Origin of the sequence: Tumebacillus amylolyticus, assembly GCF_016722965.1 — a bacterium.
In the GTDB taxonomy this organism is placed as follows: Bacteria; Bacillota; Bacilli; order Tumebacillales; family Tumebacillaceae; genus Tumebacillus; species Tumebacillus amylolyticus.
Genome location: NZ_JAEQNB010000002.1, coordinates 454,404 through 569,746 on the forward strand (window position 1 = coordinate 454,404; position 115,343 = coordinate 569,746).

109 protein-coding genes, 1 tRNA gene and 1 other RNA gene (2 of these 111 cut by a window edge) are annotated in these 115,343 nt (G+C 52.2%); 21 read left to right on the plus strand and 90 right to left on the minus strand.

Translation table 11 applies throughout. From position 1 onward, the window contains the following. Positions 1-179, minus strand: the beginning of a protein-coding gene (locus JJB07_RS09185; protein WP_201633970.1) for a hypothetical protein. 199 nt of this gene lie to the left of the window's left edge; the window shows 179 of its 378 coding nt (coding positions 1-179); the start codon lies at positions 177-179; its stop codon lies off the left edge, out of view. 93 nt (positions 180-272) lie between these two features. Between JJB07_RS09185 and JJB07_RS09190 the strand changes: the two genes are divergently transcribed. Then, positions 273-587, plus strand: coding sequence for an MGMT family protein (locus tag JJB07_RS09190; RefSeq protein ID WP_201633972.1), 315 nt, complete (start codon positions 273-275; stop codon positions 585-587). A 52-nt stretch (positions 588-639) separates the two neighbouring features. Here JJB07_RS09190 and ssrA read toward each other — a convergent pair. The 13 genes from ssrA to JJB07_RS09255 all read right to left on the minus strand — a co-directional run bounded on the left by ssrA (position 640) and on the right by JJB07_RS09255 (position 14,327). Beyond that, positions 640-1,005, minus strand: a transfer-messenger RNA (tmRNA) gene (gene ssrA, locus JJB07_RS09195). A gap of 61 nt (positions 1,006-1,066) precedes the next feature. Then, on the minus strand, positions 1,067-1,540 hold the full coding sequence (gene smpB / locus JJB07_RS09200; RefSeq protein WP_201633974.1) for an SsrA-binding protein SmpB: 474 nt from the start codon (positions 1,538-1,540) through the stop codon (positions 1,067-1,069). A gap of 84 nt (positions 1,541-1,624) precedes the next feature. After that, the gene (rnr, locus tag JJB07_RS09205; protein WP_201633976.1) at positions 1,625-4,036 is read right to left on the minus strand and encodes a ribonuclease R; all 2,412 of its coding nucleotides are present in this window, start codon (positions 4,034-4,036) and stop codon (positions 1,625-1,627) included. Positions 4,037-4,172: 136 nt separating this feature from the next. Continuing rightward, on the minus strand, positions 4,173-4,874 hold the full coding sequence (locus JJB07_RS09210) for an alpha/beta hydrolase (protein WP_201633978.1): 702 nt from the start codon (positions 4,872-4,874) through the stop codon (positions 4,173-4,175). Between the two features lie 99 nt (positions 4,875-4,973). After that, positions 4,974-5,213, minus strand: a complete 240-nt coding sequence (gene secG / locus JJB07_RS09215; RefSeq protein ID WP_201633980.1) for a preprotein translocase subunit SecG — start codon at positions 5,211-5,213, stop codon at positions 4,974-4,976. 147 nt (positions 5,214-5,360) lie between these two features. Then, positions 5,361-6,647 (minus strand): phosphopyruvate hydratase, encoded by a 1,287-nt coding sequence (eno, locus tag JJB07_RS09220; RefSeq protein ID WP_201633982.1) that lies wholly within the window; start codon positions 6,645-6,647, stop codon positions 5,361-5,363. Positions 6,648-6,683: 36 nt separating this feature from the next. Further along, the gene (gene gpmI, locus JJB07_RS09225; RefSeq protein ID WP_201633984.1) at positions 6,684-8,219 is read right to left on the minus strand and encodes a 2,3-bisphosphoglycerate-independent phosphoglycerate mutase; all 1,536 of its coding nucleotides are present in this window, start codon (positions 8,217-8,219) and stop codon (positions 6,684-6,686) included. A gap of 93 nt (positions 8,220-8,312) precedes the next feature. Continuing rightward, positions 8,313-9,077: a triose-phosphate isomerase gene (gene tpiA / locus JJB07_RS09230; RefSeq protein WP_201633986.1), complete on the minus strand. Its 765-nt coding sequence runs from the start codon at positions 9,075-9,077 to the stop codon at positions 8,313-8,315. 18 nt (positions 9,078-9,095) lie between these two features. Next, positions 9,096-10,283, minus strand: a complete 1,188-nt coding sequence (locus JJB07_RS09235; RefSeq protein WP_201633989.1) for a phosphoglycerate kinase — start codon at positions 10,281-10,283, stop codon at positions 9,096-9,098. A gap of 179 nt (positions 10,284-10,462) precedes the next feature. After that, entirely contained in the window at positions 10,463-11,473 is a 1,011-nt protein-coding gene (gap, locus tag JJB07_RS09240) for a type I glyceraldehyde-3-phosphate dehydrogenase (RefSeq protein ID WP_201633992.1), read from the minus strand. A 27-nt stretch (positions 11,474-11,500) separates the two neighbouring features. Further along, entirely contained in the window at positions 11,501-12,532 is a 1,032-nt protein-coding gene (locus JJB07_RS09245) for a sugar-binding transcriptional regulator (protein ID WP_236587909.1), read from the minus strand. Positions 12,533-12,688: 156 nt separating this feature from the next. Continuing rightward, complete coding sequence (gene rpoN, locus JJB07_RS09250) at positions 12,689-14,041, minus strand: RNA polymerase factor sigma-54 (RefSeq protein ID WP_201633995.1); 1,353 nt, start codon at positions 14,039-14,041, stop codon at positions 12,689-12,691. Positions 14,042-14,135: 94 nt separating this feature from the next. Further along, positions 14,136-14,327 (minus strand): YetF domain-containing protein, encoded by a 192-nt coding sequence (locus JJB07_RS09255; RefSeq protein WP_201633998.1) that lies wholly within the window; start codon positions 14,325-14,327, stop codon positions 14,136-14,138. Positions 14,328-14,454: 127 nt separating this feature from the next. Between JJB07_RS09255 and comER the strand changes: the two genes are divergently transcribed. After that, complete coding sequence (comER, locus tag JJB07_RS09260; RefSeq protein ID WP_283809089.1) at positions 14,455-15,288, plus strand: late competence protein ComER; 834 nt, start codon at positions 14,455-14,457, stop codon at positions 15,286-15,288. A 60-nt stretch (positions 15,289-15,348) separates the two neighbouring features. On the opposite strand, the gene thiD is transcribed toward comER, so the two are convergent. Further along, positions 15,349-16,173, minus strand: a complete 825-nt coding sequence (thiD, locus tag JJB07_RS09265) for a bifunctional hydroxymethylpyrimidine kinase/phosphomethylpyrimidine kinase (protein ID WP_201634005.1) — start codon at positions 16,171-16,173, stop codon at positions 15,349-15,351. A 128-nt stretch (positions 16,174-16,301) separates the two neighbouring features. Between thiD and JJB07_RS09270 the strand changes: the two genes are divergently transcribed. After that, a tRNA-Arg gene (locus JJB07_RS09270) sits at positions 16,302-16,376 on the plus strand. Between the two features lie 113 nt (positions 16,377-16,489). On the opposite strand, the gene JJB07_RS09275 is transcribed toward JJB07_RS09270, so the two are convergent. The 5 genes from JJB07_RS09275 to JJB07_RS09295 all read right to left on the minus strand — a co-directional run bounded on the left by JJB07_RS09275 (position 16,490) and on the right by JJB07_RS09295 (position 23,313). Next, positions 16,490-18,151 (minus strand): peptide ABC transporter substrate-binding protein, encoded by a 1,662-nt coding sequence (locus JJB07_RS09275; protein WP_201634008.1) that lies wholly within the window; start codon positions 18,149-18,151, stop codon positions 16,490-16,492. Between the two features lie 116 nt (positions 18,152-18,267). Then, a complete protein-coding gene (locus JJB07_RS09280; protein ID WP_236587992.1) occupies positions 18,268-18,861 on the minus strand; it encodes a DUF3298 and DUF4163 domain-containing protein in 594 nt (197 codons plus the stop codon). A 112-nt stretch (positions 18,862-18,973) separates the two neighbouring features. After that, positions 18,974-20,683, minus strand: a complete 1,710-nt coding sequence (locus tag JJB07_RS09285; protein ID WP_201634014.1) for a stalk domain-containing protein — start codon at positions 20,681-20,683, stop codon at positions 18,974-18,976. Positions 20,684-20,716: 33 nt separating this feature from the next. Continuing rightward, entirely contained in the window at positions 20,717-22,360 is a 1,644-nt protein-coding gene (locus JJB07_RS09290; protein WP_201634017.1) for an ATP-binding cassette domain-containing protein, read from the minus strand. Next, positions 22,357-23,313, minus strand: coding sequence for an ATP-binding cassette domain-containing protein (locus JJB07_RS09295; protein ID WP_201634020.1), 957 nt, complete (start codon positions 23,311-23,313; stop codon positions 22,357-22,359). The genes JJB07_RS09290 and JJB07_RS09295 overlap by 4 nt, the downstream gene beginning before the upstream one ends. A 97-nt stretch (positions 23,314-23,410) precedes the next feature. Between JJB07_RS09295 and JJB07_RS09300 the strand changes: the two genes are divergently transcribed. After that, positions 23,411-24,004, plus strand: a complete 594-nt coding sequence (locus JJB07_RS09300; protein ID WP_201634023.1) for a biotin transporter BioY — start codon at positions 23,411-23,413, stop codon at positions 24,002-24,004. A gap of 43 nt (positions 24,005-24,047) precedes the next feature. On the opposite strand, the gene ilvE is transcribed toward JJB07_RS09300, so the two are convergent. From ilvE to JJB07_RS09315, 3 genes are all read right to left on the minus strand, one after another. Beyond that, positions 24,048-24,947, minus strand: coding sequence for a branched-chain-amino-acid transaminase (gene ilvE, locus JJB07_RS09305; RefSeq protein WP_201634027.1), 900 nt, complete (start codon positions 24,945-24,947; stop codon positions 24,048-24,050). 444 nt (positions 24,948-25,391) lie between these two features. Then, positions 25,392-25,670 carry a hypothetical protein gene (locus JJB07_RS09310; protein WP_201634029.1) on the minus strand — a complete coding sequence of 93 codons (279 nt, stop codon included), beginning with the start codon at positions 25,668-25,670 and terminating at the stop codon, positions 25,392-25,394. 333 nt (positions 25,671-26,003) lie between these two features. Continuing rightward, a complete protein-coding gene (locus JJB07_RS09315) occupies positions 26,004-26,984 on the minus strand; it encodes an aldo/keto reductase (protein ID WP_201634032.1) in 981 nt (326 codons plus the stop codon). A 167-nt stretch (positions 26,985-27,151) separates the two neighbouring features. Between JJB07_RS09315 and JJB07_RS09320 the strand changes: the two genes are divergently transcribed. After that, entirely contained in the window at positions 27,152-27,814 is a 663-nt protein-coding gene (locus tag JJB07_RS09320) for a TetR/AcrR family transcriptional regulator (RefSeq protein WP_201634035.1), read from the plus strand. A 43-nt stretch (positions 27,815-27,857) separates the two neighbouring features. Here JJB07_RS09320 and JJB07_RS09325 read toward each other — a convergent pair whose 3' ends face one another. After that, complete coding sequence (locus JJB07_RS09325) at positions 27,858-28,739, minus strand: aldo/keto reductase (protein WP_201634038.1); 882 nt, start codon at positions 28,737-28,739, stop codon at positions 27,858-27,860. Positions 28,740-28,845: 106 nt separating this feature from the next. On the opposite strand from JJB07_RS09325, the gene JJB07_RS09330 reads away from it, so the two are divergent. Next, positions 28,846-29,007, plus strand: a complete 162-nt coding sequence (locus tag JJB07_RS09330; RefSeq protein WP_201634041.1) for a hypothetical protein — start codon at positions 28,846-28,848, stop codon at positions 29,005-29,007. A 47-nt stretch (positions 29,008-29,054) separates the two neighbouring features. Here the strand turns inward: JJB07_RS09330 and JJB07_RS09335 are convergent, their stop codons facing one another. From JJB07_RS09335 to JJB07_RS09405, 15 genes are all read right to left on the minus strand, one after another. Next, complete coding sequence (locus JJB07_RS09335) at positions 29,055-29,987, minus strand: copper amine oxidase N-terminal domain-containing protein (protein ID WP_201634044.1); 933 nt, start codon at positions 29,985-29,987, stop codon at positions 29,055-29,057. Between the two features lie 134 nt (positions 29,988-30,121). After that, complete coding sequence (locus JJB07_RS09340) at positions 30,122-32,209, minus strand: sensor domain-containing protein (RefSeq protein WP_201634047.1); 2,088 nt, start codon at positions 32,207-32,209, stop codon at positions 30,122-30,124. Positions 32,210-32,319: 110 nt separating this feature from the next. Further along, complete coding sequence (locus tag JJB07_RS09345; protein WP_201634050.1) at positions 32,320-32,775, minus strand: hypothetical protein; 456 nt, start codon at positions 32,773-32,775, stop codon at positions 32,320-32,322. Positions 32,776-32,813: 38 nt separating this feature from the next. Continuing rightward, positions 32,814-34,106: an ATP-binding protein gene (locus tag JJB07_RS24395; protein ID WP_201634053.1), complete on the minus strand. Its 1,293-nt coding sequence runs from the start codon at positions 34,104-34,106 to the stop codon at positions 32,814-32,816. Between the two features lie 116 nt (positions 34,107-34,222). After that, on the minus strand, positions 34,223-34,783 hold the full coding sequence (locus tag JJB07_RS09355) for a hypothetical protein (RefSeq protein ID WP_201634056.1): 561 nt from the start codon (positions 34,781-34,783) through the stop codon (positions 34,223-34,225). A gap of 43 nt (positions 34,784-34,826) precedes the next feature. Beyond that, a complete protein-coding gene (locus JJB07_RS09360) occupies positions 34,827-35,666 on the minus strand; it encodes an SDR family oxidoreductase (protein ID WP_201634059.1) in 840 nt (279 codons plus the stop codon). Between the two features lie 7 nt (positions 35,667-35,673). Continuing rightward, complete coding sequence (gene nadE / locus JJB07_RS09365; protein ID WP_201634062.1) at positions 35,674-36,504, minus strand: NAD(+) synthase; 831 nt, start codon at positions 36,502-36,504, stop codon at positions 35,674-35,676. A gap of 60 nt (positions 36,505-36,564) precedes the next feature. Continuing rightward, positions 36,565-38,022 carry a nicotinate phosphoribosyltransferase gene (locus JJB07_RS09370; protein WP_201634065.1) on the minus strand — a complete coding sequence of 486 codons (1,458 nt, stop codon included), beginning with the start codon at positions 38,020-38,022 and terminating at the stop codon, positions 36,565-36,567. Further along, positions 38,019-38,582, minus strand: coding sequence for a cysteine hydrolase family protein (locus JJB07_RS09375; protein ID WP_201634068.1), 564 nt, complete (start codon positions 38,580-38,582; stop codon positions 38,019-38,021). The genes JJB07_RS09370 and JJB07_RS09375 overlap by 4 nt, the downstream gene beginning before the upstream one ends. A 33-nt stretch (positions 38,583-38,615) precedes the next feature. Beyond that, positions 38,616-39,389 carry an NUDIX hydrolase gene (locus JJB07_RS09380; RefSeq protein WP_201634070.1) on the minus strand — a complete coding sequence of 258 codons (774 nt, stop codon included), beginning with the start codon at positions 39,387-39,389 and terminating at the stop codon, positions 38,616-38,618. 201 nt (positions 39,390-39,590) lie between these two features. After that, complete coding sequence (locus tag JJB07_RS09385; RefSeq protein ID WP_201634073.1) at positions 39,591-40,151, minus strand: PIN domain-containing protein; 561 nt, start codon at positions 40,149-40,151, stop codon at positions 39,591-39,593. Between the two features lie 3 nt (positions 40,152-40,154). Then, positions 40,155-40,592: a response regulator gene (locus JJB07_RS09390; RefSeq protein WP_201634076.1), complete on the minus strand. Its 438-nt coding sequence runs from the start codon at positions 40,590-40,592 to the stop codon at positions 40,155-40,157. Beyond that, positions 40,585-42,324, minus strand: a complete 1,740-nt coding sequence (locus JJB07_RS09395) for a sensor histidine kinase (protein WP_236587910.1) — start codon at positions 42,322-42,324, stop codon at positions 40,585-40,587. The genes JJB07_RS09390 and JJB07_RS09395 overlap by 8 nt, the downstream gene beginning before the upstream one ends. A 1,421-nt stretch (positions 42,325-43,745) precedes the next feature. Next, positions 43,746-44,429, minus strand: coding sequence for a uracil-DNA glycosylase (locus JJB07_RS09400; RefSeq protein WP_201634082.1), 684 nt, complete (start codon positions 44,427-44,429; stop codon positions 43,746-43,748). Positions 44,430-44,471: 42 nt separating this feature from the next. Further along, positions 44,472-46,577: a putative bifunctional diguanylate cyclase/phosphodiesterase gene (locus JJB07_RS09405; RefSeq protein ID WP_201634085.1), complete on the minus strand. Its 2,106-nt coding sequence runs from the start codon at positions 46,575-46,577 to the stop codon at positions 44,472-44,474. Between the two features lie 154 nt (positions 46,578-46,731). Here JJB07_RS09405 and fadH point away from each other — a divergent pair, with 154 nt between their 5' ends. The 3 genes from fadH (at position 46,732) to JJB07_RS09420 (ending at position 48,581) form a co-directional block, all read left to right on the plus strand. Then, positions 46,732-47,499: a 2,4-dienoyl-CoA reductase gene (fadH, locus tag JJB07_RS09410; protein ID WP_201634088.1), complete on the plus strand. Its 768-nt coding sequence runs from the start codon at positions 46,732-46,734 to the stop codon at positions 47,497-47,499. A 78-nt stretch (positions 47,500-47,577) separates the two neighbouring features. Next, complete coding sequence (locus JJB07_RS09415; RefSeq protein WP_201634091.1) at positions 47,578-47,820, plus strand: hypothetical protein; 243 nt, start codon at positions 47,578-47,580, stop codon at positions 47,818-47,820. 80 nt (positions 47,821-47,900) lie between these two features. Next, on the plus strand, positions 47,901-48,581 hold the full coding sequence (locus JJB07_RS09420; protein ID WP_201634094.1) for a hypothetical protein: 681 nt from the start codon (positions 47,901-47,903) through the stop codon (positions 48,579-48,581). A gap of 43 nt (positions 48,582-48,624) precedes the next feature. Here JJB07_RS09420 and JJB07_RS09425 read toward each other — a convergent pair whose 3' ends face one another. The 8 genes from JJB07_RS09425 to JJB07_RS09460 form a co-directional block, all read right to left on the minus strand. After that, positions 48,625-48,882, minus strand: a complete 258-nt coding sequence (locus JJB07_RS09425; protein WP_201634097.1) for an HPr family phosphocarrier protein — start codon at positions 48,880-48,882, stop codon at positions 48,625-48,627. A gap of 71 nt (positions 48,883-48,953) precedes the next feature. Then, entirely contained in the window at positions 48,954-49,892 is a 939-nt protein-coding gene (whiA, locus tag JJB07_RS09430) for a DNA-binding protein WhiA (RefSeq protein WP_201634100.1), read from the minus strand. 40 nt (positions 49,893-49,932) lie between these two features. Continuing rightward, complete coding sequence (locus JJB07_RS09435; protein WP_201634102.1) at positions 49,933-51,099, minus strand: YvcK family protein; 1,167 nt, start codon at positions 51,097-51,099, stop codon at positions 49,933-49,935. 7 nt (positions 51,100-51,106) lie between these two features. Continuing rightward, entirely contained in the window at positions 51,107-51,973 is an 867-nt protein-coding gene (rapZ, locus tag JJB07_RS09440; RefSeq protein WP_201634105.1) for an RNase adapter RapZ, read from the minus strand. A gap of 148 nt (positions 51,974-52,121) precedes the next feature. Beyond that, positions 52,122-54,185 (minus strand): methyl-accepting chemotaxis protein, encoded by a 2,064-nt coding sequence (locus JJB07_RS09445; RefSeq protein ID WP_201634108.1) that lies wholly within the window; start codon positions 54,183-54,185, stop codon positions 52,122-52,124. A gap of 140 nt (positions 54,186-54,325) precedes the next feature. Then, positions 54,326-54,787 (minus strand): NUDIX hydrolase, encoded by a 462-nt coding sequence (locus JJB07_RS09450; protein ID WP_201634111.1) that lies wholly within the window; start codon positions 54,785-54,787, stop codon positions 54,326-54,328. A gap of 261 nt (positions 54,788-55,048) precedes the next feature. Then, positions 55,049-55,681: an FMN-dependent NADH-azoreductase gene (locus JJB07_RS09455; RefSeq protein WP_201634114.1), complete on the minus strand. Its 633-nt coding sequence runs from the start codon at positions 55,679-55,681 to the stop codon at positions 55,049-55,051. A 36-nt stretch (positions 55,682-55,717) separates the two neighbouring features. Beyond that, a complete protein-coding gene (locus tag JJB07_RS09460) occupies positions 55,718-56,419 on the minus strand; it encodes a pirin family protein (RefSeq protein ID WP_201634117.1) in 702 nt (233 codons plus the stop codon). A gap of 161 nt (positions 56,420-56,580) precedes the next feature. Here JJB07_RS09460 and JJB07_RS09465 point away from each other — a divergent pair, with 161 nt between their 5' ends. After that, positions 56,581-56,901, plus strand: a complete 321-nt coding sequence (locus JJB07_RS09465; RefSeq protein WP_430727219.1) for a winged helix-turn-helix transcriptional regulator — start codon at positions 56,581-56,583, stop codon at positions 56,899-56,901. A gap of 60 nt (positions 56,902-56,961) precedes the next feature. Here the strand turns inward: JJB07_RS09465 and selB are convergent, their stop codons facing one another. The 4 genes from selB to JJB07_RS09485 all read right to left on the minus strand — a co-directional run bounded on the left by selB (position 56,962) and on the right by JJB07_RS09485 (position 62,658). Further along, complete coding sequence (selB, locus tag JJB07_RS09470) at positions 56,962-58,854, minus strand: selenocysteine-specific translation elongation factor (protein WP_201634123.1); 1,893 nt, start codon at positions 58,852-58,854, stop codon at positions 56,962-56,964. Continuing rightward, positions 58,851-59,795 (minus strand): thioredoxin-disulfide reductase, encoded by a 945-nt coding sequence (gene trxB / locus JJB07_RS09475; protein ID WP_201634126.1) that lies wholly within the window; start codon positions 59,793-59,795, stop codon positions 58,851-58,853. The genes selB and trxB overlap by 4 nt, the downstream gene beginning before the upstream one ends. 118 nt (positions 59,796-59,913) lie before the next feature. Then, positions 59,914-61,626: a tetratricopeptide repeat protein gene (locus JJB07_RS09480; protein ID WP_201634128.1), complete on the minus strand. Its 1,713-nt coding sequence runs from the start codon at positions 61,624-61,626 to the stop codon at positions 59,914-59,916. A gap of 48 nt (positions 61,627-61,674) precedes the next feature. After that, complete coding sequence (locus JJB07_RS09485) at positions 61,675-62,658, minus strand: ribose-phosphate diphosphokinase (RefSeq protein ID WP_201634131.1); 984 nt, start codon at positions 62,656-62,658, stop codon at positions 61,675-61,677. A gap of 125 nt (positions 62,659-62,783) precedes the next feature. On the opposite strand from JJB07_RS09485, the gene JJB07_RS09490 reads away from it, so the two are divergent. From JJB07_RS09490 to JJB07_RS09500, 3 genes are all read left to right on the plus strand, one after another. Beyond that, on the plus strand, positions 62,784-63,209 hold the full coding sequence (locus JJB07_RS09490; RefSeq protein WP_201634134.1) for a rubrerythrin family protein: 426 nt from the start codon (positions 62,784-62,786) through the stop codon (positions 63,207-63,209). Between the two features lie 84 nt (positions 63,210-63,293). Continuing rightward, positions 63,294-63,881, plus strand: a complete 588-nt coding sequence (locus tag JJB07_RS09495; protein ID WP_201634137.1) for a DUF3501 family protein — start codon at positions 63,294-63,296, stop codon at positions 63,879-63,881. Between the two features lie 109 nt (positions 63,882-63,990). Continuing rightward, positions 63,991-64,860: a hypothetical protein gene (locus tag JJB07_RS09500; RefSeq protein WP_201634140.1), complete on the plus strand. Its 870-nt coding sequence runs from the start codon at positions 63,991-63,993 to the stop codon at positions 64,858-64,860. 93 nt (positions 64,861-64,953) lie between these two features. On the opposite strand, the gene JJB07_RS09505 is transcribed toward JJB07_RS09500, so the two are convergent. Continuing rightward, the gene (locus JJB07_RS09505; RefSeq protein ID WP_347338335.1) at positions 64,954-65,745 is read right to left on the minus strand and encodes a histidinol-phosphatase HisJ family protein; all 792 of its coding nucleotides are present in this window, start codon (positions 65,743-65,745) and stop codon (positions 64,954-64,956) included. A 168-nt stretch (positions 65,746-65,913) separates the two neighbouring features. On the opposite strand from JJB07_RS09505, the gene JJB07_RS09510 reads away from it, so the two are divergent. Continuing rightward, on the plus strand, positions 65,914-66,207 hold the full coding sequence (locus JJB07_RS09510; protein WP_201634143.1) for an SAV0927 family protein: 294 nt from the start codon (positions 65,914-65,916) through the stop codon (positions 66,205-66,207). A 77-nt stretch (positions 66,208-66,284) separates the two neighbouring features. On the opposite strand, the gene JJB07_RS09515 is transcribed toward JJB07_RS09510, so the two are convergent. The 9 genes from JJB07_RS09515 to JJB07_RS09555 all read right to left on the minus strand — a co-directional run bounded on the left by JJB07_RS09515 (position 66,285) and on the right by JJB07_RS09555 (position 74,085). Further along, complete coding sequence (locus tag JJB07_RS09515; protein ID WP_201634521.1) at positions 66,285-66,647, minus strand: DUF4180 domain-containing protein; 363 nt, start codon at positions 66,645-66,647, stop codon at positions 66,285-66,287. Between the two features lie 33 nt (positions 66,648-66,680). Continuing rightward, complete coding sequence (locus tag JJB07_RS09520) at positions 66,681-67,595, minus strand: SPFH domain-containing protein (RefSeq protein ID WP_283809090.1); 915 nt, start codon at positions 67,593-67,595, stop codon at positions 66,681-66,683. A 126-nt stretch (positions 67,596-67,721) separates the two neighbouring features. Next, complete coding sequence (locus tag JJB07_RS09525) at positions 67,722-68,738, minus strand: hypothetical protein (RefSeq protein WP_201634149.1); 1,017 nt, start codon at positions 68,736-68,738, stop codon at positions 67,722-67,724. Positions 68,739-68,788: 50 nt separating this feature from the next. Beyond that, entirely contained in the window at positions 68,789-69,400 is a 612-nt protein-coding gene (locus tag JJB07_RS09530; protein WP_201634152.1) for a zinc ribbon domain-containing protein, read from the minus strand. 44 nt (positions 69,401-69,444) lie between these two features. Then, entirely contained in the window at positions 69,445-70,290 is an 846-nt protein-coding gene (locus JJB07_RS09535; RefSeq protein ID WP_236588001.1) for a TIR domain-containing protein, read from the minus strand. A gap of 233 nt (positions 70,291-70,523) precedes the next feature. After that, complete coding sequence (locus JJB07_RS09540) at positions 70,524-72,104, minus strand: malate:quinone oxidoreductase (RefSeq protein ID WP_347338329.1); 1,581 nt, start codon at positions 72,102-72,104, stop codon at positions 70,524-70,526. Positions 72,105-72,390: 286 nt separating this feature from the next. Next, positions 72,391-72,822, minus strand: a complete 432-nt coding sequence (locus JJB07_RS09545) for an SRPBCC family protein (RefSeq protein WP_201634161.1) — start codon at positions 72,820-72,822, stop codon at positions 72,391-72,393. Continuing rightward, complete coding sequence (locus JJB07_RS09550; RefSeq protein ID WP_201634164.1) at positions 72,819-73,325, minus strand: MerR family transcriptional regulator; 507 nt, start codon at positions 73,323-73,325, stop codon at positions 72,819-72,821. The genes JJB07_RS09545 and JJB07_RS09550 overlap by 4 nt, the downstream gene beginning before the upstream one ends. 142 nt (positions 73,326-73,467) lie before the next feature. Continuing rightward, positions 73,468-74,085 carry a response regulator transcription factor gene (locus tag JJB07_RS09555; protein ID WP_201634167.1) on the minus strand — a complete coding sequence of 206 codons (618 nt, stop codon included), beginning with the start codon at positions 74,083-74,085 and terminating at the stop codon, positions 73,468-73,470. A gap of 162 nt (positions 74,086-74,247) precedes the next feature. Between JJB07_RS09555 and JJB07_RS09560 the strand changes: the two genes are divergently transcribed. The 3 genes from JJB07_RS09560 (at position 74,248) to JJB07_RS09570 (ending at position 80,196) form a co-directional block, all read left to right on the plus strand. After that, positions 74,248-75,720 (plus strand): DNA/RNA non-specific endonuclease, encoded by a 1,473-nt coding sequence (locus tag JJB07_RS09560; RefSeq protein WP_201634170.1) that lies wholly within the window; start codon positions 74,248-74,250, stop codon positions 75,718-75,720. A 162-nt stretch (positions 75,721-75,882) separates the two neighbouring features. After that, complete coding sequence (locus JJB07_RS09565) at positions 75,883-79,131, plus strand: hypothetical protein (RefSeq protein ID WP_201634173.1); 3,249 nt, start codon at positions 75,883-75,885, stop codon at positions 79,129-79,131. A gap of 186 nt (positions 79,132-79,317) precedes the next feature. Next, positions 79,318-80,196 carry a DNA/RNA non-specific endonuclease gene (locus JJB07_RS09570; protein WP_201634176.1) on the plus strand — a complete coding sequence of 293 codons (879 nt, stop codon included), beginning with the start codon at positions 79,318-79,320 and terminating at the stop codon, positions 80,194-80,196. Between the two features lie 68 nt (positions 80,197-80,264). Here JJB07_RS09570 and JJB07_RS09575 read toward each other — a convergent pair whose 3' ends face one another. From JJB07_RS09575 to JJB07_RS09645, 15 genes are all read right to left on the minus strand, one after another. Continuing rightward, on the minus strand, positions 80,265-80,480 hold the full coding sequence (locus JJB07_RS09575) for a helix-turn-helix domain-containing protein (protein ID WP_201634179.1): 216 nt from the start codon (positions 80,478-80,480) through the stop codon (positions 80,265-80,267). 10 nt (positions 80,481-80,490) lie between these two features. Further along, positions 80,491-80,970, minus strand: coding sequence for a DUF2975 domain-containing protein (locus tag JJB07_RS09580; RefSeq protein ID WP_201634182.1), 480 nt, complete (start codon positions 80,968-80,970; stop codon positions 80,491-80,493). Positions 80,971-81,105: 135 nt separating this feature from the next. Beyond that, positions 81,106-82,302 (minus strand): macrolide family glycosyltransferase, encoded by a 1,197-nt coding sequence (locus tag JJB07_RS09585; RefSeq protein WP_201634185.1) that lies wholly within the window; start codon positions 82,300-82,302, stop codon positions 81,106-81,108. A gap of 80 nt (positions 82,303-82,382) precedes the next feature. Then, entirely contained in the window at positions 82,383-83,192 is an 810-nt protein-coding gene (gene bacA / locus JJB07_RS09590; RefSeq protein ID WP_201634188.1) for an undecaprenyl-diphosphate phosphatase, read from the minus strand. Between the two features lie 114 nt (positions 83,193-83,306). Then, positions 83,307-84,686: a DJ-1/PfpI family protein gene (locus JJB07_RS09595; protein WP_347338330.1), complete on the minus strand. Its 1,380-nt coding sequence runs from the start codon at positions 84,684-84,686 to the stop codon at positions 83,307-83,309. Between the two features lie 152 nt (positions 84,687-84,838). Continuing rightward, positions 84,839-85,561, minus strand: coding sequence for a YebC/PmpR family DNA-binding transcriptional regulator (locus JJB07_RS09600; RefSeq protein WP_201634191.1), 723 nt, complete (start codon positions 85,559-85,561; stop codon positions 84,839-84,841). Positions 85,562-85,714: 153 nt separating this feature from the next. Then, a complete protein-coding gene (locus JJB07_RS09605; protein ID WP_201634194.1) occupies positions 85,715-86,350 on the minus strand; it encodes an HD domain-containing protein in 636 nt (211 codons plus the stop codon). Positions 86,351-86,544: 194 nt separating this feature from the next. Beyond that, on the minus strand, positions 86,545-87,009 hold the full coding sequence (locus tag JJB07_RS09610) for a phage tail protein (RefSeq protein WP_201634196.1): 465 nt from the start codon (positions 87,007-87,009) through the stop codon (positions 86,545-86,547). Positions 87,010-87,033: 24 nt separating this feature from the next. After that, positions 87,034-87,453, minus strand: coding sequence for an SRPBCC family protein (locus JJB07_RS09615; protein WP_201634199.1), 420 nt, complete (start codon positions 87,451-87,453; stop codon positions 87,034-87,036). Next, entirely contained in the window at positions 87,450-87,782 is a 333-nt protein-coding gene (locus JJB07_RS09620; protein WP_201634202.1) for a metalloregulator ArsR/SmtB family transcription factor, read from the minus strand. The genes JJB07_RS09615 and JJB07_RS09620 overlap by 4 nt, the downstream gene beginning before the upstream one ends. Positions 87,783-88,068: 286 nt before the next feature. Further along, a complete protein-coding gene (locus tag JJB07_RS09625; protein WP_201634204.1) occupies positions 88,069-88,755 on the minus strand; it encodes an ABC transporter ATP-binding protein in 687 nt (228 codons plus the stop codon). After that, complete coding sequence (locus JJB07_RS09630) at positions 88,755-89,876, minus strand: ABC transporter permease (RefSeq protein ID WP_201634207.1); 1,122 nt, start codon at positions 89,874-89,876, stop codon at positions 88,755-88,757. The genes JJB07_RS09625 and JJB07_RS09630 overlap by 1 nt, the downstream gene beginning before the upstream one ends. 124 nt (positions 89,877-90,000) lie before the next feature. After that, positions 90,001-90,567 carry a TetR/AcrR family transcriptional regulator gene (locus JJB07_RS09635; RefSeq protein ID WP_201634210.1) on the minus strand — a complete coding sequence of 189 codons (567 nt, stop codon included), beginning with the start codon at positions 90,565-90,567 and terminating at the stop codon, positions 90,001-90,003. A gap of 243 nt (positions 90,568-90,810) precedes the next feature. Next, entirely contained in the window at positions 90,811-91,290 is a 480-nt protein-coding gene (locus JJB07_RS09640) for a DUF2975 domain-containing protein (RefSeq protein WP_201634213.1), read from the minus strand. Positions 91,291-91,475: 185 nt separating this feature from the next. Beyond that, entirely contained in the window at positions 91,476-92,135 is a 660-nt protein-coding gene (locus tag JJB07_RS09645) for a Type 1 glutamine amidotransferase-like domain-containing protein (protein ID WP_201634217.1), read from the minus strand. A gap of 336 nt (positions 92,136-92,471) precedes the next feature. Between JJB07_RS09645 and JJB07_RS09650 the strand changes: the two genes are divergently transcribed. Continuing rightward, complete coding sequence (locus JJB07_RS09650) at positions 92,472-93,428, plus strand: MBL fold metallo-hydrolase (RefSeq protein WP_201634220.1); 957 nt, start codon at positions 92,472-92,474, stop codon at positions 93,426-93,428. An 805-nt stretch (positions 93,429-94,233) separates the two neighbouring features. On the opposite strand, the gene JJB07_RS09655 is transcribed toward JJB07_RS09650, so the two are convergent. The 3 genes from JJB07_RS09655 to JJB07_RS09665 form a co-directional block, all read right to left on the minus strand. Beyond that, the gene (locus tag JJB07_RS09655; protein WP_201634223.1) at positions 94,234-95,088 is read right to left on the minus strand and encodes a hypothetical protein; all 855 of its coding nucleotides are present in this window, start codon (positions 95,086-95,088) and stop codon (positions 94,234-94,236) included. 149 nt (positions 95,089-95,237) lie between these two features. Then, on the minus strand, positions 95,238-96,086 hold the full coding sequence (locus JJB07_RS09660; protein ID WP_201634225.1) for a hypothetical protein: 849 nt from the start codon (positions 96,084-96,086) through the stop codon (positions 95,238-95,240). Between the two features lie 235 nt (positions 96,087-96,321). Then, positions 96,322-97,404, minus strand: a complete 1,083-nt coding sequence (locus JJB07_RS09665) for a hypothetical protein (RefSeq protein WP_201634227.1) — start codon at positions 97,402-97,404, stop codon at positions 96,322-96,324. Positions 97,405-98,336: 932 nt separating this feature from the next. Here JJB07_RS09665 and JJB07_RS24505 point away from each other — a divergent pair. After that, a complete protein-coding gene (locus JJB07_RS24505) occupies positions 98,337-98,546 on the plus strand; it encodes a Spo0E family sporulation regulatory protein-aspartic acid phosphatase (protein ID WP_201634228.1) in 210 nt (69 codons plus the stop codon). Here JJB07_RS24505 and JJB07_RS09675 read toward each other — a convergent pair. From JJB07_RS09675 to JJB07_RS09720, 10 genes are all read right to left on the minus strand, one after another. Beyond that, a complete protein-coding gene (locus JJB07_RS09675) occupies positions 98,514-99,806 on the minus strand; it encodes a helix-turn-helix transcriptional regulator (RefSeq protein WP_201634230.1) in 1,293 nt (430 codons plus the stop codon). The genes JJB07_RS24505 and JJB07_RS09675 overlap by 33 nt on opposite strands. 363 nt (positions 99,807-100,169) lie before the next feature. After that, complete coding sequence (locus JJB07_RS09680; RefSeq protein ID WP_201634232.1) at positions 100,170-101,180, minus strand: tetratricopeptide repeat protein; 1,011 nt, start codon at positions 101,178-101,180, stop codon at positions 100,170-100,172. A gap of 32 nt (positions 101,181-101,212) precedes the next feature. Continuing rightward, a complete protein-coding gene (locus JJB07_RS09685; protein ID WP_201634234.1) occupies positions 101,213-101,500 on the minus strand; it encodes a helix-turn-helix domain-containing protein in 288 nt (95 codons plus the stop codon). Positions 101,501-102,485: 985 nt separating this feature from the next. After that, positions 102,486-103,361, minus strand: coding sequence for an RNA polymerase sigma-70 factor (locus tag JJB07_RS09690; RefSeq protein WP_347338336.1), 876 nt, complete (start codon positions 103,359-103,361; stop codon positions 102,486-102,488). Between the two features lie 31 nt (positions 103,362-103,392). Next, positions 103,393-104,673, minus strand: coding sequence for a phytoene desaturase family protein (locus JJB07_RS09695; protein WP_201634239.1), 1,281 nt, complete (start codon positions 104,671-104,673; stop codon positions 103,393-103,395). A gap of 75 nt (positions 104,674-104,748) precedes the next feature. Beyond that, positions 104,749-104,964 (minus strand): hypothetical protein, encoded by a 216-nt coding sequence (locus JJB07_RS09700; RefSeq protein ID WP_201634242.1) that lies wholly within the window; start codon positions 104,962-104,964, stop codon positions 104,749-104,751. A gap of 51 nt (positions 104,965-105,015) precedes the next feature. Continuing rightward, positions 105,016-106,275, minus strand: coding sequence for an ArnT family glycosyltransferase (locus tag JJB07_RS09705; RefSeq protein ID WP_201634245.1), 1,260 nt, complete (start codon positions 106,273-106,275; stop codon positions 105,016-105,018). Between the two features lie 90 nt (positions 106,276-106,365). Next, complete coding sequence (locus tag JJB07_RS09710) at positions 106,366-107,196, minus strand: hypothetical protein (protein ID WP_201634248.1); 831 nt, start codon at positions 107,194-107,196, stop codon at positions 106,366-106,368. Between the two features lie 4 nt (positions 107,197-107,200). Then, positions 107,201-108,268, minus strand: coding sequence for a hypothetical protein (locus tag JJB07_RS09715; RefSeq protein WP_201634251.1), 1,068 nt, complete (start codon positions 108,266-108,268; stop codon positions 107,201-107,203). Between the two features lie 20 nt (positions 108,269-108,288). After that, complete coding sequence (locus JJB07_RS09720; RefSeq protein ID WP_201634254.1) at positions 108,289-108,942, minus strand: FusB/FusC family EF-G-binding protein; 654 nt, start codon at positions 108,940-108,942, stop codon at positions 108,289-108,291. A gap of 253 nt (positions 108,943-109,195) precedes the next feature. Here JJB07_RS09720 and JJB07_RS09725 point away from each other — a divergent pair, with 253 nt between their 5' ends. Next, on the plus strand, positions 109,196-109,996 hold the full coding sequence (locus JJB07_RS09725) for an alpha/beta fold hydrolase (protein WP_201634257.1): 801 nt from the start codon (positions 109,196-109,198) through the stop codon (positions 109,994-109,996). A gap of 74 nt (positions 109,997-110,070) precedes the next feature. Here JJB07_RS09725 and JJB07_RS09730 read toward each other — a convergent pair whose 3' ends face one another. Then, positions 110,071-111,375, minus strand: a complete 1,305-nt coding sequence (locus JJB07_RS09730) for an S-layer homology domain-containing protein (protein WP_201634260.1) — start codon at positions 111,373-111,375, stop codon at positions 110,071-110,073. 339 nt (positions 111,376-111,714) lie between these two features. Between JJB07_RS09730 and JJB07_RS09735 the strand changes: the two genes are divergently transcribed. After that, positions 111,715-115,343 carry the 5' portion of a DNRLRE domain-containing protein gene (locus JJB07_RS09735; protein WP_201634263.1) on the plus strand. It continues 3,583 nt past the right edge of the window, so only the first 3,629 of its 7,212 coding nucleotides appear in the window; the start codon lies at positions 111,715-111,717; the stop codon falls past the right edge of the window.

The window sequence follows — 115,343 nt, forward strand, 5'->3', positions numbered from 1 at the left end:
TAGTCGCCTGTCACTTTCACAATTCCGACAACTTTTTTTATGGGATCGGTGATATAGATTGCCAACTCTTGACCTACTCTTACTTTCTTGGCAAATTGTAATCCGATTACAGTCCTTGGCCAACCCGCCACTAGATTTTCCGTACTTAATAAGAAATCCGGATATACAATTTTTATCATGTCGTTCTTGAACCTCCCCATTTATGTTACAATAGTACTTCTACAGTAGTAATTTAATTCCTCTTGTATTGTTTTGTTGGGTATAATACTCCTATGACTCCCTTCACACAACGCGTAGTAGACATTTTAAAAAGCATTCCCCCCGGCAATGTGATGACGTATGGGCAGGTGGCCCGGCTGGCGGGAAGTCCGCGGGCAGCGAGGCAGGTGGTGCGGGTGCTGCATTCGATGAGCCGGAAGTATGGATTGCCTTGGCACCGTGTCATCAATTCCAAGGCGAAGATCGGGTTGGATGACGGTGAAGAACAGCGTCATTTGCTGGAACTCGAAGGCGTGGAATTCAGCCTCGGGAGTGTCGTCGACTTGGACATCTATCAGTTCCATCCCGACATCCCGCCAGAACAATAAAAAACCCTGTTTCTCCGGTCAGTCCAGAGAAACAGGGTTTTTTAATGATTTTTGGTGGAGGCGAGGGGAGTCGAACCCCTGTCCGAAGACCTCGCTACATGAGCTTCTACGAGTGTAGTCGTCTCGTTTGGTTGTCGTATCGGGGACGCGGAGCGACACGCTTCCCTTCAACCAGCTCGTTTTAGTTTAGTCGGAGGGCCACGGGCGATCCCTTCGACGATCCCGCTAAAGTGACGTTCAACCCGCTACGCGGGAGATAGAGAGCTGAACGGATTCACAGACTAAGCTGCGAACGCGAAAGAGTTGTTGCTGTTGTTTTTAGCGTTTAAATTAGGTCCGCGTTTTTTACGTGGCCTCGCAGCCCCACGACTCGCTACTACATGCTCGAACAATCCCCGTCGAATCCAAAAACGCCCCCATGTGAGAAGAGGTACACACTTAGTATACCATAACACCCGCAAGAAAAGCGGTGGTACTTCCTAGTACTTCTGCCGGTCTCGGAGCGCACGCTGGATATCTCGTTGTGCGTCTTTTTTCGCGATGTCTTGGCGCTTGTCGTAGTTCTTCTTGCCCTTCGCCAAGCCGAGCAGGACTTTCGCGTAGCCGTTCTTGATGTAGATCTTGAGCGGGACGAGCGCGTAGCCCTTCTCCTTCATCTGACCGAACAGTTTGTCGATCTGTCCGCGGTGCAACAAGAGCTTGCGAGTGCGCGTCGGGTCGACGTTGAAGCGGTTGCCTTGCTCAAACGGCGAGACGTGCATGTTCAACAGCCAGGCTTCTCCACTGTTGATCCGGGCGAAGCTGTCCTTGAGGTTGGCTTTGCCTTGACGCACCGACTTGATCTCCGTACCGGTCAGGACAATCCCCGCCTCGATCGTTTCTTCGATGAAATAATCATGATTCGCTTTGCGGTTCTGTGCCAAAACTTTCGGATCTTCCGCCTTGGTCGCCATGGGTCAGCACCTCCTCTTGTTCCAAACATTGTACAGCAGAAACTTCCACTCCGTCAAGAGAAGGAGGAAAAAAATGCCCGCTGGTTAGCGGGCATTTCTTCTCTTCTTGTTGCGCTTCGCTTTCGCAATCACTTGCTTCAGCTCGCCGAGTTCCTTCGGTGTACGGCCCCCGTTGGCTCCGGCAGTTCCACCGGTGCCGCCTTGACCTTGGCCACCGCCGGGTTTGCGGTTTTTCGACGCAACAGCCGGCTTTTCCGTGTCGCTGCGTTTTTTGCCAAAGGTTTGGCGCTTTTCTTTTTTCTGCTTGACCTTCTGTTCGTTCTCCATGGTGCGACGGCGCTCGTTGTCTTTGGTGTTGCGCAGGAGTTGGAAGTCGATCGTGCGATCCAACTTGTTTGCGCCCATGCATTTGACTCGAACCGGGTCCCCGATACGATAGATGCGACCCGTGCGCTCTCCGACGAGGCAATATTGCTTCTCGTTGAAGTTGTAGTAGTCGTCGTCCATGTAGGACACGTGAATCATGCCCTCAATCGAGTTGTCGAGCTCGACGAACATCCCGAACGACGTCACGCCGCTGACGATGCCGTCGAACACTTCGCCGACTTTGTCGAGCATGAACTCGACTTTTTTGATATCGTCCGTTTCGCGCTCTGCATCGACCGCGACACGCTCGCGTTCGGAGGTGTGACGACCGACTTCCGGCATGATCGCAGTCAAACGCTCGTGACGCTCCTCCGGCAATTTGCCGTTGTTGTCGATCACTTCACGCATGATGCGGTGAATCTGCAAGTCCGGATAACGGCGGATCGGCGAGGTGAAGTGCGAGTAGTACGTCGCAGCCAGACCAAAGTGGCCGACCGGATCATACGAATACTTCGCTTGCTTCAACGAACGCAGCAGAACGGTGTTGATAATCCGCTCCTCCGGCTGGCCTTTGACTTTCTCCAAGAGCTCTTGCAACGACTTCGGATGCACGCTCTTGCCGTTGCCGACTTTGAGGTGGTAGCCGAAGTTGTGGACGAACTCGTTGAAGCCTTGCAGACGCTCTGCGTCCGGCTCTTCGTGAATGCGGTACAGGAACGGCACTTGCATCCAGAAGAAGTGTTCGGAGACGCATTCGTTCGCCGCCAGCATGAACTCTTCGATGATCTTCTCCGCGACGGTGTGTTCGCGTTTCTTGATGTCCTCGACTTTGCCGGTTTCGCGGTCCACGATGACTTTCGTTTCTTGGAAGTCGAAGTCGATCGCCCCACGGTCGAAACGACGTTGGCGCAGTCTCATCGCGAGGTCTTCCATATCCTTGAACATCGGAATCAAGTTCTCGTAGCGCTTCACCAGCTCTTCGTCTGCAATTCCTGTGACCAGTTTGTAGACGTTGTTGTAGGTCATGCGCTCGGTGGTCTTGATCACCGAGGTGTAGATATCATGGCGAACCAGTTCCAGAGACGGCGAGAATTCCATCTCGCAGGTCATCGTCAGACGGTCTACGTGCGGATTCAGCGAGCAGATGCCGTTGGAGAGACGATGCGGAAGCATCGGGATGACGCGGTCGACGAGATAGACCGAGGTCCCGCGCTTGTAGGCTTCTTGGTCAAGAGGCGACCCTTCGGTGACGTAGTAGGTAACGTCTGCGATGTGGACACCGAGCAACCAGTTGCCGTTGTCGAGTTTCTTGACATGTACGGCGTCGTCCAAGTCCTTCGCGTCTTCCCCGTCGATGGTGACGATCACTTCATCGCGCAGGTCGCGGCGTCCGACGAGGTCGCGCTCGGTGATCAAGTCCGGAATGTCGTTGGCCGCTTCCAGCACTTCCTCCGGGAACGCCTCGGGCAGACCGTATTTGCGAATGACGGAGAGGATGTCGACGCCCGGATCGTCCGGGTTGCCGAGGATCTCCAACACGCGGCCTTGCGGGTTGCGCCAGCCTTCCGGATACGCGATGATTTCGACGACGACTTTCTGACCTTCCTTGACGCCTGCGTAGTCTTCCTCAGCGAGGAAAATGTCTTGGCCCAGACGCTTGTCGTCAGGCGAAATGAACGCATAACGCTTGGTCATCGTGCTTACGGTCCCGACGACGGTCTTGGTGGCACGCTCAAGGATGCGGATGATCTCGCCCTCTTGGCGCGGGCCGTTGCCCTTGCGGTTCACGCGGGCGATGACGCGGTCGCCGTGCATGGCGCCGTTCATGTCACCGGCTGCGACAAATACGTCTTTGTCCCACTTGACCGGGTCTTCCGGAATCACGAAGCCAAAGCCGCGCGACTTGCCCTGCAGGCGGCCGACGACGAGGTTCATTTTCTCCGGGACGCCATAGGCGGCGCTACGGGTTTGTACGACCTTGCCGTCTTCCTCCATGACGTTGAGAAGTTGAAGCAGCGCTTCGGTGTCCTCTTCGGACTGCAAATCGAAGTACGCCTCTAATTCTTCAGCGTTCATAGGCTTATATTCAAGACCGCGCATCAAATCGAGGATCTGTTGTTCTGTCAGCACGCTGGTCCCCCCTTTTGCGGTTTTGCGACTAGTATTCTCAAGGTACTCGGATGCTAAACAAAAGAAGGCAGGTTTCCATAAAATGCCCCTTGTCCCAAGTATAACATGCCCTACTACTTATGTATGCAAAAAGGGGCTATTGCGCCCCGATGAACGAGACGACTTCCACCATCACCTGTTCCGCTTCACAGTCTACACATATCATGTGCCGAGATTGCGGATAGTATCGCAATTCCTTGACGTTGCTGCGGGAAGCTTCATAGATATAGGTCGCACTTCGCGCCTCCACCAGATCGTCGAGCTCGCCCTGCACGACCAACAGCGGCATCTCGATCTCCTCCACCAACGGCTTCACCGTCTGCACGAGGCGGCGGAAATGGACGAGCGCGCGCACAGGCGTGCTTTTTACTTTGTTGAGGTAGCGTTGGACATCTTCGTCGCGGGCACCGCCGGGATGATTGCGCATCGACTTCTGAATCGCTTCGGCGATCGTCTTGAACAATTGCTTCGGGTTGATCGTGTAAATCGGTGTGGACAGCAGGGTCAGCGAGCGAATGCGGTCGCGGTACTTGTTCGCGAGATACGTCGCGATCAGCCCACCCATGGAGAATCCGACGAGATGGACTTGCTCATGCTCTTTCAAGAGAAGAGTCAATTCCTTCTCCACGCTGTGAATCCAATCCAGCCAGGAGACGCGCTCGAGGTCGAGACGCGAACCGCCGTGGCCGGCGAGAGTCGGCATGACGACCGTGTGTCCTGCTTCGCGCAGGTGTTCCCCCAATTGCCCGAGGTCGCTCGGAGCCCCGGTGAATCCATGAATCAGCAGACAAACTCCCATCGAAGTCTCAACTCCTGTTTCGGACTATGAAAAAAAGTACCGCCTCTGCCCATAGGTACTAGGAACGAGAACGGTACTCGGTGTTGTCAAAAAGGGAAACTAGCTTGCGTGCGAGATCAACCAAGCGACCCACAAGGTGAGGCCGATGAACGAAACGGCCAGACCGGCTGTAATACGAGCCAGAACCGCGTCAAAACCGCGCGCTTTGCGCCCGATCATCTGTTCTGCGCCCCCGGAGATTGCACCGGACAGACCTGCGCTCTTGCTCGATTGGAGCAAAACGACGAGAATCAGGGCAATTGCAACGATGATCAACAAGACTTTAGCAAACGTCAACATCTAACTTACTCACCTCCAAAGGTGCGGAAGAGCCACACATTTACGCCATCTATTGTAACATATGCCCATCTCCTGTACAAGGATGGACCTTCATTTAAAAAAGGCCCGCTCGGTCGCAACCGGGCGTGCCTCTTTTTCAAAACGGTGTTACTTCTTGAGGTTGTAGAAGGACGCGCGGCCGCCGAATTTCGCGGTGTAGTCGAGTTGGTCTTCGATGCGCAGGAGTTGGTTGTACTTCGCCACGCGGTCGGTGCGCGACGGTGCGCCGGTTTTGATCTGGCCGGCGTTCGTTGCCACTGCGATGTCCGCGATGGTGACGTCTTCGGTTTCACCGGAGCGGTGCGAGATGACGGCGGTGTAGCCGGCACGCTTCGCCATTTCAATCGCGTCAAACGTTTCGGTCAGGGTGCCGATTTGGTTGACTTTGACGAGGATCGAGTTGCCGACGCCCTTTTCGATGCCGTCTGCGAGGCGGGTGGTGTTGGTGACGAACAGGTCGTCGCCGACGAGTTGCAATTTGCCGCCCAGACGTTCGGTCAGCAGTTTCCAGCCGTCCCAGTCGTCTTCGGCGAGGCCGTCTTCGATCGAGATGATCGGGTATTTGGACGCGAGGTCTTCGTAGAGAGCGATCATTTCCTCGGAGGTTTTGATGACGCCTTCGCCTTCGAGGTTGTATTTGCCGTCTTGGTAGAATTCGGTGGATGCAACGTCAAGCGCCAACATCACGTCTTCACCCGGTTTGTAGCCCGCTTTTTCAATCGCGGAGACGATCAGTTTGAGCGCCTCTTCGTTGGATGCGAGGTTCGGTGCGAAGCCGCCTTCGTCGCCGACTGCGGTGTTCAGGCCTTGTTCCTTGAGAACGGACTTCAGGGAGTGGAAAATTTCCGCACCCATGCGAAGTGCTTCACGGAAGGACTCAGCGCCCACCGGCATGACCATGAACTCTTGGAAGTCAACGGTGTTGTCCGCATGTTGACCGCCGTTGAGGATGTTCATCATCGGGACCGGCAGGGTCTTCGCGTTGAAGCCGCCGAGGTAGGTGTAGAGCGGCAGGCCGAGGTGGTTGGCTGCAGCGTGCGCAACGGCCATGGAGATGCCGAGGATCGCGTTGGCGCCGAATTTGCCTTTGTTGTCGGTGCCGTCGAGTTCGATCATGAATTTGTCGATGCCGACTTGATCGAGTGCGTCCATGCCGATGATTTCCGGCGCGATGTGCTCGTTGACGTTTTCAATCGCTTTGAGCACGCCTTTGCCGAGGTAGCGGGACTTGTCGCCGTCGCGGAGTTCGACTGCTTCGTACGCGCCGGTGGAAGCGCCGGACGGTACGATCGAACGGCCCATGGTGCCGTCTTCGAGTTCAACTTCAACTTCAACGGTCGGGTTGCCGCGGGAATCGAGTACTTCACGAGCACGGATGTCATAAATGATGGACACAGAAAACAGCTCCTCGTCTATGTAATGAATTTGTGGTTACTGAATCAGGGTCTTGCCGGTCATTTCCTTGGGCTGCTGAACTTGCAGCAGGTGCAAGATCGTCGGCGCGAGATCGGCGAGAACGCCTCCGTCTCGCAGAGTAGCGTCTGCTTGGGTGATGATCAGCGGCACCGGATTGGTCGTGTGCGTGGTGCAAGGCTCGCCGCTTGGCATAATCATCATGTCCGCGTTGCCGTGGTCTGCCGTAATCAGCGCAACGCCGCCGACAGAGTGGATTTTCTCCACGACTTGTGCAAGACATGCATCGACCGTCTCAACCGCTTTGATCGTCGCTTGGAGATCGCCGGTGTGACCGACCATGTCCGGGTTGGCGAAGTTCAGGACGATGAAGTCCAAGTGGCCTTCTTCGAGCTTCGCCACACACGCGTCTGCGATGCCCTGCGCGCTCATCTCCGGTTGCAAGTCGTAGGTTGCGACTTTCGGGGACGGAATCAGCACGCGTTCTTCGCCTTCGAATTCCGCTTCACGGCCGCCGGAGAAGAAATAGGTGACGTGCGGGAATTTTTCGGTTTCGGCGATGCGCAGTTGCTTCATGTTGTTTTGGGTCAACACTTCGCCCAAGGTGTTGTCGAGGTTGGTCGGTTTGTACGCGACGAAACCGCCGACAGACTCCGAGAAACGGGTGAGCGTGACGTAGTAGAGGTCTTTCGGGAACTTCTCGCCACGGTCGAACCCGCGGAAGTCTTCGTTGGTGAAGACTTGCGAGATTTGAATCGCGCGGTCCGGGCGGAAGTTGAACATGATGATCCCGTCGTTGTCCTGAATCAAGCCGACCGGCGTGCCGTCCGCATGAGTGATGACAGTGGGAAGGACAAATTCGTCGGTGACCGATGCATGGTAGGAGTCCTTGAGCGCTTGAACCGGGTCGGTCGAGGTCGGGCCGTCGCCGTAGACCATCGCGCGGTAGGCTTTTTCGGTGCGCTCCCAGCGTTTGTCGCGGTCCATGGCGTAGTAGCGGCCTTGGACGGTGGCGATTTGGCCGACGCCGAGTTCCTTCATTTTTTTCTCAAGGTTCTCGATGTAGGTGGTCGCCGTTCCCGGGACGACGTCGCGACCGTCGAGGAAGGCGTGGATGAAGACGTTCGTGAAGTCTTGGCTGTGGCAGAGTTCCAAGAGCGCAATCAAGTGGTTGATGTGGCTGTGAACGCCGCCGTCCGAGACAAGGCCGTAGAGGTGCAGGTTGGTGCCTTTTTGTTTGCAGTGGTTGATCGCGTTGAGGAAGGTTTCGTTTTTGAAAAACTCGCCTTCGCGGATCGACTTGGAAACGCGGGTCAACTCTTGGTAGACGACGCGGCCGGCGCCGATGTTGGTGTGGCCGACTTCGGAGTTGCCCATCTGCCCTTGCGGAAGACCGACCGCTTCGCCCGATGCTTCGAGGTGGGTGTGCGGGTAGGTGTTCCAGTAGGAGTCAAAGTTCGGTTTCTTCGCCAGATACACGGCGTTGCCCGTGGTCTCCTGACGGCAGCCGAAGCCGTCGAGGATGATCAGCGCAACCGGTTTTGGACGTGCCATTGGGGTACCTCCTTAAAAGTTGCAGATACACGAACTGCGTTCGCTTTCAAACCAAGTAATAAAGAGTAATCTCACTTTTTCCAAAGCCCCTTTTTACAGAGCGTTGCGAACGAGATTCGCGAAGGAGCCTGGGTCGAGAGATGCACCGCCGACGAGAGCGCCGTCGATGTCGGATTGGGCCATGAGTTCGGCGATGTTGTCCGGTTTGACGGAGCCGCCGTATTGGATGCGGATGAGGTTGGCTTTTTCTTGGCCGTACATGTCGGCGAGGACCGTACGGATGTGCGCACAGACCGTGTTCGCATCTTGGGAAGTTGCGGTCATCCCTGTGCCAATCGCCCAGATCGGTTCGTACGCGACGACGCAACGGGTGAAGTCATCAACAGAGACGCCGTTGAATGCAGCGCGTACTTGCGATTCAACGAGCGTGTTCGTCACGCCTTGGTTGCGTTGGTCGAGGTCTTCGCCGACACAGACGATCGGCAACAGCCCGTGCTTGAGCGCCTGTTGGACTTTGGCATTTACGGATTCGTCCGTTTCGCCGAAATATTGACGGCGTTCGGAGTGGCCGATGATGACGTACTTCGCCCCTGCGTCCTTGAGCATGATCGCCGAGGTCTCGCCTGTGTAAGCACCCTCCTCCGCTTGGTGGACGTTTTGAGCGCCCAGTTGCGTGCGAGCGCCTTCGAGTTGGTTGTGCACCGCATAAAGTGCAGTGGCGGGCGCGCAGATGACGACGTCCGCTTTTTCAACGTTCGGAACTTCTGCGAGCAGGTTTTCCAGATGCTCGACGTAGGAGACAGCTTGCGAAACGGTTTTGAACATCTTCCAGTTGCCTGCGAGAATCGGTTTACGCATAAGGGGGAGTCCCTCCTCTTATTTGTCGTTCAGTGCGACAACGCCCGGCAGTGCTTTGCCTTCGAGGAATTCGAGGGAGGCACCGCCGCCTGTGGAGATATGAATCATTTTGTCTGCAAGTCCGGACTTTTCAACCGCTGCGACCGAGTCGCCGCCGCCGACGATCGTGGTACCGGTGTTCTTGGCCACCGACTGCGCCACAGAGTTGGTGCCTTGGGCGAACGCTTCCATCTCGAACACGCCCATCGGGCCGTTCCAGATCACGGTGTTGGAGCGAGCGATGACCAGTCCGAAGGTTTTCATGGATTTCGGCCCGATGTCGAGCGCCATCCAGCCCTCCGGCACGCCTTCGGTTTCAGCGTCGACGACTTTGTTCTCTGCGTCTGCTTTGAACTCGGACGCGACGACGAGGTCCTCCGGGAGGAAGATCATAACGCCTTCCTTCTCCGCGCGATCCAAAAGTTCCTTCGCCAGCGGGAGTTTGTCCTCCTCGACGAGCGAGTTGCCCAAGTTGTAGTCCATCGCTTTGAGGAAGGTGTTCGCCATGCCGCCGCCGATGATCAATTGGTCGACTTTGCTCAGCAGATTTTCCAAAACGGTGATCTTGTCCGACACTTTCGCGCCGCCGATGATCGCTGTGAACGGGCGGTTCGGGTCGTCCAGCGCACGTCCCATGATGTCGATTTCCTTCTCCATCAAGAAGCCTGCAACTCCCGGAATGTAATCGGCAATGCCTGCGGTGGATGCATGTGCACGGTGAGCGGTGCCGAATGCATCGTTGACGAAAATGTCGGCGAGCGAAGCGAACGCTTTGGCAAGCTCGGCGTCGTTTTTCTCTTCGCCTTTGTGGAAGCGGACGTTTTCCAGCAGGAGCACGTCGCCGTCTGAGAGCAGCGAAACGCGTTCTTGAACGGCCGGACCGATGGAATCGGCCGCTTTTTCCACGTTTTTGCCGAGCAGTTCGGAGAGGCGGACTGCGACGGGGTCGAGGCTGTACTTCGCGTTGACTTCGCCCTTGGGACGACCGAGATGCGACGCGAGGATGACGCGGGCGCCGTTGTCGATCAGGTAGCGAATCGTCGGGAGTGCTGCGACGATGCGGGTGTCGTCGGTGATCTTGTCGCCGTCAAGCGGCACGTTGAAATCGCAACGCACGAAGACTTTTTTGCCTCGAACGTCAATGTCTTTGACCGTTTTTTTGTTCATGGGGACCTCCGATATGTATGAGGATGACTTCCGATCATAGCAAATGAGGAGAATGAACCGTAGAATCCATCCTCCTCATTTGCATTTCGATATGATTTTACCAAATGTTGCTCCTGATGGAAACAGAATTCGGTCAATCTGTCATACTCTTTTCAGTTGTAGAGGTAAATAGGTTATACTTACAGACCTTTCGAGTCCATGTAGGCGCAGAGGTCGACGACGCGGTTGGAGTAGCCCCACTCGTTGTCGTACCAAGAAACGATCTTGATCATCGTGCCTTCGAGCACCATCGTGGACAGGCCGTCGATGGTGGAAGAAGCCGGGTTGCCGTTGTAGTCGATGGAGACCAGCGGCTTGTCGGAGAAACCGAGGATGCCTTTGAGCGGGCCTTCCGCCGCTTCCTTGAGGAACGCGTTGACTTCTTCGACCGTGGTTGCTTTTTCGACTTCAACGTTCAAGTCAACGACAGACACGTTCGGGGTCGGGACGCGCATTGCGAAGCCGTTCAGCTTGCCTTTGAGTTCCGGCAGAACGAGTGCAACTGCTTTCGCAGCACCGGTCGAGGTCGGGATGATCGAGAGAGCCGCTGCACGGGAACGACGCAGGTCTTTGTGCGGCAGGTCGAGTATCATCTGGTCGTTGGTGTAGGAGTGAACGGTGGTCATGAGGCCGTGTTTGATGCCGAGCTTCTCGTTCAGAACTTTTGCGAACGGCGCGAGGCAGTTCGTGGTGCAAGAAGCGTTCGAGATGATGTGGTGGTTCGCCGGGTCGTACTTGTCTTCGTTAACGCCCATGACGATGGTGACGTCCTCGTTCGAAGCCGGTGCAGAGATGATGACTTTTTTCGCGCCGCCGCCTTCGATGTGAGCTTTGGCTTTGCCGGCGTCGGTGAAGCGGCCGGTGGACTCGATGACGATGTCGACGCCGAGTTGTGCCCACGGAAGTTGCGCCGGGTCACGCTCTGCGAGAACTTGAATCGCTTTGCCGTTGACGAGCAGGGTGTTGCCTTCTGCTACGACTTCGCCTTCGAATTCGCCGTGTACGGAGTCGTATTGAAGCATATGTGCGAGGGTCGCTGCGTCGGTCAAGTCGTTGACTGCGACGATCTCAACATCGGTGCGACCGAAAGCTGCGCGAAATACGTTACGGCCGATGCGGCCAAAACCGTTGATACCTACTTTGATGGACATGTAGAATCTCCTCCTTGGGTTCTCCTATCAATTCTGCTCTTGTCTATGAGTTAAAATTGCATCTGCCACCGCTTCGTCTGTCACCAAGACATGCAAGGGACATCCGTGCGCAACGGCAGAGATTGCTTCTGCCTTGGACTTGCCTCCCGCGACGGCTACGATGCGTTCGATGTGCTTGAGGTCGGACAACCTCAACCCCACCGTGTTCATCGCGTGCACGATATTGCCGCTGCGGTCAAAATAATATCCGAACGCCTCCGCGATGGCTCCTTGGCCCGCCAGTTGTTCGATCTTGGCGTCAGGGAGCTTGCGTCGTCTAGCCATAGGAATAGCTTGCCCGATGCCGTGAACGACCATCCGAGCGCGTCGGATGCGTTGCAGAGTTTCCTGCACATGCGGCTCCGAGATGAACGACTGCAAAGCTTCATCGCTCATCAGGTCCGGTGCGTGCAACAGACGGTACGTGCCTCCCAATTGACTGGCCAGACGCGAGGCGATGGTATTCGCTTGAAATTCCATGTTCTCGCCGATGCCGCCGCGTGCAGGGACGACTTCTACGCCCAACTGCGTGCGTTGCATCTGGTCGGCGAGCGTGGCGGCGGTGGTGCCGCCGGTGACGGCGAGAATGTCGCCGCTTTTCAAAATGCCTCGGATGTAATCGGCGGCGGCGTGGCCGAGCGCCTTTTTCACCAAGGGGTCGAGGTCGGCGTCTCCGGGGACGATCAGAACGTGCTGAAGGCCGAGTTTTTCGGCGAGGCGGCGTTCTTTCTTGCCAAGTCCTTCAATTTCGCGAATGACGTCGGCGAGTTCATCCAGCAGAGTCGTGCCCGCGTCTGTCAGGCGCATGCCGACCGTTTCGATGATCAACAAGCCCTGTTCCTTGAGAAAGTCCACTTCGGCGCGCAGGATTCGTTCCGTTGTCTGAAGCTGCTGAGCGAGAGCGCGGCGTCCGATCGGCTGGGTCAGAAACAGATGGTGCAGGATGCGGTACCGCTTCTTCATGGTGATCAAGAGATCGGGGACCAGTTGTTGTTGCAAAGTCAGCAGTTCATTTGGCAACTTGGAAGTTCCTCCTTCTGTGGGGCAGATTGTGTCCCGCACCTACATATTATGTCCCACTTGCTTCGAAAAAAGTGCAGACACTTCGTCTGCTCATTTTTACTATATCCAACTCCCAAGAAATGTGCAACCCTCACGAGATGAATTGGAGGGATTCTAGTCTTCGTAGCGCTTGCGTTGCGAGGAGGACGGGAGCCCTTCCTCTTCGCGATATTTGGCGACCGTGCGGCGGGCGATTTCGATGCCTTGCGCCTGCAAGAGGTCGGTCAGTTTCTGATCGGAGAGCGGTTTCTTGGGGTTCTCGCTCGTGATGAGTCTGCGAATTTCCGCTTTGATGCTTTCGGCGGCGGCCCCGTCTCCCGATGAGGTCTGGACGCCGGAGTTGAAGAAATACTTCAATTCAAAAACACCGCGCGGCGTCTGCACGTACTTGCCGGTCGTCGCCCGCGAAACGGTCGATTCGTGAAGCCCGACCACCTCCGCCACCTGCCGAAGGGTAAGCGGTTTCATCGAAGAAATCCCGTGATCGAAAAAGCCGCGCTGCATGTCTACGACAGCACGCGTGACATTGTAAATCGTCTGCCTGCGCTGTTCGAGCGATTTCATCAGCCAGAGCGCCCCGCTCAGTTTGCCGTTGATGTACTCGCGGGTTTCTTTGTGCGAGGGGTCTTGGGTGTTCAGCATATTGCGGTAGAAATCGTTGATGTGGAGTTTGGGCAGGGCTTTTTCATTGACGACGACCACGTAGTCGTGGCCGACTTTTTCCACATAGACGTCCGGCACGATGTAGTGCGGGGTCTCGGTGGAGTACATGCGGCCCGGTTTGGGGTCGAGAGTTTTCAAGAGGTCGACCATGCGTTGGACGTCCGCCGGCGTCACGCTCAGGGCCGAGGCCACGCGGGTGATGCGGCCGTTCGCGACATCCTCCAAATAATGGTCGATCAGCGGATAGATGGCGAGAGGCACTTTGGTTTCCAGTTCGGCGAGTTGGAGACGCAGGCATTCGCTGAGGTCTCGCGCACCGACGCCGGTGGGTTCTAAGGTTTGGATGGTTTTCAGAACGGCTTCGACGTGCTCCAACTTGGCTTTCAGCGAAGTGGCACACTCCGGCAAGGAGAGCGTCAGATAGCCGTTGTCATCGAGATTGCCGATCAACCATCGCCCGATGCGCAGCTCATCCGGGGAGAGCTTGTGCAGACGAAGTTGGTCGTGCAAGTGTTCCTGCAGCGACTTGCTCTGGCGAATGCCCGCCGTCACGTCCCATTCGTCGCGGGATTCGGACATCGTCGCTCTCTCTCGTGCAGGGGACGAATCGCGTTGCATCCGTGCAAGTTCCGACCAGTCGATGCGCTGGTCAGACTCGATCACCGGGTTGACGGCGAGTTCGCCTTCGAGGTATTCCAGCAGCTCCAGCGACGAAAATTGTAAAACGGTGATCGCTTGGCGCAACTCCGGCGTCATGACCAAACGCTGTGATTGTTCCTGCCACAAGCCGTACCCCATCTGCATCTCGCGTGTCCCCCCTTTTGTCATGAAAAAAAGCGTCGTCACTGACTAGTGTAGCAGAACGACGCTTTTTTGGCGACGCGCGCAGAGACGCTTTTCAAGCGTAGAGAACGTGTACGCTGCCGCTTGGATCGAGCAGGGCGAATCGCACGTCGCGCAGGTCGTAGATTTGCAATTGGGACAAGGTCTCGCGCAGCCACGGCTCGTTGAGACCGGCTTTCATGAGATTGTCGTAGCACATCTTGCCCGCTTGAATCAGTGGGATGTGCCTGTTCGAGGGAGCTTCCATAGGGCAAAAACCTCCTTATGTTGTTAGCATGCACTTGGAGAGAAGTAAACATTCAGGGGAATAAGATCGGGCTCTGTCGGCATAGTGTTTGTGTAGCAAGTGAATTTTTGTTGAGGAGGAGACTGCCTTGCGGATAGGATTCATTGGGACCGGGAGTATGGGAAGCATGTTGATCCGCGCGTTTGTCCAATCCACGCTTTCCTCTGAGATCCAGGTGGTCGCCTGCAATCGCAGCCCGGAAAAACTGGAGCAACTCCAGACGCGGTATCCGCAGGTGCAAGTCTGCGAAACTGCTGAAGAGACCGTGTCGGCGTCGGATGTCGTGTTTCTCTGTGTAAAACCGGGCGATGCACCCGGTGTCATAAACCAAGTTTCGCCATTTATTCGCGAGGACCACTATTTCGTTTCGATCAACTCGCATGTTTTGTTGGAGGAGATGGAGGCGCTCCTCCCCTGTCGTGTCGCGAAGGTCATACCCTCGATTACGCAAGTGGCGCTGGCGGGCGTGACGCTGGTGATGCACGGGAATCGGACGACGATTGAAGATCGGCATGAGGTGGAGTCGTTGCTTGAGGCGATTTCCAAACCCATCGTCGTGGAGGAAGCGGACCTGCGTGTTTGTTCCGACCTGAGTTCTTGCGGGCCGGCGTTTTTGGCGGTGCTTTTGCAGGAGTTTGCGATGGCGGCGGTGCGTCAGGGCGGGATTCCGCGCGATTTGGCAGATGCGTTGGTGAAGGATATGACGCTGGGCCTTGGCAAGTTGCTGACGGAGGAAGGGTTTGAGTTTAGCGACGTCATTCGGCGGGTTTCGGTGCCGGGCGGGATTACGGCGGAGGGGATCAAAGTTCTGCAGCCGTCGATGTCGGGAATTTTTGATCAATTGCTGGTGACCACGAGATCGAAAGCGCACGGGCATAAGGCCGCGCCGTGCAAGGTAGAGTTGACGGAGTATGAGGACTAATACTTAGATGAAAAAAGAGCTGTGCCCTGAGTGGGCCAGCTCTATTTTTTGTAATCGGGGTTAGTTTTTGTGGCGGTTGTTGTAGGCCCAGTGATTTGTGGGGCCGTGGCCGGCGCCGAGGCCGAGGGTGTCCCGAATGGCGCAGGTGATGAATTCCTTGGCGGTGGCGACCGCTTCTCGGATCGGCGTGCCCTTGGCCAGTTCGGCGGTGATCGCAGCAGAGAACGTACAGCCCGTGCCGTGCGTGTGTTTCGTTTCATGTCTTGGCGAGACGTATTGCTCAAAGGTCTGACCATCGAACAGGATGTCGAGAGCATCGCCTTCGAGATGTCCGCCTTTGACGACGACGTACTTCGCGCCGAAGTCGTGGATGCGGCGGGCGGCTTCCTTCATGTCTTCCACCGTTTTGATTTCACGATTGATGAGAACTTCGGCCTCCGGAAGGTTCGGCGTGATGACGGTCGCGAGCGGAATCAGGTGGTCGATCAGCGCTTGTTGCGAGCTGTCTTCGAGGAGTTTCGCCCCGCCCTTGGCGACCATGACCGGGTCGACGACGAGGTTCGGGATGTTGTGTTGCTTGATCTTGCGAGCGACGGTTTCGATGATCGGCACTTGAGAAAGCATGCCTGTTTTCACAGCGTCTACCCCGAGGTCGGTGGCGACGGCGTCGATTTGCAGTTCGATGGCTTCGAGCGGCAAGTTGAAAATGCCGTGAACGCCCAACGTATTCTGCGCGGTAATCGCCGTGAGAGCGCTCATACCGTAGACGTTGAGGACGGTGAACGTCTTGAGGTCTGCCTGAATCCCCGCTCCCCCGCCGGAGTCGCTGCCTGCTATGGTTAACGCGCGCGCAACGCGAGATCGCGCCTGTTGTACGTCTGACATCTCTGGTTCCCCCTCTGGTGGAAATGCTATGGTTATTGTATCAGAATGTGGGGAGTTGCAAAACGTCTGATGATCGTGTAATATATCAAGTGTTCCTCAGACGGGAAACACAAGTGGAACCCACGCATGTGCCCATAGTGTATCGGATATCACGGTGGCCTCCGAAGCTGCAGAGACAGGTTCGACTCCTGTTGGGCACGCCAAATGAGTTTGAGAAAAAGAGACTCCTTCCTCGCGAAGGGGTCTCTTTTTTTGCTATCAAAAAAGCAGATGAAAAAACCCGTGTAGAGATGGCACGGGTTTTTTCCAATCTGCCTTACTTCTTCCCTTGAATAAACGTCTCTTTCAAGTCATACTCCCCGCCGTAGGTGCGGGTTTGGAAGTTTTTCACGTAGGGTTTGGTGAGTACGGCTTGCCCTCGGAAGAACAGCGGGCCGACGGGCATTTCTTGCATGAGGACGGTCTCGGCTTTGGCGAGGAGGTCCATGCGTTTGTGCGAGTCGGATTCGGTGTGGGCTTGGCTCATCAGGTTGTCGAAGTCGGTGCTCTTCCACTCCGACGACTTGAAGCTGCTGCCCGACCAGTAGTTGTCGAGGAACGTCGCCGGGTCGTTGTAGTCCGCCCCGAAGCGGGAGATCGCGACGTCATAATCGTGCTGCCCCATGCGTTGCAGACGCAGTTTGAACGGAACCGGGTCGATCTCCGCGTTGAGGCCGAGGTTTTGCTTCCATTGCGCTTGGAGGAACTCTGCTCCCTTTTGCCCGACATCGCCTGCGTCGACGAGAATTTTGATCGTCGGCATTGAAGTGATGCCTTCCTCCTTCATGCCGTCCGCCAAGAGTTGCTTCGCTTTGGCGAGGTTGTCTTTGCGCTTGATCAGGTCGCCCGCCGTTTGGCGGTAGTCCCCGCCGTCGGCGTTCTGGATGCCGGACGGAACGAGTCCCGTTGCGCCCTTGGAGCCGTCGTTGTACACGAGGTTGGCGTACATCTCGCCATCGACTGCGAACGTCAGCGCTTGGCGAACTTTCGCGCTTTGCAGGAATTTGCGGTCATAGTTGAAGCTCAAGTACCCCGACGTCAACTGCGGCACCGTGGAGAAGTCCGGGTTGTTTTTGTACGTATCGACAAACGATCCCGACAGCGCCGGCGTGCGGTCGAGTTGGCCGGATTCGTAGAGGTTGGAAGCGGTGCCCGTGTCCTTCACGACTTGGAAGTGGACTTTGTTCAGCTTGACTTTGCCTTTGTCCCAGTAGGAGTCGTTTTTCTCCAACTCCACCGATTGCTCATGGTTCCACGCCGTCATCTTGAACGGCCCGTTGAACAGCAATTTGTCCGCATCGCCTGCGTACTTGTCGCCTTGTGCCTCGACGAACTTCTGCTCTTGCGGGAAGAACAGCGGGAACGCCATCAGCTCGGCAAAGAACGGAACCGGCTGGTTGAGGGTGACTTGCAGGGTTTTGTCATCCAGCGCTTTGACTCCGACTTCCTCGCCCTTGCCGCCCTTGCTTTGGTTGTATTCCTCCGCGCCTTTGATCCAGTTGTTCATCAGGAACGCGTACTCGCTCTTGGTCTCCGGGTTCAGCGTGCGCTTCCAGGAATACTCGAAGTCTTTCGCCGTCACCGGGTCGCCGTTCGACCACTTCGTGTCGCGCAGATGGAACGTGTAGGTCTTGCCGTCTTGGGAGACGTCCCATTTCTCGGCAATCGCCCCTTGGGCTTTGTTGTTCGCATCGAGACGGGTCAGACCTTCGTTGACGTTCGACAGGACGGTGAATGCAATGCTGTCAATCGCTTTCGAGATGTCCAACGTCGGGATCTCGTCGTTCAACGGCAGAGAAATCTCTTGCGTCGCATCGAGAGCCGCAGACGTTGCTTGGGAAGCATCGGTCTTGGAATCACTGCTGCAACCGACCAGAGCGGTGCTTGCTAAAAAAGTTGCCGTGAGGGCAACGGTGAAGTTGCGTTTGTTTTGTTTCATCAGGTAGGACCTCCAACTATCATTTCCGATAAAATTTATAGGAATGGCATGAGTATACCCCTCGTGTAAAAACCCGTCAATTAAAAAGAAAACTTAAAAAAAAGCGAAAATGCCCCCTATTGAGGCAGTTTCGCTTTTTCATGAAGAACGCCGTCCCAAGGGATCTTGAATTCGGGCTGTCCCACGTAGCCTGCGGCAATCGCGTATTTGTCAAAGACGATGACCACTTCGCCGTCTTGCACGTAGAAGCCTTGGGTGTCTGAGATTCCGTGCCACTGGTCTTTGAAGTACGGAATGCCTTGGGCGATCCGCTCGTCGATTTGCTTGCCGATCTCTCGGTTCAACTTCTCTCGATACCCCGGCCCGAACAGTTCCTGCAAGGTGATCACATGAGCCGTTTCACCGTTGTAGATGTTGTAAAAGTCCAAGTCCGGCTTGCTCGTCCCTCCCATTTGCGCGTCCGTGATAACTTCCATCGAAAAAATGTCGTCGCCCGGTTTCGACTTCACCTCATGGGTGATCGTCAGAGTAACGGGGATCACGGGAAAGCCTCTCTTGCGCAGGTCGTCTGCTTGTTGTTTCGCTTTTTGAATAAAATCGGCCTTGTCACGATTGGCTTTGGCTTGGATTTCGGCGTTGATTTTTTGCTGGTAGGCGGTGTCTTTCAAGCCTGAGATCACCGGGACGTTGAGGTTCAACGAATAGAACATACAGGCCACGAGCAGACAACACTTGAGGATGATCAGTCCCCCCACCTCCTTCGTGCCTTTATTGTTTCCCGAAAAAAACCTTCGTCCGGCAGAGTGCCGAACGAAGGCTTTTTTATTTCACCCACGACGCGTAGAAGTTGGCGTCCGTCGGGAAGTACGACTCGGTGAAGCGCAGAAATTCCGGGGTCGTGATCTGTTTGTTTTGGTAGGCGTTGAAGTAGTCGTGCATGAAATGCAGGCTCGTCTGCAGCGGGTCGGTCGTCCCGCTGTTGCGTTTGAAGAGGTCCCACATCCGATACGCCGGTTGTGTGTAGTACGCTTGGAGCATGTCCGCTCGGTTCAATTCGGCAAGCGACGTGTGGGAGTTGAGGCTCGGTTTCCACTTGCGCTTGTAGCGAAGTTGGCGGAAGGCTTCCTGCTCCGGGGAGTTTTCCACGCCGTACATGTACAAGGACGTGGCCAACTCGGTCATGCCTTCATCGAGCCAACCTTCATGGAACGAGTCCGAACTCACCGTGAAGTTGAACCACTGGTGCGCAATCTCGTGGGCGACCGTTTCTTTGAAGAACAGCGGGTCATTGGGATTTTTCGTCGCTGGGACCGTCACGATGCCGGGGTACTCCATCCCGCCGTCGTTGGTCATGATGTCCAGTTGTTTGTGGGGGTAGTGTCCGATGTTCTCGTCGTAAAAATGAACCGACTTTTTGGCGGCGTCGAAGATTTCTTGCAACGCCTCTTCCTGCCCGACACGTCCGAAGACGCGGACGTCTACGCCGTCGACCGTCGCATTCAGCATCTTGAGGTTCGGCGAACCGTCGATTTGCGCGTAGATTTCCTTGACGTTGTTCATCGTGAGCTCGCCCTTGTTGGTGCCAAGCGGCAGGTCGGCTTCGGACGAAGAGATGAACGAGTACCCTTTCGGCAGGTCATAGGAGAGTTTGAAGTCGCTGAAATCGGTGAAGTACGACTCCGAGAACGGATAGTACGGGAACTTGTTCCAGCCCGATTCGTTGTAGGTGGCGAGCATCGGGTACCATTCGGCGAGTTTGTAGAGTTGCTCGGCGTCGTCCTTGGCAAATCGGTTGCCCGGTTGCGGGAGGGTGAAGGAATAGGTGACTTCGATCTCCGTTTTCTCACCCGGTTTCAGCGTCGTCGGAAGCTGGACGTCGAGGGTGTCTTTGCTGAGTTGGTACTGAGCTTGGGACCCGTTGGCTTTCAGGGAGTCGATTTTGACGCGGGCGTATTGATTGTTATCCGTGTGCGGAACCACGTTGGTGTTCTTGAATTCATCGGTGAACACATTCGGGATGAAGTAAAAAACGGCGTTGTCCCACGCCTGGTCCGAAACGTTCTCGACCTGAACTTTGGCGGTGACGTTGAATTCGTGCGCTTCGTTCATGGTGAGGTTGAGGTCGTAGGAAGCTTTGTCTCCGTTTTTCGCCCCTTGGGCGGTGAAGGTGTCGGGGTTTCCGATGGAGAGGCGGCCTTCGGATTCATTCCAGTTCAAGGTGTGGCCGAGGAGTTTTTCCACCAGTTGCAGCGGTATGTACGTCCGGTCTTCGCGCAGAGCAAGCGGAGCGGAGAGTTCCACGGTGGAATCCCCGACTCTCGCTTGTCGGGAGCCGATCTGCACTTGAAGGGCCTTGCTTCCTTCGATCAGCGTGGCGGTTGCGGTGGCGGATTCCCATTGGAGATCAGCGCCCAGTTGGTTGGCGAGAGCACGGAGCGGGACGAGTTTGACTGGTTTCGGTTCGCTGGCGATTGCCTGAGTAGGAGCGGTCACAGCCGCGATGAGGGCGAGGGCAAGAAGATGTTTTTTCATAGAATTCCTCCTCATTTCTGTATGATTACCATTTTATAGGAAAATGAGGAGGATGGACAGCAGAATTCCGAGTCCCATCGTCAACCAGTCCGCTCGATGGAGTTGTAAGCGAAGGCTTTGCGTGCGCTTTTTTCCAAAGTCTTGGTATCCGCGGGCTTCCATGGCGGTGGAGAGCTCTTCGCCGAGTTGGAGCACGGAGAGCAAGAGCGGGATGACCAGCACGGGAATGTCTCGGACGCGCAGGCCGCCGAGTTTGGCGTTGGAGCGTCCTCGGGCGCGAGTGATGCGGGAAAAACGTTGCAGTTCGCGCAGTATGACCGGGATGAAACGAAGCAAGAGCGAGACGGCGAGGGCGAACGCTTCGACAGGAAGTTTCAGACGTGCCAGGGGGGCGAGGGCTTGTTCAAGAGCGCGTTTCATCCGCAGTTGGCCGGTTGTGGCGGATAGCAGAAAGCCGAGAATCAGGACGAGCAGGACTTTGAAGACACGGGTGAACGTGTACAGGGCCGAGTCGAGTGAAAAGCCGAGACCTCCTGAGAACTGCAAGCCGGAGAGGACGACGGAGAACGCCAAGAACCAGAGAAACGGCTTGATGACGCGGAGCAGTTCGCGATAGGAAGATTGGGAAGCGAACAGAACCGCGAGAGTCAGGATGGTCCCGACGAGCAGGCCGAGCCATGTGGATTGCATCAGCAGCCCGACCGACAACGCGACATAAAATACCCACTTGCCACGGGGGTCGAGGCGGTAGATCAAAGGTTTCGAGGCGGGGGTTAACTCGGGAGGTGTGGTTGGGGTCGACTGGGGCTTCGTCTCTACTTTTATTGCAGACCCCTCATGCCCTACGTGCCTGTCTCTTTCGTGCAACTGCCTCGCAATCTCTGCCGCGAGTTGGTCTGGGGAGAGCACGCCTTGCGGAAGTTTGAAACCGCGTTGGCGCAGGTCGATTACTGTCTGTAGGCTTTCCGGGAGTCCAATCCCTGCTTCGTGCAAGACGTTTGGATGGGCGCACAGTTCATCCGGAGTCGTGTCCGCGAGAATCTGCCCACCGGCTACCACCAGCACTCGATCTGCAATCGGGAAAAAGGCGTCGAGGTCGTGTGTCACGATCACGAGCCCTCCCCCCGCCTGTTGCTCCACCCACTCCTGACACCACTTCACCAAACCGGTCGTACTCTGCGGGTCCAACCCCGCCGTGGGCTCGTCGAGAAACAGCCAAGAGGGCTCGACGGCAAGCGTCGTTCCTAACGCCACGCGCCGTTTTTGCCCACCGCTCAACGTCAGCGGAGATTGAGGGAGCAAGTCCAACGACAGTCCCATCGCCTGAAGCGCGTCTCGCGTTCGACGCCCGACCTCGTCCTTCTCCAACTTCAATGCCTTCAACGAATACGCAAACTCTGCCTCCACCGACTTGGCGAACAACTGCTGTTCCGGCGATTGAAAGACGACGCCGATGTCGTTTTGCACCGTTCGGTTCACCCGATTTCCATCCCAGAGCGGCAGGTCGCCGTACTGCACAGAACCGGTCGTCGGTTTTTGCAAGCCGGTCAGGACATCGAGCAGCGTTGACTTGCCCGCCCCCGTTCGTCCGATCAACAGCGTGATGCCGCTCCCGATTTCACAGGAGACGTTGCGCAAGATTCCCTGCCAATTGATCCCTTCCAATACAATCTTCATAACGCATCCCCCACTTGTTCCGGCAAAAGCGGCCGTGTCCGCAACGCGACCCCGGTCTGTTCCAAAGCCCGTGCGACCTGCACGGCATACGGCGGTGCAAAATGAAGTCTGTCACTCGGCGAGTCCTCGCCGTCTCTTCCATAGAAAAACTGTTCAGGAGTCCCTTCAAAAACCACTCGCCCGGTTTCCAGCGCCGCCACCCGCTCCGCTCGCACCACTTCGTCCATCCATTGCGTAATCCAGACGACCGTTCGTCCTGTGAGATGCAAGTCTGCGGCGACGCGCAGGAGAGAGGCACGTGATTCCGGATCGAGCATCGAAGTTGCTTCGTCGAAAATCAAAACCTCCGCCTGCATCGCCAAGCAACCGGCGACGGCGAGCAATTGTTTTTGTCCGCCGGAGAGCGTGGAGACGTCGGCGTCTTTTTTTTCTAACAAGCCGACTTTTGATAGAGCCGCTTCCGCTCGGGCAGGCATTTCCTCCGTTGGAACTGCGAGATTCTCAAGGCCGAAGCAGACGTCCTCCCAAACGGTTTCACCAACGATCTGTGCGTCGGGATTCTGGAACACCAACTGGACGCGTCCGTCGCCCCGTTCACAGACCCCGCGCGAAACGGGCAGCAGCCCTGCCATCACCCGACCGAGCGTACTCTTCCCGCTCCCGTTTCTCCCGATGATCGCAATCCAATCCCCGCGCCGAACTTCCAGATCGACTTCTTGCAAAACGAAACGAATCCCCGACTTTGCAGAACCCCCAGAATTTCCGACAATCCCTTCAACATCAGAACTCCCTACAGAACCTCTAGCCTCAGAGCTCTCGACATGACCTCTAGCTTCAGAACTCCCAGGAGTCCCACCGGTCGTGGCGAATGCGACGGAGACGTCTTTTAACTGAATCTCGCTTACTCGTGCAAACTCCTCCGTCCTTGCCCTCTCGTGCTTCCCCGCGTTCATCGCGGTCCCTCCTCTTTTCTTCCCTACCTATATTGTGGTAGAATCCGATTGTCATCCTATTTAGTTCCTAAGTTAACATTGGAATGGAGGTTCTGCAATGAGTTCGAAACTCACCGTACGCGGTTTGGTCTTTTCCGCTTTGATTGCTGCACTCATGGTCGTATTTAGCAACGTGAACATCAACCTCGGCTTCACCCCGGTTCCCATCACACTCGGCAACATCGTCGTGATGCTCGCCGGCGTCTTGCTCGGCGCAGGATATGGGTTCTTCTCCATGCTGCTCATCATCCTCTTGACCGCACTCGGTCTCCCGATGCTCCACGGCACCGGCGGCATCGCAGTTCTCGCAGGCCCGACCGGCGGCTTCGTCATGGTCTACCCGATCTGCGCATTTCTCGTCGGCCTCCTCGCCTCCCGTGTTCGAGGCAACGGCCCCGTGCAAGTGGTCTTGCTCTCGGTCATCGTCTTCGTCTTCGGCGCACTTCCCTGCTATGTCGGCGGCGTGGCCTGGCTGATGCACGTAACCGGCATGGATTTGCAAAAAGCACTCTCCGCCGGAGCTTACCCGTTCCTGCTCGGCGATGGAATCAAAGCGGTCGTCACCGCCCTGATCGCCCTCCCCGTTCGCAAGATCTACCCGCCGTCCCGTTTGGTCGGTTCTGCTCAATCGAAAGTCCTCAACCTGAACTAGAAAAAAAGCCTCGACTCTGCATGCAGAGTCGAGGCTTCTTTTTTTAGACCGCTTCGATGTACAGCTCCGGCACTTTCGTTCCGCGTCGGTGGGTGATGCCGCGAAACGCTTCTGTCAAACGGCGGGTCATTTCTCCCGGTTGTCCCGTGCCGATAACTCGACCGTCGCAGTCGATGACCGGGATCATCTCCGCCGCCGTCCCCGTCAAGAACACTTCATCTGCCACGTACACGTCGTGTCGAGTGAACGGCTTCTCCTCACATGGAATGCCCATTTCTTCGCAAAGTTCGATCACGATGTTGCGCGTGATGCCTTCGAGCGCCCCGAGGTAGGTCGGCGGGGTGATAATTTTCCCGTTTTTCACGAGAAAAATGTTGTCGCCCGACCCTTCGCAGACGTACCCGTCTTGGTTGAGCATCAGCGCTTCCTGAACGCCGGCGCGGGCGGCTTCCATTTTCACGAGGATGTTGTTCAAGTAGTTCAGCGATTTGATCTTCGGGTTCAGCGCGTCCGGAATGTTGCGGCGGGTCGGGACGGTCACGATGGCGAGACCTTGCTCGTAGAATTCAGCGGGGAACAAGGACAGTTGCTCCGTGATGATGATCACCGTCGATTTGAGGCACGAGCGCGGATCGAGGCCGAGGTTCCCCACACCGCGAGAGACGATCAACCGGATGTAGGCGTCCGACATCTGATTGACCCGCAGCGTTTCGAGTACCGCGTGCCCCATCTCTTCCATGCTCAGCGGCATGTCGAGCAAGATCGACTTCGCCGATTCGTACAACCGCACGATGTGCTCATGCAGGCAGAACACGTTGCCGCCGTAACAGCGAATGCCTTCGAAAATCCCATCTCCGTACAGGAAGCCGTGGTCGAACACCGATACCACCGCTTCGCTTTTGGGCACGAATGCGCCATCCAGATACACCATAGTCTCGCTCATTATCTCCACTCCTCTTTTTATCTGAAAAGTCTGTCACAATCAACTCGTTACCCGTATTATGGGACGACAAATTCCCCGTGTCAACGCAGGGCAAGGCTCCATTTCAATCTTGTTAAGCGCTTTCAAAGGGCGTGACTCCTCCCGTGCCTGTGCCAATATTTCAGACAATTTGACTGGGCTCTTGAGACACCGCTCCCCCCGTTTTCAAACTAAACGGGCGTTTGGAAGCCTTGTTGCATCGGGGCTCGTCCACGTAGATCGTAAAGTCAGGTCGAAAACCACCACCGCATGTAAGCGATTACCTACTGAATGAAAGTTCTGCGTGGATGTGGACGGCGCTTGCAGTGGACTGCTGCATTTTGAGCCAATTTTTTTCCCGAATTCCGGCAAAAAGCAACCTACGAAAAAAAACACCCCCTCAAGTGAGGGAGTGTTTTTTGAAAATCAAGCGTACACTTCGCAAATTTGTGCGGAAATGAACCAGCCCTGCTCGTCCGTCGAGAGGTTCGTCGCCAGTTGCACACCGCGCACGTCTTGCAGGTTTTGACGGAAGCGTTCGACCGCGTCCTCGTCACCGGAAACGCTCAGGTGCATCTCCGCCAAGTCCTCACGTTGCGAGATCGTCATCGCTTCCATCGACAACCCCTCTTGCGTCAAACTCATCGCCACCGGCCCCAAGATCTGTACCGGGTCGGAACAACAGATAAACAGTGCATGCGTCATCTGACTCACTCCTCCTTCAAATTGCGTCCATTTGTTACACGTATTATAGGAAGGGAGATAAGGGACTGTCAACGCTACTTAAAGGTTGAATTTAGTGAATGTAAGCGCATACAGATTTTTGACTCAACTTCTGTTGGGTCCAATTTTTCAGATAATTCAATCGACTGTAGAGTCAGTCTGGGATTTGGGTGGGACGAGCTTTGAGATGGACTGCAGTATTTTGGGCCAATTTTCTGTAAAAATTTTGTGAATCACAGGGCCGATATCGAAAAAAAGCCTGCTCCGCGCGGGCGGAAGCAGGCTTCTTTTCCCGCAGTCCGGAAGCAAATGGACTTACAGGTTGGTGAACTTCATGGCGTACTCGCCGTAGCGCATGCCGGCGGTTTTTTCCGCGATGGCGTTGATGCGGCGCAGGTCGTCGGCGGACAGTTCGAGGTCTGCCGAATCGGCGTTGTCCTTGAGATTGGCGCGCTTGGTCGTGCCCGGGATCGGGACGATGTCGTCTCCTTGGGCGAGCACCCAAGCGAGAGCGAGTTGGGATGCTTTGACTCCGCGCTCGCGGGCCATGTCTTCCAGTTCGCGGACGAGGTCGAGGTTGGTTTGGAAGTTCTCGCCTTGGAAGCGCGGGAGTCCCTTGCGGAAGTCGTCCGGTGCGAAATCGTCCGGAGACTTGATTTGCCCGGTCAGGAAACCGCGACCCAGCGGGGAGTACGGCACGATGCCCACACCCAATTCACGGCAAGCCGGGAACACTTCGTCCTCAATATCGCGGCTCCACAGCGAGTATTCCGATTGGACGGCCGCGATCGGATGAACGGCATACGCACGGCGCAGGGTATCCCCCGAAACTTCGGACAGGCCGAGGTGACGGACTTTGCCCGCTTGGACGAGCTCCGCCATCGCGCCGACCGTCTCTTCGATCGGCACCGAGGTGTCGAGTCGGTGCATGTAGTAGAGATCGATGTGGTCCACGCCGAGACGCTTGAGGCTCTCGTCGCACTGCTGCTTGAGATAATCCGGCTTGCCGTTGACGCCGACCAAGCCCTGCTCGTTGCGCACGAAACCGAATTTCGTCGCGAGCACCACTTCGTCACGGCGTTCGCGCAGGACGTTGGCGAGCAAGAGTTCATTGTGCCCACCGCCGTAGACGTTGGCGGTGTCCCAGAAGTTCACGCCGATGTCGAGCGCGTAGTGCAGGGTGCGGATCGATTCGGCTTCGTCAGCCGCGCCGTAGTAATCGGGAGACATGCTCATGCAGCCGAGACCGACTGCGGAAACTTCGAGACCGCTTTTGCCTAAGAATCGTTTCTTCATAGAGATCGTCCTCTCTGGGTTCGTGTATCGTTCTGAAGATATCCTATCATGGGATTTGCACAAAGTAAACTGTTTTCGTCATTTTAGTCTACTTTGTCTTTTCCGTTTACCTTGGGTGGGAATGCGGCTATACTGGAGAGAAGGTTAACCTGTGGAGGACTCAGACCATGTCACGATATGACGATCTCGAAACCAAGCGTAAACTGGTCGGCAAGCTGATCACGCACGTCAAAAAAGAAGGCTTTCAACAACTGCGCACCGATGACATCGCCAAGATGATGGACATCTCGAAAGCCACTCTCTATAAATACTTCTCGTCCAAGGACGAGATCATCCAACATCTCGTCGACGCCTATGTGGACGTGATCGTGGACGCGGACACGAAACTGCGCGAGGATGTCTCCGAGACGTTGGTGCAGCGCTTCCAGCGGGCGTTTCGACAGACGCTGTTGATCACCACGTATGGCTCGGAAGCGTTTCACCACGACCTGCGGGAAGCGTACCCCGAGTTGTTGGAGCGAGTGAAAAGTGCCACGCATCGACGCAACGAGCGGTTGCGTCGGCTGTATGAGGAAGGCATGGCTGAGGGGTTGTTTCCGAAACTGAATGCCACGCTCCTGCTGTTGCAAGACGAGTTGATGTTCCGCAATCTGGTCAATCCGGCGTTCCTCATGGAGCACAACCTGTCGTTTCGCAATGCGCTGTTCGACTACTACGAGTTGAAAAAACACCAGTTGTTCTCCCCCGAAGTCCGTCCGACGCTGGACGAGACCGAGATGCACGAACAACTCGAATACCTCGCGCAGAAAATCTCGCGGAGTATGGTGTAAAAAAAGAACCCGAATGCCTGAGGCATTGGGTTCTTTTTTTGGCTTAAATCTGCCCGACCCACTCTTGATCATTGGCCTTGAACGTCTCGCGGACGTGAGCCATGACCGCTTCGGGCAGCGGCCCTTGCGCGAGGATGTCGGCGTTGCGTTTCAAGTTGTCGAGGCGGGAGGTTCCGGCGATGCAGGTGTGTACGCCGGGGAGATAGGCGGTGAAGCGTAGGGCGAATTCATCCCACGAGAGGTCTCCCGGCGTGAGGTTCATCTGTTGCAGACGCACCCAGTATTCCTCTGCATACTCGCCCACCGGACGCTCTGCGAACCGCCAAGGGGCGTTTGCTAGCGGGCGTTTCGCGATCACGCCGAGGCCATTTTCCTGTGCGAGCTGCAACCCGGCGTCGATCACCCGCTGGTCGCAGAGGTTCACGGAGAATTGCAAACTTCCAAACGCACCCGTTTCAATCGCGTACTGCAACGCTTCATTCTCCCCCGAGTACGCCGCGACGCGGATCTTGCCCGCTTCTTTGGCACGGACCAACGCCTCCACCACATCACCCCGTTGCAAGACTTCCAACGGACAGGAGTGCAGGTGTACGATGTCGAGGTAGTCGGTTTGCAACGTCTTCAACGCACGCTCCACGCCTGCGGTGATCGTCGGGCCTGTCCAGTCTTCGAAGCCTTCCACGCCGTAGCCGACTTTGGTGGAGAGCACAAATTCCTGACGGCGATGGGCGAGGTGGCGACCGATTCGCTCTTCGGAGTGGCCGTAGCCGCGCGCGGTGTCGATCAGCGTAATGCCGAGTTCCAGCACGGTGTTCAGCACTTGCTCCGCCTCTCGCTCCGTCATCTCGTCACGACCAATATGTCCGGCCCCGAATCCGAGCGCCGATACAGTAAGTCCCGTGTTGCCAAATGCGCGTTGTTCCATGAGCTTTACTACCCCCTTGGTTTTCTCCATTGTACCAAAAACTGCATATCTCGCCTCTTTCCCGCATACTCATCTGCTACCCATCACTTTCCAAGGAGGGGGCACAATGTTTATGGTTCCTGGCATCGTTCTGAAACTTTGTTGGTTGATTATCTTCGCCCACTCGGGCTACACGACGTTCCAACTGCTGAACCAAACCCGGCACAAAGACTGGTTCAAAATTCTCTTCCACCTCGCCATCGCCATCGTCGCACTCAGCTTCATCTGAGGAAAAAAAGTCTCCTGACCCGCGCGGGTACAGGAGACTTTTTTTTGCTAAAAGGAAATCGGGAAGATCAGCGGAGTTCTCGTTCCGTACAGATTGGTCGTCAACACGAGGGTGGACCCGATCGGATTCCCCGGAATGGCGATGAAGCCCTCTTGGGAGCGGTTCGGTTCGACGCTGTCGATGAGGCTCGGGTCGAGGTGATCGCCTTGGTGTTTCACTTTTTTCCCTTGGCCGCTCGTCATCGTGGACATGCCCGCGAGCAAGTAGACCGGCTCCGTGGAGTTGTTGTCCACGCGAACGTGAAAGATCGTCTCCATCGCCAGCACTTCCATCGACGTAACCGTCACGGAGACATCTCCGAGAGACTTCGTGATCGGCAGGCTTTCCGATACAACCGTGCCTGTATTGGGATCGATGGGAACCGGGGTCGGAGTCGGCGTAGACGGCGTGGTGCCCTGACCTGTGGAGTTGCCCGTACCGCCCTGTCCTTGGTTTTGCGAGGGCTGGTTCGTCGGGCTGCGATCTTGGGTATAAATTTTCACCGTGCTCGTTGCGGCGTCCCACTTCACGGTCAAACCGAGTCCCTCGCCCAATGCACGCAGCGGAACCATCGTGCGATTCTCGATGATCTGCGCAGGGACGTCGATCACTTTCCAGTCCGGCGTCATCGACAACCCGCTCGTCACCCCCATCGTCGCCGAGTTGATCGGGAAGATGACCGTTCGATCTCCCAAACTCACTTTCGCAGTCTGCAACACATCATCCCATTCCGTGTAGCCGCCGACCTGCTGCACGACTCCTCGCAACGGCACCAACACGCGATCATGATCCATGACCGCCGGGGTCGAAAGCAAGACTTCTTGGTCTTGCACCAACACTCGAATTTTCTGCGCGGCGCTCGCTGTGCCGCCGCTTATGCCTGACGCCAGCAGCGACGTTGCCAGTACGACTCCCGCTGCTGAACGAATCCATTTTTTCATAGCAATCCCTCCCGTGCCCAAGCAAAGTTCCTCTCTATCCATTCGCTCCCAAACCCGCCGAACCCTGCCTTCGTCCTTGAAAAAAAGCCCATGGCCGTGTGCCGGCTCATGGGCTTTTTTTAACGAGTTCGGCTCTAAATCATGAGCTCTCCCCGCGTCACCAACCGCTCAAATTCACGGGCGGGTACGGGCTTGCAATAGTAGAAGCCTTGGACTTTGTCACAGTCGATGGAACGCAAAAACTCCAACTGCTCCCCCGTCTCGACACCTTCGACGACAACGTCGAGGTTCAGACTGCGTGCCATCCAGCGAATCGCCGTTACGATGGAAGCGTCGTCCGGGTCGGTGGTGATGTCTTGGATGAACGAACGGTCGATTTTCAGCGTGTGAATCGGGAATTTCTTGAGGTAGCTGAGCGACGAGAACCCCGTGCCGAAATCGTCGATGGAGATGTGAACGCCAAGCCGCTCCAACTGCATGAGCTTTGAGATGACGAAATCGATGTTGTGCATCGCGATGCTCTCCGTGATCTCCAAATCGAGGTATTGCGGATGCAACTCCGTCTCTTGGAGAATCCGGCGCACTTTGTCCACCATGTCCATCTGCTGAAACTGGCTGGACGAGAGATTTACAGACACCTTGAAATATTGCGACTTCTCCACTTGCCATTGTCGGGCTTGTCGACACGCTTCCCGCAGTACCCATTCGCTGATCTGGGCGATGAGACCCGTTTCTTCGGCGAGCGGAATGAACTGCGCCGGAGAGACCAGACCGCGCTCCGGATGTTGCCAGCGCACCAACGCTTCCACACCGATCACAAGACCTGTGTTGATGTTGATCTGCGGCTGGTAGTAGACGACGAACTGCTCGCGTTCGAGCGCTTTGCGCAGGTCGTTTTCCAACTCCATGTACTGGAAGACTTGTTCGTTTTTGCCCGCTCGGTTGTGTTGGAAGTTGTTCTTGCCTTGGTCTTTGGCAATGTACATCGCCGTGTCGGCATGCTTGAGCAGCGTGTTGACATCACAGCCGTCCTCCGGGTAGAGCGCGATGCCGATGCTGGACGTGATGTGAAACTCGTAGCCGGCCACGAGAATCGGCGGCGTGAACGCGTTGAGAATCGACTGTGCCGTCTCCACCGCTTGATCCGGGTCGGTAAGCATCGGCATCAACAGGGCGAATTCATCTCCGCCGAGTCGAGCAACCGTATGCTCCGAGGCGATGCAACTGTCCAGACGTTCGGCCACTTCTTGGAGAATCTGGTCGCCAATCGCATGACCGAGCGACTCGTTGATCACTTTGAAGCGGTCGAGGTCGAGCATCATCACAGCCACCATCTGCTGTGCTTCTCTCGCGGCGTCCAGCGCATACTGAAGCCGATCGAGAAAGAGACGGCGATTGGGCAACTTCGTCAACGGGTCGTGGTAGGCGAGATGATAGATCATCTGCTCGTCCCGTTTGCGCTTGGTGATGTCCTTGGCGATGCCAAAGACACCGACGATCTCTTCGTTGATCACAATTGGAAAATTGGTGACCGACACGTGGACGCGCTCGCCGCTTTTGGTGAGGATCGGCATCTCATAGTACTGCGCTTCCCCACGCAGAGCTTTTTGCAGATGCACGTCGATGCGGTCGAGATCTTCGTCGGGAATCAGGTGGTCCGCCGAGCCGTTTTGCAACAATTCGGCTTCGGTGTATCCCGTCAACTTCTCCCAAGCGGGGTTGCCGCTTCGAAACTTGCCGTTCTCGTCAAAAGAGAACACGGCGTCGATGTTCTGTTCATAGAGCGATTTGTAGCGTTGTTCGCTTTCGGCGAGACGACGCTCTGCTTCCTTGCGCAACGTGATGTCGCGACCGACAATGACGAACCCGTCGATGTTCCCTGCATCGCTGAGCACCGGCATGCCGCGGACTTCAAGTTGCTTCCAACCGAATGTACTTCGAAAACGAAATTCGGCCTGTGCCTGTTTTTGGCTGACATGCATGTGCGCAATGACTTCCTGCACATGCGGTACGTCTTCCGGGTGAATGAATTGAAACGAAGAGGTGCCTTCGTAATACGCCGGTTCCTGTCCCAACACAAATGCGTGTGAAGGTGACGCGTACAGGATGGTTCCTTCGTTATCCAGCACGGCGATCATGTCGGTGACGTTCTCAATAATCAACCGGAAACGCTCGTCGCTGGCCCCAAACACACCATAGCCTAACTTTCGACCCCCGTCCATGGCGTAAACCCCTTTCCCTAACCCCTAAAAAAACTGCATGCCCCTACTTCAAATTCTACCACATCATAATATGAAATGATATTTATGGAGCATGAAAAAATAGCCCCTCTTTAAAGGAGTTTATCGAGAACAATTCCATACAACAAATGAGCGCCAACCCAGATGGCAAAAGGCGCTGTTTCGAAAGGATTGATGAGGTTCGGTGCAACAAGAGGCGCGAGGATAAAGTAAATGGCGGAGACGAGAGCACCGAAGAGGAGACCGTAGAGGGGGCTTCGACGAGTTAAACCCCGGGTTAGTTTGGCGTAAACGAAGGCAACCGCGACGGCAACCAAGAGATGCATCGCCCATTGCAGAAGCGGAGTGTTGAAGTCGGACAGCACCGGGGTGTAGGACAAATCGAGCAAGATCGCGTCAAGCGGATAGCCGGTGTATCGACGGAGAACGACCAAAAGCACCCCGAGAAAAAGCCCGCTGGCAAGACCTGCAAGAAGTATGCGCGGAGGTCTGGGGGTAAAAGCTTTCGATGGAGATGAGGTTGAAGAACGATCCGAGCTAGACTCCATAGAGAAACGCCTCCTTTCTCCCTGCATTCTACTGTATTCTACAAAAGGTCGTCTCCCTGCCCCTGCACACTCGCGAACTGCAACACGGCGGTCGTCCCCGCCCCTTGGCGGCTGTGGAATTTCAACTTGCCGCGCATCGCTTCGACGAGGCGGAACGTGGTCATCAACCCAAGCCCCGTGCCTTTGTCCTTCATGGAGTAATAGGGCGTTCCCAGACGCCTGACATGTTCTTGCGACATGCCGCAGCCGTTATCCACGACTCGAATTCGCACAGCGTCTTGGTGTCTGTCGGCGATCACTTTGACCTCCGCTTTGGCGGCTCCCATGCAGGCTTCGATGGCGTTTTTGGTGATGTTGAGCAAGCATTGTTGAAGTTTGCTCCGATCTCCTTCAATCACCAGACCCGGCTCCACTTCCAACACGAACTGCACGCCGGAAGCATTGGACAGCGGCAACACGATCGTCCCCAAACTCTCCACCAACGCCGACACGTCCACTGAATCAAACGTCTCAATCTGCGGCTTCGCAAACGACAAGTACTCCCCCAAGATCGACTCGGCACGGTCCAATTCCCCCATCACCAAGCCCATGTACTGACGATCTTGCTCCTTCAATTCCAAGCGCTCCTGCAGCAATTGCAAGAACCCGCGCACCACCGTCAGCGGATTGCGCACTTCATGTGCGACCGAAGCCGCCAATTCGCTGATGACCCCTGTTTTTTCAATGCGCATCAACTCGATTTCCACGCCGACTTTTTTAATGATCGCTTCGGCGAACAGACAGTTGACGAGCACACCAAGTACCACAAACACGATCAACAGCGGATACAGCCACGGATCGGGCCACGGCATTTTGTTCAAATGACGATAATAAAAGAAAAGCGCAGACGTAGTCCCCGTTCCAACGAGGGAGAACAAAATCGACAACGTGATTCTGCATCCGCTTTTTAACGGTCTTTTTCTCCCGAACCATGCCGCACACGCAGGCAAGATCATCATGAAGATCGCCGCACCCATCGCTCCCACGGCAAAGTCTCCGCCGATCACGAGCACTCGATAGGCCAGAAACAGCCCCAACGAGAGCAACCCCGAACCTAACCCGGAGTACATAAATGCCAAAACCAACGGAGCAAACCGCAAATCCCAATAGTACGAATTCCCCGCATCGAAAGCAAACGAACAACACAGAATCGCCGTCGCACCCCAGACGAGCCCGCTGATCAGCGGAGACTGAAACACGATCTGGGGAAAGCCCCTGCGCAGTTGTAAAAACTGAAAGACGATGCTTGGCAACATCACAATGAGAAGTTGTAAGAAGAGTTGTTGAAACACGGTGTTGAATCGACCTCCTTACTTCGGACTTACTGTATAGTTCAATGCGATTGAAACCTCTTCCTTTATTCTCCATAAAAAAACTCTCGGCTTCGCAGGGAAGCTCGAGAGTTTTTTCAGGACGAGAGGTCTTTGCCGCCGTTGAGAATTTTCCGCCCGAGAGCTTGGTCGCTCGGGGGCAACGTGACTTCGAGGGTGGAGTAGCCTTTGTAGTCGCCGCGTTCGTCCTTCTCCACTTTGATGATGCCGTAGGTGGGATAGGGCTTGGTGTAGAGCGTGTACGTGGCGCTCATGTGGTCCTCGGCTTCGCGCTTGTCCAGCGCGTCGCTTGGCAGGGCGACCAACGGGCTCGGTACGTGTTGACCCTTGGCAAATTGATCGGGGTCCATGACGCAACCCATGCAAAGCGAATACACGTAGGAGACTTTTTGATTCGCGTCTGCCGGATTCGTGTAATCGACGCCGGACCAGATGCCGGGGTTGCCAGTTTGCGTGGACTTCCAACTTGATGGGACGCCCGGTACGGCGTTGTTCTGCGGTAAGTTCTGCTCCGGCGGGGCCGGGGTGTTCGGCGGTTCGTTGGAATGCTCGATCCAGTAGGTATAGGCCAAATAGCCGGCCAAAACCAACCCCACGATCATCAGAGTGATGCCGATGGCTCTCCGTACTCGTACCATGCACGATCCCCTCCTGCCTCTAGGATGTGCAAATGGCAAGAGATTACATCCTCTTCGCCACCATCTTGTCCACCATTCGCTGCGGCAGGAATTTCAACAGGAGCAAGAGCGGCCGCAACCCTTTGCCGATCGGATGGCGCAGGGCGGGTTCCCGTTCCCGAAGCACGCGGGAGATCAGCGTGATGACTTCCCGAGGGTCGGAGCCTCGTTGATCCATGGCCTCGGCGTAGCGGGCCATTTTTTTCATCGCGGGTGCGTAGGGGGAATCGTCGACGATTTCACCGCCCCGTTCAATTCCTTTCGCCCAGATCGCCGTGCGGTACGACGCGGGTTCGACGAGCACGACTTGCACGCCGAACGGTCGCATCTCGTGACGCAGCGACTCGCTGAAGCCTTCAAGCGCGTACTTCGACGAGGTGTACGGGCTCATCCCCGGAAAACCGAAGCGTCCGGAGATGGAGGAGATCATGACGATCTTGCCCCGGCGACGTTCGCGCATCGACGGCAACACCGCTTTGGTCATCGCGACGGCACCGAAAAAATTCGTCTCGAACTGCTCCCGATACTCCTGCATCGAAATCTCCTCGATAAAACCTCCGTGCGCATATCCCGCGTTGTTGATCAAGACGTCAATCTGCCCGAGTCTTCCCAGGACGTCGTCCACCACGGACTGGATGCTGGCCTCGCTCGTTACGTCGAGAGGTTGAATCTCCATGTCGGCGAGCGACAGACCGGCTTCGCGGACGGCCTGCTTCAACGCCGTTTGTTTCGTGAGGTCGCGCATGGTGGCGACCACATAATACCCTTCGCGCAACAACGCCACGCTCGTCAGCAGTCCGAATCCGCTCGAAGTGCCCGTGATGAGAACGACCTTGCGATTCATGCCGGGCCTACTTCCACCACGTATCGAACACCGTCACCGGCGGGCGGCGTTTGTGTTCGGTCGCGAGGTAGCGTTTCTCGATGATCGCACGCGCGTCGTCGGCGATGGTCTTGCCTTCCAGATAGTCGTCAATCTGGTCGTAGGTGACGCCGAGCGCGTCTTCGTCCGGCAGGCTGGGACGATTTTCTTCGAGGTCGGCGGTCGGTTTTTTCAGATACAAATGTTCCGGGCAGCCCAGTTCTTTGAGCAGGGCACGGCCTTGGCGCTTGTTCAGGCCGAAAATCGGCGTGATGTCCGCCGCTCCGTCTCCATGCTTCGTGAAAAAGCCGGAGATCGCTTCGGCCGCATGGTCGGTGCCGATGACGAGCGTGCGGGTGTGCGCGCCGACGTCGTACTGCGCTTTCATGCGTTCACGGGCTTTGATGTTGCCTTTGAGAAAGTCGCTGAGTGTCTCGCCGGTCGCTTGTTGGAACGCTTCATAGGAAGCATCGACGGCGGGCTTGATGTTCACCGTCACGAGGCGGGTCGGTTGAATCCACTCTCTCGCGTCTTGGGCGTCTTGCTCGTCAGCTTGCACGCCGTACGGAAGGCGCATCGCGATGAATTGGTACTCACCATCACCGTGCTCTGCGTTCAGTTCATGAATGGCGAGTTGCGCCAGTTTGCCGGACAGCGTGGAATCTTGACCTCCGGAGAGGCCGAGCACGTAGCCGCGCACGCCGGTTTTGAGCGCGTATTGTTTTAAAAAGTCGACACGCTTGCGAATTTCTGCTTGCGGATCGATCTCCGGTTGCACGCCGAGCGTTTCGATGATGTCTGCTTGCAGGGAAGTCGTCATGGGGTTTCCCACTCCTTTGACTACTTTCATTAGTAGTTTCTTTCTAGTGTAATAGATGTGTTATTTTTTGTCATCTGCCCCGTGGTGCTCGTGGATCAGGCGCATCTTCATGTCCCAGACTTCTTGGGAGAGGTCGACCGGGTAGATTTCCGGGTTCAGGACGCGCAGATACTCCGGCCAGAAGAGGTTTTTCTGCTCCTCATGGTAGTCGCGAATCTCTTGGAGGGTCGGCAGGTTGTAGACCAGTTCGCCGTTTACAAAAATCGGCTTGAGCAGTTCCTGCGCTTCATACTCCGTCACGAACTTGTGGATGTAGGTGTGAACCGGGTCGAACAGTTTGATGCGGCCGCCTTCGCGAACGTCCGTTTCCGTGGTCAGGGCGATGTAGTCCGCCTCCGCTTTGCCCGTTGCCGTGTTGACGATGCGGTAGACCGTTTTGAAACCGGGGGTCGTGATCTTCTCCGGATTGCCGGAAATCTTGATGGTCGGGATGTAGACGCCGTTTTTTTCCCGAGCGACGAGTTTGTAAACGCCGCCAAGCGACGGTTGGTCCGCGGCGGTGATCAGTTGGGTGCCGACGCCCCACGTGTCGATTTTGGCTCCCTCCGACTTCAAGTGCAAAATCGTGTGTTCGTCGAGGTCGTTGGAAGCCACGATCCCCACGTAGTTCAGTCCCGCTTCGTCGAGCATCTGACGCGCTTGCTTGGAGAGATAGGCGAGGTCGCCGGAGTCGAGACGGATCGCGCCCATGCGCTTGCCTTGCTCCTCCATGTGCTTCGCGACTTTGATCGCATTGGGAACGCCGGACTTGAGCGTGTCGTAGGTATCGACGAGCAGAGTCACGGTGTTCGGGAGAGCTTCTGCAAAGCGTTCGAAGGCATCCACTTCGGTGTCATGGTCTTGCACCCATGCGTGTGCGTGCGTGCCTTTTGCCGGAATTCCAAACAGCATGCCGGCGCGTACGTTGGAGGTGGCGTGAAAGCCGGCGATATAAGAAGCGCGTGCTCCCCACACGGCTGCGTCCGCTTCTTGGGCACGGCGGGTGCCGAATTCAAGCAGTCCGTCCTCGGGGGCCACTTGCTTGATACGCGCCGCTTTGGTGGCGATGAGCGTCTGGTAGTTCATGAAGTTCAGGAGCGCCGTCTCGATCAATTGCGCTTCAAAAATGCGCCCTTCGATGCGAATCAGCGGTTCGTTTGGAAATACAATCGTGCCCTCTTCCACGCTGTACAAGTCCCCCGTGAAGCGAAACTCGCGCAGAGCATCGAGGAATTTCGGGTCGTAGTCCTCCTCCTGCGTGGCGAGGTAGGCGATGCACTCCTCCGAGAAGCGCAGGTTTTTCAAATAATCCACGATGCGTTCCAGCCCCGCAAAAACGGCGAACCCGTTTTGAAAAGGACGCTTGCGGAAAAACGCTTCAAACACAGACTTCTGATCCTGCGTCCCGTGGTACCAGTGGGCGTACATCATGTTGATCTGGTACTTGTCGGTGTGTAAGGCTAGGTCGTGTACGTTCATTTCGCTGCCTCCCAAATTCGAACGACATTGGCTCCCAGCGTATCCTTGAAGTGGCCGAGCGCCCAGTCGTGACCAGCTTGATTAAAACTTGCGACGGCGTCTTCGTGGATGGTGATCTGGAAGCCTTTGTTATACGCGTCAACGGCGGTGTGCAGGACGCAGATGTCGGTGCAGACGCCGATCAGATGAATTTCGGTGATGCCCCGCTCGCGCAGTTTGATCTCCAAGTCCGTTCCGGCAAACGAGCTGTAGCGGGTCTTATCCATCCAATGAATCCGCTCTTTGTGCGCGTCGTAGAGAACGCCTAGCATCCCGAGCTTGCCGTAGAGGTCGCGGCCACCGGTGTGGCGGATGTTGTGCGGCGGGAACAGCTTGGTTTCCGGATGGTACGGGTCGTTTTCCTCATGTACGTCAACCGCCATCACCACGTAGTCGCCGTGGACCAGAAATTCGTGGGTCAACGTCGCGATGCGGTCTTCGATGTCGATGGCCGGTTGCCCGACCGGCAGACGACCCACGACGAAATCATACGTATAATCGATGACAATCAAAGCTTTCATAAAAAGTTCCCCTCCCAGGGTCACGTATTTACGTTATTGGTAGATCGAAACGACCGGCTCGAATCCGGTGAACTTGTAAAGTTGCGCATGGCGTTGCGAGTTGCGGTTGGTGGTTTTCTTCTGCCCATTCTCGTCCCTGACTTCCTCGATCAGCCCTTGGCGGGTCTGCGTGGCGGTGACTTTGCGTTTGAAGTTCGGTTCTTCAAACCCGGGGCAGACCGTTTGGATCACTTGGTAGAGCTCGGCGATGGTGAATTCCTCCGGCAGAAACTCCCGTGCGATCGTGGTGGTCAGCATCTTGTGCCGGACGCGTTGGAGAGCGTCCGCCAAGATCTCGCGGTGGTCGAAAGCGAGTTCCAGATTCGTGAGGGCTTCGTCCACGGAGAACAGTTTGACGTCGGCGGCGTCATCGGCGGCCTGACGAGCTGCGAGAATTTGTTCTTGGACGAGGGCAAAGTAGGCATGTGAGATAATCCAGCCGCGCGGATCGCGGTTCGGTGTGGAGTAGACGTTGAAGTATTCGAGGTACGGCGATTCGACGCCGGTCTCCTCTTGCAGTTCTCGGCGGGCCGATTCGTAGAGCGTCTCGGTCGGCTTGGAAAAACCGCCGGGCAACGCCCATTTGCCTTCGTCGGGCCATTGCTTGCGCTGAATCAACAACACTTGCAGTTCGCGGCGGGGCAGGACTTTTTTGTTCACCTGCGCCTCATCGGACACGATGGTAAAAATCACGATGTCACACGGCGCCCCGTCCGGCGTGCGGTATTTTTTTGCTGTATAGTTTGCGGCATTCTCAGGCGTTTCCATGCAACCACCTCGAAGGTTTCGATAAAGTCATTTTGATACATTCATTATAACCATATTACCAGAAAACGTGCAACCCATTTTTCGGTAAAAAAAGATCCACCGTCGCAGGACGGTGGATCTGCTTTTTCAATACGATTTGTAACGAGAACCTGTGTAGTACTCGCGTTGGACATGCCTGAGATCCGTTTTCATTCAAACAGTTTAGGCCAGCAATGGATCATGAACCGGGATTTTCGCTTGCGATAAAGCTGCTTTTAAACCCTTGTCTGAGGTCACGACAGTAATCTCAGTCTCAGTGCGTTTCTTATATAGTATTGCTGTAGCTGCAATGAGAGCATCTTGAGAACCAAAATTGTATTTATCTGCGTAATCGATCAAAAAGTCCTTAGCAACAGAAATATGCTCACTATCAAGGGAAATAACCTTCGCACGAATTCCCCCAGAAGCATTAAGACTATCCGAAACTAATTTTATCAAACTTTTAAACATTTTATTTTTTATTCCTTTTCGGCCTGGTGTAGACCACTCCTGCTCGCAATATCCACTATTTATATTTCTTGTACAAAGTTGTACTTGTTGTTGTATGCCTCTTCTGTCTTTCCCTAAAACAGAGTAAATTTCCATAGCGGATATCTCAGATAAATAAAATTCAACTACCCCTCCCTTCATTAGCAGGCTCTCTAACTTTGTTTTTTTATCTTGGGAACCCATACTAAAAAACAAATGGTACGCATTCGTATCTAAAAGAAATGATTTCACCATACATCATTCCTCTTCGATGTTGTTGTTAGAGTTTATATTATCGATTAAATCATGAGCTTCATCAAGAGAAAAAGGCTCAAGTTTATCCTTGATTATTTTTACAGTTTTTCTTAAGTCAGCTCCAGCTCCTTTGTTAATATAGGCATCAACTCCTAGATTGATAAACTTACTCATCATCGTGTGATCGTTTATGTTGTTAGTGTAGACAACAACTACAACGTATGGGTCAATTTCACGAATTCTCTCTAAAACTACGTCACCTTTCAGTCCAGGAAGAATAATATCCAATACAACTAAGTCATAGGCTCCTTTTTTAAATTTATCAGCAGCCTCTTTCCCATTTTTCATCCATTCAACATCTATCTTCTCATCTTCAAGTGCTTTTTTTAAGAACTTACCCGTGATATCCTCATCTTCCACGATTAGCACTTTATCACTCATGTCTTATGGCCTCCTTTGGTAGTTCGATAATAAACATTGCTCCATCTGTATAATCATAATCAAGGTAGATGGATCCACCTTGATATTTTAACAGATTCCAAATAATAAACAAACCCAACCCTTGACCCTGACCAGTTGGTTTTGTTGTGAAAAAAGGCTCAAATATTTTTCTTCTATTTTCAGGAGATATCCCCACCCCGTTATCTTGAAACAAAATACGTACCTTACTGCCTTCCTCTAAGACTCGAATCAGTATCTTTTTACTTTTCCGGCGAGAGATCTGCAATGAGTGGATAGAGTTGATCAATAGATTACTTATTATCTGATCAAACATTGCCGGATCTCCATACATACTCACGTCGTTAGGAAGAATATAGTCAACATTAATGTCATTAGTCATCAACCTAGTTTTTTCGGCATTCACCCTAGTTTTTATTCTATCCGAAGCACTATATTTGACGTTAGAATTTTTTGTTGTAGTAAGAGGAGAGAGCCTGTTCATTAAATTACCCATTCGCTCTGTTTCTAATAATATAGTTTGGAATAAATCACGAATAGTGTCGCCATCAAGTTCCTCAACCTTTTTACCGAGATAATATTGTATCATAAATCGAACGTTCGTAATAGGTTGTCCTAATTCATGTGAAATCCCTTGAGTAAGATTGGCTAATGCCTCCAACCTTTTACTATTTTCTATCGCTGACCATACACTGGCCTCTGAATCATTTATCGCATCCTGTTTTTTGTTTTTGTTACTCTTTTTATATATTTTTTCCTGAAGTATGCTATCTACTCTTTTGACATCTTCCAAAGTACCGAATCTTAAATATAGATTCTTTAATGTTCGTAGAATAGATATACTATCTGTATAGCTCTCAATTTTCTGCAATGCATTTTTCTTTGCAATTGCATTGTTTGTTTTGTCATAGTAGTAGACTAACTCATAGAGAATATTAAAGTCATTCCTTCTTTCGATTGAACTATCAGTTAATAATATTTTGTTAACCATTTCGTAATTGTCCATCTTCCTGCATAACCTAAATAACGATCTAATCGTTACAGAATCCTGATCAACGTTAATTAATTCACTAGCTATTTTGATAGCCTTGTAATACAATTCCAGTCGTTCGTATACAGTTACACAGTATTTATCAATCCGAATGGTTAAGTTTGTTCTTTTTCGATTAAGAATCATAATGTCCAATATTGTTACAAGTTCTCTTTGTCTGGTTTGTTCAAATTCCTTAATACAATCAACCACGTATTGGAAATTATTATCGCTATCAAGAAGGTTAATTAATTTTTTTCCCGATTCTGATAAAAAAGATCCCAATGGAAATTCAGATGACATTAATTTTGCAGTTTGGTAAGCAATCTGGATATCTTTATTATATATTCTGTTCAATAATTTATTTTTGAACTCTTTCATCATTTCTTCAGGAAAACTAAATAGATTTTTATCAACACTTCTTGCGAAAGCTCTAAATGTTTTTTGTTCGTCAATTACATAGTTGTATGCCTCTAAATAAAAATTTACGGATCTTTCAAAACATCCAATATTAAGGTGTAATTCAGCCAACAAGATAGTGTATTGGAATTTAAAATCGGTAAAGATTTCTTTTCGTTTCTTTTCAATACACAAATCTATTGCTTCTTGAAATCTTTCAGATTTCATCAAATCCTCTACTCTTAGTATATTCTCTTCAAATTCAATAAATGCGTTCTTAGCCATTCCCACCCTTAAGTCCCCCTCATTCTTATGAAACTTAGTTGTTAGAACGAAAAAATACTTCTTATATTATATTCTACCTGCCAATTGTAATCTATAAGTTAGGAAAAAAACTATGTATATGCTCCATATGTTAATGACATAATGCGAGTCTGCAAGGCTACAGGGGCTCTCGTTTCGGGCTCTGGTACAAAAGTTGTGATGATGCACTCTAGGCAGAATAGATGTTTATTGACTGGAAAATTACATATACAGCAGAATACGGTTACTGAGCCTCTGAAACGACGGAATTCCATACCCGATACGTATTTTGTACCTTCTATGTAGCTGTTTGTCTAATAATACAGGAAATACGCCAAAATTACAGAGCTCGATGCTGTTGGCGAGAGTCTTGTACTCCAGGATGTCTGAAAACAGCATTTTATTTGAAAGGAATTTTCAAAAATGTATTACCGGTTTTTTAATCCCTTGTATTGATATCTATCAGCATCGTAGTCGTTCATTAACTCATACGTTCGTCTTTATGCAGAAAGGCTTCTACACATTCCAATTGTCAGTTAGTGAGTGATTCTTGTTGCGTAGAAGGTGCGATCGAGCCCTCTAACATTGCGATATCGTTGAGGCACTACGCCTTTTCGAACTCGAAGCATGACTTGGTCTACAGTCCAACAATTGGCATAACACACGACTTGAAACTGGTCTACGATATGCATGGCATGGGGTATGTAGGTGTGGAAGGCATACCGTTTCGCATCCCACATAAATAAAAACGATATTGATAGTGAAATGGTCTTGCAATTTCATAAAGAAGTCACGTATTGTCCCCTTTGATCGACCTCCTAAAATCTCCTGCTTACAGCACTCTTAATAATCCGTGATTACAGTATGGTATTGAGGTCGCCGCGAAACGGCAACCTCGATGACCTCCGGCGGTACTCCTTCATGAAGCTTTTCAATTCTGGCGGTAGCGAGCCGATGAAATTGACGGTCTAATCTTAGACGAGTCTAGCCGATCTTACCAACAGCCTAAGAGATGGAACTGGGTACAGAAAAGATTAAAGGTCCACTCGGCCATTCGCTGCCTAAAGCGACAGTTACACGCCCCACTGGATGCTTTTTGGAGAACAGTAAACTATAACAAGTGTAACGTAATCACCTCTTCTCGCAAATAAATAGACTCGTCGGTTTCAAACTGGGTTGATCATTGATCTATTGTTTACGCCGGACATGCAACGATACGCTAGAACACCACAATCAAGTATTATCCTAATGGACTGGTTTTGCATATAAAACGCCCCTCTCGTTGATGTTAGTCACAAAAAAATTCGACAAACGCGTTGCTTGTTCCTTTTATTTACAGTTCACCTCAAGTCTCATTCTAAAGTCTAAAAAAGGCCGCAGGGCATCGCCCGCGACCTTTTTTTCTACCCAAGCAACCCTCGGCACGTCTCGAACACGCTGTACCACATCTCCCGCGTCAGCTTGCCCGTGCGGGTATTCTGCTGGCTCGGGTGGTAGGACACCACCAGTTTCGGGACGTCCTCGCCCAGATCGTACACGGCACCGTGGGCAAAGGTCAGACCTTTGACGTCGATGCCTTGTTCTTTCAGCCCGGTCAGGACTTGTTTGAAGGCGAGTTGGCCGAGGGCCAGCACGACTTTTTTTCCGGTGAGGTGTTGCATCTCTTGGACGAAGTGCGGGCGGCAGTTGCGAATCTCTTCGGTGCTCGGCTTGTTGTCCGGCGGGGCACAGCGAACGATGTTGTTGATGTACGCCCCGTTCAACGCCAAGCCGTCCTCCCGATGCATCCCCGTCGGCTGGTTGGCGAACCCAAACCGATGCAACGCCTCATACAACCAAACCCCCGACTCATCTCCCGTAAAAACGCGACCTGTCCGGTTCGCGCCATGTGCTCCCGGTGCCAACCCGACGATGATCAACCCGGCTTGCGGATCGCCAAAGCCCGGCACCGGGCGGCCCCAGTAGTTGTACTCGAGGTATTGCTTTTTCTTTTTGACCGCGACGTCCTCACACCACGCACGCAGGCGCGGGCAGGTTTCGCAAGAAATGATGTCCTCTCTCAGTTGCTCCAACGTCGTCAACGCCATTCCTCCGCTCTGCTTGATTCGTCTCCTGTTCAATATCTTCTATTATACAAGAAACATTTCTAGCAGACTTTGGAATTTTTTAGCGAATTCTTCAGGCGGAACCGGATGGCAGAACAAGTACCCTTGCCCCTCGTCACATCCGGAGAGGCGCAGCATGTCCATTTGCTCCTGCGTCTCCACGCCTTCTGCAATGACTTGCAACTGCAGATTGTGCGCGAGTTGAATGACGGCGTTGACGATCTTGTCCCCTTCGCGGTCCGGGATGTCGTGGATGAACTCGCGAGCGATTTTTAACTTGTCCACGGGGAAGCTGCGCAAGTAGCTCAGCGACGAGTACCCCGTCCCGAAGTCGTCAATCGACAGTTGCACGCCCAACTCACTCAAGCACATCAGGGTCTCACGGGCCGACTGCGGCGACTGCATCACGATGCTCTCCGTCAATTCCAACTCCAAGAACTGCGGAGAAAGCCCCGTCTCCTCCAACACCGCGCGGACTTCCTCGACGATGTCTTTTTGCTGGAATTGCATCATCGAGAGGTTGACGGCGATGCGAAGCTCCGGCATCCCCTGTTCATGCCACGCTTTCAATTGACGGCACGCCTCGCGCAGCACCCACCGTCCCAGCGGGATGATCTCCCCGGTCTCTTCGGCAAGCGGTATGAACTTGGCGGGAGACAACAACCCCAACTCCGGATGTTGCCAGCGCACCAACGCCTCTGCTCCGAGAACTCGTCCCGTCTGCAGATGAAGTTTCGGCTGGTAGTGCAACAGAAACTCGCCGCGCTCCAACGCCCCGCGCAAGTTGCGTTCCAACATCCACTTCTCCGAAACGACCTCGTTCATCTCCGTCTCGTAGACGCAATATTGGTTGCGCTTCTCCTTCGCCCGATACATCGCCGTGTCGGCATGTTGCACCAAACTGTCCACGTCCACTCCGTGCAACGGATAGATCGCCACCCCGATCGACGTCGTGAGGAACAACTCATGCTCCTCGATGGCAAACGGCTTTTGCATCACTTCCAAAATCGCATGAGCCACTTCGGTCACTTCATGGAGATCCAACACGCAGGGAAGCAACACGACAAACTCATCGCCGCCAAGTCGTGCCACCGTTTGATCTGAACTCACACACGCCTGCAACCGGCCCGCCACTTCGACGAGCAACAAGTCCCCAATCGAGTGCCCGAGCGTGTCATTGACCATCTTGAAACGATCCAAATCAAGGAACAACAGCGCAAACTGCCCGGATGACACCCGGCATACGTCAATCGCTTCTCCTACCCGTTCCTTAAAAAGAACCCGATTGGGCAGTCCGGTAAGCGCATCGTGATACGCTTGATGCTTGATCTCCCGACGATGGCGCTCGACAATTCGCGCCACCGACGACAGGAACGTCATGATGTAAAACGAATAAAACGTCAGCAAAAACACTGCGATGAGCAGCATCGACGAAGCCCGCGCCATCAACAGATTGTCTTGCAGCGCACTCACGCTGAAATCCACGCCAAAAATCGCGTCTTGGCGGCCATCCGGTCGGTAAATCGGCACGAACGCGGAAATCGACTCCCCCCAGAAGTCGACGTTCGGCTCCGACTGAAACATCTGCCGCCCGTGAAACGACTCGTCCAGCTCTGCAATGTCTTCGTCATAGCGGGTCCCGATCGGCACCCGCTGTTCCCTCGGAGAATCGATCACCCCGTCGCGGTTGTAATCCGTTTCCGGTGCGACCACGAACATCGTTTGTCCATCCGGGGTCTGACGCATCGTGTACATCGAATCTATTTGCGGATTCAACCGCGTCCAGTTCTTCATCGCTTCGATCAAAAGCAGATAATGCGGGTCATCCGGTGGGGTTCTCGTTGTGATCTGCCAATGCCCGAGCTCCTTCAATTCATAGGCCATCGTCGGCGCAAGGCCGGCCAGCATCTCCTGCGTATGACGGCGTTCCACCGCCTCTGCGCGCAGAACCAGCAGATAGCCAAAGACCAGCGTTACCGCCGTTGCCGCAAACATCAACCTCGGTCCCCAACCCAGTGTCGAGTTCGGCAAATTTCGGCGTTGCAAATACCCTCGCATCATCTTCCGAGTGAACATGTAGATTGTGAAGACCAGGGCAACAAACAGCGCATACACTCCGTTCGTCTGCAAAAACGCTCCCACCATAATGTCGGATCACCCCATTCTTAAACAAGGCTAATCCCCCTACATTCCTCCATTATACGGGCGAAAGGGAGGAAAAAGGAAGCCGGAAGCGAATTTTAGACGGAAGAGTCTAACTTTTGCAGAGGGGGTTTTTTTCAACATGAAAGACAAAGTGGTTATCGTCACAGGCGGCAGTTCGGGCATGGGCAAAGCGATGGCGAAAAAGTTCGCCGCAGAGGGCGCTTTCGTCACCATCACCGGGCGCACGCTTGAGAATTTAGAAGCGACCAAGCAAGAGATTCAAACGTTTGACGGCCAAGTGCTCTGCGTGCAAATGGACGTGCGCGATCCGGAACTCGTCCAGCAAATGGTCGACAAAACCAAGCAAACGTTTGGTCGAATCGATTTCCTCGTCAACAACGCCGCCGGCAACTTCGTCGTCCCGGCCGAGAAGCTCTCGATCAACGGCTGGAACTCCGTCATCAACATCGTCCTGAACGGGACGTTCTACTGCTCGCAAACTGTGGGCCAGCACTGGATCGAATCGGGCACCAAAGGCTCGATTCTGAACATCCTCGCGACCTACGCATGGACGGCGGGACCCGGCGTGATCCACTCCGCAAGCGCCAAAGCGGGCGTCATGGCGATGACCCGCACGATGGCCGTCGAGTGGGGCCAACGCTACGGAATCCGCGTCAACGCCATCGCGCCTGGCCCGATCGAAAACACCGGCGGCATGGACAAATTGGTCATGTCGGAGAAGCACTACAACGCGATGATGCGCTCGATTCCGCTCGGTCGCCTCGGCAAACCGGAAGAGATCGCCGACCTCGCGTACTTCCTGTTCTCCGATTCGGCTGCCTACATCAACGGCGACATCATCACGATGGACGGCGGTCAGTGGCTGAACAACATGATGTTCCTCTAAGGTACGAAGACATTCCCAGCGTAAGCGGCCGCTTCTGTGCATAGCCTACTACTACACAATCTCAGGAGGTGGCACGTCATGGAAACGACGACGAAGCGGGACCCGAAAGTTTTTGTCATCCTTGGTTGGATCTTTGCAGTCGTAACCCTGTTCTTCCTGCCCATTCTGTTTGGCCCGGCGGCAATCGTCATGGGGGCGCTGGCAATCCCGCGCGGAGCCAAAACGCAAGGCATCTTGATCATCCTCCTCGCCATCGTTTTCATGGTGATCTCGTTCATTCTGGGGGCTCTGGCGTTCTCCTACCTCTCCACCCGCATGTAACAGCCCTCATTCACCACCTGTTCCCCTCGTGCATACGGTAGGTAGTAGCCCAACGAGTTGAACAGGAGGTGAGCAGCCAAGTGAGTACCATTGGACTGCTTGAAGGCTGGGCGGAAGGTCGACCCGTACGCTATGTGGCAGCCGGGCTCACCCCGCTGACCCTGTCAGGAATGTACGTCCTGATCAGAGGCTACGACCCAAAAGGCGGGCCGCTACTGCTCGCCCGTCATAAACAAATCCTCGACTCCGTGCCGGGGATGTCCACCTATAGTTCCTTGCGCGTGGTCCACTTTGTCGAGGCCCCGTCGGAACTTGCACCGGATTCCATCAAAAGCGTGCAAGACGTCATGCGCCGCGGTCTGCGTTTGCGCACCCCCGGCATGATCGTCAACGCACCCGTCGTTCCCTTGGATGCCAAGAGTCCGGTCTACCCTGTCGTTCCGGCGTGGCATGAAGGCCAGATGATCGGCTACCTCGACATCGGACCTACGCCGATTCGCTCGGGCAACGTCTTCCAACCGATTCGCGGGATCGACAAGACCACCGGCAAGATCGTACCCGTTCCGGATTCGAAACTGCTCTTCGACATGCTCCCGAGTCACCCGATGTACAGTCCGATCTGGCGGTTGCACTATGTGCGCGTGCCCGAGGACTTCGACGTCGACAAACTGCGCAACGTCCAGCATATCGCCGAACACAAACTGGCCGTCCGCCCGACGACGTCGTTCCTCAACCTGCCGATCCCCGATGTCGGGGTATGAAAAAAAAACCACGTTCCGCACTTGCGGGGAACGTGGTTTTTGCTTATTGCTCGTTTTCGATCAGCAAGGCCAACTTCGTCACCGCTTGGTCGGCATCGTTGCCTTCCGCGCGGATGATGATCTCAGCGCCGTTCGAAATCGCGAGCGACATGATGCCCATGATGCTCTTGGCGTTGACGGACTTGCCTTCCTTCTCCACAAAAACATCGCTTGCGTACTTGTTCGCTTCTTGCACGAACAGAGCAGCCGGTCGCGCATGCAAACCGGAGCGCAAGCCAACGGTTACTTTTTTCTCTGCCACCGCTAAGGTCCCTCCTCAACGTCACTTAACGCTAGTATACCATATGAGGAAAAATTTATGACGAAAAATGTTTAGATCCCTTTGCCTTCTTTGACACGCTCTGCCATGTCATCGAGTTTGCGCAACCGGTGGTTGACGCCCGACTTCGAGACTTTTCCAGGCAACATCTCCCCGAGTTCCTTCAAATTGATGTCGGGGAACTGCAAGCGAATCTCGGCGATCTCCCGCAACTTCGGCGGCAAGTTGTCAAGACCAATGACTTTTTGCAGAAGTTTGATGTTCTCAATCTGACGGACAGACGCTTCGATGGTTTTGTTCAAGTTCGCCGTCTCGCAGTTGACGAGGCGGTTGACTTGGTTGCGCATCCCTTTGACGATCCGCACGTCTTCGAAACGCAACAGGGCCTGGTGTGCGCCGATGATGTTCAAGAACTCGATGATCTTCTCGACTTCCTTGAGGTAGACGACGTACGTGTTCTTGCGGTCGATCAGCTTGGCGTTGAGATCGTACGCGTTCACATGTTCAAGCAACGCTTCGCTGTGGTCGAGGTCGGTGGAGGAGATCTCCAAGTGGTACGACGAGCCCTCGGGATCGTTGACCGAACCGCCCGCCATGAACGCCCCGCGCAAGTAGGAACGCTTACAGCAGGGTTTTTTGACCAAGTCGGGGTTGATCCCGGAGACGAACGTCAAATTGGAGTTGGCGATGCACAGTTCTTGGAGAATCTCCGGCGCGTTGTACGGCACGCGCATCATGTAGATGTTGTTTTTCTTGAGTCGCATCTTCTTACGGACGAGCAGTTCGGCGTGAACCCCGAACAGTTCCTTGAGCAACGTGTACATGCGGCGGGCAATCGCCGCGTTCTCCGTTGTGACGTCCAGCGAGAAGCGTTTGTTGGCGATGACGACCGCGCCGTTCATTCGGATCATCGCGGCGAGCTCCGCCCGCTTGCAGCAGGGTTTGAGGTCGAGCATCGTCAGTTCTTTTTTCGTGCGAGCGGCGAAAGACAAGGTCGTTCACCTCCTATCCTATCCAGACCGATACGTGGAATTATTTGCGAAGTTTGTTCGGATCGCGCCCGATCAGTGCGAGAATTTGCTCCGAGATGCGACGCGCATCGTGACGCGCGTAGATCGAGTAATGTAAAAAGTTGCGGGCGATGACGTTGAGCCCCATGTTCTGCAAGTTCCAGAGGTCGGCGACGACCGGGATGGATTCCTTTTCCCGATACTGCTCGACGACAGCCGGCGGAATCGGAGCGGAGTTGACGAGGATGTAGTCGAACAGTTCGACGCCCACATGGTCGTAAATCGCTTGGACATGCTCCGACGCCGTATAGTCGTCCGTCTCCCCCGCTTGCGTCATCACGTTGCATACGTAAATTTTCTTGGCACTTGCTTCCTTGATCGCCTCGGTCAACCCCGTAACGAGCAAGTTCGGCAAGATGCTGGTGTAGAGCGAACCCGGCCCGATGACGATCGCATCCGCCTCGCGAATCGCTTCCAGCGATTCAGGCAGCGGATCGAGGTTGTTCGGATGCACTTCGACACGCTCGATTTTTTTGTTCGCTTTGGGAATCTGCGACTCGCCTTCGACAAACGTACCGTCTGCAAAAAACGCTCGTAGAATGACCGCTTCGCGTACCGCCGGCAGCACGCGCCCGTTGACGGCGAGGACTTGCGAAGACTGCTTGATCGCCGTCTCAAAGTCCCCCGCGACATCGGTCATCGCCGCGATGAACAGATTGCCGAAACTGTGTCCCGCCAAACCCTCTCCGCCTTTGAAGCGGTACTGCCAGAGCTTCTCCATAAAAGGTTCCGTGTCGGACAGCGCCACGAGACAAGCGCGAATGTCACCGGGCGGCGGGATGTCCAGTTCGGAACGCAACCGCCCGGACGAGCCGCCGTCATCGGCGACCGTGACGACCGCCGTGATGTCGATGTCAAACTCCTTCAAACCGCGAAGCAGCGTCGAGAGGCCCGTTCCGCCGCCGACGACGACGACGCGGGGCTTGCGTTTCTCCAGCAGCATCTGCGTGCGGGTGATCTGCTCATCCCGCCACCAACCAAACGCCAAGAGTCCCGAGCCGAGCAACAAACAAACCAATCCGATGACCGACGATTGGCCGGGCACGCTGTGGATTCCGATACCGGCCGCGATCAGACCGAGCCCGAAGGAGCAGACGGTCCACGCGAGGAGCAACCAGTAGCGCACCATCGGTGGATCAACTCTTTTCCGAGTCGCGGTGAACGACGGTCGTCCATTCGCGGTCTTTGATGTGTTCGTGGAGATATTCGGCGAGCGCCACCGAGCGGTGCTTGCCGCCCGTACACCCGATGCCGATCACGAGCTGGGTCTTGCCTTCCTTGCGAAACTGCGGCAACAGGAAGTCCACCATGTCGGTCAACTTGTTGGCAAACGCGTGAGTGATCGGCCACTTCATGACATAGTCGTACACGTCTTGGTCACGACCGGTCAACGGGCGCAAGTGGTCGACATAGTGCGGATTCGGCAGGAAGCGCACGTCGAAGATCATGTCCGCTTCGATCGGCACGCCGTGTTTGAACCCAAACGACATGATGTCGACTTTCATGTGTTGCTGGTCGATGTGCGAGAACCGCTCGACGATCTGCTGACGAAGGGCGCTCGCTTTCAAGTTGGTCGTGTTGATGATGAGGTCCGCTTTGCCGCGAATCTCTTCCAACATCTCGCGCTCTTCGTGGATGCCCTCGACGACACGTCCGTCCTTCGCCAACGGATGGCGACGGCGCGTTTCTTTGAATCGACGGACGATCGTCGAATCATCCGCTTCGAGAAATACGATCTGGTAGTTGACGCCGCCCTTCTGCTCCAACTCTTGCAGAGCATCGAACACCGTGTTGAAAAAATCACCGCCGCGCATGTCGCAGACGAGGCCGACCTTGGTGACCTTGCCTTGCGATTGCACGATCAGGTCGCCAAACTTGGGAATCAAAGCCGGCGGCAAGTTGTCAACGCAGAAAAACCCGATGTCTTCCAGCGCGTCAATCGTCACCGATTTCCCCGCACCGGACAGACCCGTAATGATCAATAAATTGATCTCCGTTTGCATGGTGTTCACCCCGCTTCACTCAGAATCCATACCTCCTAGTGTACCAGAAGCACCTAAGGAAAGGAAGAAAGCACCCACACAAAGCCCCCCCATCGAAAAAAAGAGCCTTGGCACACGCATGTGCCAAGGCTCCTTTTTCAATCAGGCGTTACTTGTCGTTGTCTTCGGGGTCCGGTGTCTCGCTCGGGAGTTCGTCCGAAACTTCCTCCTGTGCCGCAACTTCGGCACGAAGTTCTGCGTACGCTTCCTCACGGTCGAAGTCCGCCTCTTCGACGACTTCCACCGTTTCGATCACGAGACCTTCGAGGTCTGCAAGCGCCGCGGCCGAAGCGAGCGCCATTTCGTTTGGCATCTCCGACTCGAACTCCGCTTCGAGGTCCTCGACCGACTCCAAACCGAACGAGTTGCTTCCGTACAGTGCCTCTTCCATCTTGAATCGACGGACGGAGTGGTCGAGCTGTTCCGCAAGACCCGCCAGTACAGTCGCCGCCGAAGAGATCTCTTGCATCCCCGCCAACTGCTGTTGCGTGGCTGCCGATACTTCCTCGACGCTCGCCGCCGCTTCCTCGGTGATCGACGCGACGTCCTCGATGTTCCCAAGCACTTGCTGGGTCGAACTCGCAATCGAATCGGTCGTCGAAGCGACCGTCTGCACTTGAGTCAGCATCTCTTCGATCGAAGACAAGATGACGTCGAAGGAGCGGTTGGTTTCGTTCATCGCACGCACACCGTCTCCGACGCGCTTGTTCGTGCCCGCCAACGCCGCTTTCATCGTCTCCATCCCCTGTTGGGAATCGCTTACGATGTCGCGGACTTCGTTGGCCGCTTTCGAAGATTGGTCGGCCAGCAATTTGACTTCGCCGGCAACGACTGCGAATCCGCGCCCGTGCTCTCCGGCACGCGCTGCTTCAATCGCGGCGTTGAGCGCCAGCAAGTTCGTTTGAGCTGCAATCTCGGTGATGACGTTGACGATCTCGATGATGCGGCTCAATTGATGGTAGAGCACTTCGAACGCTTCCACCGTATCGGTGTTCGCATCGCGGATGCCGTCGATCTGCTCGGACGTGAGTTCCAGCACTTCGCGCCCAATGGACGCGACTTGGGAAGTTTCCTCCGCCTTGCCGACGATGACGTCCATCGTCGTGGTGATCTCGCCGACCGCTTCGGCCAGTTGGTTCATGAGGTTCGCACTGTCTTGCGAACGCTCGACTTGGCGGGACGTACCCTCGGCCACTTCTTGGACCGTGATGGCCACCGAATGACCGGCGCGGTTGGACTCTTCCGCCGAAGTTGCCATGCGTTGCGACGCAGCTGCGACTTGGTACGACGCTTCGCCGACTTGCCCGATGATCACGCGCAAATTGGCAATAACCGCCGATGTCGAGCGTGCCAGTTGGCCCAGCTCATCATGAGCGCGAATGTTCGGATCGACGCGCAGGTCCCCGTCTGCCAACACTTCGTTGACTTCGACCAAACGCGAGATGCGCTTGAGGAAGTAGCGGTTGGTGGCGAGACCCAGAGCTCCTGCGAGAATTGCGATCACGGCGATGACGACCAGCGTCATGACCCACGAACTGACATAAGTGGTATGAAGGACAGACTTGGAGTCTTCGATGACGGCCACGTTTTTCTTGTTGATATCGTCAAGCGTTGAAGTCAGCTTCTTGTACGAAGCGGAGAGATTCCCTTCCCAGAGCTGGAACGCGACGATCTGGCTTTTTAAGGACTCTTCGATGACCTTGTTCTGGGCATCGGAGTAGGATTGCCAGTTTTTCTTGAGTTCAGCGACTTTCTTCTGATCTTCCTCAGTTGTTGCGACCTTCTCGTACTCCTCAATGCTCTGCTTCATCTGCAGGTTGAGTTTGTCCAAGTTGGTGGACAACACTTTGCGTCCATCATTCGTGTCGGTTCGGATGTAGTTGACGATCAAACGGTCGTACTGTGAAACCTGCACCTTCATGTCTTCGGCTAAGCGCATCGCGGTGAGGTTCTCTGTGAGGGCCTTCTCCATGTCGTTGTTCAGGCGCGACAATTGAAAAATCGAGGTTGCCCCCACCAAGACAATTCCGCAAAACGTAACGAAGATGATGAGACCGAGTTTTTGGCTGAGACGCAACTTGAATCGGTTGTCTACCGCTTCATAAAAGCGGTCTAGCAGCGACAGGATTCCCGATTTCTTCAGGGCAGTTTTGAAGTACTTCTTAGTAGTCATAGCTCTCCACCCCCTCAGCAGCAAAGAATAATTTAAACTCTCACCAATTCTCTGTCAGGGTTATGGTTTCCTGCTCACACACTGAATAAAATTTTGTGCAAATTCTAAACAAGTTGAGCTAATCAATGCTACCGAACCATTTAAATCCCTGACTCCGGGCGCCATTCGATCAGCTCATATTCCGGTGTATACCGGAACGTGCCGGTCACCAGACCCTCCGCCTCCCGAATCTGTGGGAGGAACCGTTTGTCCCCCTCCGCCATCGGGCGCTTCATCCACTCGTCGAGCGGTACCCATTCCAAAATTCCTTCTTCACACTCGGACACCAATTCGCCCGTAAACGAGCCGGCCGCAAACGTGAACAACATCCAGTGGTTCACGAGTTGTCCGTTTTCTTCGACGAGGATCGTAAACACGCCGCGCAGTTCAGGGTCTTGCAACACCAGACCCGTCTCTTCGCCGATTTCGCGTACGACCGCTTCATGCAGGGATTCGCCGGTTTCGACTTTGCCGCCCGGCACGACCCACCAGCCGCGTCTGGGCTTTTGCAACATCAAAACCTTATCTTCTTGTTCGATTACACAATGGACTACAAGTTGCATCACTTTATCACCTTTTTTCAGAATAACACCGCTTCTCGAAATAAAAAAGGGGCGAGGACTCTCTTTCAAGAGTATCCTCGCCCGTGAACAGTATCTATACATTGTAAAGGGGGGTCAATGTGATATCTACACTATAGCGCAGAAATATTTCACAAGTGTTACAAACGGGTTAACAAAGAGTGACAGTTGTTCACAGTTCAAAAAAAAGCCCGGCACACGCGAGGCGTGGACCGGGCTTCTTTTTCACAAACGGGGTGGAGATTAGAAGGATTTCGCGACTTGCTTCGCTTTTTCAACGCCGGCAGCTTTGATTTCAGCAGCTTTGTCCGGTTGTGCAGCTTGACCTTCGACGAAGATCGATTCCAGGGAGAAGCCGAGGAATTGTGCGATGGTCGCCAGGTAGCGGTTGCCAAAGTCCCAATCGCGGGTCGGGCCTTCGGAGTACACGCCGCCGGACGCTTGGATGTGGACCGCTTTTTTGCCGCCAAGCAGACCTTGCGGGCCTTGTTCGGTGTACTTGAAGGTCTTGCCTGCCACGCAGATGGAGTCGATGTACGCTTTGAATACCGGAGGGAACGAGAAGTTCCAGAACGGGGTGACAAATACATACTTGTCAGCGCCGACGAACTCGTCAGCCAGTTCGTTCAGGCGGGTTACTTTCGCTTGCTCGCCTGCGGAGAGGGTGGAGAAATCAGCGCCCGAGCGCAGTTTGCCCCAGCCGCCCATGACTTCTTCGTCGATGTGCGGGATGTTGAGTTTGTAGAGGTCGAGGTGAACGACTTCGTCGGACGGGTTTGCCTCGCGGTAAGATTCAACGAATGCTTGACCGGTGGTCAGACCGAAGGAATGTTCAACCGGGTTCGGGTTTGCGGTGATGTACAGAACTTTTGCCATTGTTAGATTCATCCTTTCATGCTGTGGGTTTTAGGTTTAGACGAGGTCAATGAGCATAAACTCGGCCCCATCAGGACTGCTGAGGGTGAGGGTTGGAACGTCAGAGATCCGCGCTGCATCGCCTTCGTGCATCAACTCGCCGTTGAGGTCGAGGATGCCGCGAATGACGAAGACATAAAAGAGCCGATTCGCATCATCTGCAGTGTGAGTTAAGGTCAGACCTTTCTCTAAGTTAGAAAGGAACACCGTCACATCTTGATTCATGTGCATCGCGCCTTCAACGCCGCGTCCGGAGACGACGGGAAGCAGGGTGTTGCGCTGCTGTTCCTTGGTGAACTCCGCTTGTTCCCACGAAGGCGTGAGACCTTGCTTGTTCGGCAAGAACCAGAGCTGCAGGAAGTGGACGGGCTCCGTCTTGGAGTGGTTGTACTCCGAGTGGTAGACGCCGGTTCCGGCCGTCATGCGTTGAACTTCACCCGGACGAAGCACGCCGATGTTGCCCATGCTGTCTTGGTGTTCCAACGCGCCGTCGATCACATAGGTCATGATCTCCATATCTGCATGCGGGTGGCGGCCGAAGCCCTCGCCCGCTTGGACGGTGTCGTCATTGAAGACACGCAGAACTCCGAAACGGACGTTTTGCGGATCATAGTATTCCGCAAATGAGAAGCTAAAGCGTGAGGTCAGCCAACCGTGCGAAGCTGTGTAGCGTTCCTGTGCTCGAATGAGTTGGATCATCTGTGTGTCACCCCTTGTCTATCATGTCCGTTTCCCTGAGAACCAACACTGGATTAGTAGCTAACTAAAAGTAAGCATCGAACTTTATGTGAGTATCATAGGTGATCCCTCTACCTTTTGTCAAGGGTCTTGTGTTACACTATCTTCAGGAGATGATGAGCATGGAACACGATCACACGCTGTGCCCGAAGTTTGAGACGGCGTTCACCCTGCTCGGGAAGCGTTGGAACGGCTTGATCATCCGGGTGCTGATGGACGGACCGTCTCGGTTCAAGGAGATCTCCGAACTCATTCCCGGCATGAGCGACCGCATGCTCGCCGAACGTTTCAAGGAACTGGAGGCTGCGGGCATTCTGATTCGACGTGTCTACCCGGAGACCCCGGTCCGCATCGAATACGAACTCACCGACAAAGGCCGCGCCCTCGAACCGCTGATGAACGAAGTCCAGCACTGGGCTGATAAATGGGTAGACGAATTGTAGCTCACGAAAAAGAGGCGTCCTCACATAGAGGATGCCTCTTTTTTTGCTTGCACGAGGAGACTAGGAGATCACACGCTTGTCTTCGATGCGCTTGCTGAACTTGATGTCATCGAGGTATTCGAGGATGAGCACGGCGAATTTGCGCGACGTGCCAACCCAGTCGCGGAAGTCGGCGACGGAGTACGCACCGCTGACGGAAAACTTCTCGCGCAGAACAGACTTCGCCTGCTCCAAGAACTCGCTGTGCAAGTACGAGCCCCCGCCGAGTTCCACCAACGTTCCACGCTCCTTCAAGTAGTGGAGGAGTCCGTGGAGCGTTTTTTCCAAGGCGTTTGTCTGGGTCCGTACTTCCTCGACAGACGGCGGTTGGAATCCTCCTCCTCGGTACAGCTCCTCGATTTTCTGCAGCAACTCCCGCTCGCGAAGCGTGAACGGAACATCGTACCCGCGAATGCCGATCTTGTCACGGAAGACTTCGAAGCGTTCTTGCCCGACAGAGGAGCCAAGCAGAGCGTCAAACAGTTTGGGTTTCATCCCGACCTGCGACAACACCTGCGCTTTGGGCACCGTTACGTGGTACTTCTCTTTGGCAAAGTGTACGCGAATCCGTTCCTCGACTTCATCGAACACTCTCGCCAACCAATCGGCCGACACGTAGCCGCCTGCAATCGACACAACCAAACCAACGCCTGCCATCTCCTGCAAGCAAACTTCTGCCGCTTCCACGGTCAGTTTGACCTGCGGTGCCACGTCGCGAACGCCAAGTCCCGGCTCCTCCGTCAACACCTGCAAAATCAACTGCTCCGGCCCGCCCTGCTCCCGAAGCAGCAGGTCTTCCAGCACATACTCGCGTCGTCGGCGATGGACACGCGACGGAGTCGGGTCGATCACCGTCCCCCCGCCAATCGTCAACATCGGCGAGTAGGAACGCACGATGAATCGGTCCTGCGGCGCACAAACCACCGGACTTTCCAACGCAATCTGCACCAACGCATCTTCGCCCGGCTTCAACTCATCGCTCTCCAAGATCGAAACGCGACCCAAAACTTCACTGGCGCCGAGATAAAAACGAATCCGCGACGAATTCGTCAAATTCCTCGGCGAGTCGGGCAGCAGATGCAACCGCACGTCGACCAAGTTCGTCGATTTGTACACGCCGGGCTTCGCAACGACCATGCCGCGCTCAATCTCGGCACGCTCGACGCCCGCCAGATTCAGCGCGGCCCGTTGCCCCGCTTGCGCACGCTCGACCGTTTTGCCATGCACTTGAATCGTGCGCACCCTGGCAGACAAGCCCTGCGGCAACAATTCCACGACCTCGCCCGTCTCCACGCCGCCGGCAAAAACGGTCCCCGTCGCGACCGTCCCAAACCCCGGCACGGAAAACACGCGGTCCACCGGCACTCGCAACGGAGCGGTCACTTCACGCGGCGTCACTTCTGCCGCCAATTCGCCGATCAAGAGACGCAACTCCACAATGCCGGCCCCCGTCTGCGCCGAAACTCCCACCATCGGAGCGTCTGTCAAAAAAGTCCCCGCCAGTCCCTCGCGGACTTCCTCTCGAACCATCTCCAGCCATTCGGCTTCTACGGTGTCCGTTTTGGTGAGCACGATGATGCCCTTCTGCACATGCAACATTTCCAAGATGTGCAGATGCTCCACCGTTTGCGGCATTATGCCTTCGTTGGCGTCGATGACGAGCAAGATCAAATCGATCCCGCCCGCCCCTGCCAACATGTTGCGGATGAACCGCTCGTGCCCCGGAACGTCAATCACCCCGAGGCTTTTGCCGTCGGGGAGATTGAAGGGGGCAAATCCGATGTCGATCGTGATGCCCCGTTCCTTTTCTTCCTTATGAATGTCGGTGTCAATCCCGGTCAGCGCTTTGACCAACGACGTTTTGCCGTGGTCGATATGTCCCGCTGTGCCGAGGATGATAAACTCCTCCGTCACTCTCCATCCTCCGTCCACAATTCTACGTAATGACCCGCGTAGAACGCCGCAATTGCGCCGTCCCCGGTCGCCGTCACCACTTGGCGAAGCACCGTGTCGCGCACGTCGCCCGCTGCGAAGACGCCCGGAAGTTTCGTTTCCATTTTCGCGTTGGTCGGGATGTAGCCCGACTCGTCGAGCAGGTTCGGCAATTCGGTGAGGAAATCGGTGTTCGGCTTCATGCCGACGTAGATGAACACACCGTCACACGGGTATTCAGAAGTTTCGCCCGTTTTCGCGTTCTTCATAAGCACGCGCTCGACTTTGTTCTCGCCGGCGATCTCTTCGACCACGGTGTCCCAGATGAAGGAGATTTTTTCGTTCGCAAAGGCACGGTCTTGCAAGATCTTCTGCGCACGCAGTTGGTCGCGACGGTGAATGATCGTGACTTTCGAAGCATGGCGCGTCAGGTAAATACCTTCCTCAACCGCAGAGTCCCCGCCGCCGATGACGACCAGTTCCTTGCCCCGGAAGAACGCACCGTCGCAGGTCGCGCAGTAAGAAACGCCGCGGCCGCGCAGTTCGTCCTCGCCCGGCACGCCGAGTTTTTTCGGTTCTGCACCCGGAGTGAGGATGATGGTTTTGGTCAGGTACTCCCCGCGGGAGGTGATGACTTTCTTGATCTTGCCTTCGATGTTCTCGATCTTCTCGACTTCGGCGGTGATCATCTCGCATCCGAAATCGCCCGCTTGCTTGTGCATAATCATCGACAGGGTCGGCCCGTCAATCGACTCCACACCCGGGAAGTTCTCGATCAAGTGCGTGGTGGACGCTTGCCCGCCCGGCATGCCGCGCTCGATCATGGCTACTTTTAAATTCGCACGGCCTGCGTACAGACCTGCGGTCATCCCCGCCGGACCGCCGCCGACGATCAGCACGTCATACAATTGTTGTTCGCTCATGAAAAAGACCTCCTATATAAAACGGACCTCGTTTGTAGTATGAGAAAAAGGACAAAGAGTTCATCCCTCTTTGTCCCTTAGTATATCCCGATGCAAATGTAAGTGAATGTAACGATTGCTACAAATCCTCTTGCCCCGCCAGCAATCTGGAAACCTTCGACACCGAACCCGGCGTTACGCCGTAACGGGCGGCGACTTCCGTTTGCGTGACTTTGATCCCCAATCGGCGCAGAACGGTGTATTCCAGACCGGCCGACCACGCCAACGTCTTGCCGATTCGCGGCGGTGCCGTGAACGTGCGATGCAAGAATTGGGTCCACACATCGCGTGCGAGCAGACAAGCTTCGTCGCCGAACGTCGAGTTCATCTGCGAGACGGTACCGTCCAGCACTTCCTGCCACTCCGGACGCAAAGTCAACAGATCATCTTGCGGCATCGATTGCACACGCCACAGATGTTCCTCCTGCTCCAGGTGAACATGGAACGGCCCTTCCGCCCCCATATGCCGCAGCACATAGAGCGCATGCCGCTTCAACTGGTCGCTTTCGGCCGGATTTTTTACAAATTCACGCAGGGCGTGCTCGACTTCTTTGTCGGCAATCAGGGCAAACGCTTGGATGACTTGGCGTTTGGTTTCGCCGTCTCCGTGACGCAGTGCCCAGAACAGCGACGAGCGCACCATCGGATCGGTGTGCCAAGCGCCGAGTTGCCCGCTTTGCAGTTGGACTTTCATTTTCTTGAACTGCTCTTGGAACGGGATGTGATACTGGTACGAGATCGGTTGGGACATCCGCCCCGTTCGCACCGCATCGTGAACGCGCGCCAAGAAAAAGTCCGCGACGGTCGGATCGGGATCGAGGTTCTTGACTTCCTCCCAAATTCGTTCCGCCTTCTGATAAAAGCCGAGGTTCGCCGCAGCAGCCGCGACGCAGTGCAGCAGTTGCGCGTCTTGGCGGTCGCTCCAGCGCAGGAGTTGACGGAACAAGCGATACGCAGCCGTATGCTCGCCGAGAATCCCCATCGTCGTCGCCAGTTTGTACGTGTGGTCAAAGTACAGCGGGTAGAGTTTGCGCAGGCACGCCAAGATCTCCTGCAACTGTTCCTTTTTCCCGAGATGCTGATAAAAAACGGCCAAGTTGCACAACGCATGCACGTTGCTCCGGTCGCGTTCCAAGACGGCAATCGAGGCGTCGATTGCTTTTTCCAATTCGCCGAGGTAGTAGTACGCAAGCGACAAATTGTTGCGGGCCGACGTCGAATCCGGATGCTCGGCAATCGCCTGCTCCAAATATTCGGTCGCTTCCATGAATTTGCCTTCCTCTAACAATTGGCGGGCAATGTCATGGTCGCGCTGCTCCGCTTCCTGCCGTTCGCGTCGTTCGTGCAGGACTTTGCCGCCGCCGAACTCTTGGACGAGAATCTGCAACATCTCGTCGGCGTCCGACGCGAATTCACCCTCCGGCTCTGCGTCGAGGTATCGGGCGGCATAGTCCTCGGCGAGGTCGTAACTGCCGAGGTTGGCGTAGTTGTTCGCCATATAGAAGTAACATTCGACCATGTCCGGGTCGATGTCGCCTAAGATCTTTTCAAGAATCAGGTTGGACTGCTCGAATTCGCCCAACTCGGAGAGAATACCCGCGAGATTGCAGTGGTTGACCGGGTTATCCGGCTCCAATTCCGACGCCTTTCGGAAATTTTTGAGTGCGTTTTTGAGGTCATGACGATCCAAGTAATGAACGGCCCGTTCAAAATAGAAAGTGGCATCCACCTGAAACGGAATCACATTGTTGCTACGTCCCGTGCTTTGAATCTGGCTCTTCGGTTGGTCCACGCGCGGTCACCTCCTTGCGTTCCAGTATACCATAACCCTCTGGGGGTGTCATGACTCGCCCTGTTCGCACCCTTGATAGGAAGATTCGGCAAACAACATCGACATCGAACGGTTGTTATGAATTCGATTGATCGCTTCTGCAAAAAGCGGCGCTGCCGAGAGCACCGTCAATTTCGGCAGATTCAAGTCCTGCACCGGGAACGTGTCGGTCACGATCACCTCTTGAATCGCCGGATGCTGAATCCGCTGAGGCGCCGGATCGGAAAAAATCGCGTGCGTCGCACACAGCAACACTTCCGGCACCGCCCCGTGCTCCACCAAACTCTCGATGACTTTGATGATCGTGCCGCCCGTGTCGATCATGTCTTCTATAATAATCGGAACTTTTCCCTCGACCTCGCCGATCACATGCGTAATCTCCGCTTCGTTGTGCTTCGGGCGGCGCTTGTTCATCAGCGCGACAGGCAGATCGAGGTACGTGGCGAGCCGTTCGGCGGTTTTGGCGCGGCCGGCGTCCGGCGAGATCACGATGGCGTTGCTCAAGTCCTTGGTGCGCAGATAGTCGGCGATCAAGTCGAGGGCCGTCATGTGGTCGACCGGGATGTTGAAAAAGCCCTGAATGGCGGCGGCGTGCAGGTCCATCGTGATGATGCGCTCGGCGCCGACGGTGGTCAGGACGTCTGCCACCATCTTGGCGGTGATCGGCTCGCGGGGAGAGTCCTGTTTTTCCTGACGTGCATAACCGTAGTAGGGAAGGATGACATTAATCATGCCTGCCGAGGAGCGTTTGAGTGCGTCGATCATTACCATCAGCTCGACGAAGTTTTCATTGACCGGGTGGCAGAAAGATTGGATGACGTAGACGTCCGCTCCGCGCACGCTTTCCTTAATGTTCACGTAGAGTTCGCCGCTTGTGAAGCGGGAAATCGTCGTTTCGCCAAGCGGGAGTCCAAGCAAACGGCAGACTTCCTCGGCGAGGGCCGGGTTGGACGAGCCGGAGAAGATCTTCACGTCGTCGCGCAATCGCTTCATTTGGTGCAGTCATCCCCTTTTTTTGTCGAAATGTGATTGAGGTTACATACTGAACGGTCGATGTTGAGTTAGTCTAACTTTAGACTTATTACACACGTTCACAAACCAAGGAGGAGAAATCAAACATGGCAAACGTAAAAGGCACCAAAACCGCAGACAACCTGAAAGCAGCATTCGCAGGTGAATCCCAAGCAAACCGTCGTTACCTGTACTTCGCAGAGCAAGCTGACACCGAGGGTCTCGAAGAGATCGCTTCCCTGTTCCGCAACATTGCGAACGGCGAAACCAAGCATGCATTCGGTCACTTCGACGCACTCCGCAACAACGGGGAAGGCGACCCGGCAACCGGTCTTCCGGTCAACACCGCAAAAGAAATGCTCGCTTCCGCAATCGCAGGTGAAACCTACGAGTACACCGAAATGTACCCGGGCTTCGCAGCAACCGCTCGCGAAGAAGGCTTCGAAGACATCGGCGAATGGATGGAAGTCATGGCGAAAGCAGAACGCGTTCACGCACAACGCTTCCAAAAGTTGCTCGACTCCCTCGAATAGTCTCCTTTTTCGTCTAAAAACGACTGTCCTGTACATCATACGTACAGGACAGTCGATTCATATCGCAACGGAGGTGGATTTTTCATGGCAACCGCAATCACCCGCAGCGACCTGGTGGCACTCCCGACGTACCGCCAAGGCCGTGATGAGTATCTGCAAAAGATGATCCAGTACAAAAAGTCGCGTCGTCTGAAACTCGGCCAAGACATTTCGATCTTGTTTGAGAACCGTCAGACGGTGTTGTTCCAGATTCAAGAACTTGCCCACAGCGAAGACCTGACCGATGCCAAAGAGCTCGACGAGTACATCGACATCTATTCCGGCATGCTCCCGGGCGACGATGAGCTGTCGGCCACCCTGTTCATCGAACGGGACAACCAAGAACAACTGGCGAAGATCCTCGTGGACCTCAAAGGGATCGAGCATCACTTGTACCTGCAAGTCGGCGATGAGAAGCTGAAAGCCGTGTTTGAGGAAGAGCACGACGATCGTGAGAACACGACCTCCGTCCACTACCTCAAATTCCCGATCACCGGCACCGCCAAGGCGTACCTCACCAACGGCTCCTACGAGCACGAAACCGTCCGCGTCCTCCTCGACCACCCGAACCTGCATGTGGAAGCACCGCTCGACGCCGACCATGTAGCATCGCTTGCCAAGGACCTCGCCTAACTTCACAGCTCGTCCGATGAACAGTCCACTCCGAAACGGGAAGTGGACTTTTTTTCTACACATGTTCCCCACGGTTCAAGCCACACTAGAGAACAGGGGGTGAGCATTCATGACATTTGCAGGGTTTATCATTGCTGTGGCAGTCATCGGTGTGCTCTTTTATGCGTGGTATTACTTTGTGCATCGCAACGGGACGAACGAAGCCGGTCAGATGAATGGTCAGCAAGGCAATCAGCGTCCGAGCAACACGCGTCCTGCGTTTGGCTCTGAAGTCGGTACGATCGGTGAACGAGAGGCGCAAGATCAACAGCCCGCACCGATCCGGTTGCGTCAAGCTGACGGTACGCTGAACAACGACAACGTGGAGATCGGCTCGATCGGTGACTTCAAGCAAGATCTCCAGTCGGAGTACGGCTTGTCTCCGAAGCAACAAGACTTCGCGTCCTCGCAAGTCCAACAGCAGGTGCGTCAAGACGCTCAGCAAGCCTTCTCTTCCGAAGTCGGCACCATCGGCGAAGCAGGTTCGCAAAAGTCCGGCGCTCAGCAACAAGGCATGCAGGCTCAAGCGGCCCAAGGCAGCAACTTCGCTTCGTCGCAGGTCCAGCAGCAAGTCCGTGCAGACGCCCAGCAAGCGTTCGGTTCCGAAGTCGGCTCCATCGGCGAGGCAGGTCAGCAGCAGCAACAACTGCAGCAGCAAAGCTCCTCGACGTTTGCGAACGCTGACGTTCAACAGCAGATGCGTCAAGACTGCCAACAGACGTTCAGCCAGCAGAGCGACCAAAGTCAGGGTCAGGGTCAGAACCAGACCGCCGGCGCCGCGATGCAGAAGTACACGGTAGAAGCAGGGCAGATCGGCGAAGAACTCAGCATCATCGACGGTCAAGGCAACACGCTGATGCCAAACTTCATTCCGGGCACCAACGGAATGGGCTACTACCCGCCGCAAGTCGCTCAAGAAGAGAACAAGAAACAGCAATAACGTCCCACCGCAAGTGAAAGTGACCCGGCAAACCTCCACACGCAACAAAAAACACCCCTGTCCGGACTCTCCGGGCAGGGGTGTCTCCTTTTTCTAGATCTCAATCTCGTACCGCTTCCGTCCCGTAAACCCGTGAACGTGCGTGTACCCAACCTGCTTCAACAACTCATACACCGTCGCAAAACCCTCCGCGACAAAACCCGGCTGGTGTGCATCCGATCCCACGGTCAGCGGAATCTCGTGGAATTTCATCATCTCCATCACCCGGACGCTCGGGAATTGCTCGGCACACGGATAGCGCAGGCCCGACGCATTGACTTCTACACAAACTCCCGCGTCACGCACCGCCAGCACCGTCTGCTCCAACAGTTCGTCCACACTGCGCTCCGGCTTCACACCAAAGCGCTTGATCACATCGAGATGCCCGATGATATCAAACAACCCGCTCTGCGCGGCCAACTGCACTTGGCGGTAATACTCCGCGTACGTCTCGTACACATCGCGCCCGTCCCAGTTCGAAAGCTCCGCACTGTTCGTATGGTCCCATTCGCCCAAGAAATGCACCGAGCCGATCACGTAATCAAACGGGTATTGGGCAAGCAACCCCCGAACCTGCTCTCCATACCCTTCCACCCAATCGCCTTCCAATCCGACCTTCACGTCGATCTGCCCGCGGTACTTCTGCTGCAGAGCCAACGCCTCTTCGACATAACCCGGCAATTGCTCCATCAACATCGCCGACCCCTCGCGGTGCGGCACATGAATCAAGGGCTGGTGGTCACTCAAGCCGATTTCTTTGAGCCCTTTGGCAAGAGCTGCTTCAATATACTCCTCCAACGTCCCGACCGCATGGCCGCAACGCTCATGATGCGTATGATAATCCACAAACAACAACCCAAACTCCTCCTCTTCACTCCAGTAGCTGAGTAAAGTATACCACAAAGAATAGACAGAAAATTTACAAGCGGACATACATAAAAAGGATCATTTACCCGTATTGTAAGGGTAGATGTCGCCGACATACATCAATCCTAAGAAAAGAGGTGGATGATCATGCCGCGTCATGTTTACAACGAAAGCTACGAAGAGTCCCGTAACCGCTTTGTTACGTTGGTCACAGATCACTGTCAGTATGATTTGGTGATCAACTACACGTCTCACTTTTACGGAAAAGCGTTGATCTTGCATCTGCAAACCAAGAAGTTCGGCGTTTTTGACATTTTCGAAGTGCAAGACGTGCAACTGCTCTGCGACAAACTCGGTTTCACAAACTTGGAGGACGCGCAGATCGTCAGCGACTACCTCGAAGATGTCATGCCGACGGTCTACAAAACCCACGAAATCTAACCGCTTCCAACGCTGTGATAGGAAAACCCTTCCCGCAATCGGGAAGGGTTTTTTGTCGGGAGATACGGCACGACCTTCTACAGGCTCAACTTTTCAATCGCCTGTTGTTCAGTCGGCAGGAAAAACACATCGTTTCCGCTGTTGCATTCGTAGATGAAGTCCTGAAGGCTCCGGCTTGCGTACACCGAGAAGTCCCCCACAATGGCAACCTTCACGCGATAATTGACGAACTTCTGCAAGATGTCGCCCGCAAGGCGTGTTTTCAAATCGAAAAAGTTTTCATGGAGCAGGGATTTGTGCAGCACGAGCCGGTCGCTGCCGGCTTCATATTGCACGGTTGCCATCAGATCCAAGGCAGACTGCACGTCCCCGAGTACGACCTCGCCGCCGCTCACGACGGCAATCGTTCCTACAGCGGTTTCAACCTTCGTAATCTTCATACTTTCCATAGCGCGGTTGTCCCCCTTTTCCTCTTACATTTCTATTGGACTTCCACATTGCCCGCAAAATTTAGAATGAGCAGGTACTTCCACATTACATGTAGGACAAAAACTCCTCTCCTTGCTTGTAGAGCCACTACCCAGAGTTTCCTGACCAAAAGAAAATCTAGAACTAGCCCTGTTCTCCAAGATGTCTAAAGATCTCTGACGATAATAATCTTCACCCAATGTCGCGAGGACTCTCTTCTTACTAAGAGCATCCTTGAAGAGCTGTACCTCATCATCAGGAAAATTAATGGACTCCACATAGAAAGTCACAACTTCTATGCCATATCGAGAAAAAGCAGCGTTGATCTCAAATCGGCATTCATCAGAAATTTCACCTAACAGATGATGAATATCCAAAAGAGAAATTCCTTTCCTGATTATACATTTTGAAATGACCTCTTTTACTTTTACGTTGATCAAACCAGTAAATAAACTCGTTACAGTATTGTAGTCCGATACATGCCCTCCGCTCACTGCTCCAATAATACTTGTGACAAATACTCGTGAATTAGAAACCGTTATACCATATTGTCCGAACGCTCGAACTGTCAGCATCATGTTGTATTTTGGGTCCATGATTTGAAACGGTACAGATGTGCCCCATTTCATGTCTAAGTGAGATGTTTTGTTTATGAAATATACTTCAGCTGCAAAAAGCGTCCTTCTACCAAAAGGAATCTTCATCAAACTTTTGAATAGAGGTGCATTACTCTTAGGTAACGTATATGTCCCCGCCAGGAAGAGATGCGGAGCTTCTCCTCCTTCGAAAAAGAGCGCTTCTTGACTCTGAGTGACAACCAATTGTCCGCCCAGTACGAGATCTTCCGATCGGCATTTGTGAACCAGCCATGGTTGTCCGTTTTCAGGTCCATCGTATTTGAGTCGATCTATTGATGTCATACATGTTGCAGAGAAATGATGAACGACAGACCCGTTCTTCCTCTGCTCTTTCCCCCTCTCTCAGTTTAAGTCAAGAATTAGGTTTAGGACCCCCGAATCACGAAAGTCCTAAGAAAATATCACGAATTACTTTTCTTTATTAACAGTTTTTTTCTCACGTAACATCTTACGCAATGCTTTTAAAGCATTGTCCAGTTGATCCTCATACTCCTTCGGATGCTGTTCCTTCTTCGAATTATTTGAAACATAGAGACTGAATGCAGTACCCCCACTCGTCACCATGTTCAAGGTTCTTACCCAGGTATTCTCTCTATTAAAAATACTGATAAAAAACATGGTAGCAGCTACGACCATCTTCAGTGGATTTATGGTAAAGTTCTTCCCACCAACGCCAGTTCTCCATTCCGTCCGCTCTGTTTCAAGTGAAACGATTTCTTGATAGAAGTACTCCTCTGTTTTTTCTAAGATTATTTCATCACGTACTAAATCGAGTACTTTGTAATAGACCAAGAGAAGATCCTCTGAAAAGTATACGGTAGTAAAGCCTAGCATCGAGAAACGTGCCTTTTTATCAGAACCATATCTTACATACGTTATCGCATTCTTTGAGATTCCTATTCCTTTGACCGAGAGATTGTCCGCGACCAGTTCATCCTGATCAAAGTGCAGGGTCTCCAAGCCTTCTTGTTCATGTGAATTCATTCTTTGACTGACCCATGCGTCGATCTGCGAATCTTTTGGCATTGTCATCCGTGTGTACGCCAGAAAAGAAATTCCCAAAATAAGTGAAATCATAAAAGAATTCTCTGCCGGAAAAATGATGCTAAGCATCAACAACAAAAGAGTGATCGACAAGTTCTTACGAAACAAGAAATAGCGACCGATCCTCCTCATCTGGACCTGCTGCTCCAAGGATTTCCCCTGACGCTCTAAGTGGAAAGAACGGACAAGACGCATTGCTCCCCAAACCGATAAGTAGATCAAGATCCCGACCAACAACACCCCCTGGTCTAGTTGGAACCAAGGTGAAAAGTGCTTCGACGGAAAAACAAACATCATCATGGTCGCCATACAAAAGAGAATCGGCAAAGCACCGATTCTAGAAAAAATAGGAACATCGAGTAGAAGCTGTTGGTTTTTCATGAAATTTTTCTCCTGTCATTTGAATATTCGCACCGTTTTTTCGGTAGTTGTTAGGCAAACACAACTTTTAGTAACGCTGGGTCCTCTATGGTCAAATGATCTAGTAAACTTTTGAGTTCAGAGTGATCTTTCTTACATGCATGTCCCTCTGCGAATAATTCATCATAATGCGGACTCGTCACACGTAGCCCATTTTTGTAGTAATACTCATACTTCAAAATCGCCCAAAGGTAGTAGAACTTGGCAGTTGGGGTTATTCTGATCGCAATTTCCAGAAACCGTTCAATCTGCTTTGCTTCTCGTAAATTCAGATTTTTCGGCTTACGTTTCTTTATGATGCTAAGGGACACATAATAGTAAGCCTCACTGCGATCCGGTTCGACTTCAATGACCTTTAGAAAATGGTTGCGTGCCATGTCATAGAGACCGAGATTCAAATGGCAAAGCCCAATGGACATATTGAGTTCAGGAACATCAGGGAATGTGGTATGAATTGATTTGTAATGCTGTAAGTATTTCTTCACGGAAGACTGATCAAAATGGTCAAGATAGGATAATGTCTGTACCTTCAAAGCCACTTGACAATACTCACATTGTTGTCTTTGTTGCCTTACAGGTGCTCCACATTGAGGACATTCTACTATTTTTAAGGTTACATTCAAATTGACACTCTCCTAGAGGATCAGATACTAGTAACGATTAGCTTCTATACTTCATATCCCGCTGCTAGGAACTCCTTTCTTAAATCAACTTCCCAGCCACGATCCTTCATGAAGATGTAGGTAATTCCGTCAATATCTGAAGGCCGCTCAACTTCTTCCGTCAATAACACCGCAACGTTTGAGCGTCCGAGCTTTGCCAAGAAATAACCTAACTCAAGAATTACATTTTGCCGTGCCCGTTTCTTTAGAACCAACGTCCCTTCTTTTTCAAAGTCACCTTGAAGAGCACCGATATCATCTGGAGTAACTACTACGACAGCGAACCCGACATCTGAATTCGCTTCAATCTTTTCAAAAATTGTTTTACTTTGATTTGCCTGCTCATGAAGGATGACAGGTATTAAACCATGATCATGCAGATATTTAGCAACACGATATTTAGGCAACTCATCTCGCCCATGTACAATGAAAACTTTGCTGTTTTTTATTTTCTTTACCTCTGGCGTAATCATTTCGTTTTGTCGACGGTCGGGCAATCTATCAGGTTTCCTGATTCCCTGAACTTGTTGCTCATCACCAGTTTTAAACAGCCTTGAGTACGCCTTTGGCGCATTTGAAAATGTCCAATCTTCAAAGTCGATCTGCTCTGCGATACAGACCAAATTATCAAAATTATTTTGCCCGATCCTCTCAAGGACCTCCAAAATATTCATAAGATAGTCGCGGTCCCCCCATTGCAGGCTACGAAGTAATCTTGGGTGATGCAAAATGGTTTCAATCTCGTCAATCTCATATGCAAGTTTCGTCCAGTCAGATTCGAGATACTTTCCCTCGAGTACTGAAGCCAAAGTAGATATGAAAAACTTCTTATTTTCATCCCTAACAATCATTTGTTTCACGCCTCCACCAAACATTGTAAACTTATCTATAATTTTATCACTTACAGACAAATACGCACAGAGAGTTTGAGAGTATTTTTTTAATTATCACTCGCGAACATGTTCTTACTAAACAGTTATAGCAACTCAGCAAATAGAAAAAAAGCCACCCGCTACCACGGGTGGCTTTGCATGCACTATATAAAGTACGAATCACGAATAACTGCCCTCACCTAATGAGAGAATTAATTATAGGCAAGTTCTTTTACATTCAGACCCAGCGTCTGCGCGGTTGACGAGTGAATTTCTTCGAAGAATTCCGGGTTCTCCGCGAGTGACACGCCATACGAAGGAATCATTTCTTTGATTTTCTGTTCCCATTCCATCATGTATTCCGGGAAGCATTTCTCCAATACTTCAAGCATAACGTGAACGGCGGTGGAAGCTCCCGGTGAAGCGCCGAGCAAAGCTGCAATCGAGCCGTCAGCCGCACTCACCACTTCCGTACCAAATTGCAGAGTCCCTTTGCCGGCTTCCGTGTCTTTGATAACTTGCACGCGTTGGCCCGCTGCTACGATCTTCCAATCCTTGCTTTGCGCGTTCGGAATAAACTCGCGCAATTCTTCCATGCGCTTTTCATTCGAAAGCAACACTTGCTGGATCAGGTATTTTGTCAATGCCATCTCTTTGACGCCGGCCGCCAACATCGTGATGACATTGTTCGGTTTTACGGAAGAAATCAAATCAAAATTCGAACCCGTCTTCAGGAACTTCGGAGAGAAGCCCGCAAACGGTCCAAACAGCAATGTTTTTTTGTTGTCGATATATCGGGTATCGAGATGCGGAACAGACATCGGCGGAGCGCCGACTTTCGCTTTTCCGTATACTTTTGCATGGTGCTGCTCGACAACTTCCGGGTTGTTGCATACCATGAAGAGTCCGCTTACCGGGAATCCTCCGATATGTTTCGACTCGGGAATGCCGGTTTTTTGCAGCAAAGGCAGACTTCCGCCGCCGCCGCCGATAAAGACGAATTTGGCGGTATGGTACGTGGTTTTCCCGAGTTCGAGATCATGCACTTTCACTTCCCACAAGCCGTCGCCGGTGCGTTTGATATCCTCAACGCTGTGCTTGTAGTTGATCTCGACGTCTCTGCTTTTCAGGTGTTCAAACAACATGCGTGTCAAAGCACCAAAGTTGACGTCCGTTCCGGAGTCGATTTTGGTGGCTGCGATCGGTTCATTCGAGGTACGGCCTTCCATGATCAGCGGAATCCATTCCATCAATTTATCGGGATCATCAGAATATTCCATCCCTTGAAACAGGGGATTGTCGGTGAGCGCTTCAAAACGTTTTTTCAGAAACGCTACATTTTTTTCCCCTTGAACGAAACTCATATGAGGAATCGGCATGATAAAGTCCTGCGGATTCCGAATCAGGTTGGAGTTGACAAGATAAGACCAGAACTGTCTGGAGAGCTGGAACTGTTCGTTGATTTTGATCGCTTTGCTGATATCTATAGATCCGTCAGATTTTTCGGATGTATAGTTAAGCTCGCACAGTGCAGCATGGCCCGTCCCCGCGTTGTTCCATTCGTTCGAGCTTTCTTCGCCTGCACTTGCAAGTTTCTCAAACACTTTGACTTCCCATTCCGGTGCTAACTCTTTCAGTAATGCTCCCAAAGTCGCGCTCATGGCTCCGGCACCAATTAAGATAACGTCTGTTTTGTTCTGTATCTTGCTCATTGTAACTTCTCCTTTTCTCCTATTTTTGTAAAAAAAGAATAGGCACTCCTGCTTAAGGTAGTACAAAAAGCCAGTCGCCACCTAGGGACACACCTTATGTGCCTCAATTATACCATAACGAAGCCTATTATAATAATTTTCATGTTATAATATATATTACCATTCATTAATAATAAATTCTTAAGAATGAATGAAAACTAGGAGTCTATCTGCGCTGTGCAGACTTACCTATCGTACTCTCTTAGACGAATGAGTACAATACCTCCGACGACCCAAAATCAAGAAGTATCCTATGAAAAAAGACCTCTGGCGACGTTCGTCGTAAGAGGTCCTTTTTTTCGTGAATGGCTTGTACGACCTTGAGCCCTTAGAGGGACTTGCCCAATGCCTCAAGCAACGAGATCGTGCCTTCCTCACGTGCTTCCGGTGTGTCATGCCCGTCGAAGAACACACCCTGTTCCGTGAAGACCAACTTCGTGCCCTCCTCAGATGGAAGAAACTCAACCGTTGCGGTCGAGACGGACATCCGTGTCTCTCCCATATCCAAGGTGTAGGTATACACGATGCGCTGTTCAGGCACGATCTCCTGATAACAAGCATCAAAAGTAAAAACAGGTCCTTGCGGCGGCCCACCCACGCTGTATTCGCGACCGCCGACTCGGAATTCGAAACATTCCGGCTTTGAAAACCATTTCGCTTTGGCAATCGGGTCGGCCCAAGCGTTATACACTCGTCCAGCAGAGGCGGAATACGTCCGCTCGACGACGAAAGTAGCGTGTTTGACAGATCGTTCGGTCATCGTTGATCATCCCTCGTTTTCGTGATTTCGTTTTCCTCGTCCAAAAAATCCCCCAGCAAGTCCAACCGATGTTCCCAACTCACCCGTCGCTCGACGACCAGCTTCTCATGCCCGATTTTCATCGCTTGCAAGAGGCTGGTGAAGTCCTCTATGGCGAGCGGAGTCTTCCCCTGCATCAAATCGGAGACATGTCCAAGTTGCGCGAGGAGCTTTTTTTGCAATTGAATCTGCTCCTTGATTCGGTCCATTTGCAGCGTCACAATCTCAAGCGGGCTGTACAACTTGCCGGCCAATACGGACTTGACCTCGTCAAGTGATAAGCCAAGTTCCTTGAGAGACAGAACTTGTTGCAGACGCGACAGATCCGATTCACTGTACAACCTGTGACCTGATTCCGTCTGCCCCGATGGCGAGAACAATCCAATTTGATTGTAAAATCGCAAGGTTCGCACGGTAACTCCCGACAACTTGGCGAGTTCCCCGACCTTCCAGAATCGTTTCATGTTCAACCCCTTCGTTTGCGCTAGCTGTTTGCCGGTACTCCTACTATAAAACATGACGTAACGTTAGGTTCAAGTATCAAAAGTAAAAAGAGATCACGATCGTATTTATTCGAGAACTCTGAGAATTTCGCACAGTTTGGCTTTATATATATCGTTTCGTAATCGCATAGACTGCCAGCTGGGTTCGGTCCTGCAAATCGTTTTTTTTCAGGATTCCTGTGATGATATTCTTGATCCGGCCTTCGCTCAAATTTAATATACCGGCGATTTCCTTATTGCTTTTGCCTTGTGCGATATATCGGATCAGCTCGATTTCCCGTCTCGTCTGGTTTATTGGATTCCTATTTTCAATATAGATATCCAAACCCTCAAGTACATCATGGTGGTACACCCTCATATTGCCGGCCACACATTTGACAGCAAGGACAAGCTCCGATCCTTTTATATCCTTAAATAAGTATCCGTCTGCGCCGGATTTTAGTGCAGAGGCAACATACTCCTTGTCCGTCTGATGCGTAAGGATGACTACTTTGATGGTACTGAATTTTCTTTTAATAATCCTCGTCGCTTCAATTCCGTCACATTCGGGCATCGCGACATCCATGAGCACAACGTCAGGGGCCAGAGTGCCACAGGACTCCACAGCCTGAAGCCCATTTTCAGCACTGCCGACAACCCGTAATTCACTGTCTTTTTCAATCAGATGTAGTAAGCTTTCTCTCAAAATTCTTGTACTATCAACAATCAATACGTTTATCATGACGTTCACACACCTCCTTACCTCGCGTGCTAGAAGTCACGAAAACGTGCTGAAGTCACAAAAAATGAGGTAAAGTCGTGACGTTCGCGTGACCCTCGTTATATTCAAATCGGTTTTTACTAACGATACAATATTCATAAGATTCAATGGGAGGTTATAGCGATGGACAAAACGTTTAAAACCAAGACAAAGTTCAACAAGAAGATTGCAGTACTCGCCTGTGTGTCCTTAGGGTCTTTTGGTATCTTGGGTAATTTTTCAAGTACCCCTGCACATGCGGCAGCAGCCACGCATGTCGTGATCAGTGAAATTTACGGGGGAGGCGGAAACAGCGGCGCTTCCTACAAAAACGATTATATTGAACTCTACAACCCTACCAGTTCCAGTATAAGCTTGTCTGGTTGGTCTGTTCAATATGCCTCTGCAACCGGAACTTTCACGAACATTACAAATTTGACCGGAAGCATCGCTCCCTACAGCTACTATTTAGTTCAAGAGGCGGCCGGCAGTGCCGGAACAGTTGCTCTGCCGACTCCCAATGCCACGGGTACGATTAACTTAAGTGCAACCGACGGAAAAGTTGCATTGGCAAAAGTCACGACCTCGGTATCAGGTTCAAAAGATACCAATGTTGTGGATTTTGTAGGCTTCGGTTCTGCAAGTGATTCAGAAACGTCTCCGGTAGCTACACTCTCCAATACAACAAGTGCAGTACGCAAAGACAACACCGGTGGAACCGTTCAGGGTCAAGGCAATGGTTGGGACACGAACAACAATGCATCCGACTTGGTCGTGACGAGCAGTTTGTCTCCCAAGAATTCATCTTCTCCGTCCGAACCGTCTGGCGGCGGCGGTGGTGGCGGCGGTGGTACTGGGATTGATAATGATCATATGTTATTAGGGAATCCAAGCGGCGCGACAACCAGTACATCCAACTCTACTAATTACTTGATGATTAAGTCGCAGTATGATCTTTCTTACAGCAACAGCAAGCACGAGGCGAATTGGGTTAGTTGGCATCTTGTTGCATCTGATCTTGGAAGCACTGCGCGTCAAGATGACTTCCGTGCTGATACAACCTTGCCCTCCGGTTGGTATCAGGTTGGTGCAAGTGAATTTTCAGGTTCCGGATTTGACAGAGGGCACATGTGTCCGTCCGCTGACCGTACCTCTTCTGTTACCAACAATTCGGCAACGTTCCTGATGACCAATATGATCCCTCAATCTCCGCATAACAACGAGATTACTTGGGCAAGTATGGAAGACTATGGCCGCACGCTTGTTAACGCAGGCAACGAACTGTATATCATCGCCGGTGGATACGGAACGGGCGGCACAGGCTCTAACGGCTATGCGACCTCTGTAGGGAATGGCGTAGTGGTTCCTGCCTATACTTGGAAGATAATGGTCGTCTTGCCGAATGGCAACGGTGACCTTAGCCGCATCACCTCGACGACCCGAGTAATTGCGGTCATGATGCCGAACAATCAAACCGTCAACAGCCAATCCTGGGGTTACTACCGAGTCAGTGTAGACAGCATCGAATCTAAGACCGGCTATGACTTCCTCTCTGCAGTGCCGGCAACCATTCAAAGCGTAATTGAATCCAAAGTTGACACGGGTGCTACAAGCTAATACAACGATGCTTCAATAAAACAGCACAGGAAAAAGGGTCAGAGACATTGCACTTGTCTTTGACCCTTTTTCGATAGAGTTCAACTTCTCATCAATCGAATTTACATGACATTTATGTTATGATAAATGAAGAAATCTGTGCGGAAATGAGTGATGACCGAAATGTACCAGCCACCCGTTCAAGCGCCCGGCACGCAGACGACGAGCTCAACCCCGATTGTCGGCGGTGGGACCGATCGCAGTTCCACCCGCCGCGATGGAAGTTCCTATTCGGCTGCTCAACTGCTGCAACTGCAAAAGACGGTCGGCAATCGCGCCGTCACTCAGATGTTGAAGAATCAGGCAACGGTCAAACAATTGAAAAAAGACCGATCCGCCGACCCGACTCCGGTCGCCGTGCTCGCCTCCCCTGTCGCACAACGCGACGGTGAAGAAGACACGCCCTCGATCAGCAATTTCGGCACACAGGTGCTCAAAGACATCTTCAAGAACAAAATCCTGCCTGAAGTCGGGAAATCAGTGGCCATCAAAGTCATCGACGGCTTCATGCTCCTCGCAGATGCCTTGCTGATCTCCGCCATTCCCAATCTGGATACGTTGTTGAAGTATGTGGGAGCCTGCCTCAACGCCTTCACGAAAGTCACGAATTTTTGGAGCGACTTAGGCCCGAACGTGCGCGCAGGTCTGAAGTTTGTCATGGGGGTTGTCCTGTACAAAGTCGACAACTTCCTGACCAGCTATGCACCGACGAAGTTGCAGGTGAAGACGCTGCCAAGCTTTGAAGCCAATGCGGCGGACGATGCGGAAGGCACGGTGATGATGCAATCTGTCATCAAGTACCTCAAAATCGCCGAGCAATTTTTGGACAAAGCCAGCGTGATGGTGCGCGTAGGCGATTATATGAAGAGACGCCTCGGACTCATCCCCGAGGAAGCAGCCCCCAATCAGGATGAGCAGGCAGATGGGCAGGCAGATGCACAAGAACAACAGAAGCCCACTGGATCGACCCTCGATCTCAAAGTGATCAAGTTGGAGATGCAAGACCTCTCCATCGCACGCAGCAAAACGGATGACAACCAAAAAGAGTTGGGCGGTCTTGACGCCAAGTCCAAAGTCACGATCCGACTCTTCGGCCAAGAATACACGGTGGACGAGATTCATGCTCGCTTGGGCTGGGACCTCTCGTTCGCCATCGACATGACGCTTCAACACAAGCTGATCATCGGGAATTCCAACTTCCTGATCTTCGACATGGAGAACTTGTACTTGGAAGAGCTCACCGTCGGCAACCGGGGATTGGACAAGTTGGAGGTCAGCGTCGCCAAATTCAAAGTCGGCTCGCTCTTGGAACTTCAAGAAATCACCGGCGGCTACCAAAAAGGCGAAGGCTACCATTTTGGTGCCGGCAAAATCGATCTCAACCTGCCCGCTCCCTTCGATACGAAACTCGAAGCGTCTGCCCAACTCCAACTGGATAAGGACGGTGCCTTCCAGCAACTCGACGTCAGAGACTTCACAGCCAACGAGAACTTCACCGTCCAGCAGGCGCTCGTCACGCGCGAACACCTGCGCATCGTGAATGCGATGTACGACTTGACGCCGCACGGCCTGCCGTTCAAACCGACCTTGGATGAGCTGCAAATTTCCAAAGACAAGAAAATCAATAAAATCCAAGGGGGCGTCACCGTCAAAGACTGGTCGCCGTTGACGGGCTTGACGATCAACGGTCACGCCGCCATCGGGTATGAAAACCTCCTGTACGCCCAAGTGGACGATGCGAACGTGCGCCTGGACTACAAGATGTTCCAAGGCTATGGTTCGATCAAACACTTGCGCTACGATACCGACCGCAATCTGGAAGGCGAGATCGACGAACTCACCTTCACGATCGGGAAGTTTACGTTCGTCGCGACCAAAGTCGTCATCAATCAGGACGGCTCGATGTCGATCGCCGAAGCGGAAGTCGTGCTCGGAGGCGGCAAAGACAAAGTCGCTTCCAAAGATGTGGACGAGGTCGACGGCGACAAAGACGGCTTGAAACAATCCATGGGCTTCGATTCGATCTCCGGCGGCGGCGGTCTGAGTGAACTGGCACAAGTTCATCTCAAAGCGAAGAACATCACGATTCAGGATGGCAAAGTCAACGTCGGCAAGTATGAAAAATGGGTCGGCCCGAGCAAAGTGATGAAAATCTCCCTGTTTGGCGGTGCCGTACAAGGTCTGCTCGATCAGGAAAAGGAAAAAGCCGCCATCGCCGGGCAGTTCAAATTCCCGTCCGACAGCGGATTCTGGCCGATCAAAGTCGGTGCCACCCTGCCGATTACCCCCACCCCGATCTCGCTGTTTATGGAAGTGGGCATCGGAGGCGGCGTCACTGCGAAGGCGGCCGGTTTGATCGAGCGCGACAAGTCGATCGCGCAAGAGAAAGTCTACGACCTCAAAGCGATGGCCGAATTGACCGCCGAATTGACCTTCTCCATCGGCGCCGGAGTGAAGTTGGGCCATGAGGTCCTGTTGGCTTTGCGCGCCTATCTGGAAGCGTCCGCGACACTTTCCGCCGCAACGCGCGCAGCCATTGCCGGGAAAGTCAAAGTCAACCCCGATACGAAGTTGGTGGAGCAGGACCCGCGCAATCCGGTGGTCTTCCGCTACGAGTTGGAAGCGGAATTGAAAGCCAAGCTGGACTTTGTCATCGACTTGGTCGCATTCCTGTTCTACAAAAAAGAGATTGTCCGCAAGAATTTGGGCAACTGGACGCTCGGCAAATACCGCATGGCGGGGAGCGTCGGGGAGAGCGACGGCAAGGTGACAGACGAAGTGACGACGCCGCGTCACGGTGCGGAAGATACGACTTTGGGCGGTGCGATCCCGGGCCAGGTCAAACTGCCGGAAGAAGATCTCGTCAAGCAGATGGCCAAACGCAAGCACGACGAAGGCAAGGGTGACCAACCGTACAAATCCCTGTATCGCACTGCGCATGACAAAATGTCCGCAGAGCCGGAGCTAAACGAACCGACCTTGGCGAAAGTCAGCGACCAACTCAGACCGTCTGCGGAGAATCAGAGAGATGTGCCGGATGTCGTCGATCGAATCCACGCTTCGATGTCGGCACGTCGAGACGGCCCGAACAAGTCGTATCTGATGTCGAACGAAGAATGGTTGCAGTATTCGAACAACGCAGCTCGGCGCAGTACGGTCACCCTCGTGGACGATGCGTTGCGGGCGTACCACGCGGAAAAAAATCCGCGCCAAAAACTGGTGTTGCTCAACCAACTGCGCAAGATCGGAAACGACTACATCCTCGACAAAAACAAAAGCCGCTGGAAAATGGTCTTCCGCCTCCTCCTCGACACGAATCAAGAGGAAGCATACCTCCGCGAGCAGATCGAAGCGCCCTCCGATCAAGAGTAAAAAAAAAGACCCTCTTCCACGCCGATCTGGCGCAAAGGGGGTCTTTTTTTCATGTCAAATAAGTATACAAGTGCATAATTCAACAAAACACAATAAAATATTGACCCAATTTTGACAAATATCTCTTTAAATCGAAAGTTTTTATAGTTATAATATGTATGAGAATATACTTTGGGAGGCTACATCATGTCCAAAATGGCTGTAATCAAAAAAGCAAGTCTGAAAAAGAAAGTCGCATTCCTTGCGTGTGTAAGTTTGGGTGCTGTAGCTCTTATCGGGAATTTTGCAACACCTGCAAATGCTGCTACTGACAACGATCACATGTTGATGGGGAACCCGAGCGGCGCAACCACCAGCACCTCCAACTCCACCAACTACCTGATGGTGAAGCCGCAATACGACATGTCCTACAACAACACCAAGCACGAGCCGAACTGGGTAAGCTGGCATGTATATTCTGGCGATCTGGGCAGCACTGCACGCCAAGATGACTTCCGCGCCGACACCACCCTGCCGTCCGGTTGGTACCAAGTGGGTGCAAGTGAATATTCCGGCTCCGGTTTCGACCGCGGCCATATGTGTCCGTCTGCTGACCGTACCTCTTCGGTTACCAACAACTCCGCGACGTTCCTGATGGACAACATGCTCCCGCAATCCCCGAACAACAACGAAATCACGTGGGCAAACTTTGAAAACTACGGCCGCACCCTTGTAAACGCAGGCAACGAACTGTACATCATCGCCGGCGGTTACGGACAGGGCGGCACTGGTTCCAATGGGTACGCAACCACTGTAGGGAACGGCGTTGTCGTGCCGGCTTACACGTGGAAAGTCATGCTCGTCTTGCCGAATGGCAGCAGCGACCTGAGCCGTGTATCCACTGCATCCCGAGTCATCGCTGTTATGATGCCGAACAACCAAACCGTCAACTCCCAACCGTGGGGCTACTACCGTGTCAGCGTAGACAGCATCGAGTCCAAGACCGGTTATAACTTCCTCTCCGCAGTATCGAGCACCATTCAAAGCACGATTGAATCCCGTGTTGACACCGGCGCTACGAGCTAAGTACGTGTTTCGAAAAAAAGAACCGAGGCGGCAAGCTCAAAGCTTGCACCTCGGTTTTTTATGCCGGTTTAGGTAGTTTCTTCGTTTTTGTACTCCAAAATGTCCCCCGGCTGGCAGTCCAATGCTTTGCAAATCGCCTCTAACGTGGAGAGCCGAATTGCTTTTGCCTTTCCATTTTTCAAGATCGAAAGGTTCGCCATCGTGATTCCAACCTTCTCCGAAAGCTCCGTTACGCTCATTTTCCTTTTTGCCAACATCACATCGATATTGATGATGATCGCCATGTTCTTCACCTCAGACCGTTAATTCATTTTCTGATTTTATATCGATGGCATTTTGCAAAAGCTTTTGCAGAACGGCTGCAAAAACTGCGACCACAATGGCACCAAAAATGATGATCAAACCGAGCGCGCCCAGCCCCGGAGCGTCCTCTTCCTGTGCGACGTGAAACAAGAAAGGCAAGGCGGCCACAAAGAAAACACTGATCGTGATGGCACAGTTTTTTATATTCTTCAAAGCCCGTACAGACAATTCCGAGAACGCGTTGTTCTTGTCAATATAGCGTAACAGTCGGAACGCCTGATACAAGGCAACGAAATACGCAATCGCCGTTCCATACATCGCGACCACCGCGGAAATTTGCAAGTACGCCAACTCCGAATCCTGTTCAGTTGCTCCACTCGCGACCTCAGGCAACGCAAAGATACACAACGCAAGAACCGGAATTGCCATCAGAACCACAGCTAGCTTTAAAAAAATTGTTTCTCGTTTCATAAAAGCACCTCCCATAGTTATTGGCAATTTGATTCTAATACAGAATTTATCGTTTTGCAATAAAAAAATATCGATAATTGGACGTATCGCTCCATGAAAAAGGAGCCGGCGTATCGCCGGCTCCCTCATGTGCGGTCATTCAGATCCTCGAAACGCCAAAATTTCATCAACGGCTTGCTGATACCCGCCTGCTTTTCGGAAGGATTCCCTGACATCCGCAACAGTTTTTGTGAAAGACGGGTGACCCACCACATGCTCCACGGCCTCGCGCAGTTGAGTGGCAGTCAAGCTTTGCATGTGTAAGGCAAGACCTGCTCCGATCTTGGCGACTTGTTGAGCAATGATCGGCTGATCCGCGCCTTGTGGAAGTACAAGCAACGGAACCCCGTAATAGAGGCCTTCCTGGGTGCTGTTCATTCCACCATGTGTAATAAATAGCGAAGCGTACTGCAGGACCTCGGTTTGGGGTACATAATTTTTCACGATGAAGTTTTTGGGGATTTCCCCCAGCTCCGAGAATTGGGTTTTGTCCCCAATCGACATGACAATCGTATGATCTGTGTTCCCCAATGCCTCAAAACACAGCTTGTAGAAATCAACCGCTCGGTTAAAAACAGTCCCCAGCGAAATGTATATCGGTTTTTTCCCCTCGATTGCCGTCATGTCGAAGTTTTCTTGAGTGAATCGGGAAGAGATGGAGGGACCTACAAACTTATAAGTTGGGTCGAATGCTTCTCCAGATGGTTGAAACTCCCTGGTTGTATACACGATTGTAAGTGGTGCGGGATTGCAAAACACTTCATACGGGGACTGGATCTCCACACCGTATTTTTCCTTCACACTTTCCGTCAGGCTTTGAAACGTATCGGTTATGGGTTTCACGATTTCTGCCGGGACTTCTGTGAAAAACGGTTCCATCATTTTGTCGAATGATTCCTTTGACTGCGCAAAAGAAGTGCAAGAGTTGATTGCAGGAAGTTTGAGAATTTGAGCAAGCAAACGACCGCAACCAAACATGGAGTCATGGATGATCGCATCAAAATGCTCCCCTTTGATCTGTTCAAGAACGCTTGGGATGACGAGATCCGCCGTACGTAAAAGACCGTTGATTCTTTCGAGTGTATAGTTTCTTCCGCCTGAGACAAAGGCTTTGATAAATTTTTGATCGTCAATTGTTCGTACAGAAGCTCCAGCCCGCTCAAGATGTTCCCGAAACGCTTCAATCGTAACGTACACGACCTCTGCTCCACGCGAAGTCAGCTCTTGCACAACTCCAAGAGTTGGATTGATATGTCCCTCTGATCCAGCATTCACAAATAAGAAACGCGCCATTTTTACCACTCCTTAGAAATATTGTTCGGTGTTCAAAAAAGAGCACGGGAGATTTCCCATGCTCTTTCGTCCCGTGCCGATTACCGAAGGATGAAAAACCAGAAAGCCGCTGCTGCGATAAAACGGTAGATCGCGAACGGAGTGAGCTTGACCCGCTCCAGCAGCTTCAGGAACGAAACCACCGCGATCCAAGCAACGACGAACGAAACGAGAAAGCCGACTGCGAAAAAGCCGATATCGCTTGAAGATAGGTATTTGTAGCTCTTCAGCAAGTCATACCCGGAAGCGAGCACCATGATCGGGATCGCCATCAGGAATGAGAAATCGGCGGCCGCTTTGTGCGATGCGCCAACGAGCAGACCGCCGGCAATTGTCGAGCCGGAGCGGGAGAAGCCCGGCCACAGCGCGAGAATTTGGATCAGGCCGATCCCGAATGCCTGTTTGTAGGTCAAATCATCCATCGTCGGTGCCGTCACTCTGGTTCTGCGTCGCTCCGCATAGATCATGAACAAACCGCCGACGACAAGGCTTGCCACTACGGTGTACGGCGAGAACAGCTTTTCTTTGATGAAGTTGTGTGCGAGGAATCCGATGCCCATGGCCGGAACGATCCCAAGCAAGACGTGGATCAAGTCGAGTCGCTTGCCGCGTCCGCTTCCCGTCCCCTCCAACTTTTTCAGTCCAAACAGGTTGAGTACGCGTTTCCAGTACAGAATCAAAACGGCCAAGATTGCGCCCAACTGGATGACGATTTCGAACGTCGAGGCTTTTTCGCCTTCAAAACCCAACAGTTGCCCTGACAAAATCAAGTGACCGGTCGAGGAAACCGGCAGGAATTCCGTCAAACCTTCGACGATCCCCTGCACGACGGCAATCCAAAATTGTTCCATGTTTGCTTCCCACTCCACTCGATGTACTCTTTCAAAGTCCAGTATGTCCCGCCTTATTTTAGCAGGCTCTCCACTGTTCTATCTAGCAGAAGTTTATATTATTTTGTTTAAGACTTAGTATCTCCGAGTGGGCGACGAGGTCGTGGCCGGGGCTTTTTTCAGGAGGAAACGACGGTCCACGGCGATGGTCGCCATCAGGACGAGCACCGTGAGCAACAGCAGTTCGCCGTATGTCTCATAAGGAAGAGCCGGGCCTTCCAGGGTGACGTGGTTGGCGCGGTACTCCAAACGCTTGACGGCGTGCTTCGCGGTCAATACATCCTCTTGCTTCGCGAGATCTTCCAGCGGCGCTTCAAAAACGAAACGGTCCGGCTGATCGGCGTGAATATACAGGGGTTGCAAGCCGGTGCCTTTTTGCTTCCATTGTGCGACGTCGGATGCCGCCAGCGTTTTGGCATCCGTCCCCGGTACGATCAAGCGGTCGAGGTTCGGTGCTTTGGCGAAAGTATGGCGAGAAATCAAGTTCAAATGGTGTTTCGTGACGATGGGATTCTCAGAGGCGGCCAGCGTCAGTACGCGGGTGGTGCCGGTGTCGGCGTACGTATCGAAGATCGTGGAGAGCTCCATCTCGTCCATGCCGTTGTAGAGCAGGACGCCGAGGTCGGTCTTGTTCCATTGGAAGGCGTTGTTCAAGTAGTAGGTGCTGAGGCGGACGTCCACTTTGAATGGGTCCACTTTCGGATTCGTGACGAACGAGTAGGTTGGATAGTGGATCTCTTGCGCGACTTTCAAGGCGGCTGCTTCGCCCAGTTTTTTCTCAATGAGGTGAAGCACGCCGTCGATGCCGGCCATCTGACCCCCCGTGACAATGATGTTGCCGTTGTCGATGTAGCGCAGGTCATCTCGCCACGTCGTGTCCGGGAAACTGCTTTTCGCCGTGGCAACGCCCTGCCAGTGCGTGTTCGCACTCTTCCCCTTCAACAGACCGGAGTCGGCCAAGTTCTCCGCGCCGCCGCAGATGGAGATGATCGTGGTGTCGGCGTGCTGTTGCATGTACTCGCGGATCGGCTTGTAACCTTCTTCGTCCGTGCGGATCATTTGCGGGACGACGATGATGTCCGGGCTTTTCCCCAATTTTGCGTCGATTTCAGCCATCGTAAAGTGCGGGACGACATCGAGCCCGCCGGTCAGGGGCTTGATGTTTTTGTCAGGGGCGACAGCGTAGACGTTGAACGCATCGGTGCGCGAGAAGAGGTCATACGGAATCAGGAAGTCAAAGTCCTCCGTGGTCACGTTGCCCATCAGCACGGCGACGGTCGGTTTCTGCGGGTCGTACACAGGCGGCTCAATTCCTTGCAAAGACGGTGCAGGGAGGTCAAACGTGGTCGAGTAAAAATTCTTGCGGAAATGCAGGATACCCATTACCCCGACGCCCGCGAAAAACACGGCGAATACGACCACATATAGCGTGATGCGCAACAACACTTTTTTCACTTCGAAACTCACTCCTTTATTTTCCTGTTGATCTCTTCACTCTCAATATACGATACCCCCCTACCCTATGTAAAGCCCGGTTTTTGAAATACAAAAAAAAGCCGCCAAACATGGCGGCTTGATTTATGATCTAGAGGTCAAAATGAACAAGCTTACTCATCACCAAAATCGACGTTGTGGTAGACTTGTTGCACATCGTCGAGGTCTTCCAACGCGTCGATCAGCTTGCGGAAAGATACTTCTGCGTCGCCCTCAAGCGTTACTTCGTTTTGAGGAAGCATGGTCAGTTCCGCCACGGTGAATTCCGAAATTCCCGCGTTTTTCAGTGCTTCTTGTACAGCGTGGAATTCATCCGGTTCTGCATACACGATGACTTGCTCGTCTTCCGCAACGATGTCACGTACATTTACATCCGCTTCCATCAAGGACTCCAGAACATCCTCTTCCGATTTCCCTTCGACACCGATAACAGCCACAGAATCAAACATATACGCGACGGAACCGTTTACGCCCAAGTTGCCGGCGTTTTTCTTAAACGCAGTCCGGACATCGGAGAACGTACGATTCACATTATTTGTAAGAGCGTCGACGATCAACATCGCACCGTTCGGCCCGAAGCCTTCATAGCGAAGCTCGTCATAGTTCTCATCAGAGCCGCCCTTTGCTTTTTCCAACGCACGGTCGATGATGGTTCTCGGCACGTTGTAAGTCTTTGCACGTTCCAACACAGCTTTCAAAGCTGCGTTGGACTCAGGATTCGGATCGCCTTTTTTGGCTGCTACAAAAATCTCTACACCGAACTTCGCGTAAACACGAGTCTTTTGCGCGTCATTCTTCGCTTTGCCCTCTTTAATGTTGTTCCACTTGCGTCCCATTTATTTCACTCGCTTCCGAATAATAGAAATGTTGATCCTCAAAACCGAGAACTCGGCACTTTTTACATTATACCTTATTTGCATAAATTTTTCGTGTCCTACACGCTCTTATGTGGTAAAAGGCTCCCGATGGGTCGAATGCGAAGTCCTGAATTATTTTTTTCCGAGCAGATGTTTCGAGACCTTGTTGATCTGGGTATACGGAATGACACCTTCCTCCAGCATCTCGGGGAGGATGTTATCCAAGAAGTACTGCACGCAATGCATTTCTTGGTATTTGAGGATCGTGGAGAGCGCCTCCTCGTAAATTTCGAGGAACAACGACTCTGGATTCCCTTTTTGAATCTCGCCGAACGATTCGTACAGAAGGTCGATTTTGTCCGCGACGGAGAGGATTTTGCCTTCGATCGTTTCGTCCTTGCCTTCACTGAAACGAAGTTCGTAGATTGCTTGGAACTCCTCCGGAATCTCTTGCTCAATAAACTTCCGCGTCATCATCTCTTCCACTTGAGAAAAGAGCTCCTTCAACTCGGGCATCGCATATTTGACAGGTGTCTTGATGTCGCCGGTAAACAATTCTGCGTAATCGTGGTTGAGCGCCTTTTCGTACAGGGTGCGCCAATTGATCTCCGTCCCATGATGCTCTTCCACCGTACCGAGAAACTGAGCGATCTTCGTCACTTTAAACGAATGACTGGCCACCGAGTGTTCTTGGTATTTGAATTTGCCGGGGCAGCGGTACATGCCCTCCAAGTCTGACAAGCTTTTGAAATAGTTGTGGATCCCCATATGCGTTCTCCCCCTTCTCCGGTCTACGTGCCGAGTCTGTTTGCAAGCATTTCGGACGATTATAACGGAGAGAAAGAGAGAATACAAGGGGTATTTTCTGGTGGTCACCGTATCGCTCTAAGTGGGGACAAGTAAAAGGAGGATGATTGCACACCCGCAACCTCCCCCCCATGCTCATGCCTCCACTTGCGCTCTTAATACTCTTTTTTTATTACAAAAAACGAACCCCGGATTGTTCCGGCCAGTTTCGACTTCTGTCTAGCAAACTTAAACTTTCCTTCTAGCTCCTTGGGTACTTCCATCCCCTCCGAAAGCTTAAAACCAACGGCCCGTTTCTTAGGGTCGTCGACCGTATACATGACGTTGATCGCAAGACCGTCCTCATAAAAAACGTAGGCCATTTTGATATTTTCCACTTGAAAACGCGAGGTTTCCAAAGGATTGGCCGAAAACTCAAGATCACGTTCTTCCTTCAAAATTCGGTTCACATACTCAAGGGTCTCCTGGCTTTCACCGGCTGGTACAACCGCAAATTCATGCTTGTATTTGTTCATGAAGTAGCGGGCTTCATTGGCACGTAAACCGGCAAGCGCTTCTACTACAGGTGAAGACTCCAACCCAACCGTAGACACGTTTTTGAAATCAACTGTATAGGACATTTGCATCTCTCCTCTTAGCTGTTACTAATCCAACACCTTCTCAAGATCGCTGCACCATTTACCCCAACCGAACTTCGCACCTTGAAGTGCCGGAGCATTCGAGATTCCGCTTTGTTCGAGATGAAGGTTCACCTTGCCGTCGCCTAGCTCCTGCAGCGTCCAGGTGATCGTGTGTTGCTCCGCTCCGCTGGACCAGGTATAGGACACCCGGTTTGGCGCGTCCACGACCAGCACTTCGCCTTCGATAATTCCATTCCAATATTCGTTCGGCTGGGTACGAAACTGAAAGCGGTGTCCGACGACAGGCTTAAAATCATTCTCCATCGGCTGGCCGGTGTGGATGTTGGCCACCCACTTGGCAAGCTTGCTTGAATCGGTCAAAGCGGACCAAAGCTTCTCGATTGTTGTCGTGTACTGAAAATCCAAAGTTAATGTCATACTCATTCTTCTTCTTCCTCCTCCAATAGTCGGTTCAAGCGCAACAGATTCGCACTCCAGAACTGGCTGTAGAAAGCCACCCAATCTTGTATTTCTCTGAGCGGAGAGGCGTTAAGCCGAAACCGGGTTTCTCTGCCGACTTTTCGGTCAAGTACCAGTCCGGCCTCTTTCAGGATTGCCAGATGCTTGGATACCGCTGTACGGCCCATTGGAAACTGTGCCGTTAATTCATGAAGCGGTACCTCCTCTGCCTCTGCCAACAGACGGATCAATTGTCGCCTCGTTGGATCTGCAATCGCATCAAACACATCCCGCAATTGGTTGTTCTCGCTCACAACACCCATCCACCCCCGACGATCGCAATGATTCCAAATACGGGTCAGAATCAGACACCAAATGGTGTCTCTTTTATTATACGACACCATTTGGTGTCCTGTAAAGCAAGACCCCACAAACAGAAAAAGACCGTCGCCACGATGGTAGATGTGGCGAGGTCTCCCTTCTACTTTCACACGATCTTTTCGTTTCCGTTGAAACACTTACGTATCGGACTGCAACGTGTACATCCGATACGGTTCCCCGTAACACACGCCTAGATTCCGACCGGTTACACCTGCGAAACTATTCCATCGACACCCGTGTTAATTTGCCATCCTCCATTCGATACACCTTGTCGCAGTACGAAAGCATCCGTTCGTCGTGCGTAACCATAACCGCCGCTTTTTGACGCGACTTGGCCTCTTTGGCGATCAAAGCGACCACTTCATGTGCGCGCTTCGTGTCGAGGCTGGCCGTAGGTTCATCTGCCAAAATGACATTCGGGTTGTTCATGAAAGCTCGCGCAATCGCTGTCCGTTGCTTCTCCCCGCCGGACAGCTCCTCCGGATAGCTCTTCAACTTCTCTCCGAGCCCAAGGTCCTTCAGCAACTTTGTGGCGTAGTCTTGATCTGCCGTCGTCATTTTTCCGGACATCTTTTTTACAACCAACAATTGCTGAAGGACATTCAGATAAGGAATCAAATTCGACGATTGCATGATAAACCCGATTTCATGCAACCTGATATGCGACAATTCACGAGGATTTGCGTTCGAGATATCCTTTCCATTCACTCGTACTTCTCCTTCGGATGATTTGAGCAAAGCGCCGGCAATCGACAAAAACGTACTCTTTCCTGAGCCGGATGGACCGATAACGGCAACGAATTCGCCGGGCTGAACCGAAATGCTGACTTGATCCAGAGCCACTGTGCGATTGCTGCCTTCCGTAAAGTATTTGGTAACCCCTTTGATTTGCAATCCCGTTGTCATTACTCGACCCTCCCCAGCGCTTTCAGCGGATCAATCTTCGTTATCTTACGGACGGATACTAACGAACTGAGTATCGCAATGGCGAGCAGAATGAGGGAATAACCAAACACCAGTTTGGAATCGAGGATGAACGGCATTCCCTCCGGCATCACCGCCGCCGCCCCATAGGTGAGCGCGATCCCGATCAAAATGCTTACGATCGACAGGATGAATACTTGTGATACAACCGTTTTGCCCAAGAATTTGTTCCCGGCGCCGATCGCCTTCATGATGCCGAACTGGTTCGTCTTCTGCATCGTGAATACGTAGAAGAACACGCCGAGTACAAACGCGGAGATCACCAGCAAGAAAGCCAGCATCATCGTAATGGTACCGCTCTCTTCCTTATACCCGGGCATACCTTGGACCGCTGTCTCATGGGTAACCGTATTCGTATCCTTCAGCTTGCTGTCGATGACAGCAGGATCGATCTCTTTGCCTTGCAACACGATTGCATTGACCGGTTTGTGAATGCCTTTATCCGAGCCAGGTGCCGCAAACATGATGTTCCGCCATCCCTCGATCGGGGTAAACACAACCGCAACATGGTTGTACGTTTGATTCTTGACGAAGCCTACGATCGTCAACTCATGCGTTGAGCCGTCTAATTTTAATGTATCTCCGAGTTTGAACCCTTCTTTTTTCATGGAGTCATTCACGATTACTTCTGTAACACCATTAACGGACAAGCCTTTGCCCTCGACCACCGCAGGTTCTAGAAAACTACCCGGTTCAATACCGATGATTGCAATATCGAGCTTGTCCTCACTTTTTTCAGCAGAGCTCTTTCGTACTGTGGCCATCGTGCTTCCCATAGACGAAGCGGCCTCAACACCGGGCAACTGGCTTGCGGTTGCGACAACCTCTTCAGCCAGCAGGGATTTACTCAGGGAAGCTTTCGAGCCTTGCTCGAAGATGAGGTAATCGGCCTTCATACTTTTCATCGTCGCTGCTGATAAAGTCTGAAGTCCGTTACCAAGACCTGATAGAAGAAAAACCATCCATGCGATCAATGTGAAAATAACCGCAATCATGAGAAACCGCGTTCGATTCCGCATTAGTTCCTTCATGGCTAAATACATGGGCCATCCACTCCTTATGTTTTATTTGACACGAGTGTCAAAATCGGGAGAGCAATTTGCCCCCCTTCTTCTTTATTACACACCATAAATGACACATGTGTCAAGTTTAGATCTGCACTCTTCCTCAGCGTTTTGCCCCATTCAACCACATGTCGAACAGAAGCCCACTCCATTTTGACAGAGGCAGTTTCATCATGTTCGGAGCATTCACCAGATTGAAGAATACGCTGATCAGCGCAGGGATCGGAATATCCTCTCGTAAGTGACCTTCTTGAAGCGAACGTCCGAACAGTCTCATTAATTGAACCTTGAGGATTTCATGCGATTGTTCAATATATTCCAGGTCTTGGGCAACTGCAACGGACACGCCCGCGTTGATTTTATTGGCATCTCCCAAAAGTTGATGAAATTCGGATTCCTCGACATAGACTTGCAACAGTTGCTGAAGCGCAACCATTGGATTCGACTCATCGACTGCTGACGCTTTCTCTATCACTTTGATGATCACACGCTTCATGCAAGCGGCGACAATCTCCTCTTTATTGGCATAATACTGATAGATGGTGCTACGAGCTCCTATTAAATGTTGGGACAAGAGCTTTACGTGGAAACCCTCGTACCCATGCTCGAGTAACAGTTTTTTCGTCATATCTAGCAGCTCTGATTCTGTATATGCTTTTTTTCGACCCATGGTGGCACCCCCTTGTTCATAAGCAACTACCTCATAGTGTATCAAATTTCGGGCAATCGGATAAATCTAATGGTGATATTCACATTGCCTGCACACAAAAAAACAGCCCCTTTTCCACGCTCAGCCGGCGCAAAAGGGGTCGCTTTTTCATGTAATCCAACCCGCTCCGAAAGTTCTGTTACGTTCATTCTCCTTTACGCCAACATCACATCAATATGGATAAGGATTGCCATGTTGTTCACCTCAGACCGTTAAGTCGTTTTCTGATTTTATATCGATGGCATGTTGTACGAGCTTTTGAAGAACCGCAGCAAAGACTGCGATCACAAGTGCGGCAAAAATCAACCCATTTCCGACCGGCATGATAATGGGCGGGTCGACTTTCTTCGCCATGAGATAATACAAGGGCGTGTTCAGCACATGCAAGATACTGATGGTAAGGGCACAGTATTTTATATTCTTCAAGGATTTGAAAGATAATTCCGAGAAAGACTTATTATTGTCAATATATGTCAGCAGTTTGAAAGTTTGATACAAAGCGATGTAAAACGGGATCGCCGTTGCATACAAACCGATCCTAAGCAGATCATGCAGATACGCTGCCTCAGGATATAATTCTGCCATAAAATTCGAGACGGCAGGGACAAAAAATATACACAACGCAAGAACAGGAATCCCCATCAGAACAACGGCTGCCTTTAAAAAAAGTGTTTCGCGTTTCATCCAAAGCACCTCCAGTGGTTATTCGCATTTTGATACTACCATGTATTTTATCGTTTTACAATAAATAATTATCGCGTTTTGAGGTCCTCGCCAGAAAAAGCACAAAGACCATCCACCAACCAAAACAAAAAAGCATCGAAGACATTGAACTCGTCTTCGATGCTTTTTCTTTTCCAATCGATGTGCTACGTAAACAGTTTCCAATGCCCTTCGGATACAACTTCGACCGCTCCATCGACCACTTTGATGGCGGTTTGATCATCCATTGCATACGCCGGCCCCTGCATCCCGGCCGCCCATTTCTCCGCATTCGCCATCGTGTTATACAGCAGCATCTCGTGATCCAGATGCGGGAACATCGCAAAATCGACCAGACCCAGCGTTTCATCACCACCGGTGGGTGGTTTCCAGCGAACGAAGAATTCCCCGATGTTAGGTGCCATCACCATGCTCCCGGCACTCATTCCCACATAAACCAACCGCAGCGAAGGCAAGAGTTCTGCCAGTCCCGACTGCTGCATCCAGTACGACAGATACATCGGGTCACCGCCATTCACGAGTAGAACGTCCGTCTCCTTGAGCATAGGAACCCACAACTCTTGATCGATGCTGGGCAGCGCAGTGAGCTCCAGCATCCCCATGGACTTCCAACCCAGCTCACACATTGGGTTCCCGGGCTGTCCATTGAAGAACTGCCATGCTTTGCTCGCACCACCTGGTAGTGCGTACGACGCAGTGGATATGCCGAGAGCGTTAGACTCGGCAATCGGTTTGTCCAGCATGCCAACCAACGCGTCATGTATGCTTTTGTTAGTGACGCCTCCAGCTGTAAGCAGTAATTTCATAACACAACTCCTCGTCTTGGTGTGCGTCTGACGTTTCATTCTATTGGGACAGCCAGGGCTGGCACAAGAGCCAACCTGACCCGATCTTGTTGGGTATGCTGTTGCATGCTGTATCTTAAAACTTATATCAGGATGTAGCAAGAGTCAAGATAATAACATAAATGTATATTCAGTTTCATAAGGGGAGGTGTGAACAGTTGTGGATACCTCTTGTGAAGCAAGCAGTAGAAGTAACAACACGGAAAAAATGCTATTCTTGATCTCATGATTCATGTATCCTACAAGTAAGAAATTTATTTTTCAAAATTTAATTCCAAGCGAAAAGGGAGTTTCATCATGTCTACCACGATCTTCTCATCACCCTATTTTCAGCTGCAGGAAGTCGCGCACGGCGTCTATGCCGCCATCATGGTTCGCGGCACCGGGGCGTCGAGCAACGCCGCCATCGTCGATCTGGGCGACCGCACGCTGGTTTTCGATACGTTTTACACCCCGCAAGCGGCGGCCGACCTGCGCCGTGCGGCGGAGCAATTGCTGCAACGCCCAGTCTCTCTGGTCGTCAACAGCCACGGCCACTTCGACCATGTATTTGGCAACCAAGTGTTTACGGACGGGGAGATCATCGCCACGGTGGATACTCGCGAGTTTATGGCGGTGCGCAGTGCGGCGTTGATCGAATATGCCAAATCAAACCCGGAGTACCTCGACCAATTTGCGCAAGAAATCGAGCAGGAGACCGACCCGGCCAATCGTGCGCAGATGCAGGACCGCCTCAGCGACATGCGCGTCTTCGACGCCGCCTTGCCGACTCTCGAACCGCGCCTGCCGACCCTGTTGTTTGAACATGAGCTCACGTTCCACGGCAAGAATCGCACCGCCACGCTGATCACATATGGCGGAGGCCATACGCCGAGCGACGCGTTTCTCTATCTGCCGGATGAAAAACTGGCGTTGATGGGCGATTTGCTGACTGTCCAAACGCACAACCAATTCATGCACGGCGATGTTCATGAATTCGTACAAAACCTGAAACGCATCGAAGAACTGCCGATCGACATCGCCGTCCCCGGACACGGCCCGGTCGGCAGCATGGAAGACATTCGCACGATGCGCCTCTATTTTGAAGAACTGCTACAGCGGAGCGACGAACTCCATGCCCAAGGCGTCTCCCCGGAGGAAGCGGCCGACCTGCCGATCCCGGACAAGTATGTTGCTTGGGACGTGCCGAGTTTGTACGGAGTCAACCTGCACCAGTTGCTGCAGCAGAAGGCGACGGCCGCCGGCCAATCCTAATTGAATCCTGCCATTGCTTTGAGCTGCCTCGACCTGATTCGCTGCAGCTCTTTTTGATAAATTCACTCCCAGCGGGCATTTTTGTCCATGATTGCTTTTGGCTCATTGGTAGCTGCGGTCATCTTCGGTTTGCTTACTAGATTCATTGCCATACTCAACCTACTAAAAAAGAAGTAGACCTCCCTTGAGCTTGGCGGCCTAGGAGGTCTACTTCTTCGCTATCAGAGAGCCATAATTCTAACATAGGGCAGGTATCGGATTCAACAAAAGGAAAACATACTTGTGATCGGTTATCCTCGGCTTACGCAAGAATCAAAGCTACTCTGTCGTTACAGGAAATACCGGATCCGCAGCGTGGCGCCCTTTCCTTTGGGAGGGGCGTACAGAACTATATCTGTATCCTTTTTCATCAAGTACATCACGTGACAGCAACTAGCCATTCTGTGATTTCTTGATGGGTATCCTCCTACAGAACGATGAAGCTCACCTGAGCAAATCTCAACCGAATCTCTTCCCTCACTTCTCGACGATTCCATTATTTCTTCGATCTTCTGTCGAAAAACGTCCGAGTTTGGCATCCGTACACCTCCTGAACTGTAGTCCTAGTAGAATGTGGATACTAAAATCCTCTATTTTCTTTTCAATCCACGAATATTTCTCCTCCGAATCTTCGAGGAGGAAATTGGATGGCCCTTACTTATGATATGGCTCACCGTATCGCTCTAAGTTAGAAACGTGAGTCTGCTTGCCCTTTGGGCAGGCTCCTTTTTGTGTTTTCAGAGAGCACACCATATACACGATTAAATCATATCCGATCGGAATAACACATTTTTACAGATGACTTTTCATTTGTATATTGGCTTAAAAGAATTTTAATAAACTCCAACCTACCGACCAGCATTTGTTTAATTTCTATTTTATCAACATCAGGAGCGTTGAGCTTTTTATCTATACAAGTATACAATATCTCAATATACATCTTTGAAAGCAATAGCAAATCAAATGTTTTCTCTTCGCAAGAAGCCCCTGACCGCATTCTTACCCCGATCCCGTTTTCACCAATTTTCAAGTAGTTCTTAGTTACCTCGAAATTTATGTGAGTCTCTTCGGAATACATGCCGTAGAGTTTGGCATAATCACCATGTATCTCCTTTATGAAACCAACCGTTGATGCTGGCTTCGTCTTCTTAATGAGCTCCATATCTTTATCAAAAATGTAATATGCCCAACATATCTGTTCGTAAATCACTCTGTACACCGCTGAAACTTCGATAAAAAATCCCTGTTTAAGCAATGTTACAGCACTCATGAAACTAGAGGTTAATCTCGTATAGGCAAATAAAAAAGTCATATGCTCTACTTTGTCAGTCAGTGTAGCAACCATTTTCAGTTCCTGCTGAACGCTCTGTACAACCTTAACAACTGAGTCCTGAATGAAATCAACTCTACCTAAAGCCACCTGATCGGAAAAGCTTTCAATGCACATTTTATCCATTACGATTTTCATGTTCTCAAACGTGAAGTTTTTATCTATATACGCCTGAATCGCTGCAGCTATATGCATTCGAAACTTTGGCGAACTATTTGTAGGAATTGCATAGCTCAAATCACAAAAAAGATATGGTTTCAGTTGATAACCCGAGTCCTCTGGCTTGTTCATCTTACTTTCACCTCGAAATTTAATCTGGAATGAGAACGACCATACTTCATCGTTCCTTACTTATTATAAGACTCAGCGTATCGCTCTAAGCCCCCTAGTTTGAGGGGGCTTATTCCTTTGCTCTAGAACATGAAAGATCGTAATATACTTCAAGCCTGAATCTGAATAATTCGTTTAGATAATTGTTGCAAAAACTCTGGCGGTATCTTTGAAGAACGACATACATATTCGGCAATAAGAAGGGAGAACTTAGCAGCCTGCAAGTTTTCTGAAGCTAATACTTTAGCCCATTCATACGGTTGAGGCGCAATATACTCAAATGCAATTTCCCTTAAAATCATTGGGACTTTACATATGTCATAAGGTGATTCCAAACACTGCCTAACCAACTGAATAAACATATCCCACTCAGGTAAGCTAAGAGTTGGCTCATTTTCGTAGCCACCACCATTTCCTATCCTCGAATACAATGAATTAATAAAAGTGTAACTCTCTCTACCACCCCAAATAAGAACTTTTAATTCATCCGATAGTTGTTTTTTTGTTTCTGGGAGGAGATATTGATTAAAAACATTAGCAACAACTTCACTCAAAGCCACACTGAAAAGAGATATTAAATCTGATACTAACGTCAAATGAATAGGGTGATCAGGGTTCACTTCATGCCTTATGTCTCTAATCACAGATAAGGTGTGCCTTAACTGCAATCTGTAGTCCCTTTTGTTCCAAAATCCGAATTTCACAAACTCAATCGCCGATTTCAATTTAGGGAACATCTTATGGATACCGTAATACTGATCCCATGATTCAATAACACATGTGGCACTGGATACCATGTCATAATCACGACTTGTGCATCTAGCATATTTCTCGAAGTCATTACCCGACAAAACTGAGATATTTAATTCAGTTGCCGCTAACTTATGATCTTGTTCAATTTTTTTCTCCAACAAGATTATTCCTTGTTGGCTATCTAACATCTTCATTATTCCATTCATCCAAAGTGCTCTTGTGATAGGAGATTGATTCTTCAGTGTTTTACAATCACCAACAATGACTTTTAACTTGCCGAAACTCTCTGGATACAAGCCCAAGACATCTATGTCTGTGATAAGTTTTGGACTGGTGGCAGTCCCATCTATGCAATATATATCTGCTTCTAGATGAGGATACCACCTTTTTGAAACAAAGTACTTCAATAGGGAAGACTTGAGAATCCTATCTTTTATTATTTTAGACACCCCCAAGGAAAATGTTATCCACTTCAAATTGTTGTTCTTCGGTCAACTCTATATTCTCACGTTGGCGAAGATTCGCTGAACTAATAATTGACTCAATATACTGCTGATTTTTCCCAAAGGCTAGGCGTGCATTTTCATCAATTTCTAGACCCTGAGTCTCTCTCGACTGTACGATATTAATTGCAATATCGAGGGCCTGCTTATTCTCGGGGGAGTCAATCAAATGAAATTGAAACCATCCACTAGTGGTAGGTACCAATTTCCCAACCCTCATCACAGTCAAGTTTCTATATTGTTCTAATGCTTCCGTGTTCGCTCTTAAGTAACCCACCGAACGAAGCGCGTTCAAAATTGCATAAGGGCTTCTGATTCTGTAGCGATTTGCAAGATATTGACCTTGCCTTACAGCCGCTACCAGAGCCATTGCCCTTTCATAAATCTCTCTTTTCGTTGGATTCAATCTGATATTTCCTGGGGTTGGTGTAAACAAAAAGTAGTTACTACCAGAATGACTAGTTCGTATTTCGGGTGGCTTAACGGCACCATCATGCGCCAATCTGATCAACATATTAATTTCTTCATCAGTTAACTTGTACCCATTTATCTCCTTTGTCTCTTTGATTATTTTTAAAGGGATACCCTGAGCATTCTTAATCAAATTTAGAATACGTTGGACATTTGAGGCTCCTGACTTTGCAACTAGGTCAGCATATATTTCAGTGTTTTCTGAGAAAAAGACGGGGCTTAGTAATATTTCCTTACCTCTTGCTCTTTTAGAAATAATATAGTTACCTTCTTCTCCTACTTTTAAACCTCTAGTTAGCAATTTTTGATCAGCACCTAGCTGATTTGCTAACGCGTCCTTGGTAACAGGTGATTTTGTAAGTTTCTGTAGCATAATAAATGCCAGCTGTTCAGACTCATTCAACTTTTTGTTTTGAGCATATTCTCCAACGTGATCATAAAGATCTTCGTAGAATGGTACCGTTGGAATAACCGATTTTATTGTTTCACCTTCTTGAATAAGTCTTACAAACTCAATCTCACCAAGTGTCCTAATAAGTTGCTTCAACACGATTGAGTTTATCCCCAAATAGTGTATAGCCACCAATTTTAGAATATCATACTCTACCCTTGGCAAACCCCTTAAATGTAAGGAAAGCCTAACCAACATACCAACCTCTGGTATTGTTTCAAACTCTGGAACGTCTTTGTTTCCCAATCCTAATGAAATATCATGACAACGAAGGGCTAACTCTTGCTTATTACTTATCAACTAAACCATCCCTTTCTAACTAATTACAAATTATTATAATACAACTTCCTAAACGCCTCCACCTCCTTTCGTTTATATCCCGAAAATTACTCCTTTTTGTTTCATTAGTTTATCCTCAATCTATCCCAATCAAATATTTTCCCTCTCAGTTAGCTTGGGGGTTATTCAAAGATTACCTCTACCCTCACTGAAAGTGACTGACACACCTTCACACATAAAAACTCGGGCTTTTTAGGGTCCTTTAGCAAGGTAAAGGGACTAGCATACACATAACCAGTTCCCTTACTTCCCGATCTTCCGAACGGCAAAAAAGGGTTACGTCCAATCCTTAATCGCGATAATGCGTTCACTATTCCGAACGACTTCGTCATGAATGCGACAAGAAAACTTGTCACGAAATTAAGCTATTGTTACTGTGATATTTCCTTGTTAATATCCACTTGTAAGGGCAGCCAGCTACCGGAGCTTCCAACAGGGGGGTTCGGGGGAATGGGAGCTACAACACCTGAGAGGGATGTCCTTGCAAACCATCTAACGAGCGAAGGGAAATGCCAACGGCAACTTTTGCTCATTTTGGATGGCCTCCCAAATGTCATTGCCCTCACCACGTTCTCGACTAGCACGAATGCTGAATGACGCGAATGAAAACGGACAATGACATTCATTGAGGTAGCAGGTAAGCCATACTGCTACCTTATTTTTTGAGCATCTAGCGGCGAGGTGTGGGAACTGTGGGGGACTTGGCAAGCATAGAGACAACAATCCATCATCTCAGGGCTGAGATGGTTCGGGCATATGAAAAAGCGGGCGACCTCGGAGATGAAACCGTGATCGCCCTGAGTCAGCAACTCGATCTGTACCTGTTGAAGTTCCAGCAACAAACTAGAAGGAGCCAGGGGGAAGCGGGGTCAAGCGGTGAAGACAAAGCCACGATCTTTTAAGCTCTCTTGCATGACCTTTCTCATGAGACGGAGACAGTCATACGCAGTCTTCACATCTCCCGCCTTCTGGTGTACCTCTGCCAAGAGCGAATAGCAGTCTGCAACGTCTGCTTTCATGTCATGCCCCCTATACAGTTCAATTGCTTGCTCGAATGTCCGTACCGCTTCGCTATGCTTGTCCAAGCTCCCAAGGGCAAGACCCTTGACCCTGAGTAATGTTGCAGCCGTCGCAGAACCGGCGGTTGCAATAGCAAGTCCTTCCTCAGACGCTTTAAGGCTCAACTGCGGTTTCTTCTGCTGGATGTGGAGCAAGGCGATGTCGCCATAGATCGTCGCCGCCTCGTCTGTGAAACTGTTTGACTCGCAAAGCTCTAGGCACTCTTCAAGGCTGTTTAGAGCCTGTGCCGATGGCTTCCCACTCTGGCCCGCGGTGACAAAGTTGCGTTTGACCTCGATTGCCAGCTTCACATTCTTGACCGATTCGAATAGAGCAACAGCATAGGAAGCGTACTCAGCGGCAAGATCGAACTCCCTTTGCTGACGGAGACTCAATGCAAGTCCAAGATAGGTCTTCCCGATCTGCTCAAAATTGTCCGTGTCAGCTAGGAGATTCTTTGCTTCTTGAAAATACGTGAGTGCGTCATGTGTCTCCCCGAGATCGTGGTGAATCGAACCGAGATTGTTCAGCAACTCACCCTGTAGAAACGGCTCAGGATTCGTCAATTGCGGGAAGAGGTCATAACCCTTCCTCCAGTAATAAACCGCTCTGTGGTGCTTCTTGCGGCGTTGTTCCAAAGCTCCCAGGATGTTCAGAGCAGACAGCGCACGTTGGAAATGCAGCCTAGCAAATGCAAGCTCAACGGTTTCATTCAGAACGTCACTTGCTTCGTCAAAGCGATGCAATTCTAAAAGGCACTTCCCTAGATCAATCTTCACGTCAACCGGATTCAAGTTCGAAGAGGGATTCTGGACAACCACTGTAAGAAGATCGACAGCGCGGTCATATGACCCCGAGGACATAAGTGCTTTTGCAACCTTGTGCGCGGTATGGTGCTCTAGTTGGCTTTCGAGATCGGCGAGGAGGTATTCCAAAGGTTCTTCCAGCCGTATGGCTATTGCTTCGAGAACCTTATACGAGGGGTTAGCCTTGTCCGATTCAATCTGAGAGATCATGCTTGGTGTGACAAGTCCTGAACCCAAGTCACTTTGAGTGAGACCCTTCTTGAGTCGAAGCTCCCTGATCTTGCTTCCTAACGACATACTCAATGCCCCCTTTGACATTGGTTAAACGGTTTTCCTCATTTGCAAAGGTATCTAATGTCCTACCGTCAACCTCTTATACCGTCATATTAAGGGGAAAGCACACAATAATAAATTATGAATTGCATGACAAAATAATCAAAGGTATTCACGAAGTCTTACAACAAGAAAAACCCTAGCGTATGCTAGGGGAGTCGAAAAAGTACGTTTGTACAGACGAGTGAAACTAGTGAATGGGGTACGCAATGCTCATAGGGCCGGGTCCCGTGTAGTCAGCATTTTGTTGTTTGGACGATGTTGCCGTCCAGAGAACAGAGCCAACAAGAGTCGCACAAATCATGATCTTTACGAGTTTTTTCATCATTACACCTCCGGGTTGGCAAATAAGTCGAGAGAGTACCGTAGCAGGTCGCTGATGCGCCTTGAAAGCTGAATAGCCGCATCGGAATCTCCGAGTTTCAAGTAGGAGTCAACCGCAATCTCTAATGCATCAGCTTCGTCTCTCTTTACCCCTATTTTACCGTAGCGTTCCGATGAATTAAAAGACATTTCAATTGCTTCTGAGAATTTACCTTTTGCGTACAATGATCTTGCCAACACTCTGTAGTAGAAAGCATAGACGTTATTGTGGTCATACTCAGGCAGCTCGACCGAACTCAACACATGTTGTGCTTCTACTAGAAATTGCTCTGCCTCTTTGTAGCGACCGTTCTCCAAGTGTATCTCTGCAATTCTCACATTCGAATAGATAACCATATTAAAACTTTGTAATAACTTGAAGTTGTCGATGCACTCTAGGAGCTGTTCCACCGCGAGAGAAAATTCCTTCACCGAAGTAACTGAGCTTGCAAGGTTGTAACGTACATGTTGTGCCAGTACGAGAAGGTTATGTGATTTGTATATGGCAAAGGATTCGTTCAAATACCTCTCAGCAAGTTCCAATTTGTTCAGATCGCGATAACATTGCCCTTGCCTAAAAAGAGTATCGGCTAATCTGATGTTGTCTGCAATCTCACGGAAGTACCATTCTGCTTTTTCAAGGTGCTCCGTAGCTTCCGACGGCTTTTTGAGCCAACTGCACACCATTCCAAGGTTGTAGGATATTTTCGCCGCGAGTTCATCAAAGACAGCGAACGTCAACGCTATCTGTTGTGCTCTCAGATAGTGTGCATGAGCATGGGTCATGTTAGAGGCAAGGAAGTAGGCGTTACCTAATCGGTTGAATACGTCAGCAACTAGGTGTTCGTCCTCTTGGGCTGATTCGAGGCTTTCACGTAGATCAGAGAGAATACGAATGGCTTCTTCTGCTCTGCTTGTCCTCATATATGATTCAGCTTTGTATAAGGACACTTCTTGCTTCTGATGTTCCAGCAAATCGCCACGTTTTTCTAGGGCAGTTATGTGTTTTAACGCATGAAGTATTCCTTCCGCTCCACAAAGATTTTGACAATTACCACTAGGGTACGGACTTCTAACTCAGCAGTAGCTTCAATCAGTTCTTGGAACGGGATACCCAGCGCGTCACTGACCCGTTGCAGCTTATCGGGGGAAGGGGTAAAGATACCGCCTTCAGCCTTGCTAATCGTGGACGGCGAAACATCTGCCTTGTCAGCAAGTTCCTTTTGGCTCAATCCCCGTTCCTCACGAAATCTTCTGATCTTTTCCCCGACACTATTCTTCACTTCAGTTCCCATTTGAGAAGTCCTCCCAAGAAGTGTTACAGTTTCTGACAATTATAACAGAATAATAACTTCCAGAATATATTTATTAATTACTTAGTCAAACACATGTGAATACATTAACGTGACTGAATCTTCAACAGAAGGAAGTGAAACGATGTACGAACCTTGGGTTTATGGGTTTGGAATCTTCGAAATCGTTTTTGTCGTTATCACGATGATTCTATGTCACAGACTGAAGTATGGTCGTAGGCAGAAGTAGTTGAACCTTTTTCAAGAATCTTACTATCAATCCCGTTCCTGATCAGCTCAATATTGAAGTTCTACGAAAAATAACCCAAACACAAAAAGACCTCAGCCAACAGGAACTAGATGTTGGCGAGGTCTTTACTTCCCCTCGTATTTCACACTCACTTATGATACGGCTCACCGTGGCAATAGCAAACACAAAATTTTGACTGACGGTAAAGTTTTTATCTCGATCTAAAGAACAGGCGTTCCTCTTTGGATTCTCCTATGATAGAATACTATCAGTACAATTGAATAAGCTCCTCAAGGGCGGTCGGCTCATCCCCTCACGAAAGGGGGTGAGATCGGTATGACGGAATTTCAGATTCTGACTTTTATGATTGCATTTGGTACGCTTGTAGCTGCGATCATTTTCGGATTATTGACTGTAATCCTGACCATACTCAACCTACTAAAAAAGAAATAGACCTCCCTTGAGCTTGGACGGCCTAGGAGATCTATTTCTAGCGAACATTGAGCCGACACCCTTGATGGGTATCAGTTGTGCAACGACCGTAGGTGTTACTAGCACCTGCGGTCACTTTTTATTATATGCATTTCTTGTGAATTTATTTTACCACAAGCTGCGACAACTTCTCAACACTACCGTTTCCCTATTTGTGATAAGGCTCACCGCTCTAAATCCAAAAGACCCGATGATCCTATTCCAATGAAATCCGTCTGGTCATCTGATCAGGAATCCCCCATTCCCTCAAGATCCTATCCGCGCCAACTTATCCGGGTTCCTAACCATAAAAATCCTCCCAATCCGCTCCCCTTCGCGATCAAACGAGAACGTCCCCACCACTTCATCCCCAGCTTTAAACAAAAGCCCCGGTTGCCCGTTGATCGTAACCGGGTCAATCGCACTTCCCGACGGAGCATTCCGGACGATCCCTTGCAGAAACACAAGCACGCGGGCCGAAGAGACGATCGGATGGATCGCCGCCACTGCTTTTCCACCCCCATCGGAAAGCAAAGTCACATCATCAGAAAGCAGTTCCATCAACGTCCCCGTATCCCCCGTGGTGAAAGCTGTCACAAAGCGATTGAGCACCGCCTGATCCTTCGCGTACTCAACATGGCGGTCAGCAACCTCCGGGTGAAGCTTTTGTTTCACGCGAGAATGAATTTTGCGACAGTTCGTTTCCGACTTGCCCACGAGGTTCGCGATCTCCGCATACTCGTACTGATACGCTTCTCGCAAAACGAACACCGCACGCTCCGTCGGAGTGAGCGTTTCCATCATCAACAAGTACGCCATCGTCAAATCGTCGCGGCAGAGCAGTTCTCGCATCGGATCGTGGTCTCCCCGGTCCTCTCGCCAGACGACCGGCTCCGGCAACCACGGGCCGACGTAGACTTCCCGACGGTGTTTGGCGGATCGCAAAAAATCGAGACACCTGTTGGTCAGCATCTTGCAGAGGTAGGCGCGTTGGTTGTGAATTTCCTGCGCTTCCCCCAAGCCGGCATACGCGACAAACGTCTCTTGCACCATGTCTTCTGCGTCCATGACGGTGCCGAGCAATCGGTAGGCCAGCGAAAAAAGCAACGGCCTGTATTCGGTGTAAAGGTCTTGCGTGTCGATGTGGGCTCACTCCCTCCGAGGTGATCTTCTTCTATAGTATAGCAACGGAGAGGATGCGCTGGGCAGTTTCTTTGCCGCTGACAAATGCGGCGTCGGCGAGCATCGCATCACAGACGGTCCAATCCCCCGCGAGAAAGAGACCGGGGATGTCTGGCACGACGTTTTCCGGCTCATGGGAACCCACTCGTTCCACCGTTTGAAGCCCATAGGTGACTGCGATCCGTGGGAGAAAGCGGGATGTGATCACTTCATTTTTCCACCCCGGTTGGAGCAAGTCGAGAAATCCCTCCAGTTCCGCCCGATCGCGAGCTGCGTCCGGGGTGTCGTCCGGACTCAGATATTTAAAAAGATGCAAGACCACATGGCGGTCATCGCGAGTCAATCGAGCGACGCTGGAGTGGTTGGAGTAGTAGTACGGACGGTCGAGATGGAGCGCAAAGTCGGTGTTCGGGTCGGGCAATCGGCGCAACGAGACGTCGAGCGCTGCCCCCAGTACCGGAATCAACCGTTTGCAAACCTTCGCGAGATGCGAGTTGGGCACAGCTCCGGTGAGTTGATGGGCAACTTGCGGGTTGATCGCCGCCACGATGTGTTGAGTTGCAATCTCCCTACCGTCCGCGAGCACGACTTTCATCTCAGGATGGGTGCCGGAGATGGCGATGACCTTCTGCTCCGTGCGCAGGACAGCTCCTGCCGATCTTGCCTTGTCAGCGAGAGAATCCACCATCGCTTGCCACCCTCCATGCAGATATCGCACCCCGCCCCCGCCCACTTGAAACTGGCGTAGGCAAACCCCCGCACTGACTCGGGTCGGCGCGTTCGAATAGCTCCCGAGCCTGAACAAAGCGTACAGGAACTTTCGCACGTTCTCATGGCGTGCGTTTTGCTCAACCCACTCCGCCAAGGTCAACTGCATACTCGCTTCCGGCACGGCCTTTGAAACCTTGCCCATCACGCGAGCCAACTCGATTTTTTCTCGAAATGAGAAAGCGGTGGTCTTCAACAATTCCAAAGCGGATACAGGCAGCCCATGAACCCCGCTCTGCGTAACGAGTCGGCCTCCGAGCACCACTTCGCCTGCGTCGGGATCGAGGCCGAGCTCTTGCAGAATCTTGCGTCCCTGTCCCTGGTTCGAAAGCGCATGCGGGCCGATGTTGAACAGGCTCCCTTCCCTCTCATCCGTCGCGCCACGCCCTCCCCACCGCGAACTCTGCTCCAAAACCAACGTCCGAAGCCCTTGTTTCGCCAAATAGACAGCCGCCGTCAAACCGGAAAGCCCGCCGCCAATGACCACTACATCCCATCGTTCCATAAAAAACGCCCCCTTGCGTCTGTGAGTTTACACTCAAGACGAGGAAGCGTTGCGTTTTGTGACAACATACGCGAATCATCCAAACTGATACGGAAAACTCAACCGATACAAAATATACTGCCGAATCGACTGGTCCCGATACGTTCCCGTGTTTGCTTCAAAATACCTCTCCATGAACATGATGATCCGCGCCTTCTCATCATCTTCCATCTCATAAGCCCGACGCATCGGCCCGACCTCCGCCATCAAGCGAGCTTCCAACTTGCGCAACTTCCGCTCCACCTCGTTCACGTCCGCCCTCCTCCTCCCCCTCTACAACATAGGCAAAAAGAAACCGTGCCGTCACTCGACGACACGGTTTCTTTCCGGCAAGAGCATCCCGACGAACAAGAAAAGGATCGGGAGCAACGGCAATGCGTACCTCGGCAGCGTCACATACACCATATGCACTCCCGTAAAATACGCGAAAAACAGCACCAACAACCACACAAATTCCTGCTTCCTCAAAACCGAAACGAACATCCCGAGCGCTCCAAACACGACCAAATACTTATGTATCGGAATCAGCACCTGGAAGTCCCCCACCAACGTCTCTCGCCAATCAAACGGCCGCGACCAAAACGCGCGGAACTTCCCGATGGTGTACCACTGCAACATCTCCTTGGGATGTTTGGAGAACTCCGCTTGCAGACGCTGTTTCCCCATCTCCATCAGCAAGTCGTTCGTCGCAATCTGATCTCCCGGAACCCGCTTCCACCCGACGGGCAGGTCCTTGAACTGCGGGTCATGTCCACCTGACCATACATCGTGATTGAGATACGTTCCGGTGAGAAATGGATTCCCGCTGGCCTTGGTGAGCGGGATGAATTGATGGAAATCAACGTAGTTGCGAATGATCCACGGCGACAGGACGAGGAACAACGTCGCCACGAGAAGTACGCCGACCCGAAACGCTTTTTTAAACCCGTAATCCGCCCGAAACCAGAGATACAGCCCGACTACGGCGGGCACGAGAGCAATCGTAGGTCTCGTCAACGTCGTAATCCCCAGCAGAACCCCCGCCCAGATAAAAAGCGAGGTCCTGTGCGTTTGAATCGCCCGGATGAGCACCACGAAAAAAGCCAACATCCCCAACGTAAACATCGACTCCGTCAAAAACACGATGCTCGACAAGATCGTAGGCGGGTACACCGCGTATATCAACGCCCCGACGATCCCCGCATACGGTCTCTTGATCACTGCGCCCAAGAGCGCCGTCATCCCAATCGCCAAAGTCCCGATCACAGCAAAGGAATACTGCGCCACCGTCAGTCCAACTTCCCCCGAACCAAACACTGCAAAGACCCCCGCCAGATACAAGGGAAAGACCGGCGGAATGAACACCGTTGGCAAGTTGACGTCAAACCCAAACGTAAAAATTCCGGCCTCCAAAAGCCGCTGTGCGCTTTTGATGTAGTACATATCATCATAAATGGTAATCGGCCGATCCGGATGATGGAGGATCATGACCACTCGCAATATCAATCCAAGCAGCATAATGAGGGCAATCAATAGAAGTTGGACGCGGGTGAGCGCTTGTATAATTCCTCGTTTTTGTTCCAAGATTTTCCCTCCTCATACCTATATTATTTTCAATAAAATACGAAAAAAACCAAAGTCAGCAACATCGCCGACTTTGGTTCTCTTCCCTACTTATTGAACGTTCACGGTAAACGGTGCCGCGATCACTTCATCTCCCACTTGGAACTGGCCCCAAACTTTGTAGAGCCCCGGAGCCGGGAATTCGGTGTGGAACATCACATCCGAGCCCGAACCTACGCCGTCCATCGCGTGGACGTGCAAGTAGCGGTTGCCCTCGCTGTTCAAGATCACGCCGTGTCCGAACGTGCCCAAGTATTTGTCGAGTTTCACAGGCTTATGCGTCGTGGGATCGGCGAGGTGAAAATTCAACATCGCCATCTGCCCCGACTTCAGCTCGGGAATGTCCGGCGTGGTCGTCAGGGTGACTTCCACACCATCGAGCGTCTTCGTGAACTTTTCATCGGGCAAAACGGGCTGTGCCTGATGCGTTGCGCCCTCCACCGTGACCCAATGCTTGGCAACGGCGATGTCCTTGCCCTCCGGCACGAACTCGGCGATCAGTTGAAACTCGCCGCCAAACGGGAACTCATGCGAGATCGTGAACACGCCGTTCCCTTGGTAGTCCGGGTGCAGATGCGCAAACGACGAGAGGTCGCGAGAAACCACGATCAAGTGCAAGAGCATCGTCATGTCTTCCGTAAAGTTCTGTACAGGACTCCCGTTTGCGTCGAGAATCTGCAACGTCAACGGTTGCATCGACAACACCTTGAAGCTGTATCCGTCCGATTTGGTCTCTCCTTGCCCGGCCGATTGCAGCGCGTGAACCAATCCGTGGTCTGCGGGATGCAGGTCAAAATTGTCCATCGCCCTTGAGGAGCAACCTGACATCCCGACAGCGGCAACTCCCAGCGCCACCAGGGCTGCTCGCTTCATCCAACGCATGAGATCAGTCCCCACGGCGCGGCGGCAACGCGAGCAACGAGACGCCCAGAGATACGAGCATCGCTTCCACAACAGAACCCGCCCACAGTTCAGGAGCCCAGCCGATTCCGTCCAACACCGCCATGCCTGCATAGTACACGCCCCACAGAGTCAGCGGCACGGCCAAGGCGATGACGCGGTAACCCCACATCCGCTCCGGGCTTGGGTTCAACGTTTTGAGCAACACGTCAGCCAGCAAGCCTGCAACGAGAATGACCGGAATGACGACCCAATCCATGAAACCGTCCAGCACGCCCATGATCAGACCGACGAAGCCGAACAGAAACGCATAGGTGCCAAACGGAGTCTTCCAACGACTCATCAGCAAAAACATCGGAGCGACGAGCACGATCGTGTCGAGCAAGATCGTGACCAATCCGTACTTGTTGTTCAGCTCCTGCAAGCGGTAGAAGTTCGCACCGGCAAAGTGCGTGGCAAAATACTGCACATTGCCCTCCGCCGGGATGTTCTGACGGAACATCCACGCATACATAAGGAAGAAACAGATCGTCGAGACCGTCAGCACCGTCGAGAGCAGCACCGGCAGAAACTCCCGCCACGTCGGGGCGGTCATCGCGCTGTCGGTCCAGCCTACGCGAAACGGGGAAGTCAAGATCAAGAGCGCCCCCGCCAAGAGAATCAAGTGCGTCGGGCTGAGCAGCGCGGCGACGTCCTTTTCAATGCCGAAGATCTCGTGCCACGCCATATCCCCGAGCCCGCCGAGCAGGAACACGAAGATTCCGATCACACCGAGCCCGTACCCGCGAGGCACCGCTTGCGCCCACGAAACGCCGTTCTTGCGTTTGATCTGGGCGATCATCCATAAAATCCACGCCGCCGTCGCGACAAATCCGGAATACAAAATCGCATGCCACGGAGTGAAAAACGTCTCCACAACCCCGTGGTTGTGCGCGAATCCATCGACGAACACGCCGCCGATCAGCCACGTCCCGAGCAACATCGTCACGATGTTTTTTCCCGTGGACGGGCTTTTCAGCGCAACGCTCTGCAACTTGGGTTGCAACATCGCCATGCCCCTTACCCCCTCATTCTCTACTTCATTGTGGTGATAAATTTCTCAAACTCGGCCGGGTCGGTCATCGTCGCGTTGCATCGGGAGCTGTCCAGACAGATGTGGTTGCCGATGACTTTATAGCCGTCTTGGATTTGGCGGTTTTTGATCTGCTTGGTGACCAAGGCGACCCCGTCTCCACCGTGCGGGCGTTGGCACCACGTGCATTGGTAGGCGCGATTTTTCGGACCCATCACATAGCTGCACTCTGCCCCGATCCATTTGCCGTTCATCCGGTAGACCACATACAACGACTGCGTGGCGATGTCGCGCCATCCGAGGTAGGTCAACTTGGAGAAATCAAGCGCGTCCAAGTCGGGGAGGACGAGCTTTTTTACCTTGGGGAACAGCTTGCGAATCTCAGACCCCGTGATCGTCGGGAACGGGATGACGTAGGGTTCGAGGCGTGCGAGATACTGCTTGAGTTCGTCCTTGTCCCGCACCTTGCCTGCGTCGGTCAACAGTTCCCGCTGTTCAGGAGTCGTGCAATGGATTTCGCTGTACAGCGTATGCAAGGCACTCTCCCTTGAGGCATCCACGACCCGGTAATCTCCGGCGAAGTAAAACGCTCCGATCAACAAATTGACCTGCGAGCGGATCAAGTTCAGGTGGTACGGTTTCAAAAAGGGTTCCATAGTCATACTCCTCCTGTGTTCTATTCAATTGTGGACGAGAGACAGGTGCGGCGTATTACCATAGACTTAGGCCCCCTCAAATTGAGCAAACATAAATTTTCAATCATTATAATGGACTTTAGATCATCCGTCAATTTTTTCCAAAGTTACGGAGCCAGATCACGAAGGATGTCCATGCAAATGATTGGAACTTTCAGAAGAAAAGTGCGATAATGAAGTCAGAAAATGGAAGTTACTTGAAGGAGGACTCGAAATGACGACGTTGGAAAAAGGATTTGCCAAGACGAGCGGGATGTACTACGAGCGACTCGGGGTCGGAACTCCGATTGTGTTGATTCACGGGTGGAATTTGGATACGCGGATGTGGGACGGGATTTTTGAAGACTTGGCGCAGGAGTTTCAGGTGATTCGTTTTGATCTGCGCGGGTTCGGGCAGTCTCCGGCTTCGACGGAACCGTACTCCCCGTATGCGGACATTGCGAGTTTGCTCGATGATCTCGGGATTGAGCAAGCGTACTTGGTCGGGCATTCGATGGGCGGTGCAATACAATTGGAGGTGGCTTGTGCGTATCCGGAGCGTGTGCTCGGTCTGGTGCATGCGTATGGCGCTATGATGGGGGCGCCGCGCTCGGAGTCGATTCAGGAAACGAGCAAGATGCTGTTCGAACTTGCCCAAGCGGGCGAGCAAGAAAAACTCCTGCAACGCGACATCGAGACGTTGCTCGACGGGCCGAATGCAGAGCCGGGTCGTGTCGGCGGTGAAATTCGCGAGCGCTTGCGGGAGATCCGGGTGCATGCAAACGGATTGGAGCGGGACTTCTCGATGATTCGCGTGTTGGAGCCACTGCCGATTACGCGGTTGGAAGAGATTCAAGTGCCGCTGTTGACCATCTACGGCGATCTGGACTGGCCCGATTTTGAGGAGATCAGCAACTTGTTGGTCGAGCGTGTGCCGCATGCGAAGCAAGTGTTTGTGGAAGGCACCGCCCACATGGGCCCGATGGAGAAACCGCAAGAGTTTGCGCAGTTGGTGCGGGAGTTTGTGAAGAAGTGAGAGTTTGCGAAATCACGACGTTCGCGAAAAAAGTCCCTCCCTGCTGCGGCAGAGAGGGACTTTTTTTCTAGAGCTTATGCGTTGTCGAGGATTTCTTGCGGGACGGTGACCGGGGGGACGTTGTTGAAGTCTTGGAACGCGTAGTCGGAGAGAAAATGGCTGGGGTCCGTTTGCTCGATGCGCATGGCGGTGAGGTGCTTGGTGGCTTTGTCGATGACGAGGCGGTAGGTCATCGGACCCGGTGCGGGGTGCGACCAGTCCTCGGGGAGCAGGAAGAGAATTTGGTAGTCCCGACCGGTGAGGGAGCCTGTCAGCGTGTACGTGGTGGCATCCTCTTGGGCGGTTAGGAACGGTGCCAGGTCGTGCGTCATGCTGGCTTTGAGCATACCGTGCGGGACGACGCTTTCGTAAGGACCGAGAGTGCTCTGGGTATAGGCGCGTTTGCTCCATGTGACTTGCCCGTTGGCAGAACGCGGTTGGTAGAGATAGCCGTTGGCTGCGTAGGATTCGATCGTTTCGGAAGTCGGTTGGTTGGAGGCGTCCACGCCTTGGTGTGTGCCAAGCATGTGGACGGTGAACGGGTTTTTGGTCCATTGGATCGTGGCGCGTTCTTGGTCGTTGCCAAATCGAATGCGGGTGTAGGCGATGTTCGCAGATTGGAGGTTCTCCATGACTTGCACGGTGCTGTCGAGCAGGGCTGCGGTGTTGGTGAAGGATGCGATTTTGTTTTGATACGCCGCTTGGTGGAGAACGAATTCGTAGGACAAGCGGGCGACGGCTTGGCGTTCGGCGTTGCCTTGGGGATCGAATTTGAGCAGACCTTGGGTGTCGGTCGCGCCTTGGATGAAGCCGATGCGTTGTGTGAGTCCGACGAAGGGTCGGGCGTACTCCGAGATGATGTCCCGGTCGTCGAAAGTGCCGTGCAAGTTCAGAGTCTGGGCTTGGGAAGCGCTTTGCATCGCCCGCAGGAAAAACACGGCGAGTTGCTCGCGGGAGATCGGGTCTCGGGCTCCGTAGGTGGTCGTGCTTGTACCGGAAGTGATGCCGGCGTTGACGAGAGCTCCGACGTAAGGACGCGCCCAAGGTTCGACGTCGGTGAAACGTGCGGATGCGGCGGTGTCCGTTTTTAGCTGCATCGCATGGGCGAGGATCGAGGCGAACTCGTCGCGGGTCATCGTGCTGGTTGGGTGGAAGGTGCCATCGCCATAGCCCCCGATGACGCCTTGGGCTGCGAGGGCTTGGATTTCAGTGGAGGCGTAGGAGTCGGAGATGTCGGTGAAGGTCGGAGTTTGGGCGTAGGTGGTTTGGGTTGGAGTTGATGCGAAAGTCGCGAGCAGTGCGGGAAGAATGAGAGTGGTGAGGGCTTTATATCGATTCATGAGGAGACCTCCTGCTGGGTAGGGTTCTTAAGTAGGTAGTATGGCAGAATAAGGAGGAAGAATGCGAGGAGGTCTCATCATCAGAACGATTCGAATGACTCCTACTGATTTTATTTTGGTGTACACTCCTTTATTGCGATCTGGTTCTTTGTATGGTTCAGACTATGGACCTATTGTTGAATAGCCTCGTTTTAACAAATGTAAGGTTACATAGGAGATAATCCCCTTGGAACACCTCCATATTTTTGTAAGTTAGACCAGTTATTTTGAATATCGAAACAAAAAAAGAGGTGGTATTATGTAAACTGATATACAGTAGATATACAGGAGGAAAACCGTTTGATTCATCCAATGTTCAGGAAATTAACAACCCTGTTCGTCGTTTTTGCCGTGATTTCCACCACTGTGTCAACACCGATTCAAGCTGATGAAATTCCGATACACCCTGTTGATACGTTATCAGGTGGTACGACGACAGCCACTCATCAACCGACCAACGCCTCCGCTACCGATTTATCTGAATTGGCAAAACAGAACAACACATCAACTCTGAATAAAACTCAGACGACCACATCCTCCAGTCAGACGGTAGATCAAAATTCTGAAGCTGTTCATCTACCGTCGGAACCCTCTCCAAATTCAATCAGCAAGATTATGATTGTGTCCACACCCACCAAACCCTCAGTTGCTGCAGTTCATGCAGCCATCCAAACTGCAACTGAGCCAACTGACAACGTCAAAACAACTGCAAAAGTTACGAGCACTTCCGTTTCTGCTGACACCACTGCTATTTTACACGCTATGAGTAGCACGTCAAAAACTACCGAGACCACTTCGTCAAACATCTCTGAAACGGCTGTCACTACTCCGGTCACGCAATCGGCCACCAGCACAGTGACTGCGGTTGGTACAGCTACAGAGAAACGTGAGGTTGCCTCATTCACTTCTCAATCTGAGACAACCGCCATAACTGCACCTGAGCCCTCTAACACGATTGGTGATGATCAAGAAAGCTCCATGCCAACTGATTCATCAAAGCCCATCACGACGCCGATGTCTCAATCCTCAACCTACACGGTTATGGAAACTGAGCCTTCCAAAACTGTGAGTACAGTAAAAGAGAACACCAAACTTGATGCGTCTGCTACTCTTCCGACTACCCAATCACAGACCGTCACGACTCCGGCGACGAATGACAACCTTGACACGCACCACGTGGAACCGTACACGGATTCAACTTCCAAAACTGTACATGTCATTGATTCGGAAACCAACCTCAACACGAACAAAACGACGGAGACTCGCACCGTTCAAGAAACGAAACAAACTACTGGGCATGAGATTGAAAAACTCCGTACTCGCAACACGAAGACATTCGAAAACTCCGACGGTACCTACACCCAACGGGTCTACCTCGATCCGATTCATTACCAAGACCAGGCTACTGGGAATTGGAAGGAGATCGACTCTTCTCTAGAAGTGAGAAACGACGGCACGTATCATAATAAATCCAACAACTTTGACGTCTCACTTCCAGACAAGTCCAAAGGCGGACAGACTCAGTTTTCCGCCAACGGAGCCTCCGTTACTTTCCAACCCGTTTTTACAGACGAAGTAAACGGCACTCTTTCAAAAAACAACAAACTGACCTTCACAGATGCCACGAAAGATACCGATCTCTCGTATGAAATTACGCCCACCAGCTTAAAGGAATCCTTGACCCTGAAAAAAGCTCCGGGCACCAATACGTTCACATTCAACTTGAACCTTAATGGTTTGAACTACAAAGAACAACCGGACGGTACAGTGGCCATTTTCAAAGGACATTCGTCCGACCCGAGCTTCTTCCTCGATAAACCGTTTATGTACGACGCAAACGACCAATTGTCCAATGGAGTTACTTACAAATTCCGTAAGGACGCTCAAGGGAATCAATTGCTCGACTTGATCGCTGACCCCGCTTGGCTGCAAGATCCTAAACGCCTGTATCCGGTCGTAATCGACCCGAGTTTCTCGACAACCAGCACGCAGTACTTCAACTCTATGGTCGCATCGCAATTTCCGAATGGATACGATGAAAACAACGTGACGTTTGACAAATACCAAACTATGTTGATAGGATCCAGTGTTAACAAAGGGACGACCCGTCCGCTTCTTAAATTCATTCTGCCCGGACTCCCAACAGGGGCGGTGATCACAAACGCCACCCTGAACTTGGATAACGTGGGCTACCAATCAGACCTCAATCCGCAGCAAACCCCAACCATCGAAGTTCATCGTGTCACTTCGTATTGGGATTCGCACGCGGTATCTTGGAATAACCAACCTTCGATCGGAGGAGTGGATGGCAGCTATCTTGTCACCAATCAAAGTATTCCATATCCGTGGACGATCCCGGTCACCAGTCTAGTTCAAGATTGGTACAACGGCGTTCAACCCAATTACGGCGTCGAACTTCGATATAAAAATGAAACGGACGTCGTCCGCAGTTTCCTCGCAGCCGCTGACACGGAAGATCCAAACGATCACCCGTTTCTCTCCATTTCGTTTACCATCGACGGCAAAGGTGATGAACCGTACTGGACCCTTGACGGTCCCGTCAACATGGGCAATATGAATCTGGTTCTTCCTGTGACTGATATCAACTACCCGGGACAACAGACTCCGGTCTCTTTTACCCGCACTTATAACAGCCGATCCAAAGCGTCCGGTGTTCTGGGGTACGGATGGAGCACCCCGATGGATATGCGTCTGTACGCTCCGACTACTGGCGTGGCCCGCCTCGTAGGCAGCACCGGGACAACGTACTACTTCTCTCAGGACATCAACGGCAACTACACGTCTCCAGACGGGCTTTATTTGAAATTGAATGTATCGGGCTCCACGGCCACTCTCACGACCGCGGACAAGTCCGTTTTTACATTTAACCAAGTTCCAAATTCAAGCATCCGACAGTTTGAATTGTCCAAAGCAACTGATATCGCCGGAAACGGTCTCACCTACGGGTACAACGCACAAAACCAAGTAACAAGTATATCCGATGGTGCGAACCACGCTATCACGCTTTCGTATAATTCAAACGGGCTTATTGAATCAGCAACCGACCCGTCAACCCGTGTTTGGTACTACGGATATGATAGCAACCTCAACCTGTTTAAAGTCACCTTGCCCTACAGCGACCCGAATGGGCGTTTGATCACGTACAGCTACGACAACAATCACAACTTGACTTCGATGAAGACCCCAGACGGACGTATCTCCTATGTAAATTACACAACTGATCCTGGTGATCCGACAAGTTTCCGTCTGACCTCCATCAACCCGACAAACATCATAGCAAACGGAAATTTCGAAGTCTCCTCTGGCGGAAACAACCTGCCTGACCACTTCGCTTTTTACGAAGGTTATGACAACGGCACCATCAACAAACCAACCGTACTCCCGTTTGATCTAACTGCTTTTAAACTGGATACGGACGCGTACAAAAACCCTTCGTTCTACAGCGTCTATACGTCGGATCAGTACACAGTAAACAAAAACGCAACATCCTATACGTTGAGTGGCTATATCAAAGCCATTCAAAACTCCGGTACTCAGACTACGGTGCTCTCCCTGCTTGCGTACGATGCGAACCACAATGTGATCCAAGAAGTGCAAGCGGCTCGTATAGCGGTCACCGGTTCTACAACCAACAACGGAACCATCTCTGACTGGCAACGAAAATCGATCACCTTCGCACCTTCCGCCCTGCCCGCCAATACGGTATACGTCAGTGTCCGTTTAGCCGCAAGTAGCTCCAGCGGTTCAGGCAGCAGTTGGTGGGACGGAATCCAACTGGAAGAAAGCAACTCTGCAAGCCGATTCATCTCCGGTGACCAGTACACGAACTGGCCTCCGACACTACAAACCGCCCACTACGACGCGGAAGGCCGTAAAACCCTCTACACCTACAACAGCGATCAAAACCT

Coding starts and splice junctions, on each gene's coding strand:
- JJB07_RS09520 (WP_283809090.1), bottom strand. CDS start 67,595: ATGACATCAATAGATCGACTCAAATACGATGGACCTGAAAACGGACAA.
- JJB07_RS09640 (WP_201634213.1), bottom strand. CDS start 91,290: ATGAAACGCGAAACACTTTTTTTAAAGGCAGCCGTTGTTCTGATGGGG.
- JJB07_RS09730 (WP_201634260.1), bottom strand. CDS start 111,375: ATGAATCGATATAAAGCCCTCACCACTCTCATTCTTCCCGCACTGCTC.
- JJB07_RS09655 (WP_201634223.1), bottom strand. CDS start 95,088: ATGAACAAGCCAGAGGACTCGGGTTATCAACTGAAACCATATCTTTTT.
- JJB07_RS09695 (WP_201634239.1), bottom strand. CDS start 104,673: ATGGAACGATGGGATGTAGTGGTCATTGGCGGCGGGCTTTCCGGTTTG.
- JJB07_RS09575 (WP_201634179.1), bottom strand. CDS start 80,480: ATGGCGATCATCATCAATATCGATGTGATGTTGGCAAAAAGGAAAATG.
- rpoN (WP_201633995.1), bottom strand. CDS start 14,041: ATGCAGATGGGGTACGGCTTGTGGCAGGAACAATCACAGCGTTTGGTC.
- JJB07_RS09280 (WP_236587992.1), bottom strand. CDS start 18,861: ATGTTCTATTCGTTGAACCTCAACGTCCCGGTGATCTCAGGCTTGAAA.
- JJB07_RS09650 (WP_201634220.1), top strand. CDS start 92,472: ATGTCTACCACGATCTTCTCATCACCCTATTTTCAGCTGCAGGAAGTC.
- JJB07_RS09390 (WP_201634076.1), bottom strand. CDS start 40,592: ATGAGTGATAAAGTGCTAATCGTGGAAGATGAGGATATCACGGGTAAG.
- JJB07_RS09400 (WP_201634082.1), bottom strand. CDS start 44,429: ATGGCGTTGACGACGTTGGAGCAACTGAGAGAGGACATCATTTCTTGC.
- JJB07_RS09545 (WP_201634161.1), bottom strand. CDS start 72,822: ATGACCGAACGATCTGTCAAACACGCTACTTTCGTCGTCGAGCGGACG.
- JJB07_RS09360 (WP_201634059.1), bottom strand. CDS start 35,666: ATGAATCGCAAGGTCGTTCTCATCACGGGCACTTCGAGCGGATTCGGA.
- JJB07_RS09605 (WP_201634194.1), bottom strand. CDS start 86,350: ATGGGGATCCACAACTATTTCAAAAGCTTGTCAGACTTGGAGGGCATG.
- rapZ (WP_201634105.1), bottom strand. CDS start 51,973: ATGCAAACGGAGATCAATTTATTGATCATTACGGGTCTGTCCGGTGCG.
- JJB07_RS09715 (WP_201634251.1), bottom strand. CDS start 108,268: ATGGCGATGTTGCAACCCAAGTTGCAGAGCGTTGCGCTGAAAAGCCCG.
- JJB07_RS09580 (WP_201634182.1), bottom strand. CDS start 80,970: ATGAAACGAGAAACAATTTTTTTAAAGCTAGCTGTGGTTCTGATGGCA.
- JJB07_RS09490 (WP_201634134.1), top strand. CDS start 62,784: ATGGCAAACGTAAAAGGCACCAAAACCGCAGACAACCTGAAAGCAGCA.
- JJB07_RS09710 (WP_201634248.1), bottom strand. CDS start 107,196: ATGCGTTGGATGAAGCGAGCAGCCCTGGTGGCGCTGGGAGTTGCCGCT.
- JJB07_RS09210 (WP_201633978.1), bottom strand. CDS start 4,874: ATGGGAGTTTGTCTGCTGATTCATGGATTCACCGGGGCTCCGAGCGAC.
- JJB07_RS09395 (WP_236587910.1), bottom strand. CDS start 42,324: ATGGCTAAGAACGCATTTATTGAATTTGAAGAGAATATACTAAGAGTA.
- JJB07_RS09340 (WP_201634047.1), bottom strand. CDS start 32,209: ATGGACGGGGGTCGAAAGTTAGGCTATGGTGTGTTTGGGGCCAGCGAC.
- JJB07_RS09645 (WP_201634217.1), bottom strand. CDS start 92,135: ATGAAATTACTGCTTACAGCTGGAGGCGTCACTAACAAAAGCATACAT.
- JJB07_RS09235 (WP_201633989.1), bottom strand. CDS start 10,283: ATGAACAAAAAAACGGTCAAAGACATTGACGTTCGAGGCAAAAAAGTC.
- JJB07_RS09190 (WP_201633972.1), top strand. CDS start 273: ATGACTCCCTTCACACAACGCGTAGTAGACATTTTAAAAAGCATTCCC.
- JJB07_RS09345 (WP_201634050.1), bottom strand. CDS start 32,775: ATGGAGTCTAGCTCGGATCGTTCTTCAACCTCATCTCCATCGAAAGCT.
- JJB07_RS09685 (WP_201634234.1), bottom strand. CDS start 101,500: ATGGGAACTGAAGTGAAGAATAGTGTCGGGGAAAAGATCAGAAGATTT.
- JJB07_RS09325 (WP_201634038.1), bottom strand. CDS start 28,739: ATGGAACAACGCGCATTTGGCAACACGGGACTTACTGTATCGGCGCTC.
- thiD (WP_201634005.1), bottom strand. CDS start 16,173: ATGTCAGACGTACAACAGGCGCGATCTCGCGTTGCGCGCGCGTTAACC.
- JJB07_RS09555 (WP_201634167.1), bottom strand. CDS start 74,085: ATGATAAACGTATTGATTGTTGATAGTACAAGAATTTTGAGAGAAAGC.
- JJB07_RS09255 (WP_201633998.1), bottom strand. CDS start 14,327: ATGGAAGCTCCCTCGAACAGGCACATCCCACTGATTCAAGCGGGCAAG.
- JJB07_RS09300 (WP_201634023.1), top strand. CDS start 23,411: ATGAGTTCGAAACTCACCGTACGCGGTTTGGTCTTTTCCGCTTTGATT.
- trxB (WP_201634126.1), bottom strand. CDS start 59,795: ATGAGCGAACAACAATTGTATGACGTGCTGATCGTCGGCGGCGGTCCG.
- JJB07_RS09585 (WP_201634185.1), bottom strand. CDS start 82,302: ATGGCGCGTTTCTTATTTGTGAATGCTGGATCAGAGGGACATATCAAT.
- JJB07_RS09310 (WP_201634029.1), bottom strand. CDS start 25,670: ATGACGCATGCACTGTTTATCTGTTGTTCCGACCCGGTACAGATCTTG.
- JJB07_RS09335 (WP_201634044.1), bottom strand. CDS start 29,987: ATGAAAAAATGGATTCGTTCAGCAGCGGGAGTCGTACTGGCAACGTCG.
- JJB07_RS09285 (WP_201634014.1), bottom strand. CDS start 20,683: ATGAAAAAACATCTTCTTGCCCTCGCCCTCATCGCGGCTGTGACCGCT.
- JJB07_RS09445 (WP_201634108.1), bottom strand. CDS start 54,185: ATGACTACTAAGAAGTACTTCAAAACTGCCCTGAAGAAATCGGGAATC.
- bacA (WP_201634188.1), bottom strand. CDS start 83,192: ATGGAACAATTTTGGATTGCCGTCGTGCAGGGGATCGTCGAAGGTTTG.
- nadE (WP_201634062.1), bottom strand. CDS start 36,504: ATGACGACTTCCCTGCAAGCAGACATCATCGAAACGCTCGGCGTGCAA.
- JJB07_RS09660 (WP_201634225.1), bottom strand. CDS start 96,086: ATGAATGGAATAATGAAGATGTTAGATAGCCAACAAGGAATAATCTTG.
- JJB07_RS09635 (WP_201634210.1), bottom strand. CDS start 90,567: ATGGGTCGAAAAAAAGCATATACAGAATCAGAGCTGCTAGATATGACG.
- JJB07_RS09725 (WP_201634257.1), top strand. CDS start 109,196: ATGACGACGTTGGAAAAAGGATTTGCCAAGACGAGCGGGATGTACTAC.
- JJB07_RS09455 (WP_201634114.1), bottom strand. CDS start 55,681: ATGGCAAAAGTTCTGTACATCACCGCAAACCCGAACCCGGTTGAACAT.
- secG (WP_201633980.1), bottom strand. CDS start 5,213: ATGTTGACGTTTGCTAAAGTCTTGTTGATCATCGTTGCAATTGCCCTG.
- JJB07_RS09630 (WP_201634207.1), bottom strand. CDS start 89,876: ATGTATTTAGCCATGAAGGAACTAATGCGGAATCGAACGCGGTTTCTC.
- smpB (WP_201633974.1), bottom strand. CDS start 1,540: ATGGCGACCAAGGCGGAAGATCCGAAAGTTTTGGCACAGAACCGCAAA.
- JJB07_RS09550 (WP_201634164.1), bottom strand. CDS start 73,325: ATGAAACGATTCTGGAAGGTCGGGGAACTCGCCAAGTTGTCGGGAGTT.
- JJB07_RS09515 (WP_201634521.1), bottom strand. CDS start 66,647: ATGAAGATTACGAAGGTTGAAACCGCTGTAGGAACGATTGCCGTCGTG.
- JJB07_RS09290 (WP_201634017.1), bottom strand. CDS start 22,360: ATGAAGATTGTATTGGAAGGGATCAATTGGCAGGGAATCTTGCGCAAC.
- JJB07_RS09315 (WP_201634032.1), bottom strand. CDS start 26,984: ATGAAGAAACGATTCTTAGGCAAAAGCGGTCTCGAAGTTTCCGCAGTC.
- JJB07_RS09560 (WP_201634170.1), top strand. CDS start 74,248: ATGGACAAAACGTTTAAAACCAAGACAAAGTTCAACAAGAAGATTGCA.
- JJB07_RS09465 (WP_430727219.1), top strand. CDS start 56,581: ATGGAACACGATCACACGCTGTGCCCGAAGTTTGAGACGGCGTTCACC.
- JJB07_RS09565 (WP_201634173.1), top strand. CDS start 75,883: ATGTACCAGCCACCCGTTCAAGCGCCCGGCACGCAGACGACGAGCTCA.
- JJB07_RS09320 (WP_201634035.1), top strand. CDS start 27,152: ATGTCACGATATGACGATCTCGAAACCAAGCGTAAACTGGTCGGCAAG.
- JJB07_RS09450 (WP_201634111.1), bottom strand. CDS start 54,787: ATGCAACTTGTAGTCCATTGTGTAATCGAACAAGAAGATAAGGTTTTG.
- JJB07_RS09460 (WP_201634117.1), bottom strand. CDS start 56,419: ATGATCCAACTCATTCGAGCACAGGAACGCTACACAGCTTCGCACGGT.
- JJB07_RS09500 (WP_201634140.1), top strand. CDS start 63,991: ATGACATTTGCAGGGTTTATCATTGCTGTGGCAGTCATCGGTGTGCTC.
- JJB07_RS09370 (WP_201634065.1), bottom strand. CDS start 38,022: ATGAACGTACACGACCTAGCCTTACACACCGACAAGTACCAGATCAAC.
- fadH (WP_201634088.1), top strand. CDS start 46,732: ATGAAAGACAAAGTGGTTATCGTCACAGGCGGCAGTTCGGGCATGGGC.
- gap (WP_201633992.1), bottom strand. CDS start 11,473: ATGTCCATCAAAGTAGGTATCAACGGTTTTGGCCGCATCGGCCGTAAC.
- JJB07_RS09275 (WP_201634008.1), bottom strand. CDS start 18,151: ATGAAACAAAACAAACGCAACTTCACCGTTGCCCTCACGGCAACTTTT.
- JJB07_RS09380 (WP_201634070.1), bottom strand. CDS start 39,389: ATGGAAACGCCTGAGAATGCCGCAAACTATACAGCAAAAAAATACCGC.
- JJB07_RS09375 (WP_201634068.1), bottom strand. CDS start 38,582: ATGAAAGCTTTGATTGTCATCGATTATACGTATGATTTCGTCGTGGGT.
- JJB07_RS09535 (WP_236588001.1), bottom strand. CDS start 70,290: ATGATTGTTAGGGATGAAAATAAGAAGTTTTTCATATCTACTTTGGCT.
- JJB07_RS09330 (WP_201634041.1), top strand. CDS start 28,846: ATGTTTATGGTTCCTGGCATCGTTCTGAAACTTTGTTGGTTGATTATC.
- JJB07_RS09510 (WP_201634143.1), top strand. CDS start 65,914: ATGCCGCGTCATGTTTACAACGAAAGCTACGAAGAGTCCCGTAACCGC.
- JJB07_RS09355 (WP_201634056.1), bottom strand. CDS start 34,783: ATGGTACGAGTACGGAGAGCCATCGGCATCACTCTGATGATCGTGGGG.
- JJB07_RS09610 (WP_201634196.1), bottom strand. CDS start 87,009: ATGTCCTATACAGTTGATTTCAAAAACGTGTCTACGGTTGGGTTGGAG.
- tpiA (WP_201633986.1), bottom strand. CDS start 9,077: ATGCGTAAACCGATTCTCGCAGGCAACTGGAAGATGTTCAAAACCGTT.
- JJB07_RS09600 (WP_201634191.1), bottom strand. CDS start 85,561: ATGGGACGCAAGTGGAACAACATTAAAGAGGGCAAAGCGAAGAATGAC.
- JJB07_RS09570 (WP_201634176.1), top strand. CDS start 79,318: ATGTCCAAAATGGCTGTAATCAAAAAAGCAAGTCTGAAAAAGAAAGTC.
- gpmI (WP_201633984.1), bottom strand. CDS start 8,219: ATGGCACGTCCAAAACCGGTTGCGCTGATCATCCTCGACGGCTTCGGC.
- JJB07_RS09615 (WP_201634199.1), bottom strand. CDS start 87,453: ATGAGTATGACATTAACTTTGGATTTTCAGTACACGACAACAATCGAG.
- JJB07_RS09485 (WP_201634131.1), bottom strand. CDS start 62,658: ATGAAGCGATTGCGCGACGACGTGAAGATCTTCTCCGGCTCGTCCAAC.
- JJB07_RS09720 (WP_201634254.1), bottom strand. CDS start 108,942: ATGGAACCCTTTTTGAAACCGTACCACCTGAACTTGATCCGCTCGCAG.
- ilvE (WP_201634027.1), bottom strand. CDS start 24,947: ATGAGCGAGACTATGGTGTATCTGGATGGCGCATTCGTGCCCAAAAGC.
- JJB07_RS09415 (WP_201634091.1), top strand. CDS start 47,578: ATGGAAACGACGACGAAGCGGGACCCGAAAGTTTTTGTCATCCTTGGT.
- JJB07_RS09525 (WP_201634149.1), bottom strand. CDS start 68,738: ATGAAAAACCAACAGCTTCTACTCGATGTTCCTATTTTTTCTAGAATC.
- JJB07_RS09625 (WP_201634204.1), bottom strand. CDS start 88,755: ATGACAACGGGATTGCAAATCAAAGGGGTTACCAAATACTTTACGGAA.
- JJB07_RS09675 (WP_201634230.1), bottom strand. CDS start 99,806: ATGTCGTTAGGAAGCAAGATCAGGGAGCTTCGACTCAAGAAGGGTCTC.
- JJB07_RS09435 (WP_201634102.1), bottom strand. CDS start 51,099: ATGGTGCGCTACTGGTTGCTCCTCGCGTGGACCGTCTGCTCCTTCGGG.
- JJB07_RS09495 (WP_201634137.1), top strand. CDS start 63,294: ATGGCAACCGCAATCACCCGCAGCGACCTGGTGGCACTCCCGACGTAC.
- JJB07_RS09385 (WP_201634073.1), bottom strand. CDS start 40,151: ATGGTGAAATCATTTCTTTTAGATACGAATGCGTACCATTTGTTTTTT.
- JJB07_RS09295 (WP_201634020.1), bottom strand. CDS start 23,313: ATGAACGCGGGGAAGCACGAGAGGGCAAGGACGGAGGAGTTTGCACGA.